At 46.1% G+C, this 115,343-nt stretch carries 98 protein-coding genes (1 of these 98 only partly in view); 38 read left to right on the top strand and 60 right to left on the bottom strand.

From position 1 onward, the window contains the following. From ASC49_RS03510 to ASC49_RS03435, 16 genes are all read right to left on the bottom strand, one after another. A protein-coding gene (locus ASC49_RS03510; RefSeq protein ID WP_055461833.1) for an ABC transporter ATP-binding protein crosses the window boundary here: on the bottom strand, nt 1-597 show its 5' portion. 417 nt of this gene lie to the left of the window's left edge; 597 of the gene's 1,014 nt are visible here — the first part of the coding sequence; the start codon lies at nt 595-597; its stop codon lies off the left edge, out of view. Next, complete coding sequence (locus ASC49_RS03505) at nt 590-1,594, bottom strand: ABC transporter ATP-binding protein (RefSeq protein WP_055461832.1); 1,005 nt, start codon at nt 1,592-1,594, stop codon at nt 590-592. Before ASC49_RS03505 ends, ASC49_RS03510 begins: the two co-directional genes overlap by 8 nt. 1 nt (nt 1,595) lies before the next feature. Next, entirely contained in the window at nt 1,596-2,534 is a 939-nt protein-coding gene (locus ASC49_RS03500; protein ID WP_055461831.1) for an ABC transporter permease, read from the bottom strand. Next, nucleotides 2,531-3,511 (bottom strand): ABC transporter permease, encoded by a 981-nt coding sequence (locus ASC49_RS03495; protein WP_055461830.1) that lies wholly within the window; start codon nt 3,509-3,511, stop codon nt 2,531-2,533. Before ASC49_RS03495 ends, ASC49_RS03500 begins: the two co-directional genes overlap by 4 nt. Nucleotides 3,512-3,515: 4 nt before the next feature. Beyond that, nucleotides 3,516-5,042, bottom strand: coding sequence for an ABC transporter substrate-binding protein (locus ASC49_RS03490; RefSeq protein WP_055461829.1), 1,527 nt, complete (start codon nt 5,040-5,042; stop codon nt 3,516-3,518). Between the two features lie 174 nt (nt 5,043-5,216). Beyond that, nucleotides 5,217-6,218: a peptide ABC transporter ATP-binding protein gene (locus tag ASC49_RS03485; protein WP_055461828.1), complete on the bottom strand. Its 1,002-nt coding sequence runs from the start codon at nt 6,216-6,218 to the stop codon at nt 5,217-5,219. After that, nucleotides 6,215-7,183, bottom strand: coding sequence for a dipeptide ABC transporter ATP-binding protein (gene dppD, locus ASC49_RS03480; RefSeq protein ID WP_055461827.1), 969 nt, complete (start codon nt 7,181-7,183; stop codon nt 6,215-6,217). Before dppD ends, ASC49_RS03485 begins: the two co-directional genes overlap by 4 nt. An 8-nt stretch (nt 7,184-7,191) precedes the next feature. Then, a complete protein-coding gene (dppC, locus tag ASC49_RS03475) occupies nt 7,192-8,082 on the bottom strand; it encodes a dipeptide ABC transporter permease DppC (RefSeq protein WP_055461826.1) in 891 nt (296 codons plus the stop codon). A 9-nt stretch (nt 8,083-8,091) separates the two neighbouring features. Next, on the bottom strand, nt 8,092-9,102 hold the full coding sequence (locus tag ASC49_RS03470) for an ABC transporter permease subunit (RefSeq protein ID WP_055461825.1): 1,011 nt from the start codon (nt 9,100-9,102) through the stop codon (nt 8,092-8,094). Nucleotides 9,103-9,217: 115 nt separating this feature from the next. Beyond that, nucleotides 9,218-10,816: an ABC transporter substrate-binding protein gene (locus ASC49_RS03465; RefSeq protein ID WP_055461824.1), complete on the bottom strand. Its 1,599-nt coding sequence runs from the start codon at nt 10,814-10,816 to the stop codon at nt 9,218-9,220. A 393-nt stretch (nt 10,817-11,209) separates the two neighbouring features. After that, nucleotides 11,210-11,857 (bottom strand): response regulator transcription factor, encoded by a 648-nt coding sequence (locus ASC49_RS03460; protein WP_055461823.1) that lies wholly within the window; start codon nt 11,855-11,857, stop codon nt 11,210-11,212. Next, entirely contained in the window at nt 11,844-13,223 is a 1,380-nt protein-coding gene (locus ASC49_RS03455; protein WP_055461822.1) for a cache domain-containing protein, read from the bottom strand. The genes ASC49_RS03460 and ASC49_RS03455 overlap by 14 nt, the downstream gene beginning before the upstream one ends. A gap of 147 nt (nt 13,224-13,370) precedes the next feature. Further along, nucleotides 13,371-14,660 (bottom strand): TRAP transporter large permease, encoded by a 1,290-nt coding sequence (locus ASC49_RS03450; protein WP_055461821.1) that lies wholly within the window; start codon nt 14,658-14,660, stop codon nt 13,371-13,373. Nucleotides 14,661-14,679: 19 nt separating this feature from the next. Continuing rightward, nucleotides 14,680-15,219 (bottom strand): TRAP transporter small permease subunit, encoded by a 540-nt coding sequence (locus ASC49_RS03445; protein WP_055461820.1) that lies wholly within the window; start codon nt 15,217-15,219, stop codon nt 14,680-14,682. Between the two features lie 69 nt (nt 15,220-15,288). Continuing rightward, nucleotides 15,289-16,380: a TRAP transporter substrate-binding protein gene (locus ASC49_RS03440; RefSeq protein ID WP_055461819.1), complete on the bottom strand. Its 1,092-nt coding sequence runs from the start codon at nt 16,378-16,380 to the stop codon at nt 15,289-15,291. Between the two features lie 171 nt (nt 16,381-16,551). Next, nucleotides 16,552-17,409 (bottom strand): alpha/beta hydrolase family protein, encoded by an 858-nt coding sequence (locus ASC49_RS03435; protein ID WP_211262008.1) that lies wholly within the window; start codon nt 17,407-17,409, stop codon nt 16,552-16,554. A 519-nt stretch (nt 17,410-17,928) separates the two neighbouring features. On the opposite strand from ASC49_RS03435, the gene ASC49_RS03430 reads away from it, so the two are divergent. Next, nucleotides 17,929-18,378 (top strand): c-type cytochrome, encoded by a 450-nt coding sequence (locus ASC49_RS03430; RefSeq protein ID WP_245624624.1) that lies wholly within the window; start codon nt 17,929-17,931, stop codon nt 18,376-18,378. A gap of 68 nt (nt 18,379-18,446) precedes the next feature. Here ASC49_RS03430 and rep read toward each other — a convergent pair whose 3' ends face one another. Beyond that, nucleotides 18,447-20,495 (bottom strand): DNA helicase Rep, encoded by a 2,049-nt coding sequence (gene rep, locus ASC49_RS03425; RefSeq protein ID WP_055461817.1) that lies wholly within the window; start codon nt 20,493-20,495, stop codon nt 18,447-18,449. Nucleotides 20,496-20,620: 125 nt separating this feature from the next. Further along, nucleotides 20,621-21,529 carry a bile acid:sodium symporter family protein gene (locus ASC49_RS03420; RefSeq protein ID WP_055461816.1) on the bottom strand — a complete coding sequence of 303 codons (909 nt, stop codon included), beginning with the start codon at nt 21,527-21,529 and terminating at the stop codon, nt 20,621-20,623. 316 nt (nt 21,530-21,845) lie between these two features. Between ASC49_RS03420 and ASC49_RS03415 the strand changes: the two genes are divergently transcribed. Genes ASC49_RS03415 through ASC49_RS03395 form a run of 5 tightly spaced genes read left to right on the top strand, consistent with a single transcriptional unit; the run spans nt 21,846 to nt 27,630 of the window. After that, the gene (locus tag ASC49_RS03415) at nt 21,846-22,742 is read left to right on the top strand and encodes a Fe(3+) dicitrate ABC transporter substrate-binding protein (protein WP_055461815.1); all 897 of its coding nucleotides are present in this window, start codon (nt 21,846-21,848) and stop codon (nt 22,740-22,742) included. Between the two features lie 7 nt (nt 22,743-22,749). Then, complete coding sequence (locus ASC49_RS03410) at nt 22,750-23,751, top strand: iron chelate uptake ABC transporter family permease subunit (RefSeq protein WP_055461814.1); 1,002 nt, start codon at nt 22,750-22,752, stop codon at nt 23,749-23,751. Continuing rightward, nucleotides 23,748-24,707, top strand: a complete 960-nt coding sequence (gene fecD / locus ASC49_RS03405; protein WP_055461813.1) for a Fe(3+) dicitrate ABC transporter permease subunit FecD — start codon at nt 23,748-23,750, stop codon at nt 24,705-24,707. The genes ASC49_RS03410 and fecD overlap by 4 nt, the downstream gene beginning before the upstream one ends. A gap of 2 nt (nt 24,708-24,709) precedes the next feature. Beyond that, nucleotides 24,710-25,480 (top strand): Fe(3+) dicitrate ABC transporter ATP-binding protein FecE, encoded by a 771-nt coding sequence (gene fecE, locus ASC49_RS03400; protein WP_055461812.1) that lies wholly within the window; start codon nt 24,710-24,712, stop codon nt 25,478-25,480. 44 nt (nt 25,481-25,524) lie between these two features. Beyond that, the gene (locus ASC49_RS03395; protein WP_055461811.1) at nt 25,525-27,630 is read left to right on the top strand and encodes a TonB-dependent siderophore receptor; all 2,106 of its coding nucleotides are present in this window, start codon (nt 25,525-25,527) and stop codon (nt 27,628-27,630) included. 47 nt (nt 27,631-27,677) lie between these two features. On the opposite strand, the gene ASC49_RS03390 is transcribed toward ASC49_RS03395, so the two are convergent. Further along, on the bottom strand, nt 27,678-29,195 hold the full coding sequence (locus ASC49_RS03390) for a YifB family Mg chelatase-like AAA ATPase (protein ID WP_055461810.1): 1,518 nt from the start codon (nt 29,193-29,195) through the stop codon (nt 27,678-27,680). Nucleotides 29,196-29,265: 70 nt separating this feature from the next. Here ASC49_RS03390 and ASC49_RS03385 point away from each other — a divergent pair, with 70 nt between their 5' ends. Next, nucleotides 29,266-29,481, top strand: a complete 216-nt coding sequence (locus tag ASC49_RS03385; RefSeq protein WP_055461809.1) for a TIGR02450 family Trp-rich protein — start codon at nt 29,266-29,268, stop codon at nt 29,479-29,481. Nucleotides 29,482-29,489: 8 nt separating this feature from the next. Here the strand turns inward: ASC49_RS03385 and ASC49_RS03380 are convergent, their stop codons facing one another. Next, on the bottom strand, nt 29,490-29,735 hold the full coding sequence (locus tag ASC49_RS03380) for an accessory factor UbiK family protein (protein WP_055461808.1): 246 nt from the start codon (nt 29,733-29,735) through the stop codon (nt 29,490-29,492). A 463-nt stretch (nt 29,736-30,198) separates the two neighbouring features. On the opposite strand from ASC49_RS03380, the gene glnK reads away from it, so the two are divergent. From glnK to radA, 4 genes are all read left to right on the top strand, one after another. Beyond that, nucleotides 30,199-30,537 (top strand): P-II family nitrogen regulator, encoded by a 339-nt coding sequence (glnK, locus tag ASC49_RS03375; RefSeq protein WP_055461807.1) that lies wholly within the window; start codon nt 30,199-30,201, stop codon nt 30,535-30,537. 39 nt (nt 30,538-30,576) lie between these two features. Next, nucleotides 30,577-31,842: an ammonium transporter gene (locus ASC49_RS03370; RefSeq protein ID WP_055461806.1), complete on the top strand. Its 1,266-nt coding sequence runs from the start codon at nt 30,577-30,579 to the stop codon at nt 31,840-31,842. 137 nt (nt 31,843-31,979) lie between these two features. Then, entirely contained in the window at nt 31,980-33,509 is a 1,530-nt protein-coding gene (locus ASC49_RS03365; protein ID WP_055461805.1) for a bifunctional GNAT family N-acetyltransferase/carbon-nitrogen hydrolase family protein, read from the top strand. Between the two features lie 113 nt (nt 33,510-33,622). Further along, a complete protein-coding gene (radA, locus tag ASC49_RS03360) occupies nt 33,623-35,008 on the top strand; it encodes a DNA repair protein RadA (protein WP_055461804.1) in 1,386 nt (461 codons plus the stop codon). Here the strand turns inward: radA and ASC49_RS03355 are convergent. Further along, nucleotides 35,005-35,298, bottom strand: a complete 294-nt coding sequence (locus ASC49_RS03355) for a DUF1289 domain-containing protein (RefSeq protein WP_055461803.1) — start codon at nt 35,296-35,298, stop codon at nt 35,005-35,007. The two genes, radA and ASC49_RS03355, sit on opposite strands and share 4 nt — an antisense overlap. A gap of 18 nt (nt 35,299-35,316) precedes the next feature. Beyond that, complete coding sequence (locus tag ASC49_RS03350; RefSeq protein ID WP_055461802.1) at nt 35,317-35,913, bottom strand: COG3904 family protein; 597 nt, start codon at nt 35,911-35,913, stop codon at nt 35,317-35,319. 473 nt (nt 35,914-36,386) lie between these two features. Here ASC49_RS03350 and ASC49_RS03345 point away from each other — a divergent pair, with 473 nt between their 5' ends. The 4 genes from ASC49_RS03345 to ASC49_RS03330 all read left to right on the top strand — a co-directional run bounded on the left by ASC49_RS03345 (nt 36,387) and on the right by ASC49_RS03330 (nt 43,221). Further along, a complete protein-coding gene (locus ASC49_RS03345; protein WP_055461801.1) occupies nt 36,387-37,493 on the top strand; it encodes an efflux RND transporter periplasmic adaptor subunit in 1,107 nt (368 codons plus the stop codon). A 1-nt stretch (nt 37,494) separates the two neighbouring features. Continuing rightward, on the top strand, nt 37,495-40,572 hold the full coding sequence (locus ASC49_RS03340; RefSeq protein WP_055461800.1) for an efflux RND transporter permease subunit: 3,078 nt from the start codon (nt 37,495-37,497) through the stop codon (nt 40,570-40,572). Nucleotides 40,573-40,626: 54 nt separating this feature from the next. Beyond that, nucleotides 40,627-41,598 (top strand): LysR family transcriptional regulator, encoded by a 972-nt coding sequence (locus ASC49_RS03335; protein WP_055461799.1) that lies wholly within the window; start codon nt 40,627-40,629, stop codon nt 41,596-41,598. A gap of 252 nt (nt 41,599-41,850) precedes the next feature. Then, nucleotides 41,851-43,221, top strand: a complete 1,371-nt coding sequence (locus ASC49_RS03330) for a YjiH family protein (RefSeq protein ID WP_055461798.1) — start codon at nt 41,851-41,853, stop codon at nt 43,219-43,221. 61 nt (nt 43,222-43,282) lie between these two features. On the opposite strand, the gene ASC49_RS03325 is transcribed toward ASC49_RS03330, so the two are convergent. Further along, nucleotides 43,283-43,516, bottom strand: a complete 234-nt coding sequence (locus ASC49_RS03325; RefSeq protein ID WP_055461797.1) for a DUF1653 domain-containing protein — start codon at nt 43,514-43,516, stop codon at nt 43,283-43,285. 135 nt (nt 43,517-43,651) lie between these two features. On the opposite strand from ASC49_RS03325, the gene ASC49_RS03320 reads away from it, so the two are divergent. Genes ASC49_RS03320 through astB form a run of 4 tightly spaced genes read left to right on the top strand, consistent with a single transcriptional unit; the run spans nt 43,652 to nt 48,616 of the window. Beyond that, nucleotides 43,652-44,665 (top strand): arginine N-succinyltransferase, encoded by a 1,014-nt coding sequence (locus ASC49_RS03320; RefSeq protein ID WP_055461796.1) that lies wholly within the window; start codon nt 43,652-43,654, stop codon nt 44,663-44,665. 55 nt (nt 44,666-44,720) lie between these two features. Next, the gene (gene astA, locus ASC49_RS03315; RefSeq protein WP_055461795.1) at nt 44,721-45,764 is read left to right on the top strand and encodes an arginine N-succinyltransferase; all 1,044 of its coding nucleotides are present in this window, start codon (nt 44,721-44,723) and stop codon (nt 45,762-45,764) included. A gap of 15 nt (nt 45,765-45,779) precedes the next feature. Continuing rightward, a complete protein-coding gene (gene astD, locus ASC49_RS03310) occupies nt 45,780-47,252 on the top strand; it encodes a succinylglutamate-semialdehyde dehydrogenase (protein WP_055461794.1) in 1,473 nt (490 codons plus the stop codon). Between the two features lie 14 nt (nt 47,253-47,266). Then, nucleotides 47,267-48,616 (top strand): N-succinylarginine dihydrolase, encoded by a 1,350-nt coding sequence (gene astB, locus ASC49_RS03305; protein ID WP_055461793.1) that lies wholly within the window; start codon nt 47,267-47,269, stop codon nt 48,614-48,616. A gap of 91 nt (nt 48,617-48,707) precedes the next feature. On the opposite strand, the gene ASC49_RS03300 is transcribed toward astB, so the two are convergent. The 6 genes from ASC49_RS03300 to cbiB all read right to left on the bottom strand — a co-directional run bounded on the left by ASC49_RS03300 (nt 48,708) and on the right by cbiB (nt 52,831). Then, entirely contained in the window at nt 48,708-49,040 is a 333-nt protein-coding gene (locus ASC49_RS03300; RefSeq protein WP_055461792.1) for a DUF1904 family protein, read from the bottom strand. 36 nt (nt 49,041-49,076) lie between these two features. Continuing rightward, nucleotides 49,077-49,523, bottom strand: coding sequence for a DUF2914 domain-containing protein (locus tag ASC49_RS03295; protein ID WP_245624623.1), 447 nt, complete (start codon nt 49,521-49,523; stop codon nt 49,077-49,079). Nucleotides 49,524-49,664: 141 nt separating this feature from the next. Continuing rightward, nucleotides 49,665-50,162, bottom strand: a complete 498-nt coding sequence (gene gpt, locus ASC49_RS03290; protein WP_055461791.1) for a xanthine phosphoribosyltransferase — start codon at nt 50,160-50,162, stop codon at nt 49,665-49,667. Nucleotides 50,163-50,308: 146 nt separating this feature from the next. Further along, nucleotides 50,309-50,839 carry a bifunctional adenosylcobinamide kinase/adenosylcobinamide-phosphate guanylyltransferase gene (gene cobU, locus ASC49_RS03285; RefSeq protein WP_055461790.1) on the bottom strand — a complete coding sequence of 177 codons (531 nt, stop codon included), beginning with the start codon at nt 50,837-50,839 and terminating at the stop codon, nt 50,309-50,311. Beyond that, a complete protein-coding gene (locus tag ASC49_RS03280) occupies nt 50,836-51,891 on the bottom strand; it encodes an aminotransferase class I/II-fold pyridoxal phosphate-dependent enzyme (RefSeq protein WP_055461789.1) in 1,056 nt (351 codons plus the stop codon). The genes cobU and ASC49_RS03280 overlap by 4 nt, the downstream gene beginning before the upstream one ends. A 1-nt stretch (nt 51,892) precedes the next feature. Then, the gene (cbiB, locus tag ASC49_RS03275; protein ID WP_055461788.1) at nt 51,893-52,831 is read right to left on the bottom strand and encodes an adenosylcobinamide-phosphate synthase CbiB; all 939 of its coding nucleotides are present in this window, start codon (nt 52,829-52,831) and stop codon (nt 51,893-51,895) included. An 86-nt stretch (nt 52,832-52,917) separates the two neighbouring features. Here cbiB and ASC49_RS03270 point away from each other — a divergent pair, with 86 nt between their 5' ends. After that, complete coding sequence (locus ASC49_RS03270; RefSeq protein ID WP_055461787.1) at nt 52,918-54,402, top strand: cobyric acid synthase; 1,485 nt, start codon at nt 52,918-52,920, stop codon at nt 54,400-54,402. Between the two features lie 370 nt (nt 54,403-54,772). On the opposite strand, the gene ASC49_RS03265 is transcribed toward ASC49_RS03270, so the two are convergent. Continuing rightward, entirely contained in the window at nt 54,773-56,155 is a 1,383-nt protein-coding gene (locus tag ASC49_RS03265) for an MATE family efflux transporter (protein ID WP_055461786.1), read from the bottom strand. A 176-nt stretch (nt 56,156-56,331) separates the two neighbouring features. Between ASC49_RS03265 and ASC49_RS03260 the strand changes: the two genes are divergently transcribed. Then, complete coding sequence (locus ASC49_RS03260; protein ID WP_055461785.1) at nt 56,332-57,243, top strand: lysine exporter LysO family protein; 912 nt, start codon at nt 56,332-56,334, stop codon at nt 57,241-57,243. A 103-nt stretch (nt 57,244-57,346) separates the two neighbouring features. Here ASC49_RS03260 and ASC49_RS03255 read toward each other — a convergent pair whose 3' ends face one another. The 5 genes from ASC49_RS03255 to ASC49_RS03235 all read right to left on the bottom strand — a co-directional run bounded on the left by ASC49_RS03255 (nt 57,347) and on the right by ASC49_RS03235 (nt 62,101). After that, on the bottom strand, nt 57,347-57,655 hold the full coding sequence (locus tag ASC49_RS03255) for a nucleotidyltransferase domain-containing protein (protein ID WP_055461784.1): 309 nt from the start codon (nt 57,653-57,655) through the stop codon (nt 57,347-57,349). Further along, nucleotides 57,655-58,083: a nucleotidyltransferase substrate binding protein gene (locus ASC49_RS03250; RefSeq protein WP_055461783.1), complete on the bottom strand. Its 429-nt coding sequence runs from the start codon at nt 58,081-58,083 to the stop codon at nt 57,655-57,657. Before ASC49_RS03250 ends, ASC49_RS03255 begins: the two co-directional genes overlap by 1 nt. Before the next feature lie 158 nt (nt 58,084-58,241). After that, nucleotides 58,242-58,502: a YfcL family protein gene (locus ASC49_RS03245; RefSeq protein WP_055461782.1), complete on the bottom strand. Its 261-nt coding sequence runs from the start codon at nt 58,500-58,502 to the stop codon at nt 58,242-58,244. Nucleotides 58,503-58,577: 75 nt separating this feature from the next. Next, on the bottom strand, nt 58,578-60,074 hold the full coding sequence (mqo, locus tag ASC49_RS03240; protein WP_072242033.1) for a malate dehydrogenase (quinone): 1,497 nt from the start codon (nt 60,072-60,074) through the stop codon (nt 58,578-58,580). Nucleotides 60,075-60,580: 506 nt separating this feature from the next. Next, complete coding sequence (locus tag ASC49_RS03235; RefSeq protein WP_055461780.1) at nt 60,581-62,101, bottom strand: Ppx/GppA phosphatase family protein; 1,521 nt, start codon at nt 62,099-62,101, stop codon at nt 60,581-60,583. A 453-nt stretch (nt 62,102-62,554) separates the two neighbouring features. Here ASC49_RS03235 and rho point away from each other — a divergent pair, with 453 nt between their 5' ends. Both rho and ASC49_RS03225 read left to right on the top strand, forming a co-directional pair. After that, nucleotides 62,555-63,820, top strand: a complete 1,266-nt coding sequence (rho, locus tag ASC49_RS03230; RefSeq protein ID WP_055461779.1) for a transcription termination factor Rho — start codon at nt 62,555-62,557, stop codon at nt 63,818-63,820. Between the two features lie 172 nt (nt 63,821-63,992). Continuing rightward, entirely contained in the window at nt 63,993-64,712 is a 720-nt protein-coding gene (locus ASC49_RS03225) for an NAD(P)H-flavin reductase (protein ID WP_055461778.1), read from the top strand. A gap of 76 nt (nt 64,713-64,788) precedes the next feature. Here the strand turns inward: ASC49_RS03225 and ASC49_RS03220 are convergent, their stop codons facing one another. From ASC49_RS03220 to ASC49_RS03205, 4 genes are all read right to left on the bottom strand, one after another. After that, a complete protein-coding gene (locus tag ASC49_RS03220) occupies nt 64,789-66,345 on the bottom strand; it encodes a M10 family metallopeptidase C-terminal domain-containing protein (RefSeq protein WP_055461777.1) in 1,557 nt (518 codons plus the stop codon). A 100-nt stretch (nt 66,346-66,445) separates the two neighbouring features. Continuing rightward, on the bottom strand, nt 66,446-68,701 hold the full coding sequence (ppk1, locus tag ASC49_RS03215; RefSeq protein WP_082443688.1) for a polyphosphate kinase 1: 2,256 nt from the start codon (nt 68,699-68,701) through the stop codon (nt 66,446-66,448). A gap of 163 nt (nt 68,702-68,864) precedes the next feature. Continuing rightward, nucleotides 68,865-69,854 carry a porphobilinogen synthase gene (gene hemB / locus ASC49_RS03210; protein WP_055461776.1) on the bottom strand — a complete coding sequence of 330 codons (990 nt, stop codon included), beginning with the start codon at nt 69,852-69,854 and terminating at the stop codon, nt 68,865-68,867. A 257-nt stretch (nt 69,855-70,111) separates the two neighbouring features. Further along, on the bottom strand, nt 70,112-72,037 hold the full coding sequence (locus ASC49_RS03205) for an ABC-F family ATP-binding cassette domain-containing protein (protein WP_055461775.1): 1,926 nt from the start codon (nt 72,035-72,037) through the stop codon (nt 70,112-70,114). A gap of 182 nt (nt 72,038-72,219) precedes the next feature. Here ASC49_RS03205 and hslO point away from each other — a divergent pair, with 182 nt between their 5' ends. After that, a complete protein-coding gene (gene hslO, locus ASC49_RS03200) occupies nt 72,220-73,089 on the top strand; it encodes an Hsp33 family molecular chaperone HslO (protein ID WP_055461774.1) in 870 nt (289 codons plus the stop codon). A gap of 39 nt (nt 73,090-73,128) precedes the next feature. Here the strand turns inward: hslO and ASC49_RS03195 are convergent, their stop codons facing one another. Together ASC49_RS03195 and ASC49_RS03190 are read right to left on the bottom strand one after the other, a co-directional pair. After that, a complete protein-coding gene (locus tag ASC49_RS03195) occupies nt 73,129-74,067 on the bottom strand; it encodes an EAL domain-containing protein (protein ID WP_162265193.1) in 939 nt (312 codons plus the stop codon). 18 nt (nt 74,068-74,085) lie between these two features. Beyond that, on the bottom strand, nt 74,086-75,156 hold the full coding sequence (locus tag ASC49_RS03190) for a GGDEF domain-containing protein (protein WP_055461772.1): 1,071 nt from the start codon (nt 75,154-75,156) through the stop codon (nt 74,086-74,088). 520 nt (nt 75,157-75,676) lie between these two features. Here ASC49_RS03190 and ASC49_RS03185 point away from each other — a divergent pair. The 4 genes from ASC49_RS03185 to ASC49_RS03165 all read left to right on the top strand — a co-directional run bounded on the left by ASC49_RS03185 (nt 75,677) and on the right by ASC49_RS03165 (nt 80,478). After that, a complete protein-coding gene (locus ASC49_RS03185) occupies nt 75,677-76,366 on the top strand; it encodes an FKBP-type peptidyl-prolyl cis-trans isomerase (protein WP_055461771.1) in 690 nt (229 codons plus the stop codon). A gap of 93 nt (nt 76,367-76,459) precedes the next feature. Continuing rightward, a complete protein-coding gene (locus tag ASC49_RS03180; protein WP_055461770.1) occupies nt 76,460-77,398 on the top strand; it encodes a mannose-1-phosphate guanylyltransferase in 939 nt (312 codons plus the stop codon). Then, complete coding sequence (locus tag ASC49_RS03175; RefSeq protein WP_055461769.1) at nt 77,391-78,821, top strand: phosphohexomutase domain-containing protein; 1,431 nt, start codon at nt 77,391-77,393, stop codon at nt 78,819-78,821. The genes ASC49_RS03180 and ASC49_RS03175 overlap by 8 nt, the downstream gene beginning before the upstream one ends. 349 nt (nt 78,822-79,170) lie before the next feature. Continuing rightward, the gene (locus tag ASC49_RS03165; protein WP_245624622.1) at nt 79,171-80,478 is read left to right on the top strand and encodes an O-antigen ligase family protein; all 1,308 of its coding nucleotides are present in this window, start codon (nt 79,171-79,173) and stop codon (nt 80,476-80,478) included. 27 nt (nt 80,479-80,505) lie between these two features. Here the strand turns inward: ASC49_RS03165 and ASC49_RS03160 are convergent, their stop codons facing one another. The 9 genes from ASC49_RS03160 to ASC49_RS03120 form a co-directional block, all read right to left on the bottom strand. After that, nucleotides 80,506-81,831, bottom strand: a complete 1,326-nt coding sequence (locus tag ASC49_RS03160) for an exopolysaccharide biosynthesis polyprenyl glycosylphosphotransferase (protein WP_055461766.1) — start codon at nt 81,829-81,831, stop codon at nt 80,506-80,508. A gap of 80 nt (nt 81,832-81,911) precedes the next feature. Continuing rightward, nucleotides 81,912-82,973, bottom strand: a complete 1,062-nt coding sequence (locus tag ASC49_RS03155) for a DUF1972 domain-containing protein (protein WP_055461765.1) — start codon at nt 82,971-82,973, stop codon at nt 81,912-81,914. Nucleotides 82,974-82,996: 23 nt separating this feature from the next. Next, nucleotides 82,997-84,106 carry a glycosyltransferase gene (locus ASC49_RS03150; protein ID WP_055461764.1) on the bottom strand — a complete coding sequence of 370 codons (1,110 nt, stop codon included), beginning with the start codon at nt 84,104-84,106 and terminating at the stop codon, nt 82,997-82,999. Beyond that, on the bottom strand, nt 84,103-84,987 hold the full coding sequence (gene rfbD / locus ASC49_RS03145; protein WP_055461763.1) for a dTDP-4-dehydrorhamnose reductase: 885 nt from the start codon (nt 84,985-84,987) through the stop codon (nt 84,103-84,105). Before rfbD ends, ASC49_RS03150 begins: the two co-directional genes overlap by 4 nt. After that, nucleotides 84,987-85,532 (bottom strand): dTDP-4-dehydrorhamnose 3,5-epimerase, encoded by a 546-nt coding sequence (gene rfbC, locus ASC49_RS03140; protein ID WP_055461762.1) that lies wholly within the window; start codon nt 85,530-85,532, stop codon nt 84,987-84,989. The genes rfbD and rfbC overlap by 1 nt, the downstream gene beginning before the upstream one ends. Before the next feature lie 23 nt (nt 85,533-85,555). Then, nucleotides 85,556-86,437 (bottom strand): glucose-1-phosphate thymidylyltransferase RfbA, encoded by an 882-nt coding sequence (rfbA, locus tag ASC49_RS03135; protein WP_055461761.1) that lies wholly within the window; start codon nt 86,435-86,437, stop codon nt 85,556-85,558. Between the two features lies 1 nt (nt 86,438). Continuing rightward, nucleotides 86,439-87,524 (bottom strand): dTDP-glucose 4,6-dehydratase, encoded by a 1,086-nt coding sequence (gene rfbB / locus ASC49_RS03130; protein WP_055461760.1) that lies wholly within the window; start codon nt 87,522-87,524, stop codon nt 86,439-86,441. 52 nt (nt 87,525-87,576) lie between these two features. Continuing rightward, nucleotides 87,577-88,164: a hypothetical protein gene (locus tag ASC49_RS19865; protein ID WP_169787809.1), complete on the bottom strand. Its 588-nt coding sequence runs from the start codon at nt 88,162-88,164 to the stop codon at nt 87,577-87,579. Nucleotides 88,165-88,246: 82 nt separating this feature from the next. Continuing rightward, the gene (locus tag ASC49_RS03120; RefSeq protein WP_055461758.1) at nt 88,247-88,585 is read right to left on the bottom strand and encodes a DUF6447 family protein; all 339 of its coding nucleotides are present in this window, start codon (nt 88,583-88,585) and stop codon (nt 88,247-88,249) included. Between the two features lie 289 nt (nt 88,586-88,874). Here ASC49_RS03120 and ASC49_RS03115 point away from each other — a divergent pair, with 289 nt between their 5' ends. From ASC49_RS03115 to ASC49_RS03095, 5 genes are all read left to right on the top strand, one after another. After that, nucleotides 88,875-90,584 (top strand): type I secretion system permease/ATPase, encoded by a 1,710-nt coding sequence (locus ASC49_RS03115; protein ID WP_055461757.1) that lies wholly within the window; start codon nt 88,875-88,877, stop codon nt 90,582-90,584. A gap of 51 nt (nt 90,585-90,635) precedes the next feature. Beyond that, nucleotides 90,636-92,105, top strand: a complete 1,470-nt coding sequence (locus tag ASC49_RS03110) for an HlyD family type I secretion periplasmic adaptor subunit (RefSeq protein ID WP_055461756.1) — start codon at nt 90,636-90,638, stop codon at nt 92,103-92,105. Beyond that, a complete protein-coding gene (locus ASC49_RS03105; protein ID WP_055461755.1) occupies nt 92,106-93,524 on the top strand; it encodes a TolC family protein in 1,419 nt (472 codons plus the stop codon). It abuts the gene before it with no gap. 439 nt (nt 93,525-93,963) lie between these two features. Continuing rightward, on the top strand, nt 93,964-94,287 hold the full coding sequence (locus tag ASC49_RS03100; protein ID WP_055461754.1) for a hypothetical protein: 324 nt from the start codon (nt 93,964-93,966) through the stop codon (nt 94,285-94,287). A 70-nt stretch (nt 94,288-94,357) separates the two neighbouring features. Continuing rightward, the gene (locus ASC49_RS03095) at nt 94,358-94,789 is read left to right on the top strand and encodes a hypothetical protein (protein ID WP_055461753.1); all 432 of its coding nucleotides are present in this window, start codon (nt 94,358-94,360) and stop codon (nt 94,787-94,789) included. 43 nt (nt 94,790-94,832) lie between these two features. Here ASC49_RS03095 and ASC49_RS03090 read toward each other — a convergent pair whose 3' ends face one another. From ASC49_RS03090 to ASC49_RS03070, 5 genes are read right to left on the bottom strand one after another with little or no spacing between them, the layout of a single operon-like run. Further along, nucleotides 94,833-95,450 carry an HAD family hydrolase gene (locus ASC49_RS03090; protein WP_055461752.1) on the bottom strand — a complete coding sequence of 206 codons (618 nt, stop codon included), beginning with the start codon at nt 95,448-95,450 and terminating at the stop codon, nt 94,833-94,835. Next, on the bottom strand, nt 95,447-96,193 hold the full coding sequence (locus tag ASC49_RS03085; RefSeq protein WP_055461751.1) for an SDR family oxidoreductase: 747 nt from the start codon (nt 96,191-96,193) through the stop codon (nt 95,447-95,449). Before ASC49_RS03085 ends, ASC49_RS03090 begins: the two co-directional genes overlap by 4 nt. Before the next feature lie 5 nt (nt 96,194-96,198). Then, nucleotides 96,199-97,491: an FAD-binding oxidoreductase gene (locus ASC49_RS03080; RefSeq protein WP_211262007.1), complete on the bottom strand. Its 1,293-nt coding sequence runs from the start codon at nt 97,489-97,491 to the stop codon at nt 96,199-96,201. Between the two features lie 13 nt (nt 97,492-97,504). Next, nucleotides 97,505-98,506 (bottom strand): lysylphosphatidylglycerol synthase transmembrane domain-containing protein, encoded by a 1,002-nt coding sequence (locus tag ASC49_RS03075; RefSeq protein ID WP_245624621.1) that lies wholly within the window; start codon nt 98,504-98,506, stop codon nt 97,505-97,507. Continuing rightward, a complete protein-coding gene (locus ASC49_RS03070; RefSeq protein ID WP_055461748.1) occupies nt 98,473-99,345 on the bottom strand; it encodes a decaprenyl-phosphate phosphoribosyltransferase in 873 nt (290 codons plus the stop codon). Before ASC49_RS03070 ends, ASC49_RS03075 begins: the two co-directional genes overlap by 34 nt. A 353-nt stretch (nt 99,346-99,698) precedes the next feature. Between ASC49_RS03070 and ASC49_RS03065 the strand changes: the two genes are divergently transcribed. Continuing rightward, nucleotides 99,699-100,871 (top strand): hypothetical protein, encoded by a 1,173-nt coding sequence (locus ASC49_RS03065; protein WP_141656784.1) that lies wholly within the window; start codon nt 99,699-99,701, stop codon nt 100,869-100,871. Between the two features lie 95 nt (nt 100,872-100,966). Here ASC49_RS03065 and ASC49_RS03060 read toward each other — a convergent pair whose 3' ends face one another. The 3 genes from ASC49_RS03060 to ASC49_RS19950 form a co-directional block, all read right to left on the bottom strand. Continuing rightward, nucleotides 100,967-101,293, bottom strand: a complete 327-nt coding sequence (locus tag ASC49_RS03060; RefSeq protein WP_055461746.1) for a SapC family protein — start codon at nt 101,291-101,293, stop codon at nt 100,967-100,969. Nucleotides 101,294-101,322: 29 nt separating this feature from the next. Then, complete coding sequence (locus ASC49_RS03055) at nt 101,323-101,721, bottom strand: hypothetical protein (RefSeq protein ID WP_055461745.1); 399 nt, start codon at nt 101,719-101,721, stop codon at nt 101,323-101,325. An 88-nt stretch (nt 101,722-101,809) separates the two neighbouring features. Next, entirely contained in the window at nt 101,810-102,193 is a 384-nt protein-coding gene (locus ASC49_RS19950; protein WP_211262006.1) for a DUF6447 family protein, read from the bottom strand. A 186-nt stretch (nt 102,194-102,379) separates the two neighbouring features. Here ASC49_RS19950 and ASC49_RS03040 point away from each other — a divergent pair, with 186 nt between their 5' ends. Then, a complete protein-coding gene (locus ASC49_RS03040) occupies nt 102,380-103,447 on the top strand; it encodes an acyltransferase family protein (RefSeq protein ID WP_055461744.1) in 1,068 nt (355 codons plus the stop codon). A gap of 2 nt (nt 103,448-103,449) precedes the next feature. Here ASC49_RS03040 and ASC49_RS03035 read toward each other — a convergent pair whose 3' ends face one another. Together ASC49_RS03035 and ASC49_RS03030 are read right to left on the bottom strand one after the other, a co-directional pair. After that, nucleotides 103,450-104,586, bottom strand: coding sequence for an acyltransferase family protein (locus tag ASC49_RS03035; protein WP_055461743.1), 1,137 nt, complete (start codon nt 104,584-104,586; stop codon nt 103,450-103,452). 43 nt (nt 104,587-104,629) lie between these two features. Beyond that, nucleotides 104,630-106,453 carry a beta-galactosidase gene (locus tag ASC49_RS03030; protein WP_055461742.1) on the bottom strand — a complete coding sequence of 608 codons (1,824 nt, stop codon included), beginning with the start codon at nt 106,451-106,453 and terminating at the stop codon, nt 104,630-104,632. A 112-nt stretch (nt 106,454-106,565) separates the two neighbouring features. Here ASC49_RS03030 and ASC49_RS19750 point away from each other — a divergent pair, with 112 nt between their 5' ends. The 3 genes from ASC49_RS19750 (at nt 106,566) to ASC49_RS03020 (ending at nt 115,159) form a co-directional block, all read left to right on the top strand. Further along, nucleotides 106,566-106,733: a hypothetical protein gene (locus tag ASC49_RS19750; RefSeq protein ID WP_156085537.1), complete on the top strand. Its 168-nt coding sequence runs from the start codon at nt 106,566-106,568 to the stop codon at nt 106,731-106,733. A gap of 321 nt (nt 106,734-107,054) precedes the next feature. Beyond that, nucleotides 107,055-114,221 (top strand): DUF4347 domain-containing protein, encoded by a 7,167-nt coding sequence (locus ASC49_RS03025; protein WP_055461741.1) that lies wholly within the window; start codon nt 107,055-107,057, stop codon nt 114,219-114,221. A 137-nt stretch (nt 114,222-114,358) separates the two neighbouring features. Then, the gene (locus tag ASC49_RS03020; RefSeq protein ID WP_055461740.1) at nt 114,359-115,159 is read left to right on the top strand and encodes a SapC family protein; all 801 of its coding nucleotides are present in this window, start codon (nt 114,359-114,361) and stop codon (nt 115,157-115,159) included. The last annotated feature ends 184 nt before the right edge of the window (nt 115,160-115,343 follow it).

Genomic DNA, 115,343 nt, shown 5'->3' with positions numbered 1-115,343 from the left:
CGAAACGTCCAACGCCGCCAATGGCTCGTCCGCAACAATCAACTCAGGTTCAACCGATAAGGCACGCGCCAGTGAAATACGCTGACGTTGACCGCCGGAAAACTCGTGAGGATAACGATCTTCAGCATCCTTACTAAGCCCTACGGATTGCAAAAGTTCGGCAATAAAAAGATCCACTTGATGTCGATCCCAATCCCGATGATGTAAGACGATTGCTTCGCGCAAAATTTGATACACCGTCATACGAGGGTTGAGTGAAGCGTATGGGTTTTGGAACACCATCTGCATTTTCTTGCGATAGCGCATTCGCTGTTTATCGTTCAGCTGATCAATGCGCTGACCTTGGTATTCTATTACCCCTGCATCAGGCTGAGCCAAGCCCATCAATAGTCTGGCTAGGGTCGACTTACCGCAGCCCGTCTCCCCCACCACACATAAAGTCTCGCCGCGCTCTATCTCTAAGCTGACATTATTTATTGCGTACACATGGGACGCCAAGCTGGTTTTCTTGCCTCCAAACATACGCGGCCAACGCCACTCTGAACGGGTGCGAAAGCTTTTCTCAACTTGCAGAATACGAACCAATGGCTCAGACATCTAGGTCCTCCTCATCGTATTGCGCAAACTCAGCTAACATGTCTTCCACCACGTAACAGGCCACAGTTGAAACGCCACTGTAAACAAAACCCGGTACTTTCTCGCGGCATTTGTCTTGAGCATAAGGGCAACGGGGATGAAATGCGCAGCCGCCGGGGTGCTCACTTAGAGGAGGCATGCTGCCTTGTATTTGATTCAATCGCTGTCCTGGTAATGCCATTTGCGGCAAAGCATTTAGCAAACCTTGCGTGTAAGGGTGCTGTGGGTCATTGATAATCTCGAGCGTTGGACCTTGCTCAACTATCCGCCCCGCGTACATCACCAAAGTACGCTCAGCAATACGAGACACGACGCCAAAGTCATGGGTAATTAAGATCAGCGCAACACCATTATCTAAACAAATTTGCTTAAGTAACTGCAGGATTTCAGCCTGAATCGTCACGTCCAATGCGGTTGTCGGCTCATCGGCAATAATGATTTCGGGGTTTAGCAATAACGCAATGGCGATAATCACACGCTGGCGCATACCGCCTGAAAGTTCGTGAGGATACTGATCGAAACGTTGCACAGGAGCAGCAATACGCACATGAGCCAGCTTTTCAATCGCTAATTTGCGAGCATCTTTATAGGCAATACGAGTGTGACTACGGATCGCTTCCACCATCTGATCACCAATGCTTAGCACGGGATTTAACGTAATCATAGGATCTTGGAAAATCATCGCGATCCTCTTACCTCGAACTCCCTGCCACTGTTTAGCATTAAGCTGAGTAAGCTCTTGTCCCGCCAGCTGTACAGAGCCAGCCGCTATATAACCGGGCTTGCTTAGCAAGTTCACCAAGGCATATCCCAGAATGGATTTCCCCGCTCCTGACTCACCGACAATGGCTAAGCGCTCGCCTCGATCCAAACTGAAGCTCACCTCATGCAACGCAGTCAGGTCACCGTTGCGACGTTTGAATTTGACACTTAATCCATTTACCGACAATAGACTCACATTAGCCTCCCGCCGCTTGAGGATTTAAATGATCGCGCAACCAATCGCCCAGCAGATTCATCACAAAGATCAATAGAATCAAGGTCATACTGGGAAACACACTGATCCACCAAGCCCCAGAAAATAAGTAGTTAAAGCCGGACGAAATCAAAGCACCGAGGGACGGTTGCGCTGGTGGCATTCCTAGCCCAAGAAAAGACAAGGCGGCCTCAGCAACAATTGCATTAGCGATTTGAATAGTGAGAATAACGAGTATCGGAGAGACCGTATTCGGTAAAATATGTCGCAGCATAATGCGAACCTTACTAACACCCAGTACTCGTGCAGCATCGACATACTCTTTGTCTTTTTCAGCAAACACACAAGCACGAATAATGCGTGCAAAAATCGGCCACTCAGCAATGCCAAGCACTAGAATCAACATCAGCATGGCAAGCTGCTGATAGACCGCATTGCCAAACAAGGTTTGAAACACCGCCAATACCACAATGGCGACCATCATGGTGGAAAAGGACAATTGAATATCAGCCGCACGCATTAAAAAAGCGTCTAATCGGCCGCCAATATAACCTGATAGCAAACCGATCGTGCCGCCCATCAGTAATTGGATCAAGACAGCGCAGACGCCAATTGTGAGCGACAAGCGCGTACCATAAAGGATCACTGATAACAGATCCCGGCCTTGGGTATCCGTGCCCAAGAGAAAACGCCCATCACCTGTTTGCCAATAGGGCGCCAACTCAGCATTTTCCAAGTCCATAAAATCAACGCTGTTGACATCGTATGGGGCTAAAAGAGGCGCTAACAGCGCCACCAAGCAGTAAAGTGCAAAAATACACAATGCAAACAAGGCCAACTTATCACCACGCATGGCTGAGAGCACATGTCGCACCCGCGTCGTATGCTCCGCAACCCCCTGTGGGCGATGCCAAATATTCATGAACCATACCCCGGCAAGCGCACTCTCGGATTCACTAAGCTATAGACCAAATCTACCACCGTATTGGTGACCACAAAAATCACACCAACCACCATTAAATAAGCAGAAATTAAAGGCACATCGACACGTGTCACGGCTTCCATAAACAGCAGTCCCATCCCGGGCCATTGAAAAATACTTTCCGTCAGGATGGTATAAGCCACCAAAGTACCGACTTGAATCCCTGCGACGGTAATCACGGGTAACATGGTATTTTTTAAAGCGTGCACAAAATAAATACGTGACGCCGAGATCCCTTTTGACCAAGCGTAGCGGATGTATTCACTTTGCAAAGCATCAATCATCTCCGCTCGAATCAAACGAATAAACATAGGCGTCAACACAAACGCCAGCGAGAAGCTTGGTAACAGCAAGTGCAATAAGCCATCTTTGTTAAACAACCCGGATTGCCAAAGCCCCATAACCCAAGTAGTTTCACCACGCCCAAAGCTCGGTAATAAACGCCATTCAATGGCAAAGAAGTACATTAGAAATACTGCGACTATAAAAATGGGGACAGATAACCCTAACGTACTGAAAATCAGAATGGCCCGTGAAAGCAGGCTTTTGGGATGAATGGCTGCGACGACGCCAAGTGGCGTAGCCAATAAAATCACCAACACTAAGGCACTGAAAGACAACTCTAAGGTAGCGGGCAAACGGCTAAGAATGATGTCCAAGGTCGCTTCTTTATAGTAATAAGACGTCCCCAAATCTCCCTGTAAGGCACGGCCAAGAAAACGCCCATATTGAACCAGCAAAGGATCATTCAAACCTAAGTCTTGCTGCAAAGCGAGGCGATCTTGTTGAGGCACAGACTGCCCCACCATTTGCTGTACAGGATCTCCTAGTTTGTCCTGAATCATAAAGCTGATAACGCTTATGATCAGTAATACAAACATAGCCTGCAATAGCCGCCGCCCAATAAATCTTAACATGCTGTTATTCCCTAACTTCTAAATCCCCCCAATAGGGGAAATTTAAAAAGTTTACCACGCTAGCTAAATTCACATGCGCTTTAGCAGCCCAAATAATTGGTTGCCAGTAGAGCGGTATTACCAGCGCTTGCGCTGCCACATGGGCTTCGATGCCTTGTAAAATTCGCTCCCGCTGCTCAGGCTTCATTTCATTATTCGCCAGCGTGATGCCCTGATCAATCAGAGCATCGCAAAAACCACCAGAGTTGTACGCGCCTAAGCCACTCTGTTGATCACGGCAGGCTAGGATAAACTCAAAAATGTTATTGGAATCAAAGGTATCAGACTGCCAGCCGAGCATCATGACATCCGCAGCACGTTGATCAAACAATTGAAAATACTGAGCTTTGGGGAAGGTTTTTAAATCCACTCGAATATTAATTTTCTCAAGCATAGCGGCGGCGGCCTGTGCGACACGCTCGTCACTCATATAGCGGTTATTGGGCGCCATCATGGAAATGCGAAAACCTTGCTCATAGCCCGCTTCTGCCATCAGCTGCTTTGCCTTGGCCAAATCAGACTCTGGCAACAGTGTACTCAGATGACCAGCAAATGCGTCAGCACTTAACTGGCCGGCGGCCTCACCGTATCCACGCAAAATTTTCTCAACGATCAAAGCTTGATTAATCGCCAAGTTCATTGCTTTACGCACACGTATGTCTTGAAACTCAACGCGACGAGCTTGGTTTAATTGCAGCATAACAATACGCGTGCCCGTTAAAGCCAAAAAGTTAATATCAGGTGTACTCTGCACCCGAGCAATATCAATCGGTGCCACAGGAGAAATGACATCCACATCCCCTGTCAGCAACGCCGCTAATCGGGTGGAGTCGGAGCGAATGGTAATCAGCTCTAACTGTTTAAGATTACCTCTGGAAGACTTATCCCAATAGTGGGGATTGCGCTCTAAAACAAGCTTCTGTCCTGCAATGCGCTGTTTAACTTGGAACGGACCAGAGCCAGAAACATTTTTTGCCGCGAAAGTTTGACCAAACTTGATGATCTCAGCACGCCCTTGATAGAAAGCTTTATCAATGACAAATACATAGGCCAAACTGTTCAAGAGCAAAGGATAAAGGTCTGTTGTGTGGATATCGACGGTATAATCGTCGATCTTGTCCACATTTTGCACGACATTAAAGAGCCCTTTGAAGTCGGTCGAGAGTTTCAGACGATCCATTGTGAATAAAACATCGTCTGCATCCATTCTATTACCAGAATGAAATGTCACATCATCACGCAGGTGCAAACGAAGGGTTCGTTGATCTAGTCTTTCCCATGAGGAAGCTAAACGGGGTTCAAAGGTTCCATCTTGGCGCCAACGCACAAGCGGATCAAACACCGCATGGGAATATTGAATACCCGCCTCAGACAGCTGTTCATGGGGATCTAGTGAAATGGGATCGGCATCAACGGCAATGCGTAAATCCGCCCCATAACAAACACTCGCCAGACAACCTATCCACCAAAGTAGAAGAAGACGACGTAACATGTAGATTCCTTTTGCAAGAGCGCAACAAGCCTCTACAAATGAGAGGCTTGGACGTTTTCTTTATTATAAGAGTATTTTTTTGACCATTTGGTTATGAAAAACAGTATAGAAAACCATCGGCACTTCGACTAGTAAAGAATGAAAGGAAGTAAGTCTCCCCCTAACCTAAAACCGTCAAGCGGCCCCTGCTAAACTGTCTAAACGGCTCTCCTCCACAGCATGGCAGGCAATCAGATGGCCATTATTCGTACTGCGTAATACAGGTGTTTCGCTACGACAGCGGTCATTGGCATATTGACACCGACCATGGAAAGCACAGCCACTGGGCGGATTAAGCGGTGATGGTAACTCCCCTTTAAGCTTAATGCGTTGTCGACGCTTATCCCTCGATAATTGCGGCGTACTTGATAGCAATGCCTGAGTATAAGGATGTTTTGGGTTAGTAAACACTTCCTCACAAGTACCATGTTCAACCACTTTACCGAGGTACATCACCATCACTTCGTCGGCGATATGCTCCACCACAGACAGATCATGGGAAATAAACACATAACTCAGACCAAATTCTTGCTGTAGGTCCATCATCAAGTTCAATACTTGCGCTTGCACCGACACGTCCAAGGCCGAGACGGGCTCATCCGCTACGATCACTTCTGGATCAAGCATCAAACCACGAGCAATGGCGATACGCTGACGCTGACCACCGGAGAACATATGTGGATAGCGATCATAGTGCTCAGGTTTTAGACCCACTTTGGCCATCATTTCCAGCGCCTTAGCTTTGCGCTCGGCTTTACTCAGCTTAGTATTGATTACCAAGGGTTCTTCTAAAATCGCGCCGATCTTCTTACGCGGATTTAAAGAACCATAAGGGTTTTGGAAAATGATCTGAATTTTCTGACGCAGCTCTTTTTGCTGCTCTTTAGACAGAGTCAGCAAGTCTTCTCCACGAAAATTTAACTGACCATCGGTCGGCGTTTCGATCATGGTGAGCATACGCCCCAAAGTCGATTTACCACAGCCTGACTCCCCCACTACCGCTAGGGTTTTGCCTTTCTCAAGAGTGAAGCTCACACCATCCACCGCTTTCACTGTCGCATCGGGTTTGAATAGGCCTTGCTTCACTTGATAGTGCTGCTTCAAATTATGGGCATTTAAAACGAGTTCTTGGCTCATGCGGCGGGTCTCCCCTGAGTATTCAGTGGTGTATGACATTTTACTTGGCGCTCTAACGAACCTTGACTGGTAGGTTCCACATTGCGGCAATGATCCGTAACGTATGGACAACGCGGACTCAACAAACAGCCTTTCGGTCGATCGTATTGCCCAGGCACTACGCCTGGTAGTGCTTGTAAACGAGCCCTCCCGGCCGCAGACTCAGGTAATGAAGCGAGCAAAGCTTGCGTATAAGGATGCTTAGGTGCGCTGAACACTTCGCTCGCAGGGCCACTTTCAACGATCTGCCCTGCGTACATCACGATCACTCGATGCGCCACCTCGGCCACCAATGCCAAGTCGTGGGTAATCAGCACCAACCCCATTTGCTTCTCTTTTTGTAGATCAATCAATAGATCAATGATCTGCGCTTGAATGGTCACGTCGAGCGCCGTCGTCGGTTCGTCGGCAATCAAAAGTTTAGGATTACAAGCAATGGCGATGGCGATCATCACCCGCTGGCTCATACCACCAGACAACTGATGCGGATAGGCACTTAAACGACTCTCTGGGGCTGGAATCCCCACTAGCGTCAATAACTCAATAGCGCGATGTTTCAGCTCTTTCTTGGTGCCGCCTTGATGTGTTTTCAGTGCTTCAATGATCTGATAACCGACGGTAAAACATGGGTTTAAACTGGTCATCGGATCTTGGAAAATCATGGCAATATCTGAGCCCGTAATCTTTCGGCGCTGCGCCTCGGGCATGGATAGCAAATCCTGGTCCATAAAGGTCAGCTGATCAGCACTGACTTTTCCCGGATAATCAATTAAGCCCATTAAAGACAAAGAGCTCACACTTTTACCAGAGCCGGATTCTCCGACAATACCCAGCACTTCCCCTTCGTTCACACTGTAGCTGATCTGGTCGACCGCACGGAAATTACCAAAGGTGACGGATAAATTTTCTAACTTAAGTAAAGACATAAGTGCTCCTACTGCTTCAACTTCGGATCTAAGGCATCACGAAGGCCGTCACCCATTAGATTAAATGCCAATACGGTCAACAGAATCATCAGGCCTGGGAAGGTCACCACCCACCACGCACGCTGCACGAACTGCAACGCATCCGCCAACATACTGCCCCATTCTGGGGTTGGGGGCTGAGCACCTAGACCAAGGAAGCCCAATGCGGCCATGTCTAAAATGGCACTAGAGAAGCCAAGCGTGGCTTGTACAATCAAAGGCGCGACACAGTTCGGTAGAATGCAGATAAACATCAAACGTAGTGGGCTCGCACCAATCACTCGGGAAGACGTCACATAGTCACGGGACATTTCCGCCATGGTCGCCGCACGGGTCAAACGCACGTAATGCGGTAATGAAACAATCGAAATCGCTAAGGCTGCGTTAACAATGCTCGGACCTAATACCGCCACGATGGCAATCGCTAGCAATAGACTCGGCATGGCCAGCATGATGTCAACGATACGCATAATGATGGTATCCACCACGCCCTTGCAGTAGCCCGCCACAAGACCTAACAAAATGCCCATAAACAATGAGGCCGTGACCGCCACTAAGCCAACGGACAGCGACAAACGTGCGCCGTGGATAATACGCGACAAGATGTCACGACCGACATCGTCCGTCCCGAGGACATAGGCCCAATTTCCGCCTTCCATCCAAGCAGGCGGCAGCAATAAAGCGTCGCGCGCTTGATCCGATGGCGAATGCGGCGCCACCACATCGGCAAACAGCGCCATCAAACAGATCACAATGATAAACACTAGACCGCTGACCGCGCCCTTATTACCTTTAAAGTAATACCAGAACTCTTGTAACGGAGTACGCGGTGCTGGTGCTTGTAACGTTGCAATAGTCATAGCGCCTCCTTAACGGCTGTGTCGAATGCGTGGGTTAACAATACCGTAGGTAATATCAACCATGAGGTTCACCACAATGATGATGGTGGCAACGATTAAGATACCGCCCTGTACGACCGGATAGTCACGGCGGCTGATGGATTCAATCAACCACTTACCAATACCCGGCCAAGCAAACACGGTTTCCGTTAGAATCGCGCCGGAAAGCAAAATACCCACCTGCAAACCAATGACTGTAATGACTGGAATAAGTGCGTTTCGTAAAGCATGGATAATAATCACACGCCACGGGGCGATGCCTTTGGCGCGGGCGGTACGGATGTAATCTTCGCTTAACACTTCCAACATAGAGGAGCGCGTCATACGAGCGATCACCGCCATCGGGATGGTGCCAAGGACAATACTTGGCAAAATAAGATGCGCAACGGCAGAAGAAAAAGCGCCGTCTTCTCCTGAAAGGATAGAGTCAACCAGCATAAAGCCTGTCACATCATCAATCCAATAGACTACATCGATGCGCCCTGATACGGGTGTCCAACCGAGCGTTACGGAGAAAATCAGCATCAATAACAGTGCCCACCAGAAGATCGGCATAGAATAACCAGTCAACGAGAAAGTCATTACTGAATGATCAAATAAGGTGCCACGCTTCACGGCCGCAATCATACCGGCTGGAAGTCCCACAAAAATGGCGAAGATAGCAGCACAAAAGGCCAGCTCAATGGTCGCGGGAAACAGGGTGAGAAATTCACTGAGCACAGGCTCTTTGGTAACCAAGGAATTGCCTAGGTCGCCTTGTAAAACACCTGTGACGTAATGGAAATATTGCACATACAGCGGTTGGTCAAAGCCTAGTTGTGCGCTGAGTTCGGCATGGCGTTCTGCACTGACGCCGCGTTCACCAGCCATCACCTCAATCGGGTCACCTGGGATCAAACGAATCAGAGTAAACGTCAGCAGGGTGATCCCGATGAAGGTTGGAATCACGAGACTTAATCGTCGAAAAATAAATTGAAACATACGGAGTGGCTCTCTTATTGAGTTGAACGAAGCAGGCCTTGTGAGCCTGCTCGATCAACAGGACTTGTCTGCTTCCACGCTGACTAAGCCCCGTTTTGAGCGCAAAGCGCTTGGACTACTTCTCTAGACTTACGTTATAGAAGTAGTGACCGCCAAGTGGGTCAATTTTGTAGCCTTTCACTTCCTTACGAATTGGCTCGTAAACAACTGAGTGAGCCACTGTCACCCAAGGTGCTTCACGTTTAAATACTTGCTGAGCTTGTTCGTACAACTTAGTACGTTCAGCCTTATCAGAGGTTTGCTTCGCCCCTTTTAGAAGACCGTCAAACTCTTCGTTACACCACTGCGCACGGTTCGAACCACCAACACCATCACAGCCCAGCAGTACATACATAAAGTTATCTGGGTCACCGTTATCACCGGTCCAACCTAGCAATACGGTATCGTGCTCGCCTTTTTTCGAACGGTTTAGGTATTCACCCCATTCGTAGGAAACGATCTCAGCGTCAACACCCACTTTTTTCCAATCTTCTTGGATGATTTCCGCCATACGACGGGCATTCGGGTTGTAAGGACGCTGTACTGGCATGGCCCAGATATTGGTTTTAAAGCCGTTCTCGTAGCCCGCTTCTTTTAGCAGCGCTTTGGCTTTGACTGGATCGTACGAGTAATCCTTCACATCGTTATTGTAAGACCACATAGTTGGTGGGATTGGGTTCTTAGCTACTTTACCCGCGCCTTGGAATACCGCATCAATGATGGCGTTTTTGTTGGTCGCGTAGCTTAGTGCCTGACGAACTTTAGTGTCCGTGAACGGTGCTTTTTGCGTGTTAAACGCCAAGTAACCCACGTTTAGACCTTCTTGACTCATCAAGTTGATATCACTATCCGCTTGCATTTGCTCAAGGTCAGCAGGATTAGGGTACGGCATTACATGACATTCGCCCGCTTTCAGTTTCGCATAACGAACCGACGCATCAGGCGTGATTGAGAAGACTAGACGATCAATGCTCGCTTTACCCTTCCAGTAATCCTCAAATGCTGTGTAGCGAATCAAAGAGTCTTTTTGGTATTGAACCTTTTGGAATGGCCCCGTACCTACTGGGTTGATGTCCAATTGCTCTGGCGTGCCTTTCTTCATTAGGTAATCCGCTTGTTCTGCGGAGAAGATCGACGCAAAGTCCATGGCTAAGTTGGCTACAAATGGGGCTTCTGGCTGGTTTAGAACAAATTTAACCGTGTAGTCGTCCACTTTGACGATGTCTTTGATTAGGTCTTGCATGCCCATACCGTTGAAGTACTCATAAGCACCTCCCGATACACTGTGGTATGGATGCCCTTTGTCCCATTGACGAGCAAAGGTAAAGATCACATCGTCTGCGTTAAAGTCACGGCTTGGTTTAAAGTCCTTGGTGCTGTGGAATTTGACGCCTTTGCGCAAATGGAAAGTGTACTCAAGACCATCCGCCGACACATCATAGCTTTCAGCAAGACCTGGCTCAGTTTCTGTTGTACCAAGCTTGAATTCTACCAGACGGTTGAACATGTTTTTCGAGCTGGCATCAAACGTGGTACCGGATGTGTAGAACGCTGGGTTAAAGCCTTCTGGGCTGCCTTCTGAGCAGTAAACCAGTGTTGAAGCAGCGTGAGCAGAGGTGGAAATCGCACCCGCAGCCATCAACGCAAGAGGTAAAGCGGCTAACCGTTTTTTCATCTTAACTCTCCATTTCGCATAATTATTGTTCGCTCATTCTGAGCAAGACACATTCGGTGTTTCTGGTCACCGAACGTGTCGTTCTTTTGTGATGCTGGACGGTGGAGGACTGCCAATGCGGTTTAAAAGCGGCCCCGCTCAAACGCTCTTTTCGAACGGGGCGGCTTTTCCTCTTCCTTGAGGCCCCCTACACGCTTTTGCGAACTTGGTAAGAAGTGCGCAAAAACAGCGTATTTAAAGAGTACTGAACGGTGTTTAAATGACCAATCGAAATAACGATATGCTCTATACGCATTGCGTATAGAGATCTTAGATATGAAAAAATATATATTTAAATCAGATAGTTAAATTATTGTAGATACCAATTTTTTTTCAAGACACACCCAATGCAAGTTATATCAAGCCTTGTTCAATGGCATATTTTGTTAGACCTGCCAATGTATGAATGTCTAATTTATTTTTTAAATTCTGTCGGTGAGTTTCCACAGTGCGTACACTGATGTTCAACAAACTAGCCGCTTCTTTATTTGTACGTCCTGAAGTCAATGCAATCAACACATCCAGCTCACGGCGAGTTAAACAGTCCCCCGTACCTAACAACTCATCAGGCTTTTTATCCGGCACAGTAAACAACGACTGCGATGCGCCAGCACTAAAATAAGTACCGCCTTGATACACCGTTTCAATTGCCATAATCAGCTCATTGATTGACACATCTTTCAGTACATATCCGCTTGCACCGGATTGAACCAGTGACAGGATATATTCGCGATCATGATGCATGCTCAACATAAGTACTTTTATGTCAGGAAGCTCTTCTCGAAACCGTTTCGCCGCATCAATTCCACCCAATACAGGCATTGACACATCCATCAATACCACATCAGGCTTCAATTGTTGGGCCTGTTGTAATGCTTCTTCACCATTACGGGCTGTGCCCATGATTTGGATATGAGACTCAAGTTCTAAACGCGCTACTAAGCCATCTAGAACAAGAACATGATCGTCCACCAACAACACTTTGATATTAGGTCGGCTCACTTTGCGCTCCTGACATAGCTATCTCTCTGGGCACCAATGCCCTAACCGTCGTGCCAAACTCCGCTTCGCTGTCTATAGAAAACTCCCCTTCTATTAACTCCAAACGCTCACGCATATTGAACACACCGATACCACTGGCATTTTCTTCTGGGTTAAATCCTCGGCCATCATCCTTGCACTCGAAATGAAGTGCATCTTTCTGTAACCAAATTTTAATGGCGACACTTTTAGCATTAGCGTGCTTTTCTATATTCGTTAAACACTCTTGAGATAATCGATAAAGCGTAATCTCAACCTCTTCCGCTAATGCATCTAAATTAAGCGTAAATTGGTGCTCTACACTCACCTGAGTTCTTTCGGAAAATTGCTCCAACAAGCCAATCAAAGCCGCTTCCAACCCTAAGTCATCCAACAATGTTGGCCTGAGATGATGAGAAATCTGTCTGACCTCTCGTATGGTTTGCTCAATAACCTGTTCAGCCTGCTCAAGATCCGCCTGGATTGTGTCTTGATGGATGCCTTTGCGCAGTTTATTACCCACCAGCTCGATTCGAAACTTACTCGACACCAGCAGTTGATTGATGCCGTCGTGCAGCTCTCGTGAGAATTTACGCCGCTCACTGATTTGTAATCGAATAAAACGTTTTATTAGTTTTTTCAAACGCTCATCTGCTAATCGATGTTCACGTAGATTAATGAACAAACCAAGTAATAAAACCGTTGCCACCGTGAGACCTAATATAAATAACACCGTAAAAAGGCTATTAGAGATATTCTTATTCATCGACGTTTGAGCGGCATCGAGGTCTCGATAAATGTCGTCAAGGTATATTCCTGTGCCCATCATCCATCCCCACGGCTCAATCAGCACAACATAACTCAGTTTATCTTCCTGAATAAGTTGAGGCGGTTTTTCCCAAATATATCGGTGAAAACCACCGCCGGACTTCGCCGCCTCAATCAAATTCTTAATAAGAAAATCCCCCTCACGATCCTGAAACTCGAGTAAGTTTTGCCCGACAAAGTTTGGTTGGGTGGGATGAACTAAATTGATTCCGTCTAAAGTATAGGCAAAGAAATAACCATCTTCGTTGTAATTTAAGCCGGTTAATAAACGTCGCACCTGAAGCTTTGCTTGTGCTGTGGTTAAAGAAGGATCTTCAAGAATGGGGCGGATGGCAGACATCGCAATGGCAACATTGTCTTTCAATGATTGCTTTCGAGTCTCTATCATACGCTGCTCATATAACGCCAGCTCCTGCTGTGTCAGCGACTGAGCATGCGTTATCCCCAAGTAAGTAATGATAGCCGTTGCCAAAAGCAAAGGGATCACTGTCAACAAAATGATCTTGCTTTTAAGTGTCATAACAGGACCTAATTATTGTTGTTTCCTGATGATTTTAAAGGCTTTACAAAAAAGCGAATAGCCCGGTATAGAAAGAAGCGAAAGGGAGGTTAGACCTCCCTTTCGCCATTCAATCTATCGCCTTATCTAAGCGAAAGCTACTAGCCATTAGTCCATGCCATATAAGCCGGGCATCAGTAGAATGCTGATCAGTACGGCAATCTGAATCAAGATGAATGGAATCACTCCTCGATATATATCCATCGTTCTGACGGATCGCGGCGCAACACCTTTTAAATAAAACAGACTAAAGCCAAAGGGGGGTGTTAAAAACGAGGTCTGAAGATTCATCGCAATCAAGATGGCAAACCACACCATATTAATCCCTAGCGCTTCAGCTACGGGCGCCAAGATAGGTACGATGATAAAAGCGATTTCAACAAAGTCGATAAAGAAGCCCAAGACTAGAATCGCGATCATTGCCAGAATAATAAAGCCCCATTTCTCACCAGGAAGATTCAGCAAAGCTTCTTCGACAATGTAATCTCCTCCCGTATAGCTAAATGCCATCGAGAAAGCCGTTGCCCCCATGAGAATAGCAAACACCATCGCCGTCACTTTGACCGTTTCAAGGGAACTATCAAACAGCATTTTCCAGCTAAATTGACGATAAATCAGCGATAAAATAACCGCACCGACACCACCGAGCGCTGAAGATTCAGTTGGCGTCGCAATGCCTGAGAAGATTGAGCCCAACACAATCAAAACCAACGCTAGTGGTGGCACGATTGCTTTCAGAGCATCACGAATTTGCTGAGAACGAGTACCTAGGGACTCATCGTAGGGAATAGCAGGTGCCATGCCCGGTTTTAGCCAAGTCACCACCACAATAAACAAGATGTAACAGGCAATTAAAACAAATCCCGGAGCCAATGCCGCATGAAACAAATCCCCGACAGGAATCCCCAATACATCACCAAGAATGATCAAGATAATTGATGGCGGAATAATCTGCCCTAAAGTACCTGACGCACAGATGGTGCCGCAGGCCAAGGACTTACTGTATTGATACTTCATCATAACCGGTAACGAAATCAGTCCCATGGCCACAACACTGGCGCCCACAACCCCAGTCGATGCCGCCAATAATGAGCCAACCAAAATCGTAGAGATCGCCAAACCGCCACGCACACTACCAAACAGCTTACCCATGGCTTCCAGCAGCTGCTCAGCCAATCGCGTTTTCTGTAACACAATGCCCATAAAAATAAACAAAGGCACCGCCATCATCACCGTATTTTCCATATAGCTTTGAATACGGAACGGCATGAAGGCAAACATATCCCAACCTTCAGCAAACACACCGAAAATCAGCGCCACCCCGCCAAAGGTGAATGCCACTGGGAAGCCAAATAACAGCATCACCAGTGCCACGAAAAACATAATAATACCAATCATAGAAACACCTATTTAACGGCTAGTGCTGAATAGGTTCGTGATCGAACCCTTCGTTGGAAACACCACGAATGGCATTGATTGAACGTAGGATCATGCCTATACCGCCAATCGTCATAGAGAAAAACGCAACAGGAATGACCGCTTTGATAATCCAACGAGCAGGTAAACCGCCGGGATCGCCACTGGTTTCACCTAACAGGTAAGCTTCCTTAGCGAAGTCCACTCCAAACCAGCCCACCAGCAACGTAAAAGGAATCAAAAATAGGATAGAACCGGCTAAGTCAATCCATGCTTTACCTCGCACACTAAGGCGTTCATAGATCAAATCAACACGGACATGGCCACCCGTTTGCAGACCAAAAGGGATGCCTAATAGAAAAATGGCGGAATACAAGTGCCATTCAAGCTCCTGCATGCCAATCGATACATGGTTAAAGGCATAACGCATCAAAACGTTATAAAACACGTTACACAGCAACAGAATCAACAGCAGAGCAGATAATCTACCTAACCAGAGGGAGTAACGTCCGAGCGTCTTTTCAAGCGAAACCAAAAACATAAGGGAAGCCCCAGAGTAAGCGAAGTCTTAGAAAAGGCAGAGCAATCAATCGCCCTGCCCTCTATGGCATTAGTCAGCTAAATTATCCAAGCTGTCTAAGTAAGCGCGGTCAGAAATATTGGTCCAGACACGGGCTTTTGCCATGTACTCAGCTTGAGAATCTAGGATCTCTTTCGCCAAAGGATCGGCCGCTGCTTTCTCAGCTAGCAATTCTTCGTTGGCTTTGTACATGGCTTTCATAACGTCATCTGGGAAGGTTTTAACTTCGATATTTGGAAACTCTTTCTTCATCGTTGCCCAGTTTTCAGCACTTTCGTGATAAGACTGAATGTACATATCGTAGGCAGATAGCTTCATCGCACTGCGCAAGATGGTTTGTAGATCCGCAGGAAGACGTTTGAAAGAACGCTCATTCACTAGGAATTGCAGCTCTGTCGCAGGCTCATGCCAGCCGGTGTAGTAGTAAGGCGCAATCTTATGAAAGCCCATACGCAAATCTAGTGACGGCCCCACCCATTCCAATGCATCAATGGTGCGACGCTCTAATGCGGTAAATAACTCGCCTGAAGGGATGTTCGTAGGGCTGGCACCTAACTTAGCTAGCACTTCGCCTGCAAAGCCAGGAATGCGCATCTTCAACCCTTGAAGATCGTCCACGGAGTTAATTTCTTTTTGGAACCAACCGCCCATTTGATTACCCGTGTTTCCGCCGGGGAACGAACGTAAACCAAAAGGACTATAAACCTTATCCGATAACGCCTGACCACCACCATAATAGAACCAACCATATTGCTCTGGTGTGGTCATACCAAATGGCATGGTAGTGAAATAGAGAGTATTAGGTACTTTGCCTTTCCAGTAGTAAGACGCTGAATGCCCTAAGTCATATTGCCCCGAGCGCACCATATCAAACACCCCAAAAGGCGCTTTGTGCTTGTTAGCGGAGTCGATCGTAATCTGCAGACGGCCATCTGACATTTCTTCCGCTAAACGCGCCATTTCACGAGGCGCATCACCAAAGATTGGGAAGTTAGCATTCCAAGTTTCCGCCATTTTTAAACGGTAAACTTTGCCATCAGCTGCAACGGAGTAAGAAGCGGCGAAGGTAGAAACAGTTAGCGTTGCCACAGCAACGAGTTTAGAAAGTTTTTGCAATGTCATTATTTTTATCCTGCCTATGGTTATTTTTATGGCACATGCCTAAGCACTCACCCCATAATGGCGGAAAAATAGCCAATGACTCTATTCGTAAGATTACCGAAAATGATGGGTATTATTACGCACCCAAAACTACGTATTAATACGTAGATAAACGGATGAACTGCAAAGTTCTTATGAACAGGACTGCTCCTTGATCCAAACAGCAATACTTTCTAATGCACTGGGCGAATAGGCATAACGGCCTAATATAACGAACGCAATTTGTTTCCACGTCGGCCATTGAGAAGTTAGCTGATAATCAAAAAGCTCACTACGTAGCAGACCATGCGTGGCATAAGGTATCTGCTTGATACAACTGGCGACATCTTTTGGAAACTCTCTACGCCAGACTTCAACCGACTCATTGTGGTCTACATTGCGATCCTGTGCCCCCATCAACAACAATGTCGGTGACAACATCTGAGAGATGCTTTTCTGCGCATCGGATAGTGAGTTACGACGTTCAAAATCGGATCTATCACACACAGAAGCACAAGGTTGCTTGGCCATTTCTATACTAAACTGCTGATCAAACTCTAATGCGTCTTGTGCTTGAGCTTTGGCAATGACTTCCGTAGAGCTTCCAGCCAAAGTCAGCCGCTCCCCCGTATAGTAAAGACTTTGGTTGCGCCAATTAATAGCAGCCCCAACAAGCGCAACAAAGTCTGCGTTGACTAATCGACTTGCTTCAGGCACAACCCATCCCGCCTGAGAAAAGCCAAGAAATCCCCCCTCGCTGAGCTTTAATTCCGGCACTGCCCTTAGTCTTTGCATCGCCGCCGCACTTTCATTAGCTCGATCTTGCATGGTCTGAGCAAACCAATTTCCAGTACTTAAACCAACCCCTGGTTTATCCCACGAAAAAACAGCGATACCTTTTGATACTAGATACCTAACAAGAGGGACATAGCCATCGTTTGACCAACGATCCTGAGGTCCATCGCCATGAACTAAGATAACAAAAGGCGGTGAAGCGACACCGGAAGGCATGATCAATGTTCCACTCAACACGTCCGTACCATGTTGAAAAGAAATACTCTTGTGAGCTCCCACTCCTTCGACCCCAAATTCAAAAAAGCGAGATGCAGTCCAACACAGCAGAGCTAAAACGCAGACAAGTAAGACTCTGAATAACTTAAATTTGAACATCTGTCTCATAAAATAACCTGTTTTAGTTTCTTTCAGACACTTATTTTCCAGCCCTACTTGGCGTATTTAGATCTTACGATCAGTACTGATATGAGCAATGTAATCAGTAGTGCTGTAGCTGAGTAGCAATTTTACAGTGCGCATTGTTCTTAAATGGCGCTCTCACATAATATCAGTACCGCTACTGACTCTTTTACCGGCACAGCTTGCTTAATTAGTCTTTAAGATGATCCATTTTTTGACCTAGAGCGGTGTTTGTCCAAATTTCATGCTAATTTGGTTTCGACTGAATTTCCCTCTGGGTATACTTCCGCCAATCAAATATTTAACTGGCCAAACTTTGGATCGAGGAAAAACATAGTGAGCTCGCTGATCAAATCTATTCATCGCAAACTGTTTACCCTAATCAGCATTGCAGGTTTTGCTGCAGTAATGAGTTCATCAGTTAGCGCTATTGGACAAAGCCCGGAAGAGATCGCAGCTCGTATCGCTCCGGTTGGTAAAGTCTGTATTGCTGGGCAAGAGTGTGAAGTCTCTTCTGCTGCTGCGGTGGCAGCAAACGACGGCCCACGTTCTGGAGAAGCGGTGTACAATCAATTTTGTACGGCTTGTCACTCTATCGGTGTCGCTGGTGCACCAAAATTCGGTAACGCAGGCGACTGGGCACCACGCGTTGCCAAAGGGTTCGACAATCTAATGAGTAATGCCATCAATGGTATCAATGCCATGCCACCACGCGGTACTTGTGCCACTTGTAGTGATGATGAAATTAAAGGCGCGATCGAATACATGACTGAGAACAGCAAGTAATTCGCATCTTTAAACAGACGTAAAAATGGAGACCTAGGTCTCCATTTTTTGCTTCAGAGTATATCGACTTAAGAATTCAGCATGGCTTTTAGGGCAGATAAAGAGGCTTTACCGCGCTCTTTCTTTTGCGCATCGCTTTCATCGCTACGCCCTTCCCAAACGAGATCTTCTTCTGGTAACTCATCGATAAAGCGACTGGGCAAACAATCAATTTCTTCACCGAACTGGCGACGTTTAGCTGCCATGGTGATACAGAGAGTGCGCTTGGCTCGTGTAATGCCCACGTAGGCCAAGCGACGCTCTTCTTCAATATCATCGTTTTCAATGCTATTACGATGCGGTAAAAGCTCTTCTTCACAGCCGATGAGAAAAACATGAGGGTACTCTAGACCTTTAGAAGCATGAAGCGTTAGCAACTGCACCTTGTCCTCGTCCTCTTCTTCCTCTTGGCGTTCCAACATGTCAATCAGCAACAACTTGGAGATGGCATGATCTAGGCCTGCGTCAGCATCATCCTCCCAAGCACTTTCCATCATGCGTTGAATCGATTCAATCAAGAAACGTACGTTTTCAATGCGACGCTCTGCGGCTTTTGGTGAACTCGCTTGTTCCTGCAGCCAACCAAAGTAATCCATATCGTGGATCATCTGCTCAATCACCGGAATCGGCGAGCCCTTTTGCAAACGCTGACGTAGATTTTGAATCCAAGACTCAAATTCACGCAAACGCTGTAATGGTTTGCCCGAAACCGTTTCATCTAAGGCCTTGTCCCCCGCGGCTTCAAATAAACTCACGTGCAGCTGATTAGCTAAGTTGCCCACTTTTTCAAGCGTCGCGGGGCCAATCTCTCGACGAGGTAAATTAATGACGCGCAAGAAAGCATTGTCATCAGCGGGGTTCACTAACAAGCGCAAATAGCCCATCAAGTCTTTGATTTCGGCCCGAGAAAAGAACGACGAGCCGCCGTTCATCTTGTAAGGGATACGATAGGCCTGCAACTTGATTTCCAGCAAGCGCGCTTGATGGTTACCACGATACAGAATGGCAAAATCTTTATATGGAATATTATGACGCAGATGACGCGCCTGAATTTCTGCGGCCACCCGCTCAGATTCCGCGTCTTCGTTACGGGTCACCATTACGCGAATCGGATCGCCAATGCCCAAGTCCGACCACAAGGCTTTATCGTACACGTGCGGGTTATTGGCAATCAGAGTGTTGGCCGCTTTTAGAATGGTGCGCGTGGAACGGTAGTTTTGCTCCAGCTTGACCAATTTTAAATTCGGGTAATCAACCGACAGACGCTCCAAGTTTTCAGGACGCGCACCACGCCAAGCATAGATGGACTGATCATCGTCCCCTACTAGGGTAAAGCAACGGCGAAAGCCTGCCAGCAATCGAATTAATTCGTATTGACTGGCGTTGGTATCCTGACACTCGTCGACCAATAGATAACGTACCTTGTTTTGCCACTTCTCACGTAAGGTCTGATCCGAGATAAGCAAACTCACTGGCAGCAAAATCAGATCGTCAAAGTCCACCGCATTGTAAGCACGAATATAGCGCTGGTACTGACCATAGACCTGTGCCGCCAACTGTAGCTCTTCCGTGTCCGCTTGAGTAAGGGCCTCTTGCGGTGGAATCAGATCGTTTTTCCAGTTTGATATGGTGTGCTGACAAAAGCCCGCCGCATCCATTTGACCGTTGAATTCTTTGTCGAGGATCTCTTTGACTAGCGCGAGGCCATCTTGCGCATCAAATAAGGTAAAGCCTTCTTTTAAACCGGCTTTGCGGAATTCTTTGCGTAAGATATTTAGGCCTAGGGTATGGAAGGTGGAAATACTCAAACCACGGCTTTCTTCTTTGCTCAGCATGCCGACCACACGCTCTTTCATCTCGCGCGCGGCCTTGTTGGTAAAGGTGACGGCAACAATATTGTTGGCTTTGAAACCACAGGTCTGAATCAAATAAGCAATCTTGGTAGTGATTACACTGGTCTTACCAGAGCCCGCCCCAGCAAGCACCAGCAGCGGCCCATCAATTTGCTTCACGGCTTCAAGCTGACGCTCATTGAGCGTGCGCATACGCTGGGAAATAGAAGGTAAAGACTGACTCATGTGCGGCCACCAGTAGTTCAAGAATAGAGGCGTATTCTACACCAGTTGTGAACGCCTGTTGATCATCAATACAAACAAAAACGGGCCGCTATTGCGGCCCGTAAATGGAACAGTACAGTGATCGCTTATTGATCTTTAACTGGTTTCTTACTCCAGAAACTGGCTAATAGCGAACCAGAAATATTGTGCCAAACACTAAAAATAGAACCTGGCAGTGCCGCCGCAGGGGTAAAGAACTTAATCGCTAACGCAGACGCCAACCCTGAATTCTGTAGACCGACTTCAAAGGCGATGGTACGACAAATTTTCTTATCAAAACCAAGCATTGCGGTTACCCAATACCCCAACGTTAGACCAATACCATTATGTAATACCACGGCCGCCGCCACGAGCAAGCCAACCGAAGCAATCTTGTCAGCACTCAAAGCCACCACGATGGCAATGATTAGAACAATGGCAAACATAGACACATACGGCAACAAAGGTTCCAATTTACGGGTAAAGCTATGCACCACGGTATTAAGCACCACACCAATCGCAACAGGCACTAATACGATTTTCACAAGGCTAAGCAACATTGAGCTAACCGGAACATCCACCGACGTACCGATCATCCATGACACAAGCAAAGGCGTTAACACTACGCCTAACAAGGTGGAAATCGCAGTCATAGAAATTGACAAGGCCGTATCACCTTTGGCTAGGTAGCACATCACGTTAGACGACGTACCGCCAGCGACACTCCCCACCAGCAACATCCCCACGGTCAGCTCGCTATCAAAGCCAAACAAAGTAGCAATAATCAGCGCAGTGATGGGCATAACTAAAAACTGTAACAAGACACCAACACCAACTGCTTTGGTGTTTTTACCCACTTTTTTGAAGTCTTGTGGGCTAAGTGTTAAGCCCATAGCCAACATAATGACCATAAGCAAAGGCAGGATATAGCCTTTTAAATCAAGAAATATGGCTGGTTGTAAATACGCTAGTACAGACAACAAAAGTGCCCATAGCGGGAAAAGCTGAATGACCATGAAGGGACTCCCAATCGTTATTATTAGACCACGCAGACGTTTTAACTCAGAAGAACTGACCACAGCCCTGCGAGGGAGCGTTAGTTTACAGACTGTTACATTCGTTCAGCAGCGTTTCCGCTATGTCTTCCCTTATTAATCCTTAATACCATCAGTCAACCATAACGGTTAGCGCAAGCACTCTCTATTAATGGCTATGTATTTCCATGCTTACAAAACCTCCGTAAAGACGAACAATAATAAAAACCACTACCAAGTGAATTTAAGAAGCATTATCATATGATTCATATTTACTTTAACGAAGAATTATCTCGATATGCTTATATGTGTCTTCAAGCGTTTGGCTTTAGTGATCTGCTTTGGCTTATGCTCTGTTTCCTTACAAGCCGCCACAGTACAAGACAGCAAGGGGCCATTTACTCTCGATTACGAGCCTAAACGAATAGTCGTGCTGGAGTTCTCATTTGCTGACGCACTCGCAGCCGTTGGCGTTGCCCCAATTGGCATCGCCGATGATAAAGACAAAAGTAGAGTCTTGCCTGCCGTACGTGAAGTCATTGGCGATTGGCAGTCAGTGGGCACTCGTTCTCAACCTAGCCTTGAGGTCATTGCTTCCCTCAAACCGGATTTGATCATTGCCGATATTTCACGTCATGAAGCGGTCTATGACGATTTGCAGAAAATTGCACCAACGCTAATCCTGCCTTCCCGCCGTGAAACCTACGAAGATAATCTAAAAGCAGCGACGATTATTGCCAAAGTGGTGGGTAAATCCTCAGAAATGACAGAACGTCTAGCACAGCATAAGCAGTTTATGAGTGACATGGCAGCCAAGTTGCCAACCAATGCCACGGTGCAGTTTGGTGTGGCACGCGCCGATGCGTTATTTCTACATACCAGCGACTCTTACGCGGGTGGCGTGATTCAGGCATTAGGCATGCAAACACCCGATTCTGGTCGTGATGATTCAGCCTACCGCCAAACCAGCCTAGAGCAATTACTGGCCGTCAACCCTGAATACTTTGTCGTGGGCAACTACGCTCATCCAAGCATTGTTGAACAATGGCAAAGCGAGCCACTCTGGAACCTACTGCAAGCCGTCAACCAGCACCATGTCTTCCAAGTTGACCCGAATGTATGGTCACGCTGTCGTGGTATCATGGCGGCAGAGCACATGGCTTCCGATCTAGTTCGTATTTTTGCAAAGCCTTAAGCCCCTTATGTCTCCTGTTCTTCGGGCTCTAAGCCTAGGCCTGCTGTTATTTCTAGGCTTAGCACTGATCAGCTGGTGGAACCTATTTGCTTGGTCAGTGGTGCCCGTCACTGGGCTAGACGCATGGCATGCCATCACAGCATTTGATAGCCAAGTGATTGCTCAACGAATCGTGATCGATTTACGGTTGCCGCGTTTGCTCACCGCCCTATTGGTTGGTGCTAGCCTTGCCGCGGCAGGCACCATTATGCAAGGCCTTACCCGTAACCCGCTGGCGGCACCCTCTGTATTGGGCGTTAACGCTGGGGCGGCACTGGGTATGGCATTGGTTTCCACTCTTCCATTTTTATACGGCGCCCTGACGACTTCGATTGCTGCTATGTTAGGCGGCGGTCTTGCCTGGTTACTGGTAATGATATTAGGCAGTGCGTGGCGCATGGGCGGCAATGAACACGGCCGCTTAGTGTTGGCTGGTGTGGCCATTTCAGCCTTGTGCGCAGCGTTAACTAAAGCTGTCGTTATTATGGAAGAAGATCAAGCCGCTGGGGTAATGACTTGGTTAGCGGGCAGTCTAGCTGACGCCCGCTGGCAGACATGGCAAAGCTTTTGGCCTGTGGCCTTGATTGGATTGATCGGCGCGTTTTTATTGGCTCCGTCCCTTAATCTGTTACAGCTGGGTGAAGACAATGCCCGTAACCTTGGCATTAATTTATTGCGCAGCAAGCTGGTCGGCAGTGTCTTGGTACTGGTGTTGGTGGGGGCGTCGATTAGCGCCGTGGGCAGCATTGGTTTTGTCGGCCTAATCGTACCGCATATGGCGCGCTTATTAATGGGCCAAGATTATCGCATCTTTTTGCCCGTTGCGATGGTGCTTGGCGCGGCCTTAGTCACTTTGGCCGATACCTTAAGTCGCGCCGTAAGCTATCCCATGGAAACGCCTGCTGGAGCCATTCTTGCTCTGATTGGCGCTCCCTTCTTTATTTACTTGGTGAGAAAACGCACCCTATGAACGCGCAACGTTTTTTCCCTCTGGCAATCATTTTACTGATCGTCTTAAGCCTCACTAATTTGCTGTTTGGTGCTGTGTCCTTGTCTTTATCAGAAGTTTGGCAAGGCTTGTCTGTCGGTTCAGAGCAGCACTTTACCGTGTATGAATATCGCTTGCCGCGTATTTTCCTCGCCATCTTAGTGGGCGCAGGTCTCGCCTTATCCGGTGCACTGGTACAAGGGGTGATCCGTAATCCACTGGCTTCCCCAGATGTCTTGGGCGTCAGTCATGGAGCAGGGCTTGCGGCTGTGTTTTATATGACCTATTTCAGCAGTGCATCGATTGACTGGCTACCGGAAGTCGCCTTGGCTGGCGGTATTCTTGCGGCTTTGGTCTTGTGGTACCTATGCGGTGCTCGCAGCAGCGCTATTAAACTGGCCATCACGGGGGTCGCTCTCGCGGCCTTTTGGGCCAGCTGCATCGACTTTTTGATGCTCACCAAGCCACTTGAAATTAACAATGCCTTGCTTTGGCTGACGGGCAGTTTATGGGGACGAGGCTGGCCGCAGCTTCAAGCGCTATTACCTTGGTTTGTCTTAGTACCTCTCGCGTTAGGACTCAGTAAATATTTAAACCTATTGGACCTTGGCGACGACAGCGCTACCAGCCTAGGTATCTCGCCACAGCTGCTGCGTTTATTGAGTCTAGCCATTGCGGTTGCCTTAACCGCTGCCTGCGTGTCGATTTGCGGCCCGATTGGTTTTCTCGGTTTGGTCGCACCGCATCTGACTCGAAAATTAGTCGGCGGGCGCCATCAAGCCCTGTTACCCGCCACCATGCTCACTGGTGCTTGCTTATTGCTCGCCGCGGACTTGGCCGCACGCACGCTTGATCCACCAATTGAGCTGCCAGCCGGTATCTTAACCGCCATCATTGGCGCCCCGTACTTCCTATGGCTACTGTTGAGGATGAAATAATTATGTCCCTAAGCGCTCACCAACTCAGTGTTGGCTACCATGGCCAAACGATTGTTAAAGAGATGGATTTAATGCTGCCCGACGGTCGCTTTATTGCCCTACTGGGCCCTAATGGTTGCGGTAAATCGACATTACTCAAATGCTTTGCGCGCATCTTACCAGCTATGTCTGGGGAAGCCCGCTGGCAAGGCCAGAATCTACACGACTATCCGTCTAAGCAGCTCTCGAAAGAGTTGGCGCTGTTACCACAAACGCAACCGATCCCAGAAGGGATTAAAGTAAAAGACCTCGTCGCTTACGGACGTAGCCCTTATACCGGTTTTTGGGGCAAGTTAAGCCATCAGGATCATCAGATCGTTGAGCAGATGATGCAGCAAACCGGCACCTTTGAACTGCGCAATCAACTGGTCAGCGAGCTCTCTGGTGGCCAGCGCCAACGCGTTTGGTTGGCCATGGTATTAGCCCAAGACACGCCCTACTTATTGCTCGACGAACCCACTACCTACATGGACATCAACCACCAAGTGGAATTGATGCATCAGCTGCAACGCCTGAATAAACAAGGCAAAACCATCGTTACCGTGCTACACGATATTAACCAAGCAGCACGCTACTGCGATCACCTAGTGGTGATGAAAGCTGGCGAGCTGAAATACCAAGGCTCCCCCGAAGAGGTTCTCACCTCAACCATGCTCAAAGAGGTGTTTTCTCTAAACGCCCAAATCCACCGCGATCCCGTCTCCGGCACACCCATGTGTGTGGTGGAAGATTGATCCCAGACTGCTACTTACTTCAACTTGTAAAAGACTAAGATGCCATGAAATATCCAATCCTTTCCTCTAGCCTGTTATTGCTGTCTTTGCCGCTGATCGCAGCGCCAAACGCCAGTGATGATGTTTCTGCCGATCAGCAACTGGACACGCTGGTGGTCACAGGACGTGCCCTGTCACACTACAAGGAAGATAGCGCCAGCATTGGCACACGAACGGATACGGACATCGATAGAACCGCGCAATCGGTACAGGTACTAACCGACACCCTGATTGAAGATCAAGCGGCCCACCAAGTCACCGACTTATACCGCTCCATTTCCGGTGTGTCGCAAGACAATGTGTCAACCGTGACTTTCCGTGGGTTTCACCAAGATGAGCAGCTGTACGATGGCATGCGTGGTAACCCTTACAAAGATTTTTTCACCGTGCCGCAGTTGGTCAACGTGCAACAAGTGCAGGCCATCAAAGGTCCTGCTGGCGCATTGTATGGTGCGGGTGAGCCAGGCGGTGTGATCAATTATGTGTCGAAAAAGCCTACCTATGAACCAGAGCACTTTATTAAGCTTGGCGCGGGCAATAAAGATTACACATCCGCGCAACTGTCTAGCTCTGGCCCAGTCAATAAAGACGCGAGCCAACGCTACCGCGTGTCTTTGTATCAAGACAAGAGTGATTCCTACCGTAATAATGTTGACCAAGATAACCAGAACATCGACCTTGGCTACGCTTGGGATATCAACGACGATGCCACGCTCACAGTACAGTACACCAATATTGAGCAAACCCTTCATGGAGCCCGTTTACGTGGCATTCCGACCGACGACGATGGTAACTTCTTAGCGAACGATAGTTGGAATGCTAACGAACCAGACGATCAGCAAGCACTAGACGCTGAAACCTTCCAAGCCAAGCTTGAACAATACTTGAATGAGACCGTGTCTTGGGACCTGGGGGTGCGTTACTTTAAGGGCGAGGAAGCGCAAAATTACCACGAATCCCTTGGCCTCACCGATACCGACAGCGATGGTATAAACGATGCGGTGCGCCGCCAATACCGTGATCAGTTACGCAGCAATGAAGGTGTCAGCATCTCCAGTAATCTGGTGTTTGACCTGAATGACCACACCCTATTGGTGGGCACAGATTACACCCGCAATACCTATGATTATCTGTATTACCGCTCTAATGATGCCGAGACCTTAAGCCTAGCGAACCCGATCTACAACGCCGATGTCAGCAGCTATAACTTATCGCTTAACCAAAATAATCAAACGCTTTCGCAGCAATTAGGGCTATTGGTACAAGACCAATGGGTGGTGACAAATCGTTTAGATTTGGTTGCTGGTGTACGTCTGAACCATTTTGAAGAAGACTTCACCGATCACCGGAACAACGCCAATAATGCGACTTACTCCGATCAAGGTGTGGATACTCGTGTCGGTGCCACTTATCAATGGTCTGACAACATTAAGCCATATACCTCGTTCTCAACCGGCTATCAGCCACAAAGCGCCAGTGACCAGCAAGCCTCTGTCGGCGGCCCGTTCGATCCAGAGCAAAGCCAGCAACTGGAAGCCGGTGTGCGTACTTACTGGCTAGATAACAGCTTGAACGTCAACGTTGCCGTGTACCATATTGAGCGTGAAAACGTCCTTCAGGAAGACCCAAATGACAGTGATATGAAAATCGCCCTCGGCAAGGTACGTAGCCAAGGTGCCGAGATTGATGTCTTAGCGGACATTACCGATCGTTGGGTGGCCAACCTAAGCTACGCTTACAACGATACGGTTATCAAAGAAGCCAACGCAGACGATGGCATTCAGTTTGCTGCTGGAGACTCGCGTCGCTTCTCAAACTCGCCATTGCATCAGCTAGGTCTTTGGACTCGCTATGATTTGCCGAGCCTTTCATCGTCTGTGTCAGTGGGTGCCGAGTATGTGAGCGAGCAGTACAACCGTGACCATCAAAAAGTGAAACCTTACACGGTCTACGATGCCACATGGCAAACGCAGATCAATGCTTGGACCCTACAAGCCACTATCAAGAACCTCACCGACGAAGTCTACGCCACCTCTGGCTTTAACCGAAATATCGGTTCGAACCTTGGCGAGCGTCGTCGACTTTACCTGAGTGCGCAATACGATTTCTGAATCGTTTGTCTTAGTTAAGTGTGTGGCCTGCGCCACACACTTTTGTTCTACCCTCCTCCCACTACTGTGGCGAGGGTTTTCTCCATCTTGCGATAGCTTAAGGATTCCATTAGATGCTTACGCTCGACAGTCACTCCTTCCAAATCCGCCAACGTTAGCGCCACCCGCAATACCCTATGATAGGCGCGGGCGGAGAGTTTTAAACGCTCTAATGCCTGCTGCATAAAGTGCTTGTCGGCATCAGTTAAAGCACAAATACGCTCCAGTTCACGACCACTTAAGTGGGCATTTTGCACGCCTTGGCGCGCACGCTGTCGTGCGACCGCCGCTTCGACACGAGCACGCACCGCAGCGCTCGGCTCGCCGACCTCGTTTTGGTTCACTAATACTTCCGTAGGTAAAGGGGGCACTTCCACATGCAAGTCAATACGGTCAAGAAAGGGCGCCGAGAGTTTGCGTAGATATTTTTGACTGGCACTGGATTGATAATAATCAGCACTGCCGCTGTAGGCTTCATTGCTCGCATTCATCGCCGCCACCAATTGAAATCGCGCAGGATAGGATACTTGGCCTCGTGCTCGGGACAAGTGCACTTCGCCATTTTCCAAGGGTTCGCGCAACACTTCTAACACTTTTCGGTCAAACTCGGGCAGTTCGTCCAAGAATAAAACGCCACAGTGACTCAGTGAGGCTTCGCCGGGTTTGGGAATTGAGCCACCGCCAACGAGCGCAGCCGCAGAGCTCGAATGGTGTGGGCTTCGAAACGGGCGTTCAGACCAATGCCAGTCGACTCCCATTTTGCGCCCAGAAACTGATTGCACGGCTGCGACTTCTAAAGCCTCTGACTCAGTCATGCGTGGCATAATGCCGGGTAAACGAGACGCCAACATGGTTTTACCGGTGCCAGCAGGTCCGACGAAAAGTAAATTATGACTACCAGCCGCTGCCACCTCTAATGCGCGTCGAGCTTGGTATTGCCCTTTGACATCGGCCATATCTTTAATCAATGTCGTATCACTGGCTTGTATCACTTCTGCCGTGCAACGCGATAATGTCGCTTTATTAATTAAGGCCGCCGTAACCTGCGTTAAATGATGGGCAAAATACACCTCATGATCCACTAAGCCAGCTTCATTACGATTGTCCGCAGGCACGATCATTTTGCGCTGCGCTTCTTTAGCAGCCATAGCCGATGGCAAAACGCCCGGAATACCACGTAAATCCCCAGACAACGCGAGCTCGCCGACAAACTCAGCATCGCGCAGTTCCATTTCCCCTAATTGTCCTGAGGCCAACAAAATACTGATGGCAATGGCCAAATCGTAGCGACCGCCCTCTTTGGGTAAGTCTGCAGGCGCGAGATTAATGGTGATACGACGTAGGGGAAACTCAAACTTGCTGTTGATGATGGCGCTGCGCACGCGATCTTTCGCTTCGCGTACCGCTGCCTCAGGCAACCCCACAATATTCAAAGATGGCAGGCCATTGGAAATATGAGTTTCCACAGTCACCAAAGGCGCCGATACGCCAACACGGGCACGGCTATAGATAGTCGCTAGGCTCATTATCACTCCTTGATTATTCGCCAAGGCATCCAACTTTTTATTCCACACGTATCCTTATGTGGAGGTAGTTATGACCCAAAAGTTGAATCCTAATAAATTGTTGCACTCTAAGTGGACCGCCAAAGTCCCCAAAAATAAAGAGAAGCATTTTATCGTCACCGAGCTGATTCGCGATGAGAAAGACGTGGTGATCGATGTTGTCCTTGAAGCAGTGTACACCAAGAATACTTACCAGCAACCTTGGCAAACATTACTCGATGATCACTGGCAACAGGGTTGGAAGTAACCTCTCGGTTACTTCTGCTCGGTTTGCTCAAGTTCAGCCAAGCGCGCTTCTAGTTGCGCTAACTTCTCACGGTACTTTTGCAGCATCGCAGCTTGCACTTCAAACTCTTCACGGGTTACCAAATCCATTTTGGTCAGCGTGTCTTTTGCTACCTGTTGTAGCTGAGCTTGGATTTCTTCCGCAGGAAGTTTACCTAAGGTGCTCGCCGCCTGTTCTAATCCAGTACCTAGTTGCTTAATAAATTGATCAATCATTGCTGCCTCATTCGTTTGCAGGATGTACCTCATTATAAAATGCTCAGTAGCATTATGTCTTTACACAATTCCACCTCAACTCTAATAGGAGAAATGCGTCGATAGAGTGCAGCTTCAAAGGAGCATGATCACTAAGAGATCGCTAAAAAATAGATTTCGCCCCCCATTAGGGCAGACAATTACTCTGTAAAACTAGAAAAAACAACCAAATAGTTCTGCATAGAGCGTAAATATCCTATTCCAAACCCTCATTGCACCAACTCAGTGCCAGCGCACCATATTATTAGATCGTTCTTATTGGGAGGCAAATACGCATCCAAGCTCACCATTTCTTTACAAGGCTTACTGGATAAGGCTTTGCACGATTTTATGGCACGGATTTCAAAGCTGGCACACATATTGAATATACCCAATTACCTGCGATACGACATAAGACAGACTTAAATCTAAGGAGACTGTGGGTATGAAGCTTATCACTGCCATCATCAAGCCATTCAAACTGGATGATGTTCGCGAAGCACTTTCTGAAATCGGTGTACAAGGTATCACTGTGACAGAAGTTAAAGGTTTCGGACGTCAGAAAGGTCACACAGAACTGTACCGTGGTGCAGAGTATGTTGTGGACTTTCTTCCAAAAGTAAAAATTGAGCTAGCCATTGCGGACGACATGGTCGACCAAGTTGTGGAAGCCATCTCTAATGCGGCCAACACTGGCAAAATCGGCGACGGTAAGATCTTTATCGTTAACCTTGAGCAAGCGGTTCGTATTCGTACCGGCGAGACTGGGGAAGATGCAGTTTAAGGACTGCTTCAATCTTACAAGCCTTTAGGGGGGCGAAACATGCAAGATCAAATTTTTCACTTACAATATGCCATGGACACCTTTTACTTCTTGGTGTGTGGCGCGCTGGTTATGTGGATGGCGGCAGGCTTTGCCATGTTGGAAGCAGGTCTAGTACGTGCCAAAAACACCACAGAAATCCTAACTAAGAACGTCGCGCTGTTTGCGATCTCTTGTATCATGTACTTGGTATGCGGCTATGCCATCATGTACGGTGGCACTTGGTTCTTATCTGGTATCCAAGACGTAGACGTAGCCTCTACTCTAACTGACTTTGCTGGTCGTGAAGGCGGCTTCGAAGGTGGTTCAATTTACTCTGGCGCTTCTGATTTCTTCTTCCAAGTGGTATTCGTTGCAACAGCAATGTCTATCGTTTCGGGTGCGGTCGCTGAGCGTATGAAACTTTGGTCATTCTTAGCGTTTGCAGTCGTGATGACAGGTGTTATCTACCCACTAGAAGGTTCTTGGACTTGGGGCGGTAACGATGTATTCGGTATGTACAGCCTAGGCGATATGGGCTTCTCTGACTTCGCCGGTTCAGGCATCGTACACATGGCCGGTGCTGCAGCAGCACTTGCTGGTGTGTTGGTACTAGGTGCTCGTAAAGGTAAATACGGTCCTAACGGTGAAATCCGTGCGATTCCTGGTGCTAATCTACCGCTAGCCACACTAGGTACCTTCATCCTTTGGATGGGTTGGTTTGGTTTCAATGGTGGCTCTGTACTAAAACTTGGCGATGTCACTAGCGCTAACTCGGTTGCCATGGTGTTCCTAAACACGAATGCTGCCGCAGCCGGTGGTGCCGTAGCGGCCTTGATGCTAGCTCGAATCCTATTTGGTAAAGCGGATCTAACCATGCTTCTAAACGGTGCCCTAGCAGGTCTAGTAGCCATCACTGCTGAGCCATCTACGCCTTCTGCACTGGGTGCAACGCTAATCGGTGTCGCAGGTGGTCTGATTGTTGTAACGTCTATCCTAGCACTTGATAAACTAAAAATTGACGATCCAGTGGGTGCGATTTCTGTTCACGGTGTCGTGGGTCTTTGGGGACTACTAGCCGTGCCACTAACGAATGACGGTGCATCTTTCTCTGGTCAAATCGCTGGCGCACTAACGATCTTCGTTTGGGTATTCGCTACAAGCTTAGTAGTTTGGTTGGTTATCAAAGCCATCATGGGTGTACGCGTTTCTGAAGAAGAAGAGTACGAAGGTGTTGATATCTCTGAATGTGGTATGGAAGCTTACCCAGAGTTCAGCAAAAAATAATCGCTAACGATTATAGTCTCTCCTTGAAAAACCCTCGCCCTTGCGAGGGTTTTTCATATTTCACCCCACAACATTTGCAAAGTCGCTATCAAAGTACGTTATAGTCTTAATATCGATAGCACCTTTATGGAGACTGTATGTTGGAAGATCTACATTTAAAGATCCGCAACTTAACCTTGGATGACTACCCACAAGTTAAAGAATTAATGGACCGTATCTACCACGATATTGGTGGATCATGGCCCAAACACACAATTCACAACTTGATTAAAGACCTACCTGACGGTCAGATTTGTTTGGTTGACCACGACAAAATCGTTGGTATGGCGCTCGCGGTGAAAGTCAATTATCAGCGCTTCAGTAACCCGCACACATACGATGACTTAGTCGACCAGCGTGAACGCATTCACCACGATGAAGATGGTGATGCTCTATACGGTCTAGACGTCTTGATTGATCCAGATTACCGTGGCTATCGCCTAGGACGTCGTCTCTATGAAGCCCGTAAGGAGTTGTGCCGCCAAGAAAACCTGATCGCCATTCTTGCTGGTGGCCGTATTCCAAACTACTACCAACACGCAGATGAAATGACACCTGCCGAATACTTGGAAGCGGTTGACCGTCGTAAAATCTACGACCCTATCCTAACGTTCCAATTATCAAACGACTTCCAAGTCACGCGCCTTTTGACTAAATACCTACCAGAAGACGAAAAGTCACGCGGCTACGCGACCCTACTTGAATGGAAAAACATCTTTTACGAGCCGGAAAAAGATACGGTACTGGAATACCGTAAAACCCAAGTTCGTATTGGTGCGGTACAATGGCAAATGCGTGAAGTGGACAGCGTTGAAGAATTGCTCAAGCAAGTGGAATACTTTATTGATGCGTTATCGAGCTACAAGAGTGACTTCGCTCTCTTCCCTGAGTTTTTCAATGCCCCGTTAATGGGCTTGGCGCCGGATCAGACCAATCAAACAGAAGCGATTCGTTTCTTGGCTTCATTCACGGATCGCTTTGTCAGCGAAATGTCTCAGCTAGCGGTCAGCTACAACATCAACATCATCACCGGCTCTATGCCATTGATCGAAGACGATGTTATGTACAACTCCAGCTACCTGTGTCGCCGTGACGGAACCATTGAAGAGCAACGTAAGATTCACATCACACCACACGAACGCCGTGACTGGGTCATCGAAGGCGGTGATGAAGTGCGCGTCTGGGATACCGATGCCGGACGTGTTGGTATCCTAATTTGTTATGACGTAGAGTTCCCTGAACTTGGTCGCCATTTGGCTTCACAAGATATGGACATTCTGTTCGTACCATTCTGGACCGATACCAAAAATGGTTACCTACGTGTGCGCCGTTGTGCTCAAGCTCGCGCCATTGAGAACGAATGTTATGTTGTCATTTGTGGTAGTTGTGGCAACTTACCTCAGGTTGAGAACTTGGATGTTCAGTATTCTCAAGCAGCGGTGTTCTCACCTTCTGACTTTGCTTTCCCGCACGATGCGACCATGGCTGAAACGACACCTAACACTGAGATGTTAATGTTCTCGGATTTGGACTTGGATAAACTTAAGCTAGTACGCAGTGAAGGTTCAGTGAATAACCTAAAAGACCGCCGCTTGGATTTATACTCCATCACTTGGAACAGAAAATAAGCCGACTCTTTGATACCATATTGCTATCAGGGACTCCATCTAACAGCCGCTAGCCCTAGCGGCTGTTTTGTTTCTGTCGTTTTTACGTCATTAAAATTAGGAACCAATCAGTCATGGCAAAAGCAAAATCCGCCTTTGTCTGCAACGAATGCGGCGCAGACTACGCAAAATGGCAAGGCCAATGTCAGGCCTGCGGCGCATGGAACAGCTTACAAGAGTTCAAAGTCAGCACGGGCAAAACCTCGGCTCGCGTGGCAGCCACCCAAGAAGCGGGGCGTAAAGGCTATGCTGGGGCCACCACAGGGATTCAAGACCTGTCCGAAGTTGACCTTGGCGATATGCCGCGGTTTAGCTCAGGGGCTAGTGAATTTGACCGAGTCCTCGGCGGCGGTTTAGTCCCCGGAGGCGTCGTACTGATTGGGGGGCATCCTGGGGCGGGGAAAAGTACTCTGTTATTGCAAACCATGTGCTGGCTGGCGCAACAGCAAAGCGCTTTATATGTGACCGGTGAGGAATCTTTGCAACAAGTCGCGATGCGTGCCCATCGCTTAGGCTTGCCAACCAAAAATCTAAAAATGCTGTCTGAAACCAGTGTAGAAGGCATTCTTGCAGTGGTAGAGCAAGTACGTCCAAAAGTTATGGTCATCGACTCTATTCAGGTAATGCATTTAGACGGTATTGAGTCGGCCCCCGGCAGCGTGTCTCAAGTACGTGAAAGCGCGGCAGTGCTGACGCGTTTCGCCAAGCAAACCCAAACCACGGTGCTGCTGGTGGGCCACGTGACTAAAGACGGTACCTTAGCAGGACCAAAGGTCTTAGAACATATGGTCGATTGTTCCGTGCTGCTAGAAGGCTCAGAGGACTCCCGTTTTCGTACCCTAAGGGGCATGAAAAACCGTTTTGGGGCTGTCAACGAACTCGGCGTCTTTGCCATGTTGGAAAACGGCCTGAAAGAAGTAAAGAACCCAAGTTCTATTTTCTTAAACCGCTCCAAACACCCCGCCGCAGGCAGTCTTGTGATGGTGGTTTGGGAAGGCACACGACCTTTACTGGTCGAGCTTCAGGCACTTGTTGATGATTCGGCACTGGGAAATCCACGTCGTGTCACCGTGGGCTTTGACCATAATCGTCTGTCGATGCTATTAGCCGTTTTGCACAAACACGGTGGTTTAATGACCGCCGATCAGGATGTGTACCTGAACGTGGTCGGAGGGGTCAAGGTATTAGAAACGTCTGCCGATTTGGCGGCTATTGCCGCGGTAGTATCAAGCTTCCGTGATCAAGTACTGCCACATGATTTAGTGGTATTAGGGGAAGTGGGTCTGTCTGGCGAGATTCGTCCGGTACCATCTGGTCAAGAGCGCATCAGCGAAGCCGCCAAACACGGCTTTAAACGTGCTGTGGTGCCAAAAGGTAATTGTCCTAAGAAACCTATCGAGGGCATGACGGTGGTGGGCGTTGAACGCTTATCCGAAGCACTTGATGCGATTTTTGGTTAGTGTTCGGAAGACATGGGAGTGGCGAAGAGGTCTTGCACGTCTTCGCCTTCCATACCATAAGGCAGGTTTTTATCACTTAGCTCATCTAAACGATCTTGCTTCGCTTTCAAGATGCGTTGCCAGCGACTACGACACAACTGAATCACTTGACGTTTTTGCCCATCGTTCATTTCATGCCAATGAAAACGCTCTTCTCGGCTACGCAAACAACCTTTGCAGTAACCTTTGCTACTTGACTCACAAATGCCACGACATGGGCTGTCGATGTGAAATAATTCAATCTGCTCCATGTCATGCACCTCTAAGCGTTATGGGTCGGTCACTAAACGATAATCGTAAATCTCTTCTGGGGACAAGAAATAAATGCGTTCCGCAGGAGCAGCATCCAAGGTAAACCAATAAAAACGTTCTGGCACCCCCATTTCAAGATAGAAATTTACATAGCTAGCGTGTACCGGATCGGCCAGGTTGATCTCATCACCCCAATTCTGGGTATCACGCCAAGAATGCACCCCAACGCCAGCCCCTGCGCCTATGGTGCGCTCTACTCCTCCCAAGAATAAGTCTACGCCACCTGACAAAACATAACCCGTCTGGGCAATATGAGTATTAAGCCCTAAATGGCGAATCATTCGGGCGGCTTCCATCGTCGCTAACTGATCACTTGAGCCAGGCACGTCCACTAACACCAAATCCGTCACATTAGGGTGACTACTTAATGCCTGTTTCAGTTGCTGTGGCAAATGGCTGGTCAAAAGACCGGATAAATACGCGATGTCGTCTTCTACAAAAATGGACACGGGCTCTACTTGTGCTGACGACTGGGTAGCTTTTGGAGCAGCACATCCGCTCAACACCAGTAAAGTAAAACACATGCCATAAAAAATACGAACTCGCTGGATCATCACGGTGCTAAACTCCTTATCTTGTCTCGGCTTGGCATCTCAATTGATAACAAGAGTATTCTGCTTGTAAGCTTTTCAGTAGGTCTTTACTGAAATATGGATAAGAGGACTAATTCTAAGCAAAACATGCTCTCTCTAGCCGTCAAGAAACAGATAAAGTTTCCCTTTATTGCGTAAAGATTAGAGGACAAGAGCGCCCCCAATAACCCATACTTCTAGCTTACTTTGCCATAAGTGTCATTGAAATCACGCAAAACCATCATACTCCAGCCGTCAACTTTGTACACAATTAGAGCTAACTGACCAGCTTTTTAGGAAACAAAAAAGCTATAATCTCAACAACTATCACATTCAAACAAGTATAACCCAAAGGACTATCTTACATAGCGTGAGGTAACTGCATAACCTGTCCATATGGATATAAAATCGAGTTATTCTAATCTTTACATTTAACCATCTCTCAAGGAGGGTTCATGGTACGTTCACTTAAGCGCTTTACGCCGCTTGTTGTAGCTTTTGCTGCCACGGCTTTATTAGCTGGCTGTTCTTCAGATGACAATCTAGAAACCAAAAAAACCGTTATCCGTCCCGTCAAACTGTTTAGCATTGATGCTACCGATGTGGTCAGCATTCGCCACTTCCCTGCCGAGCTCAAAGCCAGCGATGAGGCAGACTTGGCTTTTCGTGTTGGTGGACAAGTCACCAAATTAGCAGTCAAAGAGGGTCAACGGGTTAAACAAGGAGAACTCTTAGCCTCACTTGACCCGACCGATTACCAATTGCAAGTAGAGCTTTCCGAAGCCAACTATAAGTTGGCTAAAGCACAGTTTGATCGTATCAAAACTATGCTGGCTAAAAATGCGACCACACAAGCACAATTTGATGAGGCCAAAGCTACCCTTGATCAAACGGAAAATGCCCTTGAAAGCGCCAAAAACCAGCTGGGATACAGTGAGTTAAGAGCACCTTACGATGGTGTTATTGCTTCGTTAAGCATTGATAACTACGAATACGTCGGCGCAACGCAAACCATTCTACATATTCAAAACATTGAACAAATGGATGTGGAATTTCAGATTCCTGAGCGCTTAGTTGCCAACATTCAAAAAGTGGCGTTGCAATATCACCCTCAAGTGTCCATTGATGCAGTGCCATCACAAAGCTTTGAAGCGGTATATAAAGAGCACCGTACTTCACCAGATGTTACCACTAAGTCTTACGACGCAACCATTTCCTTACTCAATACTCAAGAAGCCTCCATCAACTTGCTGCCAGGCATGACGGCAACGGTCGATTTAGATATTAGCCAAATAAGCGGTAAACCGACTCACATTACCGTGCCGATCGAATCCGTGATGCGCCGCCAAACAAGCGAAGGCGATAGCCAGAGCGTGGTCTGGGTATACGATCCGGATTCAGGCAGGGTAAATCCACGTGAAGTGAGCTTAGGTGATATGACTAATAACAGTATCGAAATCACGGCGGGTCTGAATCCTGGAGAACAAATCGTTGCGGCAGGCGTGCATGATCTAACGCCTGATTTACAAGTACGCCCTTGGACACGAGAGCGAGGAATTTAAATTGAACATTGCTGGCTATTTTATAGAACGAAAAGTCTCTAGTTGGCTTGTTACCCTGATTCTATTGATTGGTGGCGCCATAGCGTTCACTAACCTTGGGCAACTGGAAGACCCTGAATTCACCATCAAGGATGCCTTGGTCATTACTCAATATCCTGGCGCGAGCCCTGAGCAAGTTGAGGAAGAAGTCACCTACCCGATAGAACTAGAACTGCAGAACCTGCCCTATTTAGACGAGATCAAATCGACGTCAAAAGAGGGCTACTCCAAGGTGCAAATCACCATCAAGGACACCTATCGCGCCCAAGAGCTAAAACAGATTTGGGATGAGGTACGTAAGAAGATCAGTGATATGCAAGGGAAATTCCCTGCAGGGGTGTCAAAACCAATCGTAGTAGATGACTTTGGTGACGTTTACGGCGTAATGCTGGCTGTGCACGGTAAAGGCTATCCTTACAAAGAGCTAGAAAATTACGTCGATTACGTAAAACGTGAGCTGGTGCTCGTTGACGGTGTTGCCAAAGTGGAAGTAGCAGCCGAGCAAGCAGAACAAGTCACCATCGAGATATCACGCTCTAAACTTGCCACCATGGGTGTCTCGCCAACACAGTTGCAGACTTTATTAGCCAATCAAAATATTGTCTCAAATGCCGGTAAAGTTCAGGTCGGTAGCGATTATATCCGCATCAGTCCAACAGGAGAGTTTAAGGACATTTCTGAACTGGAAAATCTAACGGTTGGCACACCGGGCGATGGTAACTTGATTCGCCTTAGCGATGTGGCGACGGTCAAACGTGAATACCAAGACCCACAAACCCACATGGTAAACTTTAACGGCGCAAGCTCGCTGTTATTAGGTATTTCCTTTAGCAATAACGTCAACGTGGTCGATGTCGGTAAGCATATTGAAACGCGCTTACAAGAGCTGGAATACCAGCAACCGATCGGCATCAGTATGGATACGGTCTACTTCCAGTCAAAAGAAGTGGAAAAATCCGTAACTAACTTCCTATCCAACCTAGCCGCGGCAGTAGGCATTGTCATCTTGGTTCTATTGGTGTTTATGGGGGTACGTTCAGGAATCTTGATCGGTTTGATCTTGCTACTGACCATCCTAGGCACCTTTATTGTCATGGATTACTTCAATATCAACCTACAACGTATTTCTTTGGGCGGTTTGATCATTGCCCTTGGGATGCTGGTCGATAATGCCATTGTGGTGACAGAAGGTATCTTAATTGGTTTGCACAAGGGGCAAAGCAAGTTTGAAGCCGCGTCCAGTGTTGTCAAACAAACCAAATGGCCGCTATTAGGCGCCACGGTTATTGCGGTAACAGCGTTTGCCCCAATTGGCCTCTCACCGGACTCTGTGGGTGAATTCGTAGGCTCCTTGTTCTATGTCTTGCTGATCTCCCTGATGTTAAGCTGGGTAACAGCGATTACCCTAACCCCCTTCTTCTGTGATTTGTTTTTCAAAGAAAACAAAGCAGCGATGGCATCAGGGGAAGAACAAGACCCTTACAAAGGCTTCTTGTTCGTAGGCTATAAGTGGTTACTCGATAAAGCCATGCACTTCCGTTGGTTAACAGTCGTTAGTCTCGTGTTTGCCTTGTTTGTCTCGGGATGGGCGTTCCAATTTGTGAAACAAGCGTTCTTCCCACCTTCGACAACTCCGATGTTCTACCTAGACATCAACTTGCCAGAAGGAACCCATATCAACGCAACCTACGATAAGGTCAAGGAAATAGAAGCCGATCTTCTCGGAGATGACCGTATTGACTTCATTACCAGCACAACAGGACAAGGAGCGTTGCGTTTTATGCTGACCTATGAGGCCACTCAAACGGACAGCAGCTACGCACAGTTCATCGTACGCGCTAAGTCAGGTGATGATATCCCAGCGTTGATGGATAACATTTATCAACGAATGTCTAATAACTACCCAGAAGTAGAGTTCAAGCTCCAGCGTTTGCAATTAGGCCCCTCTACCGGCGCTAAAATTGAGGCACGTTTTAGCGGTCCAGACCCTCAAGTTCTGCGCCAGTTAAGCGCTCAAGCGCAAGAGATCTACCGCGCCGATGGAGGGTTGGAGAACATTAAAGACGATTGGCGTCAGCCAGTGAAAGTTTTGCGTCCAATCTTTAATGATGCCCAAGCGCGCCGCTTAGGCATTAACAAAAGTGACCTCGACGAAGTACTGCTGACGAACTTTACTGGTTCAGAAATCGGAACCTATCGTGATGGTACGGATCTATTGCCGATCATCCAAACCGTACCTGAAAACGAACGCGTCTCGATCGACCAAGTGCGCGACTTGCAGATCTACAGCCCAGCCAGTGGTGCCTACGTATCAGTGTCGAACCTAGTCGATGGCTTTGAAACCGTTTGGGAAGATCCGATCATTGAGCGCCGCGACCGAAAACGTACCATTACGGTAAAGGCAGACCCGTTAATTTTAGGGGATGAAACCGCCATGGCCGTGTTCAGCCGTATCCGTGAAAAAGTGGAAAATATTCCTTTATCACCCGGATATAGCATGGAATGGGGGGGAGAATATGAAAGTAGTACGGATGCGCAAGCAAACATCTTTACGTCGCTTCCAATGGGCTACCTATTCATGTTTATTATTACCATATTATTGTTTAACTCTGTGCGCGTACCATTGGTGATTTGGTTCTGCGTCCCGTTGGCGCTTATCGGTGTCTCTTCTGGATTGCTGATCATGGATTCCGCCTTTAGCTTTATGGCCTTGCTCGGCTTCCTTAGCCTATCTGGCATGATAGTGAAAAACGGTATCGTATTGGCGGACCAAATAAACTATGAACTCGCACAAGGGACGGAAACCTACGAGGCGATCTTTAAATCAGCGGTCAGTCGTGTCCGACCTGTCTGTATGGCAGCGATTACGACGATACTAGGTATGGTACCGCTGCTTTACGATGCATTTTTTGAAGGCATGGCGGTAGTAATTGCGTTTGGCTTAGGTTTTGCGACCGTGCTAACGCTCATTGCGGTACCTGTCTTCTATGTCATCTTGCATCGCGTGAAGTATCGTAAAATGAGCGATTTTAACGAATAACATCGCGCACAAATGCCCCGCTCGACAAAGAGCGGGGCGATATGGATTGGATTTATGCAGATTGATGATTTACTAAAACTCGATATCAAACTTTTGGTGTCATTTGAAATCATACTCGAAGAGTGCAGTGTTTCACGTGCCGCAGAGCGTTTAGGTGTAACACAGCCAGCTCTCAGTAAGTCGTTGCAGCGTTTAAGGGAATTATTTAAAGATCCGCTGTTCACTCGCCAAGCCTATGGTTTAAGCCCAACCTCTCGTGCCTACGAATTGCACGAGCAAATCACGCCAATTCTTGGTTCGATGTCGAACTTGCTTCAGCCGAGCCATTTCGACCAAGGTACCTTAAAACGTCGTTTTAGCATAAAAGCAGACGAAGAATTGTTGCTGTCTTTTATCGAGCCATTGCTGGCGATGCTGCATTATCAAGCGCCTAACATTCGTCTAACCAGCAGCAACTGGAGTGATGGTGGTTACGATGATCTTATTAACGGCGTTGACCTAGGCATCATTAATGCCGAGTCCACCCCGAATAATATTCGCAGTAAAATGGTCGGAGTTATGAATGGTTGCGTTATTCTAAGTGAAGCGCACCCACTTTATTATCAAGACGAAGTGACTTTGAAAGAGCTGCTTAATCATAAGATCGTTGTATTCAATATTCGTAATTTCCAAAGCGCGACCACCAGCGTCACGATTGAGAAATTGGAGCAATTAGGGTACGTCATTGAACCTAAGATTGAGACCGACAGCATCGCTGTAACAGCCGAAGCGGTAAAACGCGGCATGGCATTAATCGGTTCGGCGCAATTAGGGGAACTGTTTAAAAACATCTCCTGCCGCGAGAACTACATGGCTATCAAAGTTCTGCCGCTGCCAGCAGATGCTGTGGAAGCCGACCCTTACAGCGGGCGCCATCCAGTACAAATTTGTTGGCATGAACGCTACGACAAAGATCCAGCCCACCGCTGGTTCCGCGAGCAGGTTGCTTCCTTTATGCAATCCTCACCTTGGATACATGAAGCATAAGGCCTTATTCTTTGGTCGCAAATGGTTTTCAAAGAGCTTCAAAGGAAGCTCTTTTTTATGCTTTATGTTTAACGCTAAGCAGCCAAGCTGTTTTTGATATTTGTTCACATCACTCCCCCAAAAGTTAAGATAATGCGACCTTAAATAGCGATTTCTGTCCCATTCACTTGAAAAAAATTGCCATCCATACCCCGAAAGTTAGTATTGCCCGCACTAAAAATTATTAGAAAGAGAGTATGAAAGGACCACCTCATGTCAGATAAACTAACCCCATCTTTCGATGCCGCGACACCCAGAAGAGCAAATATTTGGCTGTTTATCGTGCCCTCCTTGCTCGGCCTACTTTTATTTATGACCCCAGTACCCTATGGCGACGGCGTCACCATTCCGATTGCGGTACTGGCTGGGGAGTTTAAAAGCTTACTTGGTGACAGAGCCCCTTTGGTGGTGACCATACTGATCTGCTTAGCGGCGGGGTTATCCATCATTACCACGTTTTTTAAGCCCCTGCACAACACCGCCTTACTGCGCACTTTGTTTCTCACCAGCTTGCCTTGGCTAGCATTACGCGTCTTAGGTGCACTCTTTGCGATCATGACACTCAACAACGTGGGACCTGAGATGATTTGGCATGAATACACTGGGGGCTTGGTGCTGCATGAGTTGATGCCAACCCTGCTGGCGGTATTTCTGTTTGCCGGCTTATTGCTACCGTTGTTGCTGGACTTTGGGTTACTGGAGCTAACTGGCAGCTTGATGAGCAAGATCATGCGCCCGTTGTTTAATTTACCAGGACGCTCTTCGATTGACTGTGCTACCTCTTGGCTGGGCGATGGCACCGTGGGCATCATGCTCACCAGCCAACAGTACGAGCAAAACCTTTATACCAAACGGGAAGCGGCAGTGATCGCCACCACCTTTTCCGCCGTTTCTATCAGCTTTGCACTCGTCGTGGTGTCACAAGTAGAACTAGAACATTTGTTTATCCCGTTCTACTTTGCCGTTTCTTTAGCTGGATTTGTCGCTGCCTTGATCGTGCCCCGCTTACCTCCTCTACGTCGCATTGCCAATGAATACTTAAACGGCCAAGCCGCAGAGCAGTGCGATTTAGCCAGTAAGCCGATGAAAGAGCTTTTAGCGATAGGTGTGCAAAGCGCCATTGCACGAGCGGAAAACAGCCGTGGCTTTAAAGCCGTTCTGATTGACGGCGCGAAGAACGCCGCAGAGATGGTCTTCTGCGTATTGCCAGTAGTGATGGCAATTGGCACCTTAGCGTTAGTGGTAGCCGAGAACACTAGCCTATTTAGCATCTTAGGGACACCGTTCGTGCCGCTTCTGGAATTGCTACAAATCCCTGAGGCCGTGAAGGCTTCTGAGACCTTAGTGGTGGGATTTGCCGATATGTTTATTCCATCTATTATGGCCGCTTCCATTGATAATGAAATGACACGTTTTGTCATTGCTGCGGTTTCCATTACCCAGCTGATTTACCTTTCGGAAGTGGGGGCGTTAATCCTTGGCAGCAAAATCCCTATTAACTTATTAGAGATGTTCATTATCTTTATTTTACGTACTCTGATTACCTTACCAGTCATCGCGGGCGTAGCACATTTGATTTTCTAAGCGCCGCGCTGTGCTCGGCTTAAACAAAAGGCCCTTTCACAAACATGAAAGGGCCTTTTTATTATTTCTCAATTTGATCACGCAACCAATCAAAGCGTGGGATGGTTTCACCTTCGATCTCAACGGTCTCTAGAAACATCGATTTGGGTCGAACCCACCAGCCGAAATCGCCATAAAGAGCTTGATAAACCACCAACTCTTCCTCTGTTTCACTGTGGCGAGCGACCCGTTCAACCCAATATTCAGCGCCTTTGTAATGGCGATATACACCAGGTTTGATCTTTGATTTTTTCATAATTTACCTAAATTCGACTTAATATGTCTCGGTTTTTGAAGGCTAGGTCGCATTTACGAAATTACCAACCTACCCCTATAACAACCCTTTAACGATAATACAGTTATTATCAATTCACGAAAAAGGAGCGTCTCGGTGTATTTAGTTCGACCTGCTGATTTTCCCGACTTGCCTGCGTTAGAACGCTTAGCACGAAATGCTGGTATTGGTATCACCAATTTTCCGGCAAACAGAGAACGCTTGAACGATAAAATTGCCACGTCGCGCCAGTCTCTGATGACTGACATTGTTCAACCTAGTCATGAATCTTACCTGTTTGTCATGGTAGAGCAAGCCAGCCAAGAGATAGTGGGCACCTGCTCGATTGATGCCATGGTCGGTGTCGATGCGCCATTTTACAGCTATCGCATTGATGAGGTCGTGCACGCCTCGCCACAATTGCAAATTCACAACCGCATTCCCGCTCTATTTCTATGCCAAGACTACAGCGGCATGTCGCGTTTAAACGCTTTAGTACTGGATAAAGCTCACCAAAGTGATGAAGCTTTTGCGCTGTTGTCGCGGGCACGTCTACTGTTTATCGCACGACATCCAGATCGCTTTACTTCAAAAATCTTCGCCGAAATTCGTGGGGAAAGTGACCATAAAGGCTATTCGCCATTCTGGGAGGCCTTGGGACGCCACTTTTTCAGCATGGATTTCAAAAAAGCCGACTATTTATCCGGTATCAGTAACAGACAGTTTATCGCAGAGCTGATGCCACGTTATCCCATTTATGTCCCAACCCTAACGCAAGAGGCGCAAGAGGTCATTGGCGTGATTCATGAAGATTCAGAGAAAGTCGCCAATATCTTATTAGATGAGGGATTTGTGTTTCGCGACTACATCGACATTTTCGATGCAGGTCCAAGTATCGAAGCTCGTGTTCAAGATCTAAAAACCGTTACTGAGCAACGTACTGGTAAGGCGTTGATCGACACTAATTTAAGTGCTGAAGAGCGTTACCTAGTGGCCGCTGGCCACCTAGAAGATTTCCGCGTGACCTGCACTCCAGCGGATGCGCAAGTTGCCGGTTTGGTCATGCATCCAGGCATCCAAGAGCGATTAAATATTCACTCTGGCAGCCTAGTGCAATGGTCTAAACTTTAATGACACAAGGCGTCGTATCGAGCGCCCTTTACGAAGTATTAAGAGGAACACCGCTATGATGGTCATACGTTCAATTCGCAAAGATGATTTAGAAGAGCTTTATCGTCTGGCGGCTTTAACGGGAGTTGGCTTCACTTCCTTAGTGGCTGATGAAGACATTCTAACGCGTAAAATCGCCTTGTCCGAACGCTCATTTCAAAAAGAAACCATTCCCGCGCCGGGGGACGAATCTTATCTATTCGTGCTGGAAGATACCGAGACAGGGGCCATCGTCGGCACCTCTGGCCTGCTCGCTGCCGTTGGTTTAGATGAGCCTTTTTACAGCTATCATTTGGGCACCATTACCCACTCTTCCCGTGAGCTAGGCATCCACAATATTCATCCAACCTTAATACTAAACAACGATTTCACTGGCCTGAGTGAAGTCTGTACCCTGTTCTTGCAAGAAGATTACCGCCATTCCCGCAATGGCCAATTACTCTCAAAATGCCGTTTTATGTTCCTAGCACAATTCCCTGAGCGCTTTGATGAAAAAATCTTTGCTGAAATGCGCGGAGTGTGTGATGAAAATGGTGTCTCTCCACTTTGGGAAAGTCTGGGGCGACAGTTCTTCTCAATTGATTTTGAGCGTGCTGATGAGTTGACCGCACAAGGCAATAAACAATTCATTGCTGAATTAATGCCGAACAATCCTGTGTACGTCAATTTGCTACCACAAGAAGCACGAGATGTGTTGGGCAAGGTACACACAAAAACCGAGCCAGCACGCCGCTTACTTGAACAAGAAGGCTTTCGCTACGAGAACTATGTCGACATCTTTGATGGCGGGCCAACCTTAGAAGCACGTGTGGAAGACATCCGCGCGGTACGCGACAGCCGTCTAGTATTGGCTACCATTGGTCAGCCAAAGAACTTAGGTGACGGCCTACATTACCTAGTCTCTAACGCCAAACTTGCAGATTTCCGCTGCATCTTGATTCAACGCTCTTCACCTCCTGGCAGTGGTTTAGTGCTGAGCCAAGAAGAAGCCGATGCCTTGTTAGTAAATCACAAAGAGCCGGTTCGCATCGTCGAACTACTTCCTCACACACGCCATTAAGCACAGGAGTTCACAATGAAACAACAGCAGTTTATTAATAACACTTGGCACGATGGCGATGGTGCAAGTTTCCAGTCAATTGATCCGGCTGATGCTAGCCTAGTTTGGCAAGGCCGTAGTGCCAGTGCAGAACAAGTAGGTCATGCGATAGACATGGCCCGTGCTGCCTTTCCCGCATGGGCAAATCGACCTATTGAAGAACGTCTGGCCATCATTGAACGCTTTGCAGAATTGGTTAAAGAAAATACGGAAGCTATCGCCACTCTAATCAGCCGTGAAACCGGTAAACCTATTTGGGAAACCCGTACGGAAGTGGCAGCGATGATTGGTAAAGTGGGGATTTCTAAGCAAGCCTACCACGAACGCACTGGCACCAAGTCGTCTGAAATGCCAGGAGCTAAGGCGGTTCTACGCCACCGCCCACACGGTGTGGTAGCCGTATTTGGCCCCTATAACTTCCCTGTGCATTTACCGAATGGCCACATCGTTCCAGCGCTGATTGCTGGCAACACTATCGTATTTAAGCCAAGTGAGCTGGCTCCAGCCACTTCCGATTTAGTCATTCAGTTATGGCAACAAGCAGGCATTCCTGCGGGCGTATTAAACCTTGTGCAAGGCGAACGTGAGACGGGAATCGCACTAGCAAACCACGATGGCATTGATGGTTTGTTCTTCACCGGTAGCCCAGAAGTAGGCCATGTATTGCATAAACAATTTTCAGGTCACCCTGGTAAAATTCTGGCGCTCGAAATGGGTGGCAATAATCCACTGCTGGTGTCTGAAAAAACTCAAGACGTGCGTGCGGTCGTATATGAAATCCTGCAATCGGCGTTCTTATCTGCTGGCCAACGTTGCACCTGCGCGCGCCGCTTATTGCTGCCTAAAGGCGCCCATGGCGATGCCATTCTGAGTGCCCTGATTGATGCTACTAAAGCCTTAAAAGTTGATCGATATGACGCCCAACCACAGCCATTTATGGGCCCTGTGGTGTCAGCCAAAGCCGCCGAAGGATTATTTCAAAACTATCTAAAATTGGTTCTCTTAGGTGCTCAAACAATCGTGCCAATGGAACGAGGTGAAAGCCATACAGGCTTTGTTTCTCCGGCCATCATTGATGCCACTGACATGTTAGGAAAACTACCTGATCAGGAGTACTTTGGCCCACTGCTCACCGTTATTCGTTATGACGATTTAGAGCAAGCGATGCAGATCGCCAACAACACTCGTTTTGGTTTGTCCGCCGGTATTTTGTCTGATGATCGAGCAGAGTATGAGTGGTTTTTACAACACTCCCGTGCCGGCATTATTAACTGGAACCGTCAAACTACCGGCGCGTCCAGTGCAGCCCCCTTCGGTGGTACTGGTGCCAGTGGCAACCATAGAGCAAGTGCTTACTACGCGGCTGACTACTGTGCTTACCCTGTATCAAGTATTGAAGTGGAACAACTTCAGGTACCAGAAACTTTACCGAACGGCTTAAGCCTGTAACTTGAGGATCCCCCATGCATTCTGCAATCGAAGCAAATTTTGATGGTCTAGTTGGGCCAACCCATAACTACAGTGGTTTATCTTACGGTAACGTTGCCTCCTCTTTAAACTCCGCTAAGCCGTCCAACCCTAAAGCTGCGGCGCTGCAAGGTTTAACAAAGATGAAGGCTCTAGCCGACATGGGGTTTGTGCAAGGGGTTCTAGCCCCCCATGAACGCCCACATATTCCGACGCTGCGAGCGCTCGGCTTTAGTGGTACTGACGCACAAGTGCTGGCAAAAGCAGCACAGCAAGCACCGAAAGTCTTGGCTGCTGTGAGTTCTGCATCTTGTATGTGGACCGCTAACGCCGCCACCGTATCTCCTAGCGCCGATACTCAGGATGGTCGTGTTCATTTTACACCAGCAAACCTAGTGAACAAATTTCATCGCTCTATTGAGCATCAAACAACAGGCCGCATCCTGAAGGCAACGTTCCCAGATAGTGATCATTTTGCACATCACTTAGCACTCCCTAGTGTCGATCATTTTGGCGATGAAGGAGCAGCAAACCATACCCGTTTCTGTGGCGATTACGGTCAAGCTGGGGTTGAGTTGTTTGTTTATGGTATGTCAGCATTTAATACAGCAGAGCCTCGTCCACAACGTTTTCCTGCTCGCCACACATTAGAAGCTTCCCAAGCGGTGGCTCGGATTCATGGTCTGGCACCTGAACGAACCGTTTTTGTACAGCAACATCCTGATGTCATTGATGCCGGCGTGTTCCACAACGATGTGATTGCGGTCGGCAATGGCAACGTGCACTTCTACCATGAGAAAGCCTTCCTCGACACGCAGCAAATGCAAAACGATCTGCGCCAAGCTTGGGGCGAGCAAGACAAAGAACTCTACTTTGTAGAAGTTCCTGATAGCGCCGTATCGGTTCAGGATTGTGTTCAGTCTTATTTGTTTAACAGCCAATTATTGAGCCACGCTAATGGCAATATGACTCTGATCGTGCCGAGCGAAGTTGAGCAGAATGAACCTGTTTGGAGCTATTTACAGGATTTAATTCAGCAATCCACGCCGATTAAAGATGTGCAGGTGTTCGATCTAAAACAAAGCATGAGCAATGGCGGCGGCCCAGCATGCTTACGTCTTCGTGTAGCCATGAATACAGCGGAACTTGCAGCCGTTAATCCTGCTACCCTAATGAATGAGTCACTGTTCGGCACCCTAAATAAGTGGGTAGAAAAACATTACCGTGATCGTATTGTCGAAGCCGATCTGGCCGATCCAAGTTTATTGAACGAATCGCGTCAGGCCTTAGATGAGCTCACTCAAATACTGCAGTTAGGCAGCATCTACGAATTCCAGCAAGCATAATTCATTACATTTTGTTACAAAAAAACCGTATCCTAGTGAACTAGGATACGGTTTTTTTAAGTCATCAGCAGCTCGATTGCGTAAGTAGACGCTAGAAATGCTCACCATTTTCAAAGTAGTCGCCGCCTTTAATATCGCGAAATAACGTGGTGATATCTTGCCCAGCATCAATCAACGGTCGGATCAGATCATCAATTGCTTGCGCTACCTTAGCCTTCACTTCACTACCGCGGTCAAACCAAAGAATCTCGATAAATGGGTAGGCTGGCGACGCCCCTCCTACCACTAAATAAATAGATGATTGATACTCTAGGGTAAAGTGAGAATTAGGGGTATCTGTCAGCTCAGCGAGCGTCTCAATCAAGGTATCAGAAACCGACTCAAGGTCCTCTAAGGGTAAACCGCGTACGCGAATATGTGGCATAAAAATCAACCTCTCGAAATAATTAACGTGACTATTTTACCATTCATCCACGTAATCAAACGAGCGAGTTTCCAGAACTTCGCCATCTTTTACGACATCAACACTCCATTTGCCATCAAAACCAGGCATTAAGCGTTTAGTCGACCAAATACGCCAACGGTCTCCACCAATATCAAATGAAACTTCCGCTTCAACCTCACCATTGAGCTTCCATACATGAGACACTTGACTGCCATCCATTTCACGCAGATCAGTAAAGAAATAAACGCGCTGAATTTCACCGTATTCAACTTTAATCACGTCGCCCAGCTCATCAATGGGTTCGCGATCCAGTATATCGGAAGCAAACAAAGCTCGAGCAACGGAGCCTTCCGCCATCACTGCAGGCGTAGTGATGAAGGCTAGGCAAAGCAACATGGAGCGAGTAAGCGTGTGATGCATAATGATACCTACACTGTCTATGGGATTAGATTCCCCACCCATTGGGGAAACCCCTCAAAGCCTTTTTAAGTTAGCTTATTTATCGCACATCCACGCGTTTTTTTGTGTAGCAAAATGCAATGTTTGAGCGAGGGCGCAAGTGTATACAAGGCGCCCCCTAAAACTCAAAGACCTTTACACACCCTAACCTTTCTGACGATCTGCTAGAGGTGTTGAGAAGGTGTATTCCATGTCCCATGGGAAACGAATCCAAGTATCTTGGCTAACCTCGGTAATAAACGTATCAACTAAGGGCTTGCCCGCGGGTTTGGCATAGATAGTCGCAAAATGCGCCTTCGGCAATAGCTTACGAATCTCGCGAGCCGTTTTCCCCGTATCCACCAGGTCATCGATTAGGATGTAGCCTTCGCCGTCGCCGTCGACGCCTTTGAGGATGCGCAGATCACCTTGAACATTCGCGGTGCCGCCTTCTTCTTTTGCATCATAACTCACCACACAAATGGTATCGATCAGACGAATGTCCATTTCACGACATAGAATCGCCGCAGGGACCAGACCACCGCGAGTAATCGCGATAATGCCTTTCCAAGGACCTTGTTCGAGTAGTCGCCACGATAAAGCGCGGGCATCTCGATGCAGCTCATGCCAAGAAACAGGAAAATCTTTTGAGTAGGGGTTCATGCTTTGCTCCTAAGCTTTCTGGTCGAGCCTAATCTCCTCTTTTTATGAGGAGCATCATCAGGCCTGATCGGTTAAGCGGCGTATTTTAGACCAATCGGTTAAGTTTTTTCTATAAAAACTATAACCGGCACATTTAAATATTGATCTCACTTACCCTGAGTAGCTTTCAAGGTCATTGGTAAACCTGCTGTAACCAAGGTTACCTGATCACAAATCTGCGCCATACGCTGGTTCAACACACCAATTTCATCACCATAGCGCCTTGCTAACGCGTTAATCGGCATGATGCCAAGGCCAACTTCAGCGCTGACCAAGATCACTGGCAATGGGTAATTTTCCAAGACAGCTAAGAATTGCTCACGCTCCTGAGTTAACTGTGCTTCGTTTTCCGCACACAGTAAATTGGTTAACCATAAGGAGCAACATTCCACGATCACTCCCGATTCAGGTTGCTCAGAGGCCACCTTCTTCAGAGTGTCGGCTAAGGTAATTGGCTCTTCGATGGTATGCCAATGATCAGGGCGATAGGACTGGTGCTTAGCAATACGCTCCGCCATGCTGCCATCCCAAACTTGAGAAGTAGCAATGTAGACAATTTGCTTGCGCTGTTCAGCAATCCAACGTTCGGCAAATTGACTTTTGCCACTGCGCACACCGCCGAGTACTAAATGCTTCATCCAAGCTCCTTTAATTGATGTCCTTGCAATAATCTCACCAATCCAGCATTTAAGCGCTGCATTTCATGGCCCGCGGGCAAGGATAAGCGAACCCAGCCTTGGCCAAGGCGGATATGGATACCCACCGAGTGCAGCGCTGCAAAAGCCTTATTAGCCTGCTCTGCCTCCAGCAGCCAAGTATAAAATAGCGGCGTATGCTGCATCGCTTGAGAATCAAATAAAGTATTTAACTTAGGTACTATGGTATCCATAAAATACTCGTGACGTTCGGCTAACGAATCCAAAGCTTCGGCTTGCCATGCTCTATCATTAAGCGCTAACGCTACCAACTGCAATGCAGGCGTTGCTACCGGCCAGGGGCCAAGCAATGACTTCAGGGCAGTTTGAAAGGCTATCTCACCAAAAATCAGACCGACACGCGCTCCCGCTAAACCAAAAAACTTCCCGACCGAACGCAGCACAAAGCAGCCTCTAGGCAACGCCTGATTAAGCCAACTTTGCTCCGGCGTCGTATCTAAAAAGGCTTCATCCAGTATCAAGTGCCGCGCTGAATTTTCTAGTAAGATTTTAAGCTGGCTCGCAACCGTAGACGGAACATATTGCCCAGTCGGGTTATTTGGCGAAATGACCACAGCAATATCCCAGTCTGCATTCAACAGCTGTTCGATCGCGTGATACTCAACCACCTCATAGCCCCATTTTCGCCAGCAGTAACCATGCTCTTGATAACCGATGGCTGGCACCATCACGATTTGAGTACGCCCCTGCTCCTGCAAAAGCGCTGGTAACACCTCAATAAACTGCTGTGTCCCCGCACCAATTGCCAAAGGCGCTTGTCCGAAATAGTCCGTCGCGGCTTGTTGTAAGGCGAAAGAATCAGGCAGCTCATACCAAAGCTTGGCACTGTTTTCTAAGAAAGCGTCAGGAATCGGCCACGGCTCGCGATTACAGGCCGATGATAAATCCAGCCAATGATCTGCCCCTTGTTCACGGCGCTGCCATGCTTGTAAATCACCGCCATGTTTAGGTGGCTCTAAGTCAAAGTTTTTCATATTACATCAATAATAAAATCAGCAGCGCCCACAGATAGACGCCTTTATCTACCAGGCGCACCGCCTGATCCAAGTCCTGTGCTTTGGGCTCAGGTCCTTCACCTAATGTTGGACGCACCTGCACTTCACCAAAGTAACTGGCAGCACCGCTTAACGACACCTGTAACGCCCCCGCACCAGCCGCCATCACAGGCCCCGCATTCGGGCTTTTCCAACCACGGCCTTGGTACCACGCGCAATACAACGCTCGTTTGGTGTTTCCGAGTACAGCATAAGTCAATACCGTTAAACGTGCAGGTATATAGTTCAGCACATCGTCCACCCGCGCCGCACACCATCCGAAATGCAGCAACTCAGGCGTTTTGTAACCCCACATAGCATCCAAAGTATTCGCCAACCGGTACAACAATGCGCCAAATGGCCCCAACACCAAGAACCAAAAGATCGGCGCAAAGATCGCATCACTGCCGTTTTCCAGTACCGATTCCATGCCTGCTTTGGCAATCTGTGTTTCATCCAACTCAGACGTATCGCGACTGACAATGCGCCCTACCGCGTCTCGAGCGTTGGCTAAGTCCTGCGTCAGCAAAGGCTTAGCAATAGCGATAGCATGCTCGCGCAGACTCTGCCAGCCAATAGTGAAATACAAAATCACCGTTCCGGTCAGCCATTCAAGCCAACTAGGTAAAAGCCACAGCAAAACCGTCAGTGTCATCACGATAAGCAATACGGCTACTGCCCACGCCAGAACACCATGAATCCGTTGTAATGATTTGGGAGCGGTCGGATACAGTTGCCATGCTTTACGGCAACGGTTCGCCCAACGCCCAAACCAAATCAGTGGATGCCACGACTGAGGCTCCCCAAGCCAGCGATCTAATATTAAGGCTCCAAGTACAGCAAAGGCGGTAGAGGAAACATATTCAAAAAGAAAATCCATCAGGTTATCCACGACAACATTCAATTAAAAAGCAGTGAAATACGTTAAAATCGCCCCATTGTAATCAATCGAACGGACAAACCCACATGCGTTTTTTTAATCTTATGGTGCAAGGCACAACTTCTGATGCGGGCAAAAGTACTTTGGTGACCGCGTTATGCCGTTTGCTAAAAGAGCGTGGGATTAACGTCGCGCCGTTCAAACCTCAAAATATGGCACTAAACAGCGCTGTGACAGCTGATGGCAAAGAGATTGGCCGTGCTCAAGCGGTGCAAGCTTATGCAGCGGGTCTTGAGCCTGATGTGCATATGAACCCAATCCTGCTCAAGCCTAATACTGACATCGGCGCACAGGTGATTATTCAAGGACATTCAGTAGGCAACATGAACGCCGTGGGCTATCACGAATACAAGACCATCGCCATGGATGCGGCATTGGATTCTTACCAACGTTTAGCAGATCAATACGAAAGCGTTCTTATCGAAGGGGCTGGCAGTCCTGCAGAGATCAACCTACGCGCTCGCGATATTGCCAATATGGGCTTTGCCGAACAGATTGACTGCCCTGTCATCATCATTGCCGATATCGACAAGGGCGGTGTATTTGCGCACTTGGTGGGAACATTAGAGCTGCTGTCGCAAAGCGAACAAGATCGTGTGATTGGTTTTGTCATTAACCGTTTTCGTGGCGATATTGCCTTACTGCAATCGGGTCTTGATTGGTTAGAAGAGCGCACCGGTAAACCCGTGCTTGGTGTCTTACCTTACTTGATGGGGTTTCACCTAGAATCTGAAGATGCCGTGGCAACCAGCCCTTTAAAAGCCACCGAAGACACTAAGCTGCAAGTAGTGATTCCGGTACTTCCTCGCACCAGCAACCACACGGATTGGGATGCGCTGCGCTTACACCCAAATGTTCAAGTCACCTTAGTACGTAAAAATGAGACTATCCCTCCCGCCGACCTAGTCATTTTACCGGGCAGTAAAAGCGTACAGAGCGACCTGGCCTTCCTGCGTGAATTAGGCTGGGAGGATTATCTAGCTCGCCATCTGCGCTACGGAGGTAAGTTACTTGGTATTTGTGGAGGTTTCCAAATGCTCGGGGAATCCCTAGACGACCCATTAGGCATGGAAAACGCCGAACCCTCCAGCGCCAAAGGCCTTGGTTACATCCCCATGCGCACCGAGTTAAAAAACGGCAAGCTACTGAAACAACGTACCGGCACCATTTCACCGTTTGGAAATGCCAGTATAAAAGGCTATGAAATTCACAGCGGTATATCTGAATTCCAGCAACCCGTTCAACACTTCGCACAGCTGGAAAACGGTGAGCTCGAAGGTTATCTATCAGATGACCAACAAATCATAGGGACTTACCTACACGGCTTATTCGATGATAAAAACGCTCTCAAAGCCCTACTCGACTGGGCGGGTGCGGCCGATAGCCAAACCTTTGACTACGAAGCCTACCGCGAACAAGAAGTCGCTCGCCTAGCAAAAAGCTGTGATGAACATATGGATATCGATGGACTGATTGAGCAATGTAGAGCGTTTCAGACTGAGCGTTCGTAGTTTGCTTCGGATTACCTCAGACAGATAAGTAGCAACCCAAGCTTCGTGTGGACATAGCATCCCATGCAATTTCCTTCGCTTGCGCCTGTCTCGTCTCATACTTCGACACCGACGCGTCAGCGCTCAGCAAACGCATGGGACGCTTTGAAAGACTTTAGTGACTAAATATTCAGAAGCCAATATCCATTTGCAGCGCACTCTAGCGCTTGCGCGTGGAGCGAAAAATGGAGTTGGCTTCGATAATACTTGAATACCAGATCTGTCCTTTTGATTAGCAGACTCAAAAGAAGCCAATGTCCATTTGTAGCGCACTCTAGCGCTTGCGCGTGGAGCGAAAAATGGAGTTGGCTTCGACAGTACCCGAAGACGCCTAAGCCACTTCCTCAGGATGTGGCAGCTTCTTATTGCGGAATTTCTTCAAGGTCATGCGGTAGCGGGTAACAAGGATTGCAGCCAACACAAAAATACCGATGCCAAGACCGATGTATAAGCCCCTAACATTTAGCGTTTCAGCCCAAGGACTAAGATGCGCCAACCAGTAACCGAGTGGAATACTAAGACCAAATAATGAAATCGCCATGGCAATCATACTAGAGCGAGTATCACGGAACCCACGCAGTGCGCCAGTAAACACCGTTTGCACCATATCTTGCGGTTGATAAGCCGACGCAATCAACAGTATCCCTGCCGCCATCGCAGCGACAGCTTCATTGGAACTGAATAACAAAGGGATCTGCTCATTAAAGCTCTGAGTCAATGTAAAACACACTGCGACATAGCCTGCCCCAAGCATCAAAATAATACGAATGCGGCGCTGCACTTCTTCAATACCATCGGTCGCCATAGCCTTCGCCACGACAATAGCGGTTACGGCACTCATGGCCATCAAGGGAGTGAATAACATAGTGCAATAAGACATGACGATCTGACCCGCCCCCAACGCCAAATCGCCAAATGCTGAAATCAGCCAAGTCAACGATGAGAACAAACCGATCTCAAAGGAGAACGCAAAGCCTGCTGGCATGCCAACACCGAACAAGATTTTAAAATTACGGGCGTAGTACCAATCGATCTTACTGAACAAAGTATCTTTATTCACTTTAAGATCGTAGAGCACAAACACCGCAAGTGATAACCAAACCGAGGCACCGGAGGCGATAGCGGCACCGCTCGCACCCAGTTCGGGAAAGCCAAATTTTCCGTAGATCAGTATGTAATTAAAAATGATGTTTAAGATCAAGCTAAGAGTAGCAACCATTAATGGCACTCGAGGCTTACCCGCTGCTTCAAAGAGGTTTTTGTAAGACGTCATTAACGCCAAAGCCATAAAGGTTGGCGAAAACAAATACAAATACTGCTGTGCCACTTGTTGCGTTTCCGGCTCGCTGGCCATCATTTTCGCCGCCCAAGGAAGCAACGTTAGACTCAAAATCGCGCCGATTATGCCCAAAATAATCGACAAACCAAACGCCTGTGACATATACACATTCACCAGTAACCGCTGACGCCCATGAAGGTGTCGCGTGATCAACGGCGTCAAGCCAAAGGTGACGCCAATCATGAAACATCCAACTGGCGTCCATAGGCTCGCCGCAAGACCAACGGCTGCTAAATGGAGCGAATTGTAGTGTCCCAGCATAATTGTATCCACAAGACTGATGGATAATTCCAACGTCATGGTGAGAATCATTGGAAAGAGTAAATGCAGGATTTCACTCAAAGCAGGGTGACGCTTGGCTAACTGGGTAAACATGGCTTTAGTGTCTATGAAATGGATTCAATTTTAAGTGCGGCGAATTTATCACCAAGTGGTCAATTTTGCACGATAACTCAGTATAATTGCACCGATTCTGTGCTTTTCAGGCATCCCCTTAACAATCACAGCCGTTTTCCTCCATTTTAATAAAACCTTTTTAGGATCAAGAGATTATGACTATTCTCTCAACACTTGGCCCCTTGCTTGCAGCGCTTCTAGCGGGCTATTGGATCCATTTCAAACCCTTTACGCCAGAACGGGTTGCGAAGGGTCTTTCACAGCTTACCTACCTGATCTTAGGGTTGATCGGTTACAGCATTGGTGCACTGGATAATTTAGCCAGTAAAATCGTCATTGCGGGCTATCAGGCCGTTATATTGTTCATCGCTATAACAGTGCTTCCTTTATTAGCCTTGTGGATAAGCGGACGAGTTTTCCACGCAGGCGCCAGCAAAGTCGAGCATGTGGATAATAATTCATCCACTCGCCAAGCATTAACCGATGCCGCAAAAACCTTAGCGTGGGTGCTAGCCGGAGTAATGTGCGGTTGGAGCCTAAAAAGCTGGCTTCCAAATGTCGATGAGTTTGTCACTTGGCTACTTTATTTATTGCTGTTTTTAGTCGGTTGCCAACTACGCCAAGGTAACTTTCGTTTACGCAAACTGTTTCTTAATACCCAAGGCGTTGCCATTGCCTGCACTACAGTTGTGATCACTCTTTTCGCTGGCTTGGTCGCAGGATCATTATTAGGTTTAGAGTGGAATAAAAGTCTCGCCGTGGTGTCTGGGTTTGGCTGGTACAGCTTATCTGGCATCTTGATTACCGGACTGGGCGATCCCGTGCTCGGCACGACCGCTTTCTTACTCGATCTAGGCCGTGAAATCGTGGCCTTGATGCTGATCCCCATGTTTGCTCGCATTAACAGCCACTTATCGGTTGGCTACTCTGGAGCCACAGCCATGGACTTCACATTACCGCTACTTGGCAAAGTGCATGGCGCTGAGATCATCCCTGTGTGCATTGCCAGTGGTTTTATTATGAGCTTTTTAGTGCCGGTATTGATTCCACTATTTATGGGGATGTAGACAGACCCGTTTCTTGTGGCAATTACACTGCCCTTGCAATTCAATTTGCTTGCGCGTGGAGCGAAGAATGGATTTGGCTTCATCCGTCCAAAACATGATTGATTTACGAAGCTTTATAAATCGGCTGGCCAATACGCTGGATATGATCAATCAAATTATCGTTTTCAATTTTCGAAAATATCGATAAATCAATTTGATAGGGCAACATCAGGTCATCTAGCTCAGTCTCTATTCGATTGAATAAAGGCCAATCGATATTATCCATGATGGTCATATCAATATCAGATGATGCTCGGTAATTTCCTTTCACTCGCGAGCCGTAGACTAAAACCTGCGTGACTTCTGGGAATTGCGTGAAAACGGAGCGTATTTGCTCTATTTCAGATGAAGTTAAGCCAAATTGATCAGACATTAAAAGCCCGCCAGCTCTTCATCGGCTTTTCGCTGAAAGGTCACCACAAACTCAGCGAACAGCTGCGCGTACTGGGTGCGCAAATGCTCGATAATTTGGTTAGCGGTTGCTTCGTTATAAGTGTGCACCGTGCGGTTGTGGTCTTGTAGCATAGCCAGCCAAGCGTGGCCATCAGAAATCAGCTCGCGCTTAAAGCCTTCCCGAATCGCATCACGGGATCCTGACACAGACTCAATCCCTTGCCAGATCAAATAGTCGCGCAATACATTCCAAGCCAGCTCATAAGTGAACTCAAATGCCTGAATAGAACCTTGCTTCTCAATGTTGCTAAGCTCACGCTCAGACATCAGCTGCAATGCTTCTTGAAGCTGTGCATACGCTTTTTTAAAGTGATCAAAGCGTTGTAACCAACGAATATCTTCAGACATATACAAGCCTTATAGGTTGCTACTTTTTATGGATGCTTATACTTGGGGTCAGATCCCTGCGAATACATAGTTTAACTTCACGATTGTAACGAAAGAGATCTGCCCCCTTAAGAAGAATGGATTTGGCTTCTTATCCTGCCAAGACCGCGGCCCTAAAATTATCGCGACACTTGATTCCAAAGCGCCAAGATCGCTTCTTGATCCTTCTCGGAAACTTTTTCTGCTTCTAGTGTAACTTTTAGTTCTGTTTCAAAATAAGCGTCAAATTGATCCGCGCCCTCGCCTTCTGCGGCGCTATGTAGGCCAAGTAGACCTAGCAAGTAAGCACAGTAAAACAACTGGTCGCCGTCTTGTGCTTGATGCTCAAGATCGCGAAGTTTATCGCACAGTGCGTCGGAGCGTTCAGCATAAGTAGTCATTATCATTTCCTTAAAATATAACAAAGCCGACGCCACTTGTGGTGAGGTCGGCTTTGAAAGCGTTGGGCCTTAAGCTTACGGCTTAAGATTCAATGTCTCAAGCGTACGCGCTCGAATTTCAAGCAACAGATCGGTGTTTTCTACCAAAGACTGTCCGTAAGACGGTACCATTTCTTTCATCTTCGCTTGCCATTCTGCTGACTGCATACGGTCAGCAAAGCTGCGCTCAAGAATCCCGATCATGGTATTAACAGTCGTAGAAGCACCAGGAGATGCGCCTAACAGTGCCGCAATAGAGCCGTCTTCGGCGACAATCGCTTCGGTACCGAACTCCAATTTACCCGCGCCATCAGGGCCTTGCTTGATGATCTGAACTCGTTGACCCGCGTATGCCAATGTCCAGTCTTTATCCTGAGCATCAGGAAAGAAGTTACGCAATGAATCGCAACGATCTTTGTGGGACTGACGCACTTCACTGATCAAGTATTTCGTTAGATCCATGTTGTTCTTGCCAACACTTAGCATGTTACCAAGGTTATCAACGCGAACACTCTTCACTAGATCAAACACAGATCCACGCTTCAAGAATTTAGTGGTGAAGCCTGCAAAGGGCCCAAACAAGATGGCTTTTTTGCCATCAATGATACGCGTATCCAAGTGTGGAACCGACATTGGTGGCGCACCGATTGGTGCAGCGCCGTAGACTTTCGCGTGGTGTTGCTCTACTAGCTCTGGTTTATCACATACTAACCATTGACCACTGACTGGGAAACCGCCGTAACCTTTACCTTCTTTGATACCGGATTTCTGTAGCAATGGTAAGGCGCCGCCACCTGCACCAAGGAAAACAAATTTCGCTTGGATATCGCGACGCTGGCCTTTTTGATCAACGGTGACTTTCCAAGTACCGTCAGAGAGCTGATTTAGCTCTTCGACTTCGGCGCTCAGTTCAATGTTGACGCCATCCTGAGTCTCAAGGAACTTCGCCATATTGCGAGCAATTGCACCGAAGTTAACATCTGAACCGTGCTCAATGCGGGTCGCGGCCAATGGCTCATCGCCTTTACGATTTTGCATGATCAGAGGCATCCACTCAGCCATGGTGGCATGGTCTTCTGTGTATTGCATTTCACGGAACGCTGGGTGTGCGCTCATGGCTTCAAAACGTGATTTTAGTTTTTTCACATTGTCCGCGCCCCAGACAAAGCTTTGATGAGGTACGCGGTTTATGAATTGTGCTGGCTCAGGCAAAAGGCCTTTCTCAACAAGGTAAGACCAGAACTGTAGGCTTATTTCAAAGGCAGCATTGATATTAACTGCTTTATCGATATTGGTGGTGCCATCAGGATTTGGTGAAGTGTAGTTAAGCTCACAGTATGCCGCGTGTCCGGTACCTGCGTTGTTCCAACCATCGGTACTTTCTTGCGCGACTTTTTCTAAACGCTCAACCATTGTGATGGATAATGAAGGATCGAGCTGTTTAAGTAACATGCCAAGGGTGGTGCTCATGGCACCGCCGCCTACGAGTAGTACGTCTACAATGTTTGAGGTCATATGATTTCGCCGTGTCATAGCCAGTTTGTAGTTTGAGAATAATGAAGAAAAGGGCTGTTAACCATCTATAAGGGAAGGTGCGAATACGAACCGATACAGACGCATTCGGACTGTCCCTCTGCAATCTGGGTAAAGATCATTGCACTTCCTCATTACTCCCCTGAGAACGCCGTTCTGCACGGAAATACGCCGTTTAGAACAAATGCGATCAACCGTGCAAGGGTTTTGAGCAGGTGTGTCGCAGATTATACGGATTTTGACGCTAATGTCTTGATACCTTGGTATTAGTTTAGCGATCTTTAGTTCGTAATCATGCAACCTTTTGCTAAAAAACGTGATTTCTTAAAGCGATGTTTTTAAAGGGAAATATAAATATAAGTAGGCATTGAAAAGGTGATCAAATGAGTGCAACGCAGAGGCGATATAAACTAACGAAATAGCCGCTATCAAAACCTAGCCTAAAAGCAAAACGCCCTGCATCCGAAAAATCGACACAGGGCGCTTTGTTTGACACGGAAACCCGCTTATTTAAACGTTAAGTTATAACCTGACATAGCCAAGTAATCCGCTTCGCTTTGTAAGTTCGCCGCGGTCAATGGACGAGTGTCCAACCAACCAGGCAAAAACTCTGCGTGTAGAGATTTATCATCAGCTTTTAACGTAAAGATGGGCATATCCCCTTCTTTTCGGTCAATATGCAACAAGATCGCCAAACGTAATAGGATCGCCAAACGATCTAGATCTTGTTGATCGCTCTTTGTGAAACGATATTCCAAGGCCTGTGTAAATTTACGTCGATGACGGAGAACCAACGATGCTAACGCTTGCTGTTCTTGTTGTGAGAAGCCGGGCATGTCCGATTCACTGATAATGTAGGCGCCATGCTTATGATAACGGCTGTGAGATATTCCCATACCACACTCATGTAAGAGGCTCGCCCAGCGTAAAATATCTTCACTAGAAAGAGACGCTAAGCCCCAATCGTCTTTGACTTGGGCCAACATAGACAAAGATGTGTGCGTTACCAGCTTGGCTTGTTCCGTATCGATATGGTACTGGTTCAGCATATAATTAACGGTACGCTCACGAATGTCCGTATCCGCATAACGCCCCATGATGTCGTACAGCACCCCTTCGCGCAGAGCACCGTTAGAAAAATCCATTTGCTTGATGCCAAAACACTCAAATACAGCGGTTAAAATCGCTATGCCAGCGGCAATGGTCGACTTCCGCTCCGGCTTCAATCCTAATAAGTCGATATTATCGGCGTGGCCAGCATCAAACAGGGCTTTTTGAATTTGTTTGAGCACTTTTGGCGTGATGCCTTTTTTGCTCCACCCCATTTCAAGCGCTATGTTGTAAGCTGCTTTGATTGTACCGGATGAACCAATTGCCACATCCCAGCCTTCATCGAGATAATCATCTTGAATGCTCAGCAGCTCAAGACGCGCAGCGGTAACCGCTTTTTGGAAATTGGATTTAGTGATCAAACCATCTGGAAAAAAGCGCTGACGGTAGCTAACACATCCCATATGCAAGCTTTCTGTTAAGATTGGCTCTAGTTGCTGACCTATGATGAATTCCGTTGAACCACCGCCGATGTCCACTACCACGCGCTTTTGATCACCGTGATCCATGGTACGTGCCACACCCACATAAATCAGGCGCGCCTCTTCTCGGCCTGCAATGATTTCGACTGGATGGCTGATAACATCCATGGCCTTAGAGATAAAGTCATAGCGGTTTTTCGCTGCACGCAAGGCATTGGTGCCCACAATACGAACCGAACCCAGCGGTAAGTCATCAATCACCTGAGCGAACTGAGCGATACAGTCAATGCCACGTTGTTGAGAGGCTTCATCTAATGTGTCATCTTCTTGCAAGCCAGCAGCTAGCTGAACTTTATCACCGTATTGGCCCGTGATACGCAATTGCCCGTGGGTAACTTGTGCGACTACCATATGGAAACTGTTTGATCCTAGGTCTATCGCTGCAATTTTTTCGAAGGGAAAGTCATGCGATTGTTGCACTAAAAGTGATTGCATCCATCAACGCCTTTTCGATAATTCAACTAATGTGCGGAAGATTAACTGGTTTAGCCCCATCTGTCATGGTCAAATTCCAAGGACTTTGTTGACACAAAGCCCGACCCATGGCAAAACTTTTACTCGAACCGATCAAAAAATTAACAAAAAAGGCGTTATTTAGTCTTTTTGGCTATAGACCTTCGTAATTTGTCGCACTATAGTTAGGTGGTCTTGTGAACTGTTGTTTTATTGAATTGCAGTATTGAGACTCCAATCAGGTAATACACGCTGTTCGACTTCGCTCATTGCGAATTAGAGAAATCCAGCCATGGTTATGCCCGTAGCCGGTATTCGGTGTCGAAAAGCTTTTTTACATTTAAATACTTCCGACATTGATCATTTATAGCAGTGTAATTACATCACTTTGATCCCGTCATTTTTCCTCATATGAGCTAACAACTAAATTCGTTTATGAACCTTACCGAACTAAAACAGAAATCAGTCCCTGAACTATTAGATATCGCAGCGGAAATGGGGTTAGACAACCTTGCCCGCTCCCGAAAACAAGATGTTATCTTCGCGATTCTGAAACGCCACGCGAAAAGTGGTGAAGATATCTACGGCGACGGCATCCTTGAGATTTTGCAAGACGGCTTTGGCTTCTTACGTTCTCCTGATAGCTCATACCTAGCGGGTCCAGACGATATCTACGTATCTCCTAGCCAGATTCGTCGTTTCAATTTACGCACAGGCGACACCATCGCCGGCAAGATCCGCCCACCAAAAGACGGTGAACGTTACTTCGCGCTATTAAAAGTCAACGAAATCAACTTTGATAAGCCAGACAGCGTTCGTAACAAAATCCTATTTGAAAACTTAACGCCACTGTTTGCGAACGAGCGTTTGGTAATGGAAACGGGTAACGGTTCCACAGAAGACATCACTTCGCGCATCATCGATTTGGTTGCGCCAATGGGTAAAGGTCAGCGTGCTTTAATCGTATCTCCACCAAAAGCCGGTAAGACGTTCATGTTGCAGAACATCGCTAACGCGATCACCCGCAACAACCCAGAATGTCACATGATCGTACTTCTCATCGACGAACGTCCTGAGGAAGTAACTGAAATGTCTCGTACTGTTCGTGGTGAAGTGGTTGCTTCGACATTCGATGAGCCGCCAGCACGTCACGTACAAGTAGCGGAAATGGTAATCGAAAAAGCAAAACGCCTAGTAGAACACAAGAAAGATGTTGTGATTCTATTGGATTCCATCACGCGTCTAGCTCGTGCCTACAACACCGTCATCCCATCATCAGGCAAAGTACTTACTGGTGGTGTTGACGCAAACGCTTTGGAGCGTCCAAAACGCTTCTTTGGTGCGGCACGTAATATCGAGGAAGGTGGTAGTTTGACCATCATTGCCACAGCACTAGTTGATACCGGCTCTAAGATGGACGAAGTTATCTTTGAAGAGTTTAAGGGTACTGGTAACTGTGAGTTACACCTTGACCGTAAGATCGCTGAAAAACGTACTTTCCCTGCCATTAACATCCGCCGCTCAGGTACACGTCGTGAAGATCTGCTAACCACAGAAGACGAGCTACAGCGTATGTGGATCTTGCGTAAGTTGCTTAACCCAATGGAAGACACGGCAGCCACAGAATTCTTGATTGACCGCTTAAAAGTGACGAAGACCAACGATGACTTCTTCGAATCGATGAAAGGCAAAAACAAGTAATTCATTGTTGCCATACGCGACACACAGAAGCCACTTCCTCACTTTTACGTGAAAGTGGCTTTTTTATTTGCCAAAAGCATCGATATAATGGCGCCCATTGCGCGACTTCATGCGCTAAAATTATTAAAAAGCTGTTTCAACAGCTGCTAGAGAGCACAACGGAGTTATCTAGGTGAAAGACGTTAACGCTAAAGTCATTCGAGTCGAATCACTCAATAGCACAGTTTACAAAGTGGATTTGGAAGTCAACGACTGCCAGTTCATCGCTGGGCAATATTTAATGATCGCTTTACCAACGGGCGAGAAAGTTCCTTACTCAATTGGTAGTGCGCCACATGAATTGCCAACGATTAGCCTATACATTCTTGTTGCTGATCAAGAATCCTTGGCATTCAAAGTTGTTGACCACCTCAAGAACAGTGCAAGCGTTACTTTGCTTCTGGCTGGCGGCGATGCGCATATTGAAACATCTCCGACGGACTTAAACGCCCCTTTGCTACTGATTGCTGGCGGCACAGGCTTTGCGCAGATGAAGAGTATTTTTGATGATTTGGTACACAAAGCATACCAAGGTCAGGTGCACTTTTACTGGGGACTGCGTACGAAAGCAGACACTTTCGTTATGGATTGGATTAATAACCACCAATCACCGGATAACTTTCATATCCATGTTGTCGTCAATGAAAAAAGCGATGATTGGAATGGTCGTACAGGCTGGCTATACGAAGCTATCCTAGAAGACCATTTAGAGTTACAGGACAGTCATGCATTTATCAGTGGTTCTGTAGGCATGGTCTACGGCACGCTAGACCAGCTTGAGGCTAAGGGCATTCAAGAAGCGAATTGTCACTCAGATGTGTTTGCTTACGCGCCACGCCCAAAGAAAGACTAACTCTAAGCACTCTCTTCAGTATTGATACGAAAAAGCATGCCAATGGCATGCTTTTTTATCGAGAGCCCCTACTGTGTTACGCAATAGAGACCGTGGTATCGCTGTAATGAATATATTCAACACCCACTAACGTGGCGGCAAAATTATCCGCCAAAACATGATAGCCATCTTGATCAAAGTAGCGCTCAACGTCTTTGTAAGCTTGAGGTAAGTAGACGCTGTCAATCCCCGCTCCACCATCAACCTGATCGTAGCCGCCGCCTCCTAAATAAAGAATGTCATCTCCGGAACCCGCAAAGATCAAATTGTCCACTTCGTTATCTATAATCACGTCATCTGCCGCACCCGTTACGACATTTTCAATCACCACACCAAACGCAATTCCTAAATTATTTTGATTTAAAAACGCCTCATCACCTAGCGAGTTGATCACATTCTCGATAAAGGAGACTTGATCGAACGTCCCTAAACCAGCCTCAGCCGCGACTTCTAAAGCTTCCTCATAAGCGCTACGTTCGGAAACAGAAGACAAGGTGTAATCATTCAGATCGATCAAACTACCGTATGAAGCACCGCTTACATCAATAGTATCGACACCACCGGCATCCCATATCGTAAGGTAATGGTCATTTGAGGAATCGAAAGAGCGACTGTTTTCGTTGTACACATAGACATCATCACCGCTGTTGGTCGCCATATTTGCACCATAAGCATATTGCAAAGCGGCCACATCTATGATGCCTAATTCGCTACGATAAGATTCAGTCTCTTGAGTATAATACTCTCCTCCTGACACAAACGCTTCGACTTCGACAAAACCTGTTTCAGTGTAAGTCATGATACTGAAATAAGTATTATCAAACTCAACTGGCAACACAGAGTCCCCTTCGAAAGTATGATCCCCGCCCATAGCATGGCCCAGTTCGTGCGCCATAGTACTGATGCCGTACCCGCCCGGTGCATAGTAGTTTGGATTAAGTGCTAAACCTTCAGCATTAAGGAAGATATCGCCGCCAATGCCATACGCAGGAAAAAAGGCAAACGCCTCTGTAGTCGAGTCCTGAATGACCGCCACCACCTGAATATCAGCCTCTACAGCGTCAAACACTTGAACCAGCTCAACATCAATATATTGGTTCTGACGGTTTGCAATATCAACAAACGAGGCTCTCTCAATCTCATTCAATGGTCGCCAACCAAACGACGTTTCATAACTCTCCCTGTGCGAGTCCGGGAGAGTATTGGGAAAATTATAGGTTACAGTCGCCCCATCCCAGTCCTCTCTTGTCAAAACCGTCTCTATATAGGGAGTGGTTCGGTCAGAAAAAGCAGAGACGGTGTTCACCGTTATGCTCCTAGCGCCCAGAACGGACTCTTTATCGGGAAACAAGGCCGTTACGTCAGATTGTGGAGCTGAATCCGTCGTATCTAGACCAAACTGACTAAAAAACTGCTTTACCTGCTCTTCAGTGACGCCTTGTCCGTACAATTCCGCCAACATGGAAAAACTTACGTTATAAACGCCAGCCGTTTCGTAAATGATTTCAGGTGAAGATAGGTTAGCGTAGATAAAAGCTCGGGCATCAATAGCAGAAAGACCATACTGTTCGAGAAAGGTATCTAAATCCGACATGAACATTCCTTGTAAAAATAGAAAAAGAAGCGGCTGGTAAGCCAAGGCTAAAGGCAGCGGCCATAAGATATTTTCATATTACTTATGACCGCATTCTATATCAACGTGAGTTATCAGCTAAGTCATTTAGCAAGATACGCTGTGCACTGCGGTACTCACCTTTGCGCGGTTTCGACAGCTGATAAGAACCATCGCTTTGTAGCAACCAGCTTTGCGTGTTGTCTTTAAGATAATGCTCAAGCTCTTGTTTCACACGACGCGCCAGCTTGTAGTCTTGGATTGGAAACGCCACTTCGATACGGTTGTTCAAGTTACGATCCATACCGTCCGCACTGGATAGGTAAACCATCGGCATACGGTTGTTATAGAAGTAGTACACGCGTGTGTGCTCAAGGAATCGACCAATAATACTGCGCACGCGAATATTAGAAGAGACACCTTTGATGCCTGGACGCAAGGTACAGATACCACGCACGATCAAATCAATCTTAACGCCCGCTTGTGAAGCCTTGTAAAGCGCTTGAATAAGGCGTTGCTCGGTTAACGAATTCACCTTGATGATAATGCGAGCAGGCTCACCTTTTTTCGCATTCTCAGCTTCGCGCGCAATCATATCCAATAAGCGGTCTCGCAGTGTAAACGGAGCATGAAGTAGCTTTTTCACTTTCAGCTCTTTACTCATGCCCGTCAATTGCTGGAATACGCGGTGAACATCATCACCAATTTCTTTATCGCAAGTTAAGAAACTGTAGTCCGTGTAGAGTCGCGCATTACCTGCGTGATAGTTACCGGTTCCCAAATGCACATAGCGGGTCAGTTCAGCCCCTTCACGACGCACGATCAAAATCATTTTTGCGTGAGTTTTATGGCGAACCACACCGTATACCACAATCGCCCCAGCATCCTGTAAACGACTCGCTAGGGCCAAGTTTTCTGCTTCATCAAAACGAGCACGAAGCTCAATGACAACCGTAACTTCTTTACCATTGCGCGCCGCCTCCACCAAAGCATTGGCAATGGGAGAACGGGCTCCGGTGCGATAAAGCGTCTGACGAATCGCAATCACGTTGGGATCTTTCGCCGCTTCACTTAGCATATCAATGACCGGAGAAAAGCTCTCAAACGGGTGCATTAACAGATAATCGCGCTGACGAATGGCATCAAAAATCCCACCGGATTTAGCCAGTTTATTTGGTAAACCTGGCGAGAATGGAGGATAAGAAAGATCTGGACGATCAACCAGCTCAAGTACCGCCATCAGACGGCTTAGATTCACAGGACCGTCAATGCAGTATAGATCCTGCTCCGTTAAATCAAACTGAGCCAACAATGCATCAACAATGTGAGCCGGACAGTTATCGGCAATTTCAAGACGCACTGAACTACCATAGTGGCGACTTTGTAGCTCGGTACGCAGTGCCCCCGCCAAATCCAAACCGATATCGTCAGAATCCACTTCCAAATCTGCGTTACGCGTTAGACGGAACTGGAAACAACCTTTTACCGTCATACCTGGGAACAGCTGATCTGCATGGGCGTGAATGATGGAAGATAAGAACACCATATTATCACCGCCTTCACACACATCATCTGGTAGCTTAACCAAACGAGGCAGTGAACTTGGTGCAGGCACGATCGCTAAACCGTTTTCTCGACCAAAGGCATCTCGCCCTTCTAATTCCACTACGAAGTTAAAGGTTTTGTTTGCTAGGCGTGGAAAAGGGTGAGCTGGGTCTAGACCCACAGGGCTGATAATCGGCAACACATTGTCACGGAAATATCGTTTCACCCAAGCCGCTTGTTTATCGGTCCAATCCGAACGGCGGATAAAACGAATATTCTCCTCAGCAAGCTTAGGAAAAATAATGTCATTGAGAATACGGTACTGACGACGAACCAGCTGGTGCGCATGTTCACTAATGAGCTGCAGCACTTTTCGCGGATGCATGCCATCTGGACCATTTTTCTCGCGGCTGTATTCGATCTGACTCTTCAGCCCAGCCACACGAATCTCAAAAAACTCATCCATGTTCGAGCTAAAAATACATAGGAACATCAGGCGGTTTAAAACGGGATGATTTTCATCCATCGCCTGCTCTAACACACGAGCGTTAAATTGCAGATGGCTAAGCTCGCGATTGAAGTACAGCTCTGGGTCAGCCAAATCAATATCCTCTGGCAAACGCTCTTCAATCGCCAAACGGCTAGGATCGATCGGAAGCTCGGGGATCGTCTCCAACACTAGGTCTTCGACAGCATCCACAGTGGCTTTTTTTGCTTCATGAGAAGCAGATTCCTCATTTTTGACGTTAGAAGATTGAGTAACTTCGGTTGCTTTTTCAGCCTGTTCAGACATTGCGTGTCAGCTCCAATAGCGTGCCATCATTATGTTCCGTGTTGCTCTGCCATAACAGAGCAACTTTTAAAAATTACACTAACGCAATCCTCGGGTCACGACTTGTTGTTTGATTTTTCAAACACCATCAAACAAGTCTTTCAAGTCGTGACAACTCAATAGTTTAGCCCTTTAAAAGGCGAGCTGCGTCTTTTGCAAAGTAAGTCAAAATACCGTCTGCCCCCGCACGCTTAAACGCTAACAGTGACTCCATCATCACTTGGTTTTTATCTAACCAACCGTTTTGGAAAGCCGCCATTTGCATGGCGTATTCACCGCTGACTTGATAAGCGTAAGTCGGCACGCCTAGTTCAGATTTCACACGACGCACGACATCAAGATAAGGCATACCAGGTTTCACCATCACCATATCCGCCCCTTCATCCAAATCCAGCATCACTTCACGAATGGCTTCGTCGCTGTTCGCAGGATCCATCTGGTAGGTGGACTTGTTGCCTTTACCTAGGTTACCTGAAGAACCTACCGCATCACGGAAGGGCCCATAGTAAGCAGAGGCATATTTGGCAGAGTAAGCCATAATGCGTGTGTTAATGTGGCCTTCAAGCTCAAGCATTTCACGAATCGCGCCAATACGACCATCCATCATGTCCGACGGAGCAACCACTTGAGCGCCCGCTTCGGCATGAGACAAAGCCTGCTTAACCAACACTTCCGTCGTAATATCGTTTAGTACATAACCGTCTTCATCGATGATGCCGTCTTGTCCATGGGTTGTGAACGGATCCAATGCAACATCGGTCATCACACCTAGCTCTGGGAAATGTTGGCGCAAGGCACGTATCGCTCGCTGGGCTAAACCATCCGGATTGTAAGCTTCTTCAGCTAACAACGACTTTTTGGCTTCCCCCACCACGGGAAATAACGCGACCATAGGGATTCCCAGCTCAACCAACTCCGCCGCTTCTTTGAGCAATAAATCGATTGTCACTCGCTCAATTCCCGGCATAGAAGGCACCGCTTCACGCGTGTTTTGCCCTTCGATCACAAACATCGGATAAATTAGATCGTCAGCGCTCAAGCGATGCTCCCGCATCAAACGGCGAGAGAAATCATCTTTACGCATACGGCGCATACGAACAAACGGAAAGGTCATGACCAGCTCCTTACTTTACGGGTCGTAAACTATAAATAAATTGTGACAATTAAGTTACAGAAACCAAATTGCCTCATAAAACAAGGGAAAGCATGTTAGTGATAACTTTCGATTGCGTTTAACGTTAATCATTCTAGAACAAAAGCATAAGGGATACTTTGATGTCATTCAGCAAATTTATAGAAAGGCCAATAAAATGCAAAAAGGGCCGCTTCAGCGACCCTTCTTACCCAATTACAACATTGTCTAATCCATTATTAGGCCAATTCAGCTTCCATTTGCTCTAGTTCATCCTGCGCTTCAAACCAAGCTTCTTCCGCTTCTTCTAGGTTTTTTTTCCACTTTGCCTCATCCGCCAGCAAGGATTGCAGTTTGTCTTTATTAGCCGCTTCATAAAGGCTGTTGTCTGACATCGCTTCGCCGATGATCTCTAAGTGCGACTGAGCGGTCTGCATGGCCTTCTCGTATTTCTCAATGGACTTACGCAATGGGCGCAGTTTTTCACGTAGCTCCGCTGCCTTACGTCGCTCTTCTTTACGATCAACCTTTTCGACTTTGGCATCGTTGGCGACCGCACGTTCTGCTTGGTTGGCTTGTTGTTGACGCGCCTGTAGCCATTGGTGATAAGAATGCAAATCCCCATCAAAGGCTTCGATCTTATGATCCGCCACCAAGAAGAACTCATCCACGGTACTATTGAGCAAGTGACGATCGTGGGACACCACCAAAATAGCTCCCTCAAACTCTTGCAAGGCTTCGGTGAGCGCTTGGCGCATTTCAATGTCCAAATGGTTGGTGGGCTCATCGAGCACCAGCAGGTTAGGTTTACGCCAAGCAATCAAAGACAAGGCCAAACGAGCCTTTTCACCGCCAGAGAAACCTTTGACCGCACGCAGCGCATCGTCACCAATAAAACCAAAACCACCGAGGTATTTACGCACATCGGCTTCTAGTGCGGTCGGCGTAATACGCTGAATATGCAACACTGGCGATGCCTCTAAGTCCAAGGCACTGAGCTGATGTTGCGAGAAATAGCCGACCTTAGTGTTTTCACCATAGACGCGTTCCCCAGCCAATAAATCCAGCTCTTGCACCAATGATTTAATCAAAGTGGATTTACCGGCACCGTTTGGACCCAGCAAACCAATACGCTGGCCATCACGAATCGAAAAGTTACACTGTGGCAGCTGTACCTTGTGGGAGCCATCTTCCAGCACATAACCTAAATCCGCTTGAATTAGACTGACCAATTGCGGCGAGGTTTTCTCAGCCATCGGAATAGAGAACTCAAATTGAGAATCAATGTGCGCAGGGCCAATCTGCTCCATTTTCTCTAGCATTTTCAAACGGCTTTGTGCTTGTTTGGCTTTGGTCGCCTTGTAGCGGAAACGATCCACGTATTCTTGCAAGTGAGCACGCTTGCGCTGCTGTTGCTCAAACATGGATTGTTGCTGCGCTAAATGTTCAGCACGCTGACGCTCATAATCGCTGTAATTACCTTTGTAGAGATTCAGTTTCTTTTGATAGAGATGCACGATGTGGCTACAAATACCATCCAAGAAATCGCGGTCATGGGAAATCAGCAGCAAGGTGCCAGGGTAATTACGTAACCAGTTCTCTAGCCACATCACCGCATCCAAATCCAAGTGGTTAGTCGGCTCGTCCAGCAGCAAGATATCTGATGGGCACATTAAGGCGCGGGCAAGGTTCAAACGAATACGCCAACCACCAGAAAAATCCGCCACTTTCTTTTGCATGTCCGCCATTTTAAAGCCCAAGCCTTGTAGCAAGGTTTCACCTCGGGACTGCGCTGAATAGCCATGGGCGTTTTCGTATTCGCTTAGCCAATGGGCATGACCATGATCATCGCCCTTGGCCTGCGCTTCTTCGATCTTAGCTTCGATCATACGTAAACGATCATCGCCATCCAGACAGTATTCCAACGCCGTGCGATCGACGTCTTCCACTTCCTGTGCCATAAAAGAAATACGGCGCTGTCCTGGCAAGATGACTTCACCAGTATCCGCATGCAGTTGACCACGCACCAAGGCAAACAGAGAGGATTTCCCAGCGCCGTTGGCACCGATCAAGCCGACCTTCTGACCTTCATAAATGGTCATATCGGCTTGTTCAAGCAAAAACTGCGTACCACGCTGCAAACTGACTTCGGAAAACTGGATCATGAAAACGTCTCTGTCTTTAACGGTAATAAATGGAGCGAAAGGCGCATTCTAGTGGATTCTAGAATCGCAGGCGAGTCTCTTCGCGAATACCCCTTTAAACCTTAATTCCGATCCCCACATAAGGTGCAAAATCAGCGCTCAAGTTTTAAAATAAGCGCATACTTAATTTAACGGTGATTCTTGTGAACAACATCAATGAAATCCAACGCTTCTCCTTCGATAACACCAATGTTCGAGGCGAGCGCGTCCTACTGACCGATGCTTACCAAAACATCATTGCTCGTAAGCACTACCCGAAGTCACTTGAAAAATTACTAGGCGAGTTCGTTGCGGCCATTGCCCTACTGCGTGATATCGTCAAAATCGACGGCGTATTATCTCTGCAATGTAAAGGCGAAGGCCCTCTGAAAACCTTGATGGCAGAATGCGACGAGCACCAAACCCTGCGTGCGATTGCGCAATGGGACGAAGAACAAGCTTTCCCTGAAGTGGTGTCTTTAAAAGAACTATTAGCAGGTGGCTACCTAGTAATTACCATCTCACCTCGTAACGGTAACCGTTACCAAGGGATTGTGGAGATTGCTGGCGACACACTGGCAGCCTGTCTAGAGCAATATTTCTTCCAATCGGAGCAACTACCAAGCCGTGTATGGTTGGCTGCGGACGGCACCCAAGCAGCGGGCTTATTCTTACAACGTCTGCCAGCTGAACAAGCCAAACAAGGCGACGAAGATGCTTGGGATCGTTTTGTTCACCTTGCCTCAACGGTAAAAGACGAAGAGTTGCTAGGCTTAGCAACCGAAGAGCTATTGCACCGTTTATATCACGAAGAAGAGCTACGTTTGTACGATGCCAAAGCCATGCAATTTGGCTGTTCATGCTCGCGTCAGCGTACCTTTGATGCCATAGTTTCCATGGGCGCAGAAGAGATTCGTGAAATTATCAGCGAGCAAGGCAGCATCAAAGCCGAATGCCAATTCTGCGCCGAGAAATACGAATTTTTTAAAGAAGATTTGGACAGTGAGCTGGGCGACCAAGCCCATACACACTAATCCAATGAGCCATAGAAAGGGCGATACAGGTCGCCCTTTCTATAAACAGTTTTCAATCGTGGGGATACTGGCCTCCACCGCCGCCTCTAGCGACGTCGGTTGAGATATGAGATAGCCTTGGAAACAATGGCAGCCGAGCATTTTTAAGTACTCTAATTGTTCTAACGTCTCGACGCCTTCCGCCACCAATTTGTACTGTAACGCTTGAGCAATATGAATCATTGATTCGACTACGACTCTCGCTTTAGGGTCCTCAAGGCGGTTTACAAAACTGCGATCAATCTTGATTTCATCGACAGACAAACGTTGCAAGTGGGCAAACGAAGTATACCCAGTACCGAAGTCATCCAAGGAGACTTTACAACCCATCGCACGAAGTTGCTCTAACACTTCAACCTTAGCCTGATCCATATGCACAAAGTAGGTCTCTGTCACTTCAAGGCAAATGCGGTTTGCAGACACTCCAGCGACGTGTAAACAGGCAGCAATACGTTGCGCAAAGTCACTGTCTAATAACTCTTGTGCTGAGATATTAATCGACAGAACAAAGTCATCAGGAACGACGACTTGCTTCAAGGCTGCCAATGCCTTTTTCAGCACCATCATATCGATTTCTTGAATCAAGTTGGCCTTTTCTGCGACGGGAATATACACCTCTGGTGAGATCCGACTTAACAGCGCTGAATTAGAACGAAGCAGTGCTTCAGCTCCGACAACACGGTTACGTTTTCCGTCGTAAAGTGGCATGAAAACAAGATAAAAAGCATCGTCCGCTAGAGCTCGACGCAAGGCATCTTCCACAGAAGCTTTTTGACGCAGGGGCTGATCGTAGCGAGATAAATAAGCACGAGCGAAGACGTTTCCATCATTGGATTGGTCTAAAACAAAACGACACTTTTCTAAGACCTCATCCAAATGCTTCGGTATGGCATCATCGACCACGTAACTGGCACTTACATCGAGTTTAAGATGCCCCACGCCAACGATTTCCACCCCTTATTTAAAAATCCGCTCCAACAGATGCTCTCGAGCCAGTTTCCCCACAGGGCAATACATAGCAAATTCTGCATCACTTAAGCGTGCTAAAGTAATCGATTGAGACTGAAATACAGACAGGAGACGCTGTTTAGTCTTCACCAATAATTGGCCAAAGACATCTTCTCCAAAATGTTTTTCCAAAATAGCGGCATTGTCAAAGCGGAAGATATACATAGCGCCCCCAGCTTCAGGAGCCAAACCACGCATGTGATCGCGTAACCCTTGCCCATTCAGTAACTCAGTTGTTGGATCATATAAAGTAGCGCGGCGCATCCGTTGCAAGGTGCCATGACCACGCCATGAGAAACTTAACAAGCTGCCCACACCAACCATCAGCCAAAAAGTCAGTAGCCAGTTATTAAGCTCCTGAATATCGACTAGAAAACCATCTACCGTTAATGCAGACAAGGTCAGATCATATTGTCCGGGGTGGCGCAGCGGCGTGTCATTTACGACTAAATCTATGGAATATACGTGGCGGAAATCTTTTTTGGCGCTTTCGAAGCTAATACCGTATTCGTCCTGCCACCAACTGGCCACATCAAAACGATTGAGAGGCACATCAAATACACCACTACGAATACGAACAGAGTGGAATTTGGTGTCTTTGTAGTTGGGCGTACCTTCAAAGTGCGGGTTTAAAAAGCTGGTGATGTTTAATTCAAGTCGATCGCTAGATTCACTCGCATCAGATTGCACATAAGCTTCTACATGCACTTGATCCACCTGCTTAAAAGAGAAAGGTAAGTCCTCTTCATCTCTAGGCAAGACGACCCGAATGCCACACAAATAAGCAGGCGAAGTCCCATCCCAAGCACATTGCGCTTTAATCAATCGTTGCTCTAGCGAATTAACCAACTCAGTTCTTTCAAACGGCAGAATTTGCAAGCCATCCAGTTCAAGCAAATTGACTTGATAATGATTGAGCGGAGTGCGCGCCCATAGAAAAACCAAGGCACTGAGTATACCAATGGTGATAAAAAGCTTGCGGTAACCAGAGGAAGTCCAAGAATGTCCGTGTTGCTGCATAATCCTTTAAATAGTCCATCAAGCCATATTAATCTGAGATACTATCCCTTAACCAACGGTGCGACTTAACCTTATCCGACAATATAGCAACGACTATTGACTCAGATTCATACTCTTCATACGTAATGTAAGGTTTTGAAAAAACAGCCATTAGCCGAAGCAATGATTTTGAACATCAGTTCATCAGCACTTTTAACGAATGCACAAAATTCGTAAGCTCTTCGTAAAGCCTCTTGTCGCTCGTTTCTTTGGGGCATAAATTGCGATGACGTCTTGTGCTTGGCATATCACTCCAAGTTCATTAACAAGGTGTGCAGGTGAAGGGGTCACTTTGGTAAAGTGTTAAAGCATAGGTTGGCGTTGGAACGCCTTCTTATGGTAGAACAATACCTTGGATCGATTTGCGAGGCACAAGGCGTGATTCTCTCCTTCATGGCAAACTCCAATCGGATGCTTGAAATTCTCGTGTCGCACCCCAACTAAATCTAAAATTGGAACCACAATTAACGGAACGTTTCACATGAAAAAAACATTAGTCGCAGCATTGATTGCCTCTTCAGTATCACTCGCATTCGCTGCGGACGTCGAACTGGAAAGCAAAGAACAGAAATTGGGATACTCAATCGGCACTATGTTCGGTAGCCGCATGGCAAATGATTTTGAAGGCATGGATTTAGAAGCGTTCAAAGCCGGCTTCGAGGACTCTTTTAACGGTAAAGATCCACAAATGTCTCTAGAAGATGTGCAAGCGACGATGCAAGCCTTCCAACAAGAGCAGATGGAAAAAGCACAGCGTGAACAAGCAAAAATGGCAGAAGAAGCCAAAGCTAATTCGCAAACTTGGCTAGACACAAAAGCCAAAGAAAAGGGCGTAGTTAAGACCGAATCTGGTTTGATGTACAAGGTGATTAGTAAAGGGGATGGCAAAATGCCAGCAGCCACTGACACCGTTAAAGTCAACTATGAAGGTAAGCTAGCAGATGGCACCGTATTTGATAGCTCATACGAGCGCGGCGAGCCAATTTCATTCCCGCTAAACCAAGTAATTCCGGGCTGGACAGAAGGCGTTCAATTAATGCCTGTTGGCTCAACCTATGAGTTTTACATTCCAGCTGATCTAGCCTACGGCCCAGGTGGTACTGGCCCGATCCCACCATACTCAGCGCTTGAATTCAAAGTAGAACTGCTCGACATCGAAGCCGCTGAATAAGCATTTTGCATATCGATTTCGATCACTAAACGCCCTCCTCACGAGGGCGTTTCTATTTGTGCTACAATCGCAGTTTTACTAGAACTATCGACCATGCTAGTCCCCGTTATACTTGCTGGTGGTCATGGCACACGCCTTGCCCCAATTTCCACCCCGGATCACCCAAAGCCTTTTTTGGATCTATTAGACTGCGGCCATACGCTCTTTGAATTAACACTTTTAAGAGCCAAACAAGCTTCTGTCGAACGCCCCATCATCATCGCAGCTTCTAAACATTTGAGCCTGATTCAAGCCTCTCTTGGTAAACTCCAATTGCAGGCACATATCCTGCTTGAGCCATGCGCCCGCAATACCGCTCCAGCTATTACTTGTGCCGCATTATTTGCAGAACAAATATACGCTCAAGAATGCCATTTGTTAGTACTAGCGGCCGATCACAGCATTCCTGATACCGATTACTTTTGCACAAGCGTTGCCCAAGCAAACCTGCAAGCACAAGGCGGCAAACTGGTGCTTTTCGGCATACATCCGAACTCACCTGAGACAGGCTATGGTTATATTGAGATCGACTCGAACAAACAGATTGTCGCGTTTCACGAAAAACCGGATCAGAATACGGCTCAAGCTTACTTTACGTCGGGGCATCACCTTTGGAACAGTGGTTTCTTTCTTTTACCGAGTCAGCGCTTACTAGCAGAAATATCATTTCTGGCACCTGCTATTAAGAATACTTGCCAAGCCGCCATCAGCCATCGAGAAGCGCTTTCAGAGGGGGTTTTGGGGCTATCAATTGAGTTTTCACAATCTCCTGCTATTTCCATTGATTACGCCGTCATGGAACACAGCCAACATCTCGCTTTGTACGGCTATGACAGTGCATGGAGCGACCTTGGCACTTGGCAAGCTTTGTATGCATATTGGCCGAAAAACCAACAGGGCATCGCCTATCACTCGGGCTTGAATCTGACGTTGACACCAACCCATTCAGGCTTTCGCTTAACACAGAACAGGAACTTGCTAGCGGATGTCTAACCAACGAACGCCACTTAGTCTTTGCCACGGCAGCGATGTTAAGTTCGGCACCAGCGGGGTACGCGGCCCAGTTGCCCAGCTTAGCAAAGACATTTGCCAAAGCTTCACCCAAGCCTTTGTAAGCCGTTTGTGCCGTGAAGACGCGCTCTGTGTTGGCATAGATCTGCGCCCAAGCAGCCCATTAATTGCTGCTTGGGTAATCGAACAAGCCCAAATAATGGGGATGGAGGTGTTAGACTGTGGCGCTCTACCCACACCAGCCCTCGCTTTTTATGCCATGCAGCAAGGACTACCGGCCATCATGATCACAGGTAGCCATATTCCCTTTGATCGAAACGGTATGAAATTCTATTTACCAAGCGGAGAGATCACTAAAGCTGACGAACAAATGATCCTTACCACACGTCTCGATGCCCTAAGCTCTTCCCTTCAAAAAGGACGCTGTCGGCATATAAGAAGTGACGCGATCAAGCGCTACCAAGAACGCTACTTTGACGCTTTCAGAGATCTGAACTTAAGCGGCAAACGCATTGGAGTGTACCAACACAGTTGCGTGACCCGCGATATACTAGTAGAAGTCCTAAGGAAATTTGGCGCAGAGGTTATTACACTTGGACGAACGGATCATTTTGTGGCACTCGACACCGAAGCCGTTGGTGAGGCGGAACAAGCCTTAGCTCGAAAATGGACTCAACAGCATCAACTGGATGCCATCATTACAACCGATGGTGATGGGGATCGCCCCCTTATCGCAGACGAAAACGGCTACTGGCTACGCGGCGATCAGGTCGGAATGCTAACCTGCCAAGCTCTACAAGCCAGTTATATCGCTACCCCAATCAACAGTAATACTGGCCTAGAAAAGTTACTACCTAACGCCCAAATCGTAAGAACAAAGATTGGTTCGCCGTTTGTGATTGAAGCCATGCAACGAGCAGCAGAGCACGATACAAGCCTCGGCTTTGAAGCCAATGGTGGCGTGTTACTGGGCACCGACACCGAGCGACTTAAAGCTTTACCAACACGAGATGCTCTACTGCCTATTCTTAGTGTGATTTCAACGTTACCGACACGCCCTATAAGCGCTCAACTCAAAGTACTACCGAGCCGACATACTGCCAGCACGCTTATACCCAGCATCAATAAAGCAAAATGCGAACAACTACTAAGAAGACTTGCCACAGCTGATGGCTGGCAAACATTACTGGCAGCACTGTATGCTGAACGCCGCCCTGAAATAATTACCATCGATACCCTTGATGGCGTACGCACTCAACTGAGCAACGGTAATATTTTACATATCAGAGCCTCAGGCAATGCAAACGAACTGCGAATTTATGCCGAATCAGATCGAGCCGATCATTGCAACGAACTCATCAAAACAACAAAAGAGCACTTTCATTCCTTATTTTTTGACACATGACAGTTTTATGAATGCTTGCTGATGCTTTTTTATCCATCTTTTTATACAGTGCTCTCAAGACAAGGCGTGATGGAAATGCTTGCTTCAAGGAATGAAGACTTGTCTTACTGAAAGGCTGATGGTGATGGATCACATGGGTTTCAGGATGAAACTCAGCCTTATTTTTAGACTGGCAGTCAGGATGGCTCTCGGGGATAGGAATACCCACAGTCTAATTTATCAGGTAGGAAGTCATGGACGACTGTTGCTCCCAAGGCGGGAGCCCTACCTTCTCCAGGAAGAATTATGCTGCAAGGATGCAGCGGAAAAGTAATTATAGGCAAATCCTTTTACGCAACTCTGGCACACTTTGAACAGCTGGTTTACTCTATCGCGCAAACACATTGCCATGGGTCGCGGGACATTGAATTCCACCAATTCTTCACTCTATCGTTACTTTTCATATTTTGTCTGGTTACTAGCAGCGGCAACGCTGGCTTTGACACTGTCGATTCCAAGAGGCATCTCCTATCCCACTCTCTGCCTCTTCTTTCTAGCCATTATTTTTTCTATTGTATTTATCAAGCGCTCACTATCTCTCACCAGACAAGACGCCCTGCTAATCATAGTATTCGCGCTGTACGGCCTTAGCAGCATTGGCTTTGTCTATTTGGATGGTTGGCATGTACGAGAGTTAGATCGCCCCTCGCGCTTCCTCCTAGTTCTGCCAGTATTGATACTACTGTTGAAAAGTAAAATGCCGAATGTCCCGATACTGTTTTATGGCTCCATCCTAGGCGCCATCGCCGCAGCGCTGCTCGCTGCTCATGAGGTATTTGTGTTAGGCTTGCCTAGAGCTCAAGTTTACAGTAATGCCATTATGTTTGGTGATACCAGCATGTTGCTTGGCTTACTCAACGCTGTGGCTTGCTTTTACTTCTATCACAACAAACAAAAGCTGATGGTGTACTTAGCGGCATTGGCTTTTTGCTGTGGGGTTCTAGGTTCGATCTTGTCCGGCTCACGCGGGGGATGGATCGCAGTCCCTCTGATTGGTTTATTTATCTTAATTCAAGCCAAAGATCTGATCGGAAAAAAACAGTTGATTAGTATTTTGATGGCTCTTTCTGTTGCGGCCGTAGCAGCGATCGCCATCCCTCAAACTGGCATGCAAACACGTATTGCGAAAGCCTATGAAGACATTGAGTTATACCAACAGGGTAAAACCTTTACATCGGTTGGTCTCAGATTTGAAATGTGGAAAGGGGCATTCTATCTATTCTCGCAAGCACCTATTTTGGGGGTCGGCGAATATGGCAGCAAACCCCTTAAAGCAGACTTAGCAAGGAAAGGATTAATGAGTAAAGCAGCTACTCGATTTGATCACTTGCATAATGAGTTTTTTAACACATTGGCGATCAAAGGGTTGCTTGGTTTAGTATTTTTAATCGCACTGTATCTAGTACCGCTCAAGTTATTTTTAAGTAAGCTGAGACAACATCATTCCAACTGGAACATAAAAGCCTATGCTCTTTGTGGGGCATTAGTTCCGATGAGCTATATGGACTTTGCTCTGACCCAATCCATGTTTAGCCACAATATTGGGATCATGGTTTTTATTTTTTTTATTGTGTTCTTTTGGTGTGCCGTTCGCTGGGCAGAGGAGCTTAATAAATAACGCAGCCTCCTTGGCCTCAAGGGCTGTTTACAAGCCTTTACGACTTAACACGACCACAACAGTGCGTAATATCGTTTCTAACTCTAACCAAACGCTCCAGTGCTTGATGTAATACAAGTCATACATCAACTTCTGACGGGCATCCTCAAGGTTAGCCCCATAGGGATAGCACACCTGAGCCCAACCAGAGATACCAGGCCTTACCAAATGGCGCTCGTGGTAATAAGGAATCTCTTTCTCATAGCCTTCAACTAGAATGTCCCACTCCGTGCGCGGACCAATCAAGTGCATTTCGCCACGTAGCACATTCCAAAGCTGTGGTAATTCATCAATGCGAAACTTACGCATAACATTGCCATAGGGGAAGATACGCGGATCTTCTTTTTGTGTATAAGGATTGAAATGTGCATTCTCATGCATGCTACGAAATTTTAATGCAACGAAATTGCGCCCACCTAAACCAACGCGACATTGGCTAAACAATATACTGCCGGGCGATTGAACGCGAACCTTTACAATGGAATACAAGATCAGCGGACTGCATACGACACCAATTGCGATGATCGCCGACCAGTCAATCGCACGTTTTAATAAATAGTTTTTTAATGAGTAAGGGCGGACTTTCTCTAAATAACTCAGATCCTCGCCATCATAAGGGATATAGCATTTTCGTAGAAAGGCCTCCATAAAACGATGTAAGACGATCAATCGTATGCCTTTTAGATCCAGATGGGTTAACTCTTTGATCAGTTGGCTAGTAGCAGGGGCTTCTAGGTTTAGTAGGAGGTAATCCGGCGACATGGCGAGAATATGCTGCTCAATATCACCGCTATCTTTTAAGCTGAAGTAGGTCAGTTCAACCCCCTGAAACTCCAACATCGCATATTCAAGTTCATTGAATTCGTAATGCCGACCTAACACAGCCACCTGAATCTTAGCCTGAGCGAAACCGCGAGAATAACGCTGAATCATGACCTTCGTAAACATCACTACAAACGGAGTAATGATAACCCATGCCGATACGAGCCAACGATCAAATTCTAGCTTCGATAAATAAAAAAACAGTAGTACCAACAAAAAGAATACATTTAAAAACCACGTTTTAAAGGTGACTTCTAGTTTCTTAGCAAACGCCCGTTCGTTGTAACGACTGTAACCGCCCTGAATACCAATGCAAGCAGCAAAAAAAACACCGCTTAATCCTGCCATCCAGTAGTATTCACTTTCCCATTGGCTATAACCAAATACGGCAAACAACAATGCCAACAGCAAACCTGGTAACAGTAAATCTACCAAAGCATAAGAGAGAGGTACTCTACGATCCTGATAGCGTTTCACTGAACCGTTTTTCATTTGTACCCCAGATAATCAGCTACCATAAAACCTTCAAAACTAATCAAGCAGGCTAATGCCTGCAACTACTATTTATCAACTTACTCGTAAAGTGCTTGATAGGATTGCCTTACAGTTTTCCATGTATAGCGCTGTAGTGCTAAATCGCTCATAGAGCGCCCTACTTTATCTGCTGCGTTTTTTCCAGTCTTATCTAAAGACCAAATAAGAGCTTTTAGGCTTGCTATCGAATCAAAATAGATCGCTTGTTCTGCAGTTGAATAGCGATTGAAATTGCAATCAAAAGCAAAGATAGGCTTTGCAAAAAACATCATTTCGACCAACGAGGGGTTAGTTCCTCCTGCCGAATGCCCATGTACATAAAACTGACATTGGTCGCGATAATCAAACAACTCTTCAGGATCATAAACGGGCTCAATTAGCTCAATGCCAGCCACCTTTGAATAAGTTGCTTTCAACTGTCTTCCAAACTCACTGCTATGCCAGTTACCAATAAACTTCAACGGTACAGGTGAGTCAACAAATGCCTGTAAAATAAGCTCTACATTGTTCTCAGGCTCAATTCGGCATAGGGCCAAGGCATACCCCTTGTGATTTCCTGATAGCGGCTTAACTATGGCATGGTCACCGCCGTAAGCAATCACCTCTGAGTGTTTTTTATAGGCATGTAAAACATGATCATAAATAGCCTGATTGTCACTAATAACAGTATCCGAAAACGTTACCGCAAGCTTTTCAGAAAGTTTCAAGAAAGCTCGCGCCATACGCCCCCATTTATCTCTACGCCATTCTAAGCCATCTATATTCACAACGACTTTACTACCCGAGAAAAGCTTAAAGATAGGAAGAAACACGCAACCTGACACACCTAGGATCAACACCACATCAGGACGATAAAACAACGACTTTACTAGCGAATAAATGTCATAAAAAATGCTCTGTATGCCATTCGCCTTAAATGGGAGATACATCAGCTTCGCGCCTTTGTACTCGTCAAGTTTTACCGCATATTCCTGCTTAGAGCAAAAAACTGTGTACTTCACTTCAGAGGTCGATGTCTCAACCAAGTTTTCCACTAGCGTTTCAAAGCCACCATAACAAGAAGGAATCCCGACGGTTCCAACTACGAACACTTTTTTCATTCTCACCTACTTTTGTAGACTTATTAAAAGTCCAATAGAAACCTTCTAATTCGCTTTCTATACTTTATGCTGGTCAAAGTTTGAGCGGTTTCAAATGCTCCTTTAGACAACTCAAACCACTTATTTTGATCTTGCAACAAGTCGTCAAGGTGAGTTAATACACTCTCTAAAACCGCGGCATCCGCCACTAAGCTATTATGCTTACCACAAAAAGCATGGTGACCGCCTTCGCTTGGCACAATAGCAGGACAAGCAAAAGCAAAACCTTCCAAAATGGTCATACCAAACGTTTCTTTAACAGATCGAACATCCGTTAAGTTCAGTAGCACAAAAGCTGACTGATAGAATGGAGATAGGTCTTTTGGCCTTAATATGACGTTTATATTAGAAGGCAAGTCAACCGTTTCGAGAAAGGTTTCAAACTCAGCTTCCGAAGCATTAATGACGGCTTCAAACTGCACACTAGAGCGTAATTTTGCTAGCTCTAAGAAAGCAAAAAAACCTTTATATTCTCGTAGCGTGCCAACAAACAAAACACGTTTATTAGATAATTTGGCCTCCACTAACTGCTGATATCGTACAACCGCCACTTTGCTAGAAAGGTCTCCTCTTAAGCCATTTAAAATGACCTCTGCACCAGCATCCAAATAGCTTTCTTGTAAAAATTGGGACACATAGATACGTTGATCAGAACATGTTAGCGCTATTTGCTTTAGACAAGAAGATAGCAGGTTAGATTGAAGAGCTAGCTCATGCACATAACTCACGGTGCGATGAGCAAACAGCTTTCCAGCCAGAACAGCCGCCACGGACAAAATCGTGTTCGCAACCACTTCAATATGCTTACCCGATATACGCAATTTCAATAGATAGAACGAGAGTAAGAAAAACAAATAAACTTGTGAAAATGCGTAAAAAAATAGCTTTAATAGCTTATTGTCCGAATACAAATAAGGCACTGTCCGCTTGGTGATTGCTAAACCACTCAAAAATCCGTGATGTTGACTGGTAAACAACATTAGTTCAATACCCGTGCCCTCCAAGCTCTCTATAGCTTCTCTCAAGACACAGGGACTGCCACTATAATCATTATAAAGATGAGCGAAGATTATAACTTTAGCTTTTTCCATCATTTGGTATCGACTAATTTATCCAGACAAGCAAATAATGCATCTAGCCAACAGCATGGTAGAAGACCAAGCTCGGTTAACGTCGCACAGTTCAATACGGAATACTCTGGACGTTTCGCTGGTGTGGGATATTGCTCTGAGCTAATCGCGGTCAACTTAGGCTGATTTTTTAGCAGGTCGAGTTGCTCAGCTTTGGTAAAAATAGTGCGTGCAAAGCCATGCCAGCTCGTCGGTAAATCGCCACAATAATGATGTATTCCCCAAGCCAGCTCCTGTGTCGCTTGATAACGATCACAAAGCTGCAGGATAGCTTTCGCTAAATCTCCCGCATAGGTCGGACAACCATATTGGTCCGCCACAACATTTAATGCTTCACGCTCATTACCCAGACGCAACATGGTTTTGACAAAGTTATTGCCATACTCACTAAACACCCAAGCAGTACGCAACACTAAATAGCGCGTACAAAAGGCCGCAAGAGCCTGCTCCCCAGCTAATTTCGACGCGCCGTAAACACTTTGAGGATTAGTCGCATCACTTGGTTTATAAGGTTCAACTGCTTGACCATCAAAAACATAATCGGTAGACACGTGAATCACCGGAATGTCTAATGCTTGTGCTGCTTTGGCTAAATTCGCCGTCCCCTGTTCATTCACAGCGTAAGCTTGCGCTTGATCCTGCTCCGCGTTGTCGACAGCCGTATAGGCCGCCGCATTCACGATCACATCAGGCTTAACTTCAGCAACAATTGCAGCAACTTGGTCAGCGTTAGCTATATCCAGTTCACTGGAACCGTAAGCAAACAACTCATGAGTAGAAACTGCAACAACATCCTGAAAACAGCGACCTAATTGACCATTTTTACCTGTCAACAAAATACGCATTAGAAGCCTTCCTCTAATTGCGCCAAAGTCAAACCCAATTCATCTTTTGCTGATAGTGTTGGTTCAATCCCTGCTGGCCACTCAATCCCTACGGTAGAGTCATTCCAGATCAAACAGCCTTCATCACTGGGGTCGTAATAATCGGTACACTTGTATTCAAAATCTGCCACATCCGATAGCACAACAAAGCCATGGGCCAAACCGGGCGGCACCCAAAACTGGCGTTTATTATCTTCGTTTAGAATCACGCCCGCCCACTGGCCGTAGGTGGGAGAGTCTTTGCGGATATCGACCGCCACATCAAATACTTCGCCGCGTACTACACGAACCAGTTTGCCCTGAGGTTTTGACTTCTGAAAGTGAAGACCACGTAGCACGCCTTTAGATGAGCGAGAGTGGTTATCCTGCACAAATGGCAAATCAATACCCGCTAACTCTTTATAGCGTTCAGCTTGGAACGTCTCCAAAAAGAAGCCGCGTTCGTCGCCAAACACTTTCGGCTCAATAATCACCACATCGGCAATATTCGTTTTAATGACATTCATGTAAAGCTAACCCTTAGAACTTCTTATTGATAACCGTCGGCGACTTTTAACAAATATTGACCATAGCCCGTTTTCTTCAAAGCAGAGCCAGCTTCGATTAACTGCTCTTTCGAAACCCAGCCTTGACGAAACGCAATCTCTTCCAAACAGGCGACTTTTAAGCCCTGACGATGTTCGACTGTCTGTACAAACTGTCCTGCTTCTAATAAAGAGTCGTGCGTCCCCGTATCCAACCAAGCAAAGCCACGCCCTAGTAAGGATGTGTGTAAATCACCACGTTCTAGATACGCCAAGTTCACATCGGTAATCTCTAACTCACCACGTATCGAAGGCTGAATATTCTTAGCAATTTCGATAACGTCATTGTCGTAGAAATAAAGCCCTGTCACCGCATAATTTGACCGTGGATAAGTAGGTTTCTCTTCAATGCTAATAGCTTTGCCGTCGGCATCAAATTCCACCACGCCAAAACGCTCTGGATCCATCACATGATAACCAAAGACAGTCGCGCCGGACTCTTGCGCCGCGGCTTGTTTCAATTTTTCTGAGAAGTGCTGACCAAAAAAGATATTATCACCCAACACTAGCGCAACATTATCAGCGCCAATAAACTCTTCACCAATAATAAAAGCTTGCGCTAAGCCATCTGGTGAGGGCTGTACTGCGTAAGTTAACTCGACTCCGAAATAACGACCGTCGCCCAAAAGCTTCTGGAAACTGGCTTGGTCTTCTGGGGTGGTAATAATCAAGATTTCACGAATTCCCGCCAACATTAGTACCGACAGCGGGTAGTAAATCATCGGTTTATCATAAACTGGCATCAGTTGCTTGGAGCAACCAAGCGTCAACGGATGAAGTCGAGTACCACTACCACCCGCTAAAATAATTCCTTTGCGCTTTGTCATCTTAATGCCCACGCTCACCTAAACGGTCCAGTTTGTAATCACCGCTCAAAACACGTTGCCACCAGCTGTCATTGGCAAGATACCATTCGACCGTCTTACGCATACCACTCGTAAAGGTTTCTTGCGGCTCCCAGCCAAGCTGATCCGCGATTTTGCTGGCATCTATGGCATAACGTACATCATGACCTGGGCGATCTTTTACATAAGTGATCAAATCGCGGTAAGCGGCAACCCCGGTAGGCTTATTCGGCACCAGTTCTTCCAATAGGTCACATAAGGTATGCACCACTTCGATATTGCGTTTCTCGTTGTGGCCACCAATGTTATATGTTTCTCCCACCACACCTTCTGTGACGACTTTAATCAAAGCTCGGGCATGATCTTCTACATACAACCAATCACGAATCTGCGAGCCATCTCCATAGACGGGTAAAGCCTTACCCGCTAGTGCATTCAAAATCATATGCGGGATCAGCTTCTCTGGAAAATGGTAAGGACCATAGTTATTCGAGCAGTTGGTCACAATCGTCGGCAAACCATAAGTACGCAACCACGCGCGCACTAAATGATCCGAGCTTGCCTTACTCGCAGAATAAGGAGAACTTGGGGCGTAGGATGTGGTTTCCGTAAACAAAGGAAGGTCACCACTTTGTTCATCCGGATGCGGCAAATCACCATACACCTCATCTGTTGAAATATGATGGAAGCGAAACGCAGCTTTTTTCTCTGCATCCAAATCAGACCAGTAGCGGCGCGCGGCTTCCAGCAACATATACGTACCAACAATATTGGTCTGAATAAAATCACCCGGACCATCAATAGAGCGATCCACATGACTTTCAGCCGCTAAGTGCATCACCGCATCAGGTTGGTGCTGTGCAAAGACACGCTCTAATGCGACACCATCACAAATATCGACCTGCTCAAACACATAGCGAGAACCGGTTAATTCTGGCGGAATAGAATCTAAGTTACCGGCATAAGTTAACTTATCAAGGTTAACCACTTCGTGGTTTGTTTCTCGTAACACATGGCGTACTACCGCGCTGCCAATAAAGCCAGCGCCGCCTGTAATTAATAGTTTCATAGATATCTCATAAGCAAAGCGCAAAATGACCGTAAACTTTCAACTGCATTTATTAATGCAAGAACGACGTGCCTTTTGGCAAACCATCTTCTTCAACTAAAGGTAACCAAGCAGGCCATTGGCATGACCAATCCGTATTTTTCAGAGAATTCCTAAGCGCCATAAGGAAATGACTAGCTTCAAGTAACGTCATAGAAAAAATAAACGATTGATCTTTAAATTCAGATTCTAATTTCATACGAAGTCTTTGATCGTTAAATGTTAAATTAGCTTTTGTACATAACCAAAAATAACCACTTTGGTTGTCGTTTCGCATCTCATGGCCAGTTTTTTCTGACACCCCACTCTCATCTGAACAAGCTTTATTAGCTACGCCCGCTTGAGTTGTCTTTTTCTCGACTATTGAACGTGAACCCGACAATGATCGTTGTAGCAAGGTTGATCGTATGAAATCCTGAGTTTGAGCTGTTTCAAATCCAGAGCGAGAAAACCACTTGGTCAACTCAGGCAGTAATTGGTGAAGCATCCTATGAGTCAACCAAAGATCATAAGAAGCCTCATCGGCAAGACACCTTAAACAAACTCTATCTTCAACTGAGGAATAGTTGAATGCTACATTTTTTACCATTAGCTCAGGCATAAATTTACAATCACCAAATCACAACAAGTGAAAACAAAAAGAAGAACACCTAACCCACCAACGGTTTACTAGGTTAAACGCTTTACTCAGCTGCAGGAGCCTTTTTAGGCTTAGCTGGAGCACGCTTACGTGTTGTCTTTACTGGGGCATCAACACTTACAGCAGCTTTACTGGCAGCAGTGGTAGATTTTGCCGTACTAGAACGATTACTTGTAGTCGTCTTTTTCGGTGCTTCAGAAACTGGCAACTCTGCAACCAACTGTTGTATGTAACCACTACGAGCCATTTTAACCATCGCCAACTCAGCTTCTAACTGGTTAATTTTGCTATCACAAAAGGCAACTGAGTTTGCCATCAGTCTCGCTTGTTCAGATAGATCATCCATATCAAACTGCTTACCTTCAACGGTTAAAGTAGCCATTCTCTCTCCTAAAAGTAATAAAAAAGGTCGCATAAGTTAGCACAAATAGCCTAACAAAACAGGTTCAGAGTGATCACGATCCAAGAATTGAATTGAGGATGTAATTCACAAGTTGTTAGAATAGCGGACTTGAAACGGCCGGAAAGTGAGTTCAGTCACATACCTCGTAACAGACTTTGTTACTCTTGCTCGCCATCATGGGGTTGTAATATGTCGTAACGTCCACATTAACCCTCCACCGTGACGAAAGTTTTTACTTACCGTAAACCTTTAAAAGACAGATATCTTTATGAAAAACTCAAATGCCGTAGACGATCTAGGGAGTGCACTAAAAGCGAGTAAGCGTGGCTTTATTGCAGCAGGCTTCTTCAGTCTCTTTATCAACATACTTATGCTTACAGCCCCCTTCTACATGCTTCAAGTGTACGACCGTGTTGTGCCTTCAAGAAGTCTTGAGACACTTTTCTTCTTGACGATTATGATGATTTTCTTATTCGGGGTGCTCGGGGTTTTGGAATGGGTTCGATCTCGTATTTTGGTTCGCGTTTCAAACCAAATCGACCAATTCCTAAGCCACCGCGTCTATACGGCAATGTTTAACGCTGGCGTAAAAATGCCGAACCGTCGTACAGCACAACCGCTGAACGACTTAACCAGTATCCGCCAATTCATGACAGGCAACGGACTATTTGCCTTCTTCGATGCCCCTTGGCTGCCTCTTTATATTGGATTGATGTTTTTATTCCACCCTGCCTACGGCTGGTTTGCGATTGGTGCGGCAGTCATCCTACTAGCAGTTGCAGTGTTAAACGAAAAAATGACTAAAAAAACGCTAACGGAAGCCAATGGCGAGAACATCAAAGCGCAAAACCTAGCATCAAGCAACCTACGCAACTCAGAAGTATTGCACGCCATGGGTATGCTACCTGGCATCATGGGCCGCTGGAGCAACCAACATAAAGCTTTCCTAAGCAAGCAGACAATTGCCAGTGACAGAGCTGGTGTATTCTCAAATTTATCGAAAGTCTTGCGTATGATTTTCCAGTCATCGATCCTAGGCTTAGGTGCTTATTACGTGGTTATCGGTGAAATGTCTTCGGGTATGATGATCGCCGGCTCAATTCTACTAGGTCGTGCTCTGGCACCATTAGATTTATTGATCAACAGCTGGGCGGGCTTCAACAATGCTCGTACAGCCCGTACTCGTCTAGAAGAACTTCTAAATGCATTCCCTGCAGAAGACCGCAACATGAGTTTGCCAAAACCAGAAGGAAAATTAGAAGCTATCAACCTTTTTGTCGCACCACCAGGAAGCCGTACACCAACCCTTAAAGGCGTAAACTTCGATGCTCGTCCTGGCGACTTAGTAGGTATTATCGGTCCAAGTGCTGCTGGCAAATCGACGCTTGCAAAAGCGATTCTAGGTATCTGGCCGACAATGAATGGCACTCTGCGTATTGATGGTGCCGAAGTACAACATTATAACCGCGACGAAATTGGTCCATACATTGGCTATTTACCACAGGATATCGAACTATTTGATGGGACTGTGAGTGAGAACATTGCTCGTTTCTCAAATCTAGATCCAGATAAAGTCGTAGCTGCTGCGAAAAAAGCAGGCGTTCATGAGATGATTCTGCAATTACCCGAAGCTTACGATACCCGCATTGGGGTTGATTCTGGCGCCCTATCAGGTGGTCAACGTCAACGTATTGGCTTAGCACGAGCTCTTTATGGCTCGCCAAAAGTTATTATCCTTGATGAGCCAAACTCAAACCTTGACGAAATGGGAGAGAAGGCTTTGAGTGAAACAATGCAAATCCTAAAACAAGAGCAGGTCACAACATTTGTGATCAGTCATAGAACTTCCATTCTTAAGAGCATTGATAAACTTATGGTGCTAAAAGAAGGTCAAATGCAAATGTTTGGACCGAAAGAAGAAGTAATGCAAAAACTAATGGCTCAGAAAGCATCTGAACAAACAGCCTTAAGAGCCTAAGTTTAACGGCATACCGTTCCATGCATTGACTAAGAATTTGAGACAGTAAACATGACAAAGCAAACAGAACAAGACAGCGACAACAATGCAAAAGGGCCAAACACCGATGACAAGAGCGGCCAAGCCCTAGCTAAAATTCAGACCGTCAAGAAGTCAGCAGAGGAGATAAATATCGCCAAAGCGGCTGCGACCCAACCATCAGAGCCAGTAATGGAAGATGTAGAGGTCCCTTCTAACGATGGCCGCTACATTAAATTTGGCGTTATTTTCTTATTACTCACGTTAGGCACCTTTACACTATGGGGCACTACTGCCCCACTAAACAGCGCCTTAATTGCCCCAGGCGAAGTAGTCGTTGATAGTTACCGTAAAACCATTCAACACTATGAAGGTGGTATTGTTGAGAAAATCTTCGTGCGCAACGGTGACGTGGTCAAAACGGGTGATCCGCTTATTCAGTTAGAAAATGCTCAATTCCAAGCGCAATTAGAGAACAGCTACAAACAGCTACAAATTACACGTGCAGAGCTTGAGCGCTTAAACGCGGAACAAAACTTCCAGCAAGAAGTGACATTCTCTGAAACACTACAGAAAGCGGCCCAGTCAGATACAGATGTTGCCGATGCTCTTAAGCAACAAAGCAATTTACTAGACGCCCGTATTTCTGCTTACCAACAAGAAGCGAATTCGTTAGAAACACGCTTAGAGCAAACGGATGAACAAGTAAACGGGATGGACGCTCAGATCGCAGGTCGAAATCAGCAACTGAAGCTACTGCAAGAAGAAGAGGAAGCCTATACCACTCTTTATAATGAAGGCCTAGGCGACAACAACCGTGCTCGTGAACTGAATCGCTCTATTATTTCAACGCAAAATGAAATCAATAAGCTGAAATCTGACATGGCTCGCTTAAAGATTCAGAACACGGAAACAGAGCTGCAAATCGCTACACGTAAGCAAGACTTCTTAAAAGATGTGGGCGATCGCCTAAAACAAACACAAGCCACCTACTTTGATCTACAAGAGAAATATCAGGTAGCCCAAGACCGCGTAGAGCGCTCAATTGTTCGTGCACCAGAAGACGGAACTATTGTCGACATGAAAGTGCATACTATTGGCAGTGTCGCGAACTCTGGTCAACCCTTGATGGATCTAGTACCGGTTGAAGACAGCTTTGTTGTAGAAAGTCGCGTAATGACCAATGACATCAACGACATTCATGTTGGTCAACTTGCTGACATACGTTTCTCTGCTTTTAATGCAAGCCTTACGAAAGTTATCCAAGGTGAAGTCATTAACGTATCAGCAGACCGTTTACAGCAACAAGAAGATCAAGCGCCTTACTATTTAGCTCGAATTAAGGTGACCGATCAAGGCAGTCAAGACATGACAAATGATGATATGAAACTAATCCCAGGTATGCCAGCCGAAGTGATGATTCGCCGCGGTGAGCGAACTCTATTTAGTTACATTATTAAGCCGCTTAAAGACAGCTTCGCACGAAGCCTCAAGGAGAAGTAAATGCGCGTTCCATTTAAGCCGCAATTGATTGCATTATTGGTTAGTTCAAGCCTTGCCTCTGCTGTTATGGCAGAGGAGGCAAACACGACCTCATCAGAACTGGTTTTGACCACTGGATTTGTCTCCGCATTTAAATTAGCCAAAGAGCACGACCCTCAGCTTAAGTATGCTTTTTATAACTACCAAGCAGAACAAGAGCAAGATGACATCGCCATGTCACAGCTCCTGCCTAATGCAAGTCTAAGTGCAAGCTACACTAAGCAAGATGTTGATGATTACTTTACTCAAAATAGAACCAATTCCGTTGGCGATCCCGTGCAAGGCTTTGCTGAGAACCCAGCTCGCTACGCTGGTACACAAGACTACTCGGTTTATCAACTTAATGTTCGCCAGAGCCTGATTAATGTGGCAGCTTGGCAGGCTTATGGTAGCGCTAAAGATGCAGTCCAACAGTCCCAATATACCTATACTCGTGCCGAGCAAGAGCTTATCTATCGCTTGAGTCAAGCTTACTTAGAAGCTCTCACTGCAGCTCAACAAGTATACATTTATCAAGAAAAGCTTGAATCTTTACAGCTAAAACTGGATCAAACCGCACGTATGAATGAGCTGGGGGTGGGCAATCGCCTAAATGTTTTACGCGCCACATCAAGCCGTGATGTAGCCAAAAGTGATCTATTACAAGCCAAAAGTCAGCTTGATGATGCCATTACAAACCTAGAAAACCTGACGGGCAACAAAATCTCTATTCCTGAAGACTGGGTCAAAAATGGGCATCAAGTATTCCCACAATTAGTCGGTGGCTCGACCGAAGAATGGGTGGCTAAAGTTCAAAACAATGCCGAAATATTGGCAGAGATGGCTAATGTTCGTAGCAAAGAAGGCGAAGCGAGCTCCAGTCAATCCCAGCATCTACCAACACTTGATTTGTCTCTGTCATATATGGATCGTATTAGTGATGATATGTATGATGACAGTACAAACTATACAGCATCGGTTGAGTTGAACATTCCAATTTATTCTGGCGGAAGGATCTCTGCTCAAGCTCGCCAAGCCGAAGCAGCTTATAATGCTGCACAAGCACGTTATGAGCAGACACTGTCAGATAAAACTCAAGCTATCAAGTTAGCCTTTACACAGATCAGCTCTTACCGGGAACGCCTTCAAGCCCTTGAAGAATCTCGTAAATCTAGCCAAGCTTTTCTCGAGGCAGCAGAGCGTCAAGCAGATTTAAGTTTGGGTAGTCAAGTAGACGTATTGGAAGCACGTACAGAGCTGTATGATGTGCGCTTAGAGTTTGTGAAAACGCTCTCTAACTATTTAACAGCAGACCTTAACCTGTTATTAGAAACAGGACAACTAAACGAACAAACACTGGCCCGCTACGATCAGCTGCTCGACAACAATACCCACCTATGACGTCATAAGCGCTGATTCTATAATTCAGCGCTTTTTTGTCTAAACAACGTTGGCATGCACATCAGAAACATCTAGACTCAAACGAAAAGTACAATTCTTGTACTGCCATACGCACTAATAAAGGAATAATGAGATGGGTGTTTCTGAACATTTAAACAATTTAGGAATCAGGTTCGATCAAGGTCGTCAGTTTATTCTGAATAATATCAACGCCCCGTAATTCATCTATAATACCGCTGCTGAAATCAACCTTACTTTTGCAATGATAACTGAGCTGCACTCAGATAATACAACCGAAGCGGATGTCCGAGCTTATTTCAGCTCATTTGGACTCAATACCTCCAATGAGGGTCCCACCCTAGACATTAGTGGTAGTAACTCACAGAATCAAAACACTCTACTTCAAACAGACATTTAAGAGCATCTATCTAAATTTGGCGTGAGCTTCCATGACGCACGTCAAAGCGCTATCTATCATGCAGCGGCCCAGCTAGGCCTTAGCTTCGAGATGATTGCTGGCTTGTATGGAAACAACACATCCAAAGAAGATGTAAAAAATTTCTTCAATAGTCAGAGTTTGGATATTTCAGGAGCTGGCCCTGTTGAGATTGAAAGTAATGGCACTTCAGAGCAACCATCTCCCCCAGCTAATGACATCGACCTCAGTATCGGAGCGATACTTGGGCTCAGCAATGAAGAGCTAGATGCATCTGACTGGGATACCTTACTAACTAGTTACCAATCAGCCCTTACTGAATTTTGATTGGGAAGCGCTAGGAGATTCGTTTGAAGCAGCCTTTGCTAACTTCAATTGGGCAGAATGGATACAAGAAATGGCAGCATTTGCTCAAGAACTAACTAGCAACAGTAACTGGTTAGCTGAGCTGAGCGATTTTTATAGTGACTATTTTGATGATATCGACAGCCTGTTCATTAATTTAGATGCCAATGATGATCTATACGACTGGTCGGATCTTTATGCTGACTTGTTAAGCGGCTTTGATTTGGGGCAATTAGGCAGCAATGATGATCAACTTAACCCACAAACAAACCTAGGAACATTTGGTAGTTACGATTGGAGCGGCTACTTAAGCTCTCTTAGCAATGATTGGCAGAGTTACCTTGGAGAGCTCCCAGACCTAGATTGGGTACAAGAGCAATTAAGTGACTTAGATAGTCTCTACGAGCAATACTTCCCCTATTTAAGCAGCAATGCGCAACAGCCCGCCATTATTGGAATCTCGGCTGAAGGGACTGAAGCTTAACCTTATCCGCAATAAGGAAGGGGCATCTCTAGCCCCCTTAATATTAACGAATCAGCGCCAGACGGCCCTTTTTGTATAAATATCCTTCATCAACTGATTCTAGCATTGGCATGTCACCAACAGAATCCCCATAAGCAAACGTCTTCATACTATGGGGCTTCTCTCCTAGCAACTCCTTAATACGTCTTACCTTTTCATGACCAAAGCAATTAGCACCCTCTAATGCGCCACTAACCGCCCCATCCGAGCAGTTAAGCTTCGAGCATAAGCAATAATCAAATCCCAAAAGTTCAGACCAATACTCTAAATAGACGTCCAATGAAGCACTCACTAACACTGTGATATGGCCTGCCTCTTGATGGCATTTAAGTTTCTCTAGCATCAGCGCATTCAGCTGACCTCCGCTCAGCGTATCAGCAAAAGCCGCGCCCTTTGCATATAACTCGGCTTTATCCATACCAAGCAATGCTTGACGCAAGAGACGCTCTTTAGCCTTATGGTTAGGCAGTATTTTTAATACATACATGGCTAGCCAAGGAGAAACAACCAACATATCTAGCCAAAAGCGTTTTTGCCCTCTTACTGCACGCAAAAACGGCAATAAGCTATCGCTTTTAGTTAGGGTTCCATCAAAATCGAAAAATGCTATGGCGCTACTCATAGTGTCAACTTCTTAAACAACCACTCCGGAATCAGCTTAATAATGAGCATAATCCAGCGCCAGAACCACAATAAATATACTTCATCCTTCCCTTTAGATAAGGCAGTTAAAATCCCTTGAGCTACCTGCTCAGGTTGAGCCCAAAGTAAGCCACCTTTATCAAAAGCCTGCGTCATAGGCGTATCCACAAACCCTGGCTTGACAGTAAGGACTTGAACACCCCGCTTAGCCAGACGGTTTCTTAATCCCTGCATAAACAGTGTCAGCATTCCTTTCGCTGCACCGTATACATAGTTACTTTGTCGACCTCTATCTCCGGCAACAGAACTAATGGCGACCAGAGCACCATATCCTTGCGCTTCTAATAAATTTGCCCCAATCGTTAATATTGAGATAGCACTTAATGCATTCGTATTCAATTCATTTAAAGTAAGCTCAACAGACTGCTCACACGCACCTTGATCAGGTAATGACCCATGGGCAACTAGAACTGTATCAATCTTACCAAGGCATTCAGAAGCCTTTGTATAGAGCCGCTCATGTAGTTCATGTTGGTTAAGATCAGCCACTGCGTAGCCTATGCGCTGATCTGAACCGGCACGAACTTGTAGGTCGCTTTCTAATACAGCCAAGCGTTCAGCATTGCGCGCAATCAAGAAGATATGATCACCTCTTTGAACAAATAACTTCGCACACTCAGTCGCAATGGCGGACGTTGCGCCAAAAATAACAATGTTCGCCATATAAACTACCTCGTAACTCGACGCCAAAAACTGGAAGAAAAGCGTGGATCAATAAACCGCTGGAATTCATACAAAGCGGGATAACCAGCTGCAAACATGTCAATAGGCATACGTGCATCCTTAGCAGGATACAAGGCTCCATTAGCCTGCCTAACGATCTGGTCTAACTCGTTAAATAAAGCCAGAGTTTTACGGCCATTATTTGGAAAATCGAGTGCTAACGTCGCCCCTTCGCGAGGAAAGCTCATCAAGCCCGCTGTAGGAATATTAGAAAATGATTTCAACACCGCCAGAAAAGACCCTAAACCATAATCGCTAATGGTTTTTAGAAGCGCCTCAACAGCACTCTTTTCATGTTGAGGAGGGATCACACACTGGTATTGGAAAAAACCTTTTTTACCATACATTCTGTTCCAGTGATAAATACTGTCTAAGGGGAAAAAGTAAGGTAAATAATGCAGTGGAACCACCTGAGTGGGGCGTGGCAAATGAAAATACATACTATTAAATAGCGTTAAAGAAACCTTATTTACCAACGAAATAGGCGGTGTGAGAGGGAAACTAACATTTTTCTTCTTATGTTCGGCACTCCTCATTGGTTTCACCGTATGCTCTGCTGATGTCAGCACCCCTCGGCCTAGCTCACGCCCTTTCGCCAAACAATCTATCCAAGCAACATTGTACATCCACTTAGATTTAGCCTGCTCCATAAGTTTCCAATAGTCATTCAGACTTTCAAACCTCTGGCTCAAGGTGTTCATAAAGGTTGATTGAATGGGCATAAGCTGAATTTCAGCCCAAGTAATCAGACCAGTTAAGCCCATGCCCCCAACCGTCGACTCAAACCACTCGCGATTGGAAGCTGGCGAGCATACAAGGCGTTCTCCATCACTTCTTAAGAGCTCGAATGAAGCAACATGACGCCCAAAAGAACCATGTGAATGATGGTTTTTGCCATGCACATCATTCGCTATTGCCCCTCCCACCGTCACAAATTGAGTGCCAGGTACCACTGGCAAAAACCATCCCCTCGATGCAACCACATCTAGAATATCTTTAAGCAAAACCCCACTTTCACACTTAAGCAGACCGGATGTCGGATCAAACTCGATAAAATGATTCAAACGCTTGGTTAGAATCAGAGTTCCACCGCTATTCAAGCATACATCGCCATAACTACGACCATTTCCGTACGCAATCATTGAATGATTCGTTTTTGGTAACTCTTGATAGCGCTCGCTAAAATATTGAGCGTATTGCTTTCCCACCTTTGGATTCATATTCCAAGAATGATACACAGTACCTAATCTCCTAAGGTCTTACATCGACTTTTCGAGGGACATCAACTTTACCTAGCTGAAGTAACGAAAGACATCCGATGATCACCGCGAACCACAGTGTCACCAGACGAATGACGACCGTTGCAGCAATAGCCTGCGACTCACCTATACCAGCCCATAGCAGTAAAGCAATCATCACCGCTTCTGCGCTACCAACGCCCCCTGGCAAAAAACTTAACGCACCAGCCAACATAGACACGGCATAAATAGAGAAAGCAATCGTGATACTGATATCACTGCCAGTCCATGACACAATCAAATAGAACGCATAGGCTTCAGCAGACCAAGCTAGCAAGCTAATCACCAATGAAATGGCTTGCAACCAAAAGACATTACAGCGCCTTGCGTCAAGAATGATAGATGTAAAGCAATCAACCGCTTTACCCAGCTTACTAGCAGATTGCTTTGCCCTATTTTGCAGCAGGGATATCAGCCACACAGATGACAAAACGACTTGAGCACAAATAATCACGCCGCATCCGACTAATAAAATACTACCCCCTTCAGAGTAGGCCGCTATACCAAGAAGACACAGCAGAACAATCGCAAACAAATCAGATAATCGCTCGCTTATAAAGGCCGCAGCAGTTGACGTGAAAGGTACCCCGTAAGACTTTAGAAAAACACCTCTTAGCATCTCTCCTGCTTTACCAGGGGTAGTCGTCAAAGAAAAACCCGCGAAGTAGACAACTATTGATCGACGAAAAGGCACACAATACTTCATGGTTGACAAGTAGATTTGCCATCTCATAAAACGTAAGACGTAATTAACTAAGGATAGTAAAAGGGTCAAAGCAATCCCTAAAAAACCGATCGTTTGATAAGCGGACCAAACCTCCTGCCATTCAAAAGAAAGCGACAAAGCTAAATAACCCAACATAGCAACAAAGATCGAAAATATGAGTGCTTTAACCTGTTTCCTGGATAACGGATAAGAGCTCATATAACAATCACCAATATAGTCAATAGCCAAGCGGCGACCGCCACCAACATATGAGAATCGGTATATAAGTCTTTCGCAGTATCCGTTCCTTTCCCTCTTTTATGCAACAATAAAATGTATCGAAATATGCCATAAACAACAAAAGGAACAGTATAGATTAATCCCTCGCTCTGATGACGAGCAATGGTTTCTTCACTCATAGTATAAAGGCTATAAGATAATATCGTTGCTGAGGCAGAAATCGCCATAAACTGCTCTATAACAATAGGGCTATAGCTACCTAACACCTCACGCGTCATAGGCTGCTTAAGCATTTCATCGTTCTCTAACATTAGCAACTCAGCTCGACGCTTACAAAACCCCAAAAATAGTGTCAGCATAAGACCACAGAGCAAAAGCCAAGACGATGGCGCAATCCCGATGCCTACCGTACCGGCAAGAATTCGCAACATAAAGCCCGAAGAAATAATGAATACATCTAATATAGCCACTTTCTTTAAATAAAGCGTATATAAAACATTCAACACGACATAAGCCGCAATCAGTAATGCAGCGATGGGGGCCCAAAGTAAAGACAAGGCAAAAGACATGAGCAGTAAAGCAGTAAAGCTCCCCCATGCGACAGGCAATGAAACTAGACCGCTGGGAATGGGCCGTTTGGATTTTGTAGGGTGAAGCCGATCCGCTTCAATATCAAAAATGTCGTTCATGATGTAAACCGCGCTAGCAGCAAAACAGAACGCCCAGAAGACAACTACAGCATCAACTAAATAAGCTCCCTCCCATGCTCCAGCAAAAATCACACCAATCAGCACAAAGCTGTTTTTAATGTACTGATGGATACGTAACAATCTAAGCCACACCCACATTTAACCACTTTCCTCAAATACGTCATGTTAATACAGCGGCGTTAGTGGATAACTGTACAAGAAGGGATCCAACAGTTGCCCATAGCCAAAAGAGAGGGGTAACATAGCGCCAGCGTCATACACACATGTACTCAGACTTGCATCACTCTTGATTCCCTTTAGCACTGGCAAATCAGCACTTTATCTATAAGTTCGAGACGGTAGCACAAAAGAGCGCATATCTGAAACTACGAGCCACTTACTACATGCAAAACTACTTTCAACACCTTAGACAATACAGCCCTATTAGGGATGCATTTTCCCTCTATCTCGTCCTAGTTATATCAACCTGGTCTCTAGCTATGATTATGCTTATGAAGGCTGATGTATGGGATGAAACCAATGCTCTACTCATTTTTAAAACTTGGCAGGAGAATTTTACTTATTGGGAAGCATTGACGCATATATGGACGCAAGCTGTCGCAAACTTGTACCGCCCTCTACCACTCAGCATTGCTTACACTATTGATTACTTCATGCCAGATAGAAATACATCTTGGCATGTGCTACGTGGGCTAAATATCCTACTATTAATCGCTACGTTCACACAGCTACTCTTGCTAGCAAGAAAGCTATCCAAACCTTCGGTAGCACAAGAAATAGCACTAACACTGGTATTTTTTGGATCTGGCAGCGTCATTATTTCATCAGGATGGTTTGCTAATATCTTTGATGTTTTCACCATCTTCCTATTGCTATCAGGGATCAGACTACTATTAGAAAAAAGATGGAAAAGCGCATTTGCAATTATTTCACTGGCATTCTATTGCAAAGAGATATCAATACTTATATTTCCACTCGTCTTCTTTCTAACCTGGTCTAAGTCGATTGAAGTTAAAAAAGGCATTATTTTCTTAGTTTTTTTAATTGCTTCCTTTTTTATTTATATAGCACTTAGACAAAACATCGTCCCGATTGGATCAGACAAAGATATACATGCCTTTGATCTTTCATCATTTCCAAAGACCTTATACGCTTGGTTTGAGAGCTTATGGTGGCAAAACACAAGAAGGGAGTCGAACACTATAGCTTTTTTGATATCTATATTGTTTTTTATATCTCTTAAGAATATTAAAATTTTAATTTGCATGATTGGCGCAATGGTTCTTTGCTCAATAATTTATCTAGGCATGCTTCCATACTCCACCGAACAAGAATTCACATACCTTGTATTTCAAAGTCGACTTTATCTAATACCTGTAGTATTGCTCTTATTTATTGCGGCAGCCTGGGGAAGGGCCTGGACTTTATATGTAATCCTAGTGCCAACATTAATGGGAGGTTGGCAAACTTACAGCGATTATTCAATCTTTCAATCAGTTTATGCAGAGATTTATGAAAAAGCTTCGGCATCCGATAAACAGTTTATCGTTCACTATCCTGAAAGTCCGTTAGAGGATAACGAGCGCAACTTGCTAATTGGAAACTATCCTGATGCTGAATACAAAATTGATACAGTAAACGCCCGACTTATAATTAACCAGTAAGAGAAATCTAAAGTTCAAGGAAAATCGCTTTCCCTTGAACTTTAAAGCATACTAGAAAGAGAAAATACCTTTAGAGCCCCCGTCGAACATTTTGTCTAGATCGACACTGTCAAGGGTACTAAATCAGTTTTCATCATAGCGAACGGGTAACTAAGAAGTGCTGCCGGAACGTATGGGACAAGCCAACGATTTGCTTGATTAAGAAATAAATTAACATCATTTTTCAAAGAAAAAATAGCATTTAACTGAAAACGCCCATCCGGTAACTTAACAAATGCCAAGGGATAAAATGGTAAAGCGTGAGAAATTTCAGCAGCCATCAATGGAGCAAGAGCACTCTCTTTTGCCTGTCGATAATCCGATGGAGAGACCCACCCGGAATTTATATGTTTCTCTTTGCTAACAACTTGCCAGTTAGGCATTTCAGTCTCCTATTACTATCTTTCTACCATTAATGAAGTGTTGAAACCGAAGCTTTAAAATCACGACCGTAGATAGCACGAGCGGTTTCAGCAATGGCATAATCGTCTTGAAGCTGAGCAAGAAGTTTATCGGTCTCCAAAATCGCATCAAGATGCTTATTTGCCTCTTCAGACAACTCTGAACGAAGATATTTTTTAGTACCGAAAGTTAACACCCCCTGCTCATCACTAGAGTCAGATAAGGGCTTAGGTAATAGTTTATTTAAAACAAGCACATAGGTATTTCGAGCAGTTTGAGCTACCCCTACACGACGATTAATATCCCAAATTTCTTGCTCTGCAAATCTTAAAGCCAGCATAAGGCTGCGAGAGTGTTCCGTCAGCACATCACTGCTGTAGATCTGACCATCAATCATAAAATCAGACATACTATCTCCAATTACATTTTCTAACGCTCACATGATAAACAAGTAAGCTTTTTCGAAACTCTTTTGAGTAAATATAAAGTGCTGAAAATTAATTCAATTCGCTTTGCAAAACTTTTGCGTAAGCATTACGAGCGGTTTGTGTAATTGCCACTTCCTTCTGAAGTTGGTCAAGCTTTTTATCAGCAATATCCAATGAACTTAACAACGCTTTCGCTTGATCTGAAAAACTGGCAATCGAATAAGCGGTGCCATCAATCGTTACCGTTTGCTTAGCATTTTTAGGTGCTTTCTTAGGCAATTGTGGCGCTAGAGAACTTGCATAAGCATTTCTCGCCGTCTGAGTCATCGCAATCTTGGATTGAAGCAGGTTCAACTCCTTCTCCACAACTTGTAGAGAAGAGATTTGTGCACGAGCTTTATCGGACACTTTTTCTAGATCAAAACTTTTACCGTCAATTGTGATAGTAGCCATAACTTATCCCATTAATGTTTAATAAATGAAGCCAACATTGTTTGCTAGCTAACTTGTGCCTTATATGAGGCTTATGTACCAAATTTCAACCTGCTCAGTTACAATATTCGCGACCTCTCAAGATATGCTTTCATGCACTAAAGCACTGACGAGCTTTGAAAATACGGCTAAGGATACGAAGAAGAGATGCCTGTTTTTCCAAAAATCGACCATCTATGCAATGGTTCTGATAATAACTTTAATCTCATTCGAATCATCTGTGCCTGGGGGGTGCTCTTTGCCCACAGCTATGTACTTATCAGCAACAGACCCAATCTGATCGATCCGTTTCAAGCGTATTTCAAAATAGGGATGGGAACTTTTTTCGTAACTGTTTTCTTCGCGATTAGCGGGTTCCTTATTTGCCGTAGTTTAGATCGTTCACGGGACTTAAAAAAGTACTTTTGGGCACGCAGTAAACGCATCTTTCCAGCCTTGATCGTCGTTCTGCTACTGACCGTCTTTGCCCTAGGGCCAATCATCGCCCAAGATGATTTGGCAAGCTACTTTAGCTCACCTATTACTTGGCATTATCTACTAAATATCAACCTACTTAATACTCATACGCAGTTTGAACTACCCGGCGTGTTTGAGAACAACCCACACCCAAGCACGGTTAATGGATCTTTGTGGACGCTTCCCATTGAAACTTGGATGTATGTTATGACAGCCGTCATATTCTCTCTTTGTAGATTTACCAAGCGCTATTTAGCGCCATGGAAATTGTACTTAGTTTTACTCATCGTATTCATTCCCGTCATTTGCTACAAAGCCGAGCAATACTTAACAACGCAGCAAGATGAGCATTACAGCATGCTGCTATTTATCGCCGCGTTTGCTATGGGCAGTATCATGTACAGCTTACGCCAACACATTGCCATTCATTGGCTTCCAGCACTAGCGATGCTTTGCTTGGTTCCTTGGCTATCAGACAACATTGTTTACCCTATTTACTACTCTCTAGTGATTTCATATTGCGTATTGGCAGTCGCCTACTTACCCAAAGGGTTTATCCGAAAATACAACCTAATCGGCGATTATTCCTATGGCCTATATATATACGCCTTTCCAATCCAGCAATTAATCGTCCTGCAGATACCAAACATCACCTTTAGCAGCATGCTAATTCTGAGCACCGCAATCACTCTTTGCTTTGCCACGCTCTCTTGGCACCTAATAGAATCTCCTATCTTAAACAAAAGCCAGAAAGGTTAGCTTTATGGACTTGTCACACTTTTATTGGAAAAACGAAATAAATCTTTCTTGGCCATAAGAAATCGCCAAGCATTCAAAATCAAGATGGCAGAGACTACAACAGCAAACACATAAAAAACGATATAAACGATGATTTCGAATATAGGAAATGTCTCATTCACCCTCCAATTTAGTACCCGAGAGGTGAAAAACAAGAACACATACGAAGCTAACATATGTGACAAAAACAGCGTAAAGGAATAAGGTGAAATAAAAATAAGTATTCGGCCAATCCAACTATTTTTAGTTTTCAATAGCACAGACAAAAAAACCGGCGCACAAAGCACGAATAAAGAACTAAATAAGAACCGAATAACAATGTAGTCCTCACCGCTTGGGTTCAGACCAGATAAATAAACACTCACGAGCAAACCAAGTGACATCAATAGGACAATGCTTACAGTAGAACTATAGCCGGATACCTTTGGAATGCTAAAACCGTGCATGGCATAGAAGTAGCCTAACGCAAAGAACAGCACCATATCTCGTCTAAATAAAAGATGACTCGAGAATTCTTCTCCTTGGTAGACCAATAAAGACGGTCCCCAAATTGTCCTCGCGTATCCGATCATGAACAAAGCAAAAATAATTTTATTGCGACAAATGTATTTGAATACAGGGACCGCTAACATAATAACGAACAAATCTCTGACAAAATATGTGGGAGCATTAATAGGCAAATTTAAATTAAAGCCAAACCACTTATAGAATATATCAGTTAAACTGCCGACATCCTCTATGCTTCTAATAGATACGCCCAGCGCTTTATAGACCACCCATAAAATCACGAACACTAGCGCATTCCATACTACAAATGGAATCAATAATCGCTTAACCTTCCCATAAACAAAATCTAAGTAAGATCGCCTAGAAAAAGAGTAAAAAGCCAAATAACCCGATATCACCGTTAATATCGGTACCGCACCACGTGCTAAATAGTCCTTAATATATATCGAAAAAAGCGTATCGATTTTATCAAACTGATCAAAGTCTGAATGATATCCATTAACTCCTGGCAAGTGAGCAATACATACAAACAATATAAGGAGCGGTCTTATCAAGACAATTGAATCAAATAAATCTTGCTTAGAAAAAAACATATAAATACCACCATTAGGTACTCACCATACGGTGATCAATAAATTACGGCTTATTTAATAATCGCTGAATCGAACGAAAAAATGTATCAGATCCATATTCTGTATTGGATGGGGAAAGCTTAAAACGACCATGTTCTGGATCTGATGCATATTCATCAGGTACGAGAGACATGAAATAAGGCGACAGGAATACCGCCCCATTATCATGATGTCGTTCCAAGACTTTCGAGAATTCGATGGGATCTTGCGGTAACATGGGGTGCATTTCAGGTAGAGCATAACGACTATGATGATGCTGCTTTAGCCAATCAAAGAAAATATCGCTCGATATAATGCCACCATATAAGTTAATCCCTAGATTATAATGTGCGTTAATTTCCAACGAGTCATTGGCGGCGAATAGCGTCGGGTCCCAACTCGGATTAAAGTTTGGCGCGATCTGATGAGAAAACACTTGTTCTGGGGAGATGCAACTATGTTGAATAATATCGGCAAACTGCTCAATCTCACGGGTGACTTGCTGCTCTCTAAAATTTAACCACAACTTCGCCAAAGGGTTATAGAAAACACCCACCGTACTAGTTGGGTGATCTGCCCAAAAACGTATGTTGCTGTCCTGATTAGAGTCTACCGACGCTAGATGGAATCCCTGAATTTTTCTGGGTCTACTTTGCGAGCGGTCAATCACTGCAAAATCATATTGGCTCAAAATACTTTCTTCGCCGTTGTGAAAAAAGCGCAACTCAACGCTGTGTCGCCCTGGCGATAAGTGTGAAAAATCTAGGTTATAGCGATAACCAACATTACTGTCTGACAACTCGGGTAAAGCTTGAGCAACATCTACACGAGTCAAGCCTGTTTGAGCTTGATCTAGGTATTGCCCATCGAGGTAGACATTAATCTCGAATGGACTGCCATCTTTAGAAAAAGCCCAACCAAAGAATGGCATAACACCATGCGCATAGGGATCAATATGCTCAAAAAAGCTATTTAACTTATCCTTGCGAATATCTTTAGCTGGAGGACTAATATCAGAAAAAGAACTGAAATGAGCCCCCAATCGAGTATTTAACCTCTCAATCGTTCCAAACTCTGAGGCCAGCCAAGCCTTAAACTGTTCGATTGTAGTGACACTGTAATCGGTAATTTCATAATTATCATCATAGCCCATGCCTTGATTAAAGTTAGGGAACTGATGATGTACCTCACCCAATGTAGTCACGGCCTTAATCTTTGCCAAGTCTGCTTTAGGTAGAGCACATAATTCATCTAGAACAGCCTCCAAAGCAAGCTTACGCACTTTATAAAACTGTGTGCCAGTGTCGCCAACTCGCCAAGGATAAATCGTTGAAGAGAAATACCCGTCCCGTGGCGTAGTACCATTATTCAGAACCATCAGCTCATTATCAGACTCTGACAGCGTTTTTGCTAACTCCGCAGCATCCGCGCCAATAAAGTGATTGGCAAAGAAATACAACACCGCACTTCGCTCAGAGTCCTGAAGCAGCTGCAAACTATTGCGAATGGCATTACGGTTAACAGAAAATTCACCATCCTTAAGCTCAACATAGGAAAGAAGCGACAGCCCGAGCATATACCCCATTTCAAAACGGCCATCTGCACTGTTTTTAGGTCCGATGTCAGATAATATTGTTTCCAATAATGAAGCAGATGATTCACCTAGATCCTCACAATAGCGACGCATCGATTCTAAATCGTGTAAATCAGGATTATTTACCCCTGATAAGCAGAGTCCATTTCCCTCTAACATCGGTGCAATCAATGTGGTTGTTGAAGATGAAGCAGCAAACACTGGCGCCACAGCACTCCCCACTAACAGCGCCGTCGCAATGACTCTCCCTAACATTTTTTATCCCTATTTTCATTGAATTTGACTATGTAGATTTTAAGCGTAAATACAAAGTTTAAATGTGTCTGAAATCACCTGATATAGCAAACACGCGGAATAACTTGATAACTTGATTGATGACAGCACCGAAGACAAGGAAGATTTGAACAAGATGAAGAACACGGGCAACACCTTTCTTGATGCACTTGATAACGCAGAGAATCTTTGGGGCAATCAGATCGAGCTAACTAGCGATGCTAGTGCAGCAGTGTCTGAGGCGATAAAAATCGTTTGCTAGTCGGATAGCTCGTAATGAGCTAGTAGAAGCTGATACCTTATCTGCCTTGTCAACGTCACCTATTTCTCTTAGTGTGCTTAGCAAAGCGTCTATCAAGCTTAGTTCAAAGAACAGTCAGTCACACTTACTAATGCGGAATGCACGGAAGCATTGCAGTCAAACTTCTTAGGTCGTTTGATAAAAAGCATGTAGTTTGCTACAAATCATAAATTATATTTACTTGTCCTTTGCAAATGCTGGACAATAAATGCACTTTTACCACACTCATTGTCAAATTTATTTCTTCAAATTGCGGCCATACTCATATCAGGGAATTACATTATGTCTATTACGGATAACACTACCCAGCAAGCAATAAAACAAGTCACTTTTATCGACACTAGTTTAGCGGATTACCAAACCCTAGTTGGGGGATTACCTGAGGGTATGGAAGTTGTCTTAGTCTCCCCCGAACAAGATGGTATTGAAGTCATAGCTGAGTGGTCAGCAACCCATTCAGGCTACGATGCCATTCATGTATTAGGCCACGGCTCTAACGGCGTTCAACAATTGGGCAGTGCATCACTCTCCTCCGATACACTCAGCCAATACCAAGCGCAACTTGCAAAAATAGGCGCATCCCTTTCCGTAGATGGCGATATCTTACTTTATGGCTGTAATGTAGCGACTGATCAAACAGGCGTGGATTTTATAGGCAAACTGGCTCAGCTAACGGGTGCAGATATTGCCGCTTCGGAGGATTTGACTGGGGCTGAGGTAAATAGCGCAAACTGGGTTCTTGAATTTTCAACTGCTGAAGTTGGACGTTCAATATCTTTTGATGGCTATACTAAAACTTTAGCATTAGACATGGTACTAGACGCTCTTGAGACCCTTTATGTAAGGCCCAATGAAACTAGCTATATTTGGACATGGGGTGATGGAAAAAGTACTAACTCTTCAGGGGATTGGTACACGGACTCTATTACCAAAGTCTCAATGGCTGAAGTACCGGCCAAAGGGTTTGAGTGGTACTTAGAGAGAGGCTACTTCCAATACAGTAGTGATGATGGTAATACTTGGACAACCTACAATTTAGGAAGTGGTTATACCAATGTTGCAGGAACGATTTGGCAGTTTGTTGATACAAAAACAACGACTGAAGATGACCATATCGGTTTCTATTACTACATAACCGGTGCGACTTCTAGCACTGGAGGAAGCGGGCTTTTCATTAAAGTCGATGAAGCACCTACGGGGATCAGTAGCTCTAATCAATCCGGGATACTTATCACTGATATCCCTAATGGCGGAACGCTCACCACTCTCGATCCAATTGATACAGGTTATACATTAAGTGGGAAATGGGTCCTAGAAAGCCAATCAACGGAAAACTTATTTAGCTTACAATACGACTCAACTTCGAATGATAGCACAGATTTGACGGTCAATACTGATAACATGCCGCTCGAAGGAACTGAAGTAAGTGTGACGGTTCGTTACTACGACATATATCAATTGGACAGAGATGGAAAACCTATCGATGGAGAGGGTATATCCAAAACTTACACATTTACCGCAAAAGGGGCATCTAATGATCTTGGATTCCTCAACGAAAAAACGGCCCATAGTGAAGACAGTATTGATCAGCATGACGTACAGCTCACCACCTTACAAAATAATACAGTTGTCGCAACATGGATGGACGATACAAACGGAGGCATCTATGCACAAATATTTGACTCTACTGGCTCGGCATCAGGCACAATACTGACTGTTGACTCTGCTGTGTCAGGAAAACCAACCATCGCAGCATTGGCTGATAATAAATTTGTTATCGTATATGGAAACTATGGCAGCAATAATATTTATTTCAGGATAGTTGATAGCTCAGGCAATATAGGTCAAGAAGTACAAGTAGCAGCAGGAGAATGGGTCCCTGGTGATTTAGCCCTAAGCTCAAAATCAGATGGCTCCAGCTTCACCCTTACATGGGGAACAAGTGACTACTCCACTATTAAAACGGCATCATTCGATAGCTCAGGTAACGTTAGTAACGCTACCTATACTTCCGCTTCTTCAGGTTATTATGTCGCCTCAACCGTTCTCTCCAACGGCACATTAGTCACAGCAAATATAGATGCAGATACAGACACTGGATTTAACCTTACCATTGGCAACAGTGTCGTTTCCGATACACCTGTTGGGGATAGTTATTACGCTGTTGACATTGCAGCTCTCGAAGACAACAAGTTTGTTGTGACTTGGTGTGACAGTAGCCTGACTAAAATCTACGCACAAATATTTAATAGCAATGGCACAGCATCTTCGGGACAAATATTGGTATCAACCAGTAGCGAGTCTGTTCAAACGCCATCAGTTTCAACTACTACTGATGGCGGTTTTGTCATCGTTTGGGATCAAGATAATATTGATGGCTATGGTTACTCAGTTCAAGGACGTCGCTTTGATTCAACAGGGAAAGCCATTGATACCGAGCAATTTCAGGTAAACGAATATCGCTATGGTAACCAATATGAAAGTGATGTGACATGGCTAGATTCAGCGGGATTCGTCACCGCATGGATAGATGATAGCAATGGTGATACTGATGTTGAAATGAGGGTTTTAAACACGCCTAATACCAACCCAACCATAGCTAATACACCGACCAGCATTACTCTTACCGAAGACACCACAGGCAATATTGATTTAACTGATATTAGTTTTTCTGATGAAGACGACGATACTTTAACCGTAACATTAACCGCTTCAGCTGGAACTTTCTCTACTCCTACCGATGGCTCAGCGAATAGCGTCACGGCCGCTCTATCCAGCGACACAGTTGTTACTCTTACTGGCTCGACCGGTGACATTAATACATACCTTTCTGCTGCTTCCAATATTCAATATACCGGTGCAGAAAATGCCAGCGGTGACAACGCTGCGACGATCACGATCAGCGCCAGTGATGGTAATGGTGGTAGTTTAGTTTCTAATCCAGTCATCAACTTGAATATCACCGCAGAAAATGACACTCCAGTGATAACCAACCTAAGTGATGGCTCCATTACAACCTCATCCAATACACCTGAGTACATCGATTATCAAGGTGATGTTGCAACGGTAACAGATGTTGATGGGGGCGACTTTAACGGTGGTTCTTTAACCATCGCGTTAACATCTGGCACGGCCGATGGCTCGTTTTTAAGCGATGCAGATGATGACAGCTTCCTATTTGGGGCAGAAATCGGAACAGCCGATGCAACCCCTGCTGCGGATGACCGTGTTTGGTATAACGATGGTAGTAATGTCTATGTTTCTATCGCCACTGTGGACACTACTGCAACAGGGCAAAACGGTGCTAATTTCACCATTCTGCTTGATACCGACAAAGCAACGCCAGCAAGTATTGGTAACTTTCTAGCTTTCTTGCAATATCAAGCCCCCACAGAAGGGGACCGTAGCTTTTCTGTAACACTTAATGATGGAGATGGCGGAACCTCTACACCTGTCAGCTTCGACATCTCTGTCGTGGATAGCGCTGCACCAACGGTCGTTAGCATTGAATATCAAACACCCGATAGCGAACTTACCAATGCCGATGGCCTGACATGGAGAGTCACTTTCAATGAAGCCGTGACCAATGTTGATGCAAGTGATTTTAACGTCACAGGGACATCAGCAAGCATCACAAGCGTTGTAAAAGTAAGCGATGGCGTTTATGACGTCACAGCAAGCGGAGGCGATTTAGCTGCCTTAGATGGCACTGTCACATTGAGTTTTGCTGGTGCCCAAAATATTACCGATACGGCGAACACTCCTAATGCGCTGAGTAATACTGCGCCATCAGACACAAACCAGTCAACCTATACGGTCGATAACACTGAGCCAACATTAAATCTGGCAAGCTCAACCCCATCTGATAATGCTGTCATTACGAGTTTAAGCGATAACTTGACGCTAGTCTTTTCCGAAGCCATTGCTTTAGGATCTGGCAATATTATCTTGAAAGATTTAACAAACAATTCGAGCCAAGAAGTATTCAATGTCGTAACAGGCAGTGGCAATGCGGGCGGCTCCGTGACAGTGAGCTCAAACACACTTACGTTGAACCCCTCTTTGGATCTTGCACCAGGCACTCAATATGCTTTACAGATCGACGCAACGGCTATAACCGATATTGCGGGCAATGGGTATGCAGGGGTTAGTAATGAATCCACCTATAATATTGCCACTCAACCGCTTGTTGAATTATCAGTCGATCAGAACACCATTACTGAGTCAGGCGGTGTTGCAACCTATACATTAAGCTTAAAAGACTCTGCTGGTAACTTAGTTACCGCCACCGATCACATCATTGTTACGCTCGCATTTGGCGGTACAGCTGACATAAACAGTGATTACACGGTGAGCGGGGCTGACACTAATCAAGTGACCATCACCGCGGGCACTTCCTCAAACACATTTACGGTAACAGGGATTGATGACTCGCCTACCTCTGATAATTCAGAAACGGTGATCATTGATATCAGCAACACTAGTAGTGGCTATGAAAATGGTGTTCAGCAACAAACCATTACGTTGCTTGAAAACCAAACTCCTATCATTACAAGTGGCAATGATACGACAGCCAGTATCGCCCTAGCAGAAGGTCAGACTGCCGTCACCACCGTAAGCGCCACTGATGGCGACAGTGACCTTATTACTTATTCCATTATTGGGGGAAATGACGCGAGCTTATTCAACATCAACAGCACCACAGGTGAATTACGTTTTATTCAGGCCCCAAGCGCTTCCTCGCCATCCGATGCAAACACTGACAACAGCTATGAAGTCACCATTGCTGCAAGTGACGGTAAAGACCAAGATAGTCAGGCCATTACTGTTTTAGTACAAGCTGACCTCGACAAGGATGGGACAGCTGATGTTGACGATACAGATATGGATGGTGATGGTTTACTGAATGCCTCAGAAGATCCTGTACCCAGCGCAAATGGTGGCACAGGAGATGGTAATGGTGATGGCATTGATGATAGCCAGCAAGCCAACGTTGCGTCCGTTACCACAGTAGGAAATGGCACATCCGATCAAAAATGGGGCACCTTGGCCGTTGCAGACGGTTTAATTATCTCCGATGTTTCAAACAGTGGTGTTAGTGGCTTACCTCGAAATGCCAAGATGCCTGTTGGCCAATTCGACTTTACAGTAAAGAACGTCGAAATGGGAGGAACAGTAAACATCGACCTATTTGTCGATAGTAGCCTAAACACCAATGGTTACTATAAACAAATTGGATCGTCATGGGTCAATATCGGCAGCGTTAGCACGATAGGCAGTAAAACAAAAATTAGCTTTAGTATTACCGATGGCGGTCAATATGATGCTGACGGCATCGCAAATGGTGTGATTGTTGATCCAGGCGGTGCCGTTGTTTTAACACCGATCATCTCAAGCAATGGAGGAGAGAGTACTGCTGCCCTTTCCATAAACGAGAATACAAAAGCGGTGACCACCGTTGTTGCGACACCCACACCGACTGTTTCCAGCGTCACTTATAGCATCAGCGGAGGCGATGACAGCGCTCTCTTTAGTATTGATTCAAGTACCGGTGTTTTAGAATTCATCAAGGCACCAAATTTTGAATCACCGAAAGACCAAGGTGATACACCTAACAACAGTACCTATGTTGTGGAAGTCACAGTCGATGATGGTGAGGGTGGAACGGACTCACAAACGTTGACGATTACCGTTAATGATGTTGTCGAGCGCCCTTCGACACCAACACCAACACCAACACCAACACCAACACCAACACCAACACCAACACCAACACCAACCGATACAGTCGATGGCGCAACGGTGAGAACACGGTCCGATCTAGACAATCAAGGCAATACCATACAGGTCGTGACCGTCACACCTGTATCTGATTCTCGCGTAGATACCGATAACACAACCAACTCTGCGGATATTCCATTGCACTTTGCCAACGGCAATACCAGCCAAGTTGTGACAACAGTGAGCTTACCGACTGGTGTGGGGGTAACGACACGCTCGAATACTACGGCCAGCACGCAGAATAAGTTGGACAATCTGATTGCTCTGATTGATGACAGCGCCGAAACCGAAGAAGATTTGAACGAGATGGAGAACTCGGGCAATGCCTTCCTCAATGCACTGACCAATACGGATAACCTTTGGGTAAATCAGATTGAATTCACCCGTAATGGAAACGCGTCGACATTAGAACCGATTAAGATTACAGGTTCCTCAAATTCGACTTACCAAGAAGCCTTGGTTATTGATACCCGAAATCTGCCAGCGGGTACGGTGCTAGATTTAAATGACATCGAGTTTGCAGTGATTGTGGGCAATAACGTCACGATTCGAGGCGGTGAAGGGGCCAATATTGTCTATGCTGGCGCCAACGCACAGAACATTGTACTCGGTGCAGCAGACGATGAATTACACGGCGGTGCAGGCGATGATGTGATCGGCTCTAAAGGCGGTGATGACGTACTGTACGGCGACAGTGGCAATGACACAGTCGTAGGCGGTATGGGGGATGATACGTTATATGGTGGCACCGGCAACGATGTGTTGCAGGGTGGCCAAAGCGTCCAAGGCAGCTTCACCTTTAGCTTGAGCAAAGCAGGCGCATTGATCACAACCTTTACGCCTGATGATGCGGACTTAAGCGATGCTTCCGAATTTAGCTTTACCGGAGATTGGTACAGCCAAGCCTCATTATTGATCGATGGTAATGTTCAAGCGTTGGTATTTGATGACGCTTACTTTGACAATCCAGTTAATGACGGACTGATCCTTAAAGCCACTGAGCAATATGCTTTCTTGGCTGAAAACGCTGAACGATTGCAGTTTATTGCTACAGGATTCCAAGCCATCTATGGGGAAACAGCGGATGCCGCAGTCTTATCTGCCCTATCAACGCTAACGCTATCCCTTACTGAGTTTAGCGAAGCGGGCTATCAAGCATGGTTCAAAGAACAATCAGCCACACTCAATGACGCGCAACGCGTGGAAACATTGCTGTCAGATTTCTTAGGTAGCTTGAGTAGCGATGACATCGCAGCCGCCAATGATTTCCTCGCCCAAGGCAACAGTTTTGCGGAGCTATTCCAAGCACTCGCATTATCTGACCGTGCTTGGTCACACTTTAGCGAAGACGATGAATTAATCCTCTCAGCGGGAATTGTGGATGAGAGTGCCCTGTCTACTGACCCAGGCAATGACCAACTCTACGGTGGCGCTGGCGACGACACCTTAATTGGCGGGCACGGCAGTGATTTACTCGACGGAGGTGAAGGAACGGATACCGCGGTGCAACAACATCGCCTAGCCGACTACCAGATCGAACAGCAAGAAGATGGCAGCCTACGACTCAGTTACACCGATGGTAACTACTCAGAAGTTGATCATTTAATAGACATCGAGTACGTCCAGTTCAGTGATCAGTTAGTGGGGATTCAAACGCTGATCGCTTAATCGATGATTCATCAACGATCAAAAACGGGGTCAGACATGGCCCCGTTTTTCTTCTTGTGCCCTTATAACATTTCACCCATACCTTAATTCGCGTTACACTGAGCGTTATTTATTTTTGACGCACTGGAGAATTTGAAATGCCCACATGGCAAGTTGTCAGCAAACAAAATCACGCCAATGCCGGTTGGACATCCCCAACGGACTATCGTCAAACAAAACACCTAAGCGTTATCCCCGCGCTGGCAGGAGAATTCGGCCATTTGATTCCGACCTACCCTATGGCATTTTTAAAAAACAGCACTGGGAAATTTCAGCTGTGTGTTTTACTGGGTCTCAAAAAACATTGCAATGCCTTTTTAGACCTTAATAACCGTTGGACGGCACAATATGTACCCGCCAACCTGCGCAGCTACCCATTTAGCCTAATGGAAAGCAGCAACGGCCAACAAGTACTCGCAGTTGATGCTGATTCTGACTTTTTCCATATAGAAGCTCAAACCAATGATAAGCCCGTACTTAATCAAGCGGGTACAGCGCACGACAGCCTTAAAGAATTAATTCAGTTTATGGGCCAGCGTCACATACAACAATTACAAACAGACCATGCTGTTGATTTATTGGCTCAGCATCAAGTGCTCAAAGAATGGCAAGAGTCGGTTATAACGGAAGATGGCTCATCTGAACAGACCGTGTTAAAAGGCCTGTACTGCTTCGATGAAAAAGCGCTACAGCATTTAGACGGTGATGCCTTACAGACATTAGCCAGCAAGGGCGCCTTAGGTGTTGCCTACGCTCAGTTATACAGCCAAACACGTCTAAAGTACTTAGTAAAACGTCAACAATGGCATGATAAACAAACTCACTCAGCACAAACCAGCAATGTTGACCTTGATAAGCTATTTGGCGAAAGTGATAGCGACGACTTGTTCACCTTCTAAGCAGCTCTCAAACATCAGCCAGCGCTGTACTCATGCGGCACTGGCTATGCCACGCAGTATTCTGCGTTAATTTTTTGCCATCATCCTGCTTCACATTATCCTCTCCTAGCACCGAACAGATCAGATCAGATATTCTTCTAACCGAAACGGCAAACCATCCAATTGCTCTGCCCTTGGGGGAGCG

The organism is Marinomonas fungiae (genome assembly GCF_001418205.1).
GTDB lineage: Bacteria > Pseudomonadota > Gammaproteobacteria > Pseudomonadales > Marinomonadaceae > Marinomonas > Marinomonas fungiae.
Note: the sequence above shows the minus strand (reverse complement) of the source record. Positions and strands in the feature narration are given on the sequence as shown.

Excerpts from the sequence above, each read along its gene's own strand:
- ASC49_RS03500 (WP_055461831.1), bottom strand. The coding sequence starts at position 2,534 with ATGAATATTTGGCATCGCCCACAGGGGGTTGCGGAGCATACGACGCGG.
- ASC49_RS03495 (WP_055461830.1), bottom strand. The coding sequence starts at position 3,511 with ATGTTAAGATTTATTGGGCGGCGGCTATTGCAGGCTATGTTTGTATTA.
- ASC49_RS03490 (WP_055461829.1), bottom strand. The coding sequence starts at position 5,042 with ATGTTACGTCGTCTTCTTCTACTTTGGTGGATAGGTTGTCTGGCGAGT.
- ASC49_RS03485 (WP_055461828.1), bottom strand. The coding sequence starts at position 6,218 with ATGAGCCAAGAACTCGTTTTAAATGCCCATAATTTGAAGCAGCACTAT.
- dppD (WP_055461827.1), bottom strand. The coding sequence starts at position 7,183 with ATGTCTTTACTTAAGTTAGAAAATTTATCCGTCACCTTTGGTAATTTC.
- dppC (WP_055461826.1), bottom strand. The coding sequence starts at position 8,082 with ATGACTATTGCAACGTTACAAGCACCAGCACCGCGTACTCCGTTACAA.
- ASC49_RS03470 (WP_055461825.1), bottom strand. The coding sequence starts at position 9,102 with ATGTTTCAATTTATTTTTCGACGATTAAGTCTCGTGATTCCAACCTTC.
- ASC49_RS03465 (WP_055461824.1), bottom strand. The coding sequence starts at position 10,816 with ATGAAAAAACGGTTAGCCGCTTTACCTCTTGCGTTGATGGCTGCGGGT.
- ASC49_RS03455 (WP_055461822.1), bottom strand. The coding sequence starts at position 13,223 with ATGACACTTAAAAGCAAGATCATTTTGTTGACAGTGATCCCTTTGCTT.
- ASC49_RS03450 (WP_055461821.1), bottom strand. The coding sequence starts at position 14,660 with ATGATTGGTATTATTATGTTTTTCGTGGCACTGGTGATGCTGTTATTT.
- ASC49_RS03445 (WP_055461820.1), bottom strand. The coding sequence starts at position 15,219 with ATGTTTTTGGTTTCGCTTGAAAAGACGCTCGGACGTTACTCCCTCTGG.
- ASC49_RS03440 (WP_055461819.1), bottom strand. The coding sequence starts at position 16,380 with ATGACATTGCAAAAACTTTCTAAACTCGTTGCTGTGGCAACGCTAACT.
- ASC49_RS03435 (WP_211262008.1), bottom strand. The coding sequence starts at position 17,409 with ATGCCTTCCGGTGTCGCTTCACCGCCTTTTGTTATCTTAGTTCATGGC.
- rep (WP_055461817.1), bottom strand. The coding sequence starts at position 20,495 with ATGAGTCAGTCTTTACCTTCTATTTCCCAGCGTATGCGCACGCTCAAT.
- ASC49_RS03420 (WP_055461816.1), bottom strand. The coding sequence starts at position 21,529 with ATGGTCATTCAGCTTTTCCCGCTATGGGCACTTTTGTTGTCTGTACTA.
- ASC49_RS03415 (WP_055461815.1), top strand. The coding sequence starts at position 21,846 with ATGCTTATATGTGTCTTCAAGCGTTTGGCTTTAGTGATCTGCTTTGGC.
- ASC49_RS03410 (WP_055461814.1), top strand. The coding sequence starts at position 22,750 with ATGTCTCCTGTTCTTCGGGCTCTAAGCCTAGGCCTGCTGTTATTTCTA.
- fecD (WP_055461813.1), top strand. The coding sequence starts at position 23,748 with ATGAACGCGCAACGTTTTTTCCCTCTGGCAATCATTTTACTGATCGTC.
- fecE (WP_055461812.1), top strand. The coding sequence starts at position 24,710 with ATGTCCCTAAGCGCTCACCAACTCAGTGTTGGCTACCATGGCCAAACG.
- ASC49_RS03395 (WP_055461811.1), top strand. The coding sequence starts at position 25,525 with ATGAAATATCCAATCCTTTCCTCTAGCCTGTTATTGCTGTCTTTGCCG.
- ASC49_RS03390 (WP_055461810.1), bottom strand. The coding sequence starts at position 29,195 with ATGAGCCTAGCGACTATCTATAGCCGTGCCCGTGTTGGCGTATCGGCG.
- ASC49_RS03385 (WP_055461809.1), top strand. The coding sequence starts at position 29,266 with ATGACCCAAAAGTTGAATCCTAATAAATTGTTGCACTCTAAGTGGACC.
- ASC49_RS03380 (WP_055461808.1), bottom strand. The coding sequence starts at position 29,735 with ATGATTGATCAATTTATTAAGCAACTAGGTACTGGATTAGAACAGGCG.
- glnK (WP_055461807.1), top strand. The coding sequence starts at position 30,199 with ATGAAGCTTATCACTGCCATCATCAAGCCATTCAAACTGGATGATGTT.
- ASC49_RS03370 (WP_055461806.1), top strand. The coding sequence starts at position 30,577 with ATGCAAGATCAAATTTTTCACTTACAATATGCCATGGACACCTTTTAC.
- ASC49_RS03365 (WP_055461805.1), top strand. The coding sequence starts at position 31,980 with ATGTTGGAAGATCTACATTTAAAGATCCGCAACTTAACCTTGGATGAC.
- radA (WP_055461804.1), top strand. The coding sequence starts at position 33,623 with ATGGCAAAAGCAAAATCCGCCTTTGTCTGCAACGAATGCGGCGCAGAC.
- ASC49_RS03355 (WP_055461803.1), bottom strand. The coding sequence starts at position 35,298 with ATGGAGCAGATTGAATTATTTCACATCGACAGCCCATGTCGTGGCATT.
- ASC49_RS03350 (WP_055461802.1), bottom strand. The coding sequence starts at position 35,913 with ATGATCCAGCGAGTTCGTATTTTTTATGGCATGTGTTTTACTTTACTG.
- ASC49_RS03345 (WP_055461801.1), top strand. The coding sequence starts at position 36,387 with ATGGTACGTTCACTTAAGCGCTTTACGCCGCTTGTTGTAGCTTTTGCT.
- ASC49_RS03335 (WP_055461799.1), top strand. The coding sequence starts at position 40,627 with ATGCAGATTGATGATTTACTAAAACTCGATATCAAACTTTTGGTGTCA.
- ASC49_RS03330 (WP_055461798.1), top strand. The coding sequence starts at position 41,851 with ATGTCAGATAAACTAACCCCATCTTTCGATGCCGCGACACCCAGAAGA.
- ASC49_RS03325 (WP_055461797.1), bottom strand. The coding sequence starts at position 43,516 with ATGAAAAAATCAAAGATCAAACCTGGTGTATATCGCCATTACAAAGGC.
- astA (WP_055461795.1), top strand. The coding sequence starts at position 44,721 with ATGATGGTCATACGTTCAATTCGCAAAGATGATTTAGAAGAGCTTTAT.
- astD (WP_055461794.1), top strand. The coding sequence starts at position 45,780 with ATGAAACAACAGCAGTTTATTAATAACACTTGGCACGATGGCGATGGT.
- astB (WP_055461793.1), top strand. The coding sequence starts at position 47,267 with ATGCATTCTGCAATCGAAGCAAATTTTGATGGTCTAGTTGGGCCAACC.
- ASC49_RS03300 (WP_055461792.1), bottom strand. The coding sequence starts at position 49,040 with ATGCCACATATTCGCGTACGCGGTTTACCCTTAGAGGACCTTGAGTCG.
- ASC49_RS03295 (WP_245624623.1), bottom strand. The coding sequence starts at position 49,523 with ATGGGTGGGGAATCTAATCCCATAGACAGTGTAGGTATCATTATGCAT.
- gpt (WP_055461791.1), bottom strand. The coding sequence starts at position 50,162 with ATGAACCCCTACTCAAAAGATTTTCCTGTTTCTTGGCATGAGCTGCAT.
- cobU (WP_055461790.1), bottom strand. The coding sequence starts at position 50,839 with ATGAAGCATTTAGTACTCGGCGGTGTGCGCAGTGGCAAAAGTCAATTT.
- ASC49_RS03280 (WP_055461789.1), bottom strand. The coding sequence starts at position 51,891 with ATGAAAAACTTTGACTTAGAGCCACCTAAACATGGCGGTGATTTACAA.
- cbiB (WP_055461788.1), bottom strand. The coding sequence starts at position 52,831 with ATGGATTTTCTTTTTGAATATGTTTCCTCTACCGCCTTTGCTGTACTT.
- ASC49_RS03270 (WP_055461787.1), top strand. The coding sequence starts at position 52,918 with ATGCGTTTTTTTAATCTTATGGTGCAAGGCACAACTTCTGATGCGGGC.
- ASC49_RS03265 (WP_055461786.1), bottom strand. The coding sequence starts at position 56,155 with ATGTTTACCCAGTTAGCCAAGCGTCACCCTGCTTTGAGTGAAATCCTG.
- ASC49_RS03260 (WP_055461785.1), top strand. The coding sequence starts at position 56,332 with ATGACTATTCTCTCAACACTTGGCCCCTTGCTTGCAGCGCTTCTAGCG.
- ASC49_RS03255 (WP_055461784.1), bottom strand. The coding sequence starts at position 57,655 with ATGTCTGATCAATTTGGCTTAACTTCATCTGAAATAGAGCAAATACGC.
- ASC49_RS03250 (WP_055461783.1), bottom strand. The coding sequence starts at position 58,083 with ATGTCTGAAGATATTCGTTGGTTACAACGCTTTGATCACTTTAAAAAA.
- ASC49_RS03245 (WP_055461782.1), bottom strand. The coding sequence starts at position 58,502 with ATGACTACTTATGCTGAACGCTCCGACGCACTGTGCGATAAACTTCGC.
- mqo (WP_072242033.1), bottom strand. The coding sequence starts at position 60,074 with ATGACACGGCGAAATCATATGACCTCAAACATTGTAGACGTACTACTC.
- ASC49_RS03235 (WP_055461780.1), bottom strand. The coding sequence starts at position 62,101 with ATGCAATCACTTTTAGTGCAACAATCGCATGACTTTCCCTTCGAAAAA.
- rho (WP_055461779.1), top strand. The coding sequence starts at position 62,555 with ATGAACCTTACCGAACTAAAACAGAAATCAGTCCCTGAACTATTAGAT.
- ASC49_RS03220 (WP_055461777.1), bottom strand. The coding sequence starts at position 66,345 with ATGTCGGATTTAGATACCTTTCTCGAACAGTATGGTCTTTCTGCTATT.
- ppk1 (WP_082443688.1), bottom strand. The coding sequence starts at position 68,701 with ATGTCTGAACAGGCTGAAAAAGCAACCGAAGTTACTCAATCTTCTAAC.
- hemB (WP_055461776.1), bottom strand. The coding sequence starts at position 69,854 with ATGACCTTTCCGTTTGTTCGTATGCGCCGTATGCGTAAAGATGATTTC.
- ASC49_RS03205 (WP_055461775.1), bottom strand. The coding sequence starts at position 72,037 with ATGATCCAGTTTTCCGAAGTCAGTTTGCAGCGTGGTACGCAGTTTTTG.
- ASC49_RS03190 (WP_055461772.1), bottom strand. The coding sequence starts at position 75,156 with ATGCAGCAACACGGACATTCTTGGACTTCCTCTGGTTACCGCAAGCTT.
- ASC49_RS03185 (WP_055461771.1), top strand. The coding sequence starts at position 75,677 with ATGAAAAAAACATTAGTCGCAGCATTGATTGCCTCTTCAGTATCACTC.
- ASC49_RS03180 (WP_055461770.1), top strand. The coding sequence starts at position 76,460 with ATGCTAGTCCCCGTTATACTTGCTGGTGGTCATGGCACACGCCTTGCC.
- ASC49_RS03175 (WP_055461769.1), top strand. The coding sequence starts at position 77,391 with ATGTCTAACCAACGAACGCCACTTAGTCTTTGCCACGGCAGCGATGTT.
- ASC49_RS03160 (WP_055461766.1), bottom strand. The coding sequence starts at position 81,831 with ATGAAAAACGGTTCAGTGAAACGCTATCAGGATCGTAGAGTACCTCTC.
- ASC49_RS03155 (WP_055461765.1), bottom strand. The coding sequence starts at position 82,973 with ATGAAAAAAGTGTTCGTAGTTGGAACCGTCGGGATTCCTTCTTGTTAT.
- ASC49_RS03150 (WP_055461764.1), bottom strand. The coding sequence starts at position 84,106 with ATGATGGAAAAAGCTAAAGTTATAATCTTCGCTCATCTTTATAATGAT.
- rfbD (WP_055461763.1), bottom strand. The coding sequence starts at position 84,987 with ATGCGTATTTTGTTGACAGGTAAAAATGGTCAATTAGGTCGCTGTTTT.
- rfbC (WP_055461762.1), bottom strand. The coding sequence starts at position 85,532 with ATGAATGTCATTAAAACGAATATTGCCGATGTGGTGATTATTGAGCCG.
- rfbA (WP_055461761.1), bottom strand. The coding sequence starts at position 86,437 with ATGACAAAGCGCAAAGGAATTATTTTAGCGGGTGGTAGTGGTACTCGA.
- rfbB (WP_055461760.1), bottom strand. The coding sequence starts at position 87,524 with ATGAAACTATTAATTACAGGCGGCGCTGGCTTTATTGGCAGCGCGGTA.
- ASC49_RS19865 (WP_169787809.1), bottom strand. The coding sequence starts at position 88,164 with ATGCCTGAGCTAATGGTAAAAAATGTAGCATTCAACTATTCCTCAGTT.
- ASC49_RS03120 (WP_055461758.1), bottom strand. The coding sequence starts at position 88,585 with ATGGCTACTTTAACCGTTGAAGGTAAGCAGTTTGATATGGATGATCTA.
- ASC49_RS03115 (WP_055461757.1), top strand. The coding sequence starts at position 88,875 with ATGAAAAACTCAAATGCCGTAGACGATCTAGGGAGTGCACTAAAAGCG.
- ASC49_RS03110 (WP_055461756.1), top strand. The coding sequence starts at position 90,636 with ATGACAAAGCAAACAGAACAAGACAGCGACAACAATGCAAAAGGGCCA.
- ASC49_RS03105 (WP_055461755.1), top strand. The coding sequence starts at position 92,106 with ATGCGCGTTCCATTTAAGCCGCAATTGATTGCATTATTGGTTAGTTCA.
- ASC49_RS03095 (WP_055461753.1), top strand. The coding sequence starts at position 94,358 with ATGGCAGCATTTGCTCAAGAACTAACTAGCAACAGTAACTGGTTAGCT.
- ASC49_RS03090 (WP_055461752.1), bottom strand. The coding sequence starts at position 95,450 with ATGAGTAGCGCCATAGCATTTTTCGATTTTGATGGAACCCTAACTAAA.
- ASC49_RS03085 (WP_055461751.1), bottom strand. The coding sequence starts at position 96,193 with ATGGCGAACATTGTTATTTTTGGCGCAACGTCCGCCATTGCGACTGAG.
- ASC49_RS03070 (WP_055461748.1), bottom strand. The coding sequence starts at position 99,345 with ATGTGGGTGTGGCTTAGATTGTTACGTATCCATCAGTACATTAAAAAC.
- ASC49_RS03065 (WP_141656784.1), top strand. The coding sequence starts at position 99,699 with ATGAAGGCTGATGTATGGGATGAAACCAATGCTCTACTCATTTTTAAA.
- ASC49_RS03060 (WP_055461746.1), bottom strand. The coding sequence starts at position 101,293 with ATGCCTAACTGGCAAGTTGTTAGCAAAGAGAAACATATAAATTCCGGG.
- ASC49_RS03055 (WP_055461745.1), bottom strand. The coding sequence starts at position 101,721 with ATGTCTGATTTTATGATTGATGGTCAGATCTACAGCAGTGATGTGCTG.
- ASC49_RS19950 (WP_211262006.1), bottom strand. The coding sequence starts at position 102,193 with ATGGCTACTATCACAATTGACGGTAAAAGTTTTGATCTAGAAAAAGTG.
- ASC49_RS03040 (WP_055461744.1), top strand. The coding sequence starts at position 102,380 with ATGCCTGTTTTTCCAAAAATCGACCATCTATGCAATGGTTCTGATAAT.
- ASC49_RS03035 (WP_055461743.1), bottom strand. The coding sequence starts at position 104,586 with ATGTTTTTTTCTAAGCAAGATTTATTTGATTCAATTGTCTTGATAAGA.
- ASC49_RS03030 (WP_055461742.1), bottom strand. The coding sequence starts at position 106,453 with ATGTTAGGGAGAGTCATTGCGACGGCGCTGTTAGTGGGGAGTGCTGTG.
- ASC49_RS03025 (WP_055461741.1), top strand. The coding sequence starts at position 107,055 with ATGTCTATTACGGATAACACTACCCAGCAAGCAATAAAACAAGTCACT.
- ASC49_RS03020 (WP_055461740.1), top strand. The coding sequence starts at position 114,359 with ATGCCCACATGGCAAGTTGTCAGCAAACAAAATCACGCCAATGCCGGT.